We start from the raw sequence: 115343 nt of genomic DNA on the forward strand, positions 1-115343 counted from the left end.
TTGTTGACGGGCAGCGAAGTGGAGGAGCTGTTGCAGGTGTCCGACGAAGCCCTGGACCCGGCGCGTGTCGTGGGCGGCCAGAAAGAAATCCAGTTGCTGCTCAGCGCGCTGTACGAGTTGCCGGCGCGGCGGCGAAAAATCTTCATCGCCGCCCGCCTGGAAGAGGCGCCACACCTGGAAATTTCCCAGCGTTTCGGCATTTCGACACGCATGGTCGAGAAGGAAATCAAAGCCGCGTTGGGCCATTGCGCCGGACGCCTGGAAAGAAAAGTCATTCAGAGGTTCGGTCCCGGCGCGGGAAAACCGTCTTGAGAGTAGAGTCCCGAATAATCCGTGAGTACCCCCGCGCTTTGAACATCTTTCGAATTACGCCGCCCGAGGCCGAGCCTCAGGACCGGCTCACCCGCGAAGCCCAGGGTTGGTTGGTCCTGTTGACCTCCGGCCGGGCGACTGCATCCGATGCGCATGCCCTGCGCGAGTGGTGCGCGCAAAGCCCTGAACATGCCCGGGCGTTTGAGCAGGCCAAGCTGCTGTGGCAGCAATTACGACCAGCGGCCGAACAATTGCAGGCGCCGCGGCACCTGGGACGCCGGGCGTTTCTTGGTGGTGCCATCGCGGCGTCGGCGGCGTTCTTGTTGATTCGCGCGACCGTACCGGGCGGGGTCTCCGGGCTGGGCGCGGACTACATCACTGAAGTCGGCGAGCAGCGCCGGTTTGATCTGGCCGACGGCATGAGCCTGGAACTCAACACCCAGACGCGCATCAATCGCCGGCAAAGCGCCGATGGCAGCCAGGCCCTGGAATTGCTCAGCGGTGAAGTCGAAGTTCTGGCACGCGCCAATACACCCCTCAAAGTTGAGGCCGGAGGCGGTTGGCTGAGCGCCAGGCAAGCCCGGTTCAATTTGCGCAATCTCAATCAGAGTGTGTGCGTCACTTGTCTGGAAGGCGCGCTGCAAGTGGATGCGTTGGGCCACAGCATTCGCCTGGAATCCGGTCAGCAACTGACCTACGACACCCGGAAGGTCGGGACGCTGCAATCGGTCGACACGGCGGCGGTGATTGCCTGGCGTCAGCAAGTGCTGGTGTTCAACGATGCAACGCTGGCGTCGGTGATCGATGAAATCAACCGCTACCGTCCCGGCATGTTGCTGTTGCTCAACAGCGAGCTGGGCAAGCGCAAGGTGCAGGCGCGGTTTAGCCTCGATCAACTGGCGGGTGTGGCGTTGTTGATTCGTGATGCGTATGGGGTCAAGTGCACGGAGTTGCCGGGTGGAGTAGTGGTGCTTAGCTAAAGCCTGGCGTTGGTTGTGGGTTGAATGTTGTGACGAAATTTCGAGCAGGCTCGCTCCTACGCTGGAAATGCGTTCTCCTGTGAACGAGTCTGCTCACGACACCGGCGTGTCAGTCACCTTCAATCCTGAATACCCTGCAACGCAAGATCGAGCAGATCGAAGCGATGCAACAGCACCTCGCCCAGAGCAAAGCGCAGTTGCCGGGGTTGATCGAGAACATCCAGGCCCGGCCCGAAGGCATGGCCTGTGATGCGAACGCCGAACGGGTGCTGGCCTCATTCAAGCACTAGGGACGGTTGGGGCGCAGGGATCGGATTGCGCATCAGCGTGCCCACCACCAGCGCACCAAGCAATGCCGCCAACCCCGCAACCCACAACAACAGGCTGAAACCTGCGACGAAGGCGTGTCGAGCGACGGGTTCGATCAGTGCCCGCGTCGCTTCGGGTACCAGGCTCATCGCCGCGCTCATGTCACCTGCCACCACCCGTGAGGCGACGTCCTTCGATTGCTCGAGTAACGCCGGCGCCTGCGTCGACAAACCCATGTGTAGTTGCTGTTCGGTGTGGCCGGCGAGCAACGCGCCATAGACCCCGATGGCCAGCATCACCGCGCTGAAGCGCATGGTGGTGCTCATGCCCGAAGCCATGCCCGTGCGTTCGCGGGGCACGCAGGCCATGATGTTTTTCTGCGTGTCGCCGTTGAGCAGGCCCGCACCGGCACCGGTGACGGCAATCGCCAGGGCAAACGGCAGATAGCCGCCGCTGTTGACCGCCCAGGCGCTGAGCAAGTTACCGATGCCCACCAGCGTCAAGCCGATCGCCATCATGTTTGCCGGGCTGATGCGCCCGGTCAGACGCGCGCCGATGCGCGGGAAGATCAGCATCGTGACGGCAAACGGCAGCATGCCCAAACCCGCCGAGACGGCGGTGAAGCTCAGTCCGTTCTGCAAGTAAAACGGCAGCATCGTCATCATCACCTGAGCGCACGCGGCATAAGCGAACATGCCGAGCAGGGCGCCGATGAAACGCGGGTGGCGGAACAGTTGCAGGTCAATCATCGGACGCTGTTGCAACCGTTCGATCACCACGAACAACCCCAACAGCAGCGCGCCGCCAATCAGGCGAGCGTAAGTGAGCGGGTTGTTCCAGCCGATGCGGTTGGCTTCGATCAAACCCCAGATCAGGCACAACAGGCTCGCGCTGAAAGCCAGGCTGCCCCACGGATCAAGGCGCGCGGCTTGAGCATCGCGCGATTCGGGCACCGCGCGCCAGACCATGTACATCAGGAACAGGCCGACTGGCAGGTTGAGGTAGAAAATCCAGCGCCAGCCCACGTATTCGGTAATCAAGCCGCCCAGGGTCGGCGCGGCGGTCATGGCGACGCCCATGCAGCCGCCCCAGAACGCCCAGGCCTTGGCCCGTTCAGCTTCATCGTGAAAGGTGTGGCCGATGGACGCCAGTGCCGAGGTCAGCAGCAATGCCGCGCCGACACCTTTGATCGCGCGGGCGATATCGAGAAACAGCGCGTTTGGCGCCGCCCCGCAGCCCAGTGACGCGAGGATGAATATCCCCAGGCCCCACATCAGGGTTTTTTGCCGACCGAACCGGTCGGCCAGGCTACCGGCCGGCAACAGCAGCGCGGCGAACGCCAGCATGTAGGCACTGACCACCCATTCGATGTCGGCAAAATTAGCCCCCAGATCACGGGCAATGCTGGGCAAGGTAACGGCGACAATGTTGGTGTCGAGGACGATCAGCGAGCACACGGCGGAGGCAGTGAGTAAGGTCAGACGCGGACTCACCTTGGGTTTGACGGGCATGGAAAATGTTCTCTACTGTGGCGGTTCGTGCAGCTTATCGCTGGCTGACGGTGTCTTTGTTAGGCGCAATTGATCACTTCATTACCTTTGAGCTAATGCACCCATGGACATCCGCCATTTCCGCTATTTCCTCGCCGTCGCCCGCCATCGCAATTTCACCCGCGCCGCCGAACAACTGGGCATCGCGCCGCCAACGCTGACCCGGCAAATTCAGGACATGGAAACGGAGTTGGGCGCTCGCCTGTTTTTGCGTCAGTCGCGGGACGTCAGCCTGACCGAGGCCGGTGCGGCGCTGGTGATCGAGGCCGAGGCCACGGTGCGCCAGTTCGAATCTGCCCAGCGTAATGCCCAGCGCGCCGGTCGCGGCGATGTCGGGCATATCGAACTGGGTTACGTCGCTTCAGCGGTGTACTCCGGCGTGCTGCAAAAACAGGTTCAGAATTTTGCCGCGCAGTTTCCGGATGTCAGCCTCAATGTGCGGGAAAGCCCCATGGCCAGCCTGCCGAACATGATCCTCGAGGGGCGCTTTGATTTGGGCTACATCCGCTGCCCCTTGGCGTTGCCCGACGGAATCGAAAGCCTGCGGCTCAACGATGAGGGCTTCGTCCTGGCACTGCCAGTTGATTCATGGCTCAACCGTTTGCCGGTGATCAACTCAATGCACCTGCAAAACGAGAACTTCATCTTGCCCGAGCAAGTGGTGGGCACCTTGCAAGTCGCCGCTCAGGGCGAGTTTGTGCCGAAGCTGGGAGCGCAGCCGGGGGGATTGGTGGCGGTGATTGCCCTGGTTTCGTTGGGGCAGGGTGTGGCGATGGTGCCGGAATCGGTGGTGGGGCATGTCAGTTTGCCGAACGTGATATATCGGCAGATCGCCGATTGCCAGGCGATCTCGTGGCTGGCATTGATTCATCGGCGGTTCGAGAAGTCGCCGGCCGTGGTGCGTTACATCGAGCAGATCAAGCATTCGGGTTAATCCCCAAGGATCGCAGCCTTCGGCAGCTCCTACCTTGGAATGCGTTTTTTTGATCTGCTACAGATTTTGAAATGATTTCAAGCTGTAGGAATCCGCGCTATCGCCTGTACGATTCAAGTCCTTTTTTGCTTTCAGGACTTGCATGAACACCCTCACGGAGCCCCCCAGTTATCCTTTCCCCTCGCGCCAGCGCGCGGTCTTGACGCACGCGAAACACCCGGTCTTCAGGTTTCAGATTACCCCTCACATTGCCGCTCCACGGCCCCTGCGCCGCGCTTTGTCGTGCCCGGCATTCTGAATTCACTGAAGAGATCGAGACGTTTTTATGGAATGGTTAGCTGACCCCACCGCATGGCTGGGCTTGTTGACACTGATTGTGCTGGAACTGGTGCTGGGCATCGACAACCTGGTGTTTATCGCGATCCTCGCGGACAAGTTGCCGCCGCACCAGCGCGATCGAGCGCGCATCATCGGTTTGTCCCTGGCATTGCTGATGCGCCTGGGCTTGCTGGCGAGTATTTCCTGGCTGGTGACCCTGACCCAGCCGCTGTTCGAGGTGTTCGACAAGAGCTTCTCTGGTCGTGACCTGATCATGTTGTTCGGTGGTGTGTTCCTGTTGTTCAAAGCCACCATGGAGTTGCACGAGCGCCTCGAAGGTCACGTCGGCCAGCGTTCCTCCAACACGGCTTATGCGCTGTTCTGGCCCATCGTCGCGCAAATCGTCGTGCTTGATGCGGTGTTCTCCCTCGATGCGGTGATTACCGCCGTGGGTATGGTCGATGAACTGGCGGTGATGATGATCGCGGTGATCATTTCCATTGGCCTGATGATCGTCGCCAGCAAGCCGCTGACCCGCTTCGTTAACGCGCACCCGACGGTGATCATGCTGTGTCTGGGCTTCTTGATGATGATCGGTTTCGCGCTGACCGCCGAAGGCCTGGGTTTCCACATTCCCAAGGGCTATCTGTATGCGGCTATCGGTTTCTCGATCCTGATCGAGGTGTTCAATCAGATCGCCCGGGCCCGCCGCAAACGCTCGATGCAGGGTTTGCGGCCGATGCGCGAACGGACTGCCCACGCGGTGATGCGCCTGCTGGGCGGGCGAAAGCTGGCGGTGGAAGAAGTCGGCGAAGAAATCGCCGACATGCTCGACAACGGCGAGGCGCCCAGCGAGGAACTGTTCGATCGCCGCGAACGCGTGATGATCAGTGGTGTGCTGCAACTGGCCGAGCGACCGATCCGCACATTGATGACGGTGCGTGCCGATGTCGATCATATCGACCTGGCGGACAATCCCGAGGCGATTCGCACGCGTCTGATGCATTCGTCCTATTCGCGCCTGCCGCTGATCCGCGACGGTGCCGTGGATGAACCATTGGGCTTCGTGCACAAAAAGGAATTGTTGAAGGAGTTTTTGGCCGGCAACGAACCGGACCTTGCACACCTGGCGCGCCAGACGATCAATCTGCTGGAGAGCTATTCGATCCTCAATGCGCTGGAGCAGATGCGCAAGGCGTCGACGCACATTGCGTTTGTGGTCAATGAATTTGGCGACTTCGTCGGCGTATTGACCATGACCGACATCCTCGAATCGATTGCCGGCGAATTGCCCGACGCCAGCGAAATCGAAGGCCCGGACGTGGTCGAGGAGAAGGGCGGGTTCGTGGTCAGCGGCGCATTGAACCTGGCGCGGGTACGTCAGCACACCGGGTTTGCTGCCGAGCCTACCGAGGATTATCAAACCCTGGCCGGGTTGGTGGTCAGCCTGTTGGACCGCTTGCCCATGAAAGGTGACAGTCATGAGTGGGAAGGCTGGCGTCTGACGGTTATGTCGGTGGAAGAGCGGCGGGTGAAGCGGGTGCTGTTGGCGCGTATCGGAGGGTGATTGGGCGGTGGGTTTGAGGGCCCCATCGCTGGCAGGCCAGCTCCTGCAGGTTCAGCGTAAATCCTGTGGGAGCTGGCTTGCCAGCGATGGCGATCTCAACGGTGAAACGTATACCGATCCTTCCCCGTATGTTTTGACGCATACAACGCCGCATCCGCCTTGATCAGTGCCTGGTTCAACGTGTCGTCCTCCAGTACTTGAGCCAGGCCAATGCTGATGGTCACCGGATGCTGGGTTGGTTGTTCGCGTACCACCCGGCACAGCTCACCGGCCAAGGCCTCGACATCTTCCCGGCGCACGCCCGCCAGATAAATCGCAAATTCCTCGCCGCCCAATCGGGCGTATTCGAAGTGGCCCATTACCGCTTTGATGTTCTGCGCAATGCGTTTGAGCACCTCATCGCCGATGTCGTGACCGTAGACGTCGTTGACCTTCTTGAAGTTGTCGATATCGATCATCGCCAGGTAGTGGTCAGGCTCTCGCGGAACCGCGTGCAGTTGCTTGTCGGCCTGTGTCATGAACGAACGGCGGTTGGGGATTTCCGTCAGCGTGTCAATGTACGCCTGGTCCAGCAGCAGTTTGGACATGATGAAATTGTAGAGTTTGGCTTTACGCAAAGTCATGAAACTGTAGATGGTCAGCGCGCAAATGAATGTCGAATAACTGAGGGCCATCACACCCTTGAGTTCCTGCGTTTCGATCCCGGTGTCGTAGAAGGGATTGAGGAATGCCCAAGTGATGATTTGCGCGGCGAAGAACGCCCAGCGACTGAGCGGCAACACCGAGGCGGTAAACAGCGTGGTCGATGCCGCCAGCAGCATCCAGGCCGGCTGGTGGTCTTCGGGCACACCTTCGATCAACAAGCGCGTGCCTAAGGCGATGGTGAAGACGAACAACAGGTTCAGCTTCTGGAACTTGCGGGCGCTGCGGATAAACAGCAAAACGACAATCAGGATTGTGAAGACGCCGATAAACACCAGTGAGCGCCACGTGAAGTTCTGGTTACCGATAAAGCTGAGAATCAGGTCGTAGGCAAACCAGACCGCGATGCTGGCGAGGTAAATCAACACACAGAATGTGTGCAGTCGTTCGAACTCGTGCTGAAGAAATTCGGCTTTCAACGCGGCTGGCGCGGCTTTTTTCAGGACGTCATCTTCAATGGTTTTGTACATCGTTGCCCTTGTGCGTGCGTTGGTTATCGAGAATCACCTTGCCCCAAGGCCGGTAACGCAGGGAAAAAACCGCTGTGGGATGACAGCCTGCCGATGACGTTTGTGGGCTGGCGGGCTCTGCCCGGAAAGGTTGCCCGGTGGCACTGACCTGGCGGAACGCTTCGTGGACGATGCCGATGGAGCAGGGCAATGCGGCGGTGTAACCGTTGCGCACCAGCAAAGGCAAGCGCCCGGTTCCGGCGCCATCCTGCCACCAGACCTGAATCCCCGCGTTCGCCAGTTCACCCAACCAGTGGCCGTTCACTTGCGGCGCAAGTTTGCCAGCGCTGAAACCGCTGACATGCAGCGGCGCATCGAGTTTACCGGCGAAATCCTTGAGCTGACGCTGCAGGGTTTGCCGGCGATCAGCCGCCAGAAAATGCAGGTCATCCAGTTCCATCGGCACATACCAGCCGCTGACGGGCAGCTTCCACGTACTGCGCAACCGCTGCTGTTGCGCCAGCGATTGCCCCAATTGCGCCTGCCAATAACTCGCGAGCCCGGCACTGTCGAGTTCATCGATGCGTTGATAATAGGCAGGGTCCATGTACAGCCCCATGACCAAATTCAGGCCTTGTTCCTGCGCCAGTTTCAGGCTGTTGGCCAGCCAGCCACCGGCGCCACCGAAGTCGGAGTCGCCATAAGCGGTCCATTGCACGATGACCGTGTGGGTGCCCTGTCTGACGGTGTCTTGCCAGACGTTACGCCATTGCGATTCACTCAAGCTGGCGTCGACGTTCAGCGGCTGATAGAAAATCCGCTCGTCAGCGTGGGCCGCCGCGCTGCTGAGCAATAGGCACAGAATCAAAAAGTAACGCCGCATCAGAAATTCAACTCCACGCCCAACAGCACCCCATTGCCGCCTTCATACAAGTTGCCGCCCAACGACTGCTGATATTCGGTGCGCACCGACAGGTGAGCGCGATAGGCATTGTAGACGTCGTCATCGAACCACCATTGCCAACGCAGGCCGATACCGGTGCGCAGGTCCTGGCGCCAGTCATTGCTCGGGTCCTGGCTGGCGAACTCAAGAAAGCCATAAGGCATCAGGGTTTGCGCGCCGTTGAACGGCAGTTTCCAGGTATGCCCTTGCTGGAAGCGGGACATCCATTGGTGGTCGCCGGCCTTGGTCCACCAGGCTGCGTCGAGATAGAGGAAGCGTTCCTCCCAGTCGCTCTCGTCGACCCGCCAATCGTTGCGGAATCGCCCCTGATCGAGAAACGAAGCCGTGGCGCGCAGCAGGTAATCGGTGGTGGTGTGGCCGTCCTTGCGGTGATCATCGACCTGATCGGCGAGCTTTTCCGGGACCAGCATCTGCCCCAGGCTCAAGCCGTGGTTGTCCTGATCGTCGAACTGGCTTTGCTTGTAGATCTCGCCGTAGAAGTTGATGTTCGCCGTGCCCCAAGGCTTGTAGCGCAGGCCGACACCGGTGCCAAGGGATTCAGCGTAGCTTGAACGACCGACGCCGCCGAGCAACACGCGCCCGTAGACCGACAACGTACTGCCGGCGCGACTGGGTTCTTCGCCGAGTGCGTGGTCCCACATTGCAAGCTGCACGTTCTGCGAGCTGGCACGGCGTCGGGAACCGGTGGTGTCGTCAGGCAGCAGGAAATCGTTGGTCGAGACGCCGGCCGGTGACCAGGTGCTGGCGAGGGTGCGCGTGTCACGGCGCGAAAGCGTTTCGTGGGCGCGGCGCTGGCGATAACGGCGCGCTTCCAGGCTGCCCTCTGAGTCGTCAGCCGCTACCGGGTTTTGCTCCAGATCGATGACTCGGCGCAGTTCTTTGCGGGCCGAAGCGCTGTCTTCGATTTCGTCGTAGCGCCAGGCGAGGGTCTCGCCGAGATGATAATCCTCCGGAAAATCCCTGGTTGCGCTTTGCAGATACGGGACGGCGCGGGCGCGTTCTTCCCGGGTTTCGGCACCGGCCAGGCGCATGCCGTAATCGGCGCGGTAGCGCGGGTTGTCCGGTGCGCGGCGCACGGCTTCGGCCAGCCACGCGGTGCTTTGCGGCAGGTCGCCAGCCTTTTGCGCGGTCACCGATGCCGCGTAGAAATGCCCGGCATCCGCCGACTGCTGGAGCGCGGAACGCTGGCGTTGCAAGGCGAGCGCATGATCGCCCCGGGCATCGGCAATGGCTGCGCCCAGCGCCCATTCATTGGCACCCCGCGCGCGGCTTTGCTGCCAGTAGCGCTCAGCGCTGGAGGCATCGCCGGCGTTGAGGGCGCTGCGGCTGGCGGTGAGTCGAGCGTTGTCGCTCAATTCTCCCGGTGGGATGCTGCGCCAAATCGCAACGGCGCCGGCTGAATCCCCGGCGGCTTCCAGCGCGTAAGCCAGCGGCAGGCGGCTGTCGCGGTCGCCGAGCTTTTGCGCCTGTTGGTAATACACCACCGCTTCACCGGGACGCTGCGGCATGGCGCATCGACCCAGTGCGCGGTAGTCGCCAACGCTTTGCGGGTGATCGCCGATGGCTTGTTGCACCGCCGTGCACTGGCCGTTCTCCGCCAGTTGCGCAAGCAGTTGGCCGCGCGTCGCGGGGTCGACGCGATGGAGCAGCGAGACCATGCGCTGCTGCTGCGCAGCCGACGGCGTCGATGAGGCATACAAGCCGGCCAGGCGTTGCAGCACGGCGGGGGGCAGCTTGCCGCCGTGGCGATCGTAGGCGCTTTCGAGCAACCGTTGAGTGTGTTCGCGATGGCCAGCATTGAGTGACAGATAACTCGCCTGATTGAGCGAATTGAGGCTGCCGGTCTGCTGATAATGCCGCTCCCAAAGCGCCGCGGCTTCGGTATTGCGCCCCGAAGCCTGGAGCATTTCGGCGCGGCGTTTGACCACCTCGGCGGTTTGCGGCTGGTCGGCAAGGTACGCCAGGACTTTGTCGCTGCGACCTTCGTCCTGCCAGACATCCAGCAGACGTTCGCGGCGCCGCGTGTCCCAAGGCTCGGGCAAGCGAGTGCTTTGCAACAGGTCAGTGGCTTGCAAACGCTGCGCAAGGATCAGCCAGGCCTGGGGATCGTCCTCGGGTTGGCAGCCTTTCAATTGAATGAGCGCCGCTTGTGGGTCCTGGCGCGAAAGCCATTCGGCCGTTTCCAGGCACGGGCGCTGCAGTTCTGCGCTCAAGCGTTGCACGGTGGCGCTGTCGCCGGTCTGTCGCGCCAGTTCCCACAAACGCTGGCGCTGCGCCGGGTCGGCCAGGTCGGCGGCTGGCAGCGATTGCATCCAGCGCTGCGCCTGCTGGATGTGGCCCATGGCAATCGCCCGGTCGACCATGGCCAGCCGAGCCTTGCGCGCGGCTTCCGGCGTGGGCGCTTGTTGCAACAGTTGCTGCAACGGCTGTTCGTCGAGGCGTTGTACGTAAGCGTTGGCCAGCCGCTGCCAACCTTGTGCATCCAGTTGCTTGTTCGCGGCCAACGGCGCCAGTTCCTTGATGGTGTCGTCCCAGTTGCGCAACTGCTCCGACCAGTTGGCCTTGGCCAGTTGCAGGATTCGTCGATCACCTTTGGGCGCCAGTTGCGCCAACCAGTCGTGCGCCCGTGCCGCACCGCCGAACTTGGCCAGGCTCAGGCTGTAGGCCTGCCACAGGCGAATGCGCTGGTTCAGGTTGCTGCTGGCTATCCACTGTTCGACCTGTTCGCTGCCCGGCGGATCCTGTTCGATCCAGGTCAGGCGCAGATTGAGCAGGGCGTCGCTGTTTTGCGGGTTGTCGGGCAGCGCCTGCACCGCGTCCTTGTAGCGTCGCTGTTTGGCCAGCGCCTGCACCAGCAAGGCTCGCGCTTCATCGTTTTTCGGCACTTTGCCAAGCAGGTGACGCATCAGGCGTTCAACTTCGGCCCAGTTACCTTTTTTCGCCTCGCGATAGCTGCGGTCCATGTAGGGGAAACTGCGGAACTGCTCAAATTCGGTCAACGGCTCGGCCTGCACCCACACAGGGGAACTCAGGCACAGCAACAGGCTGCCGACGAGAAAGCGTTGACGATTGCCGGAACTCATTCGACCTCCCTGGCAATGGCGAAAGCGGCCTGCTGTTCGGCGGCCTGATCTTCCAGCGCCTGTTCGAGCACTTGTTGGGTAATGATGCCGCGCGAAATCAGGTGTTCGCCCAGCGACATGCGCTCGGCATCGAAGTCGATCAATGCCTGATTGAACAGCGACGGCGGGACCATGCCGCGCACTTGCAGCAAATTGCCCAGCAGCACTTGATGATGGCTGACGCGTTCAAGCAAATCCTCATCGTCCTGATGCTGCTCAAGCACTTCGAGCATGTGGTGCACATCGGCACTTTGCCGAGGGCTTGGATACCAATAGCGGATCCCCAATGTCACTCGCCCCTGAGGAGCAAGGCGACACCGCACCGGGCGTTTCAATTGACGGCTGATGGCCCCTAGCGACACTTGGCTGACCGGGCCTTCGGAGGCCAGCACCAGGGTTGAGCCTTCTTCGGCGGCGGGGAGCACGCCATAGTGCGTGGCGACCTTGCGCGGCACTGCGTCGATCAGGCGTTTGTCGAGCTTGAACGGGTTGAGCGGCGCCCATTCCATGTCCAGTTGTTCGGCCAGGGTTTGCACCAGTTGAGTGGTGTCGATGTGACCGCGCAGCAACAGCTCATGGCCGAGACGCCGGCGCACCGGGTTGGTGATGGCGGCGTCCAGTTGTTCTTCGCTGAGCAGGCCTTTTTCCACCAGGCGATGCCCCAGCGGTGTGCGTTTGGCTTGGGTCAGTGCCGGAAATTCGTGGGTGGTCTTGTCCCACGCCACGCGGCGCGAGTCGCCCATTTCCATGACTTGCCGCAAGGCCCGCAGATTGGCGAAGAAATTGACGAAATTGCTCCACATCATCCGTGGCGCCGACAGCATGCCCTCGACGATTCCGTAATAACGGGTGACGAACCAGCCGCGCTGAAACAGCCGGTTGAGCAGCATCAGACCGTTGAGCCAAAGCAGCGTGGTGAGCAGGGTGCTGTCGGTAAGGATCGACGGATAACGCCAGGCGTCGGGGGAAATAACCGTCACCAGCCACATCGCCAGCAATACCAGTAACAGCAGGTTGACCAGGAAACTCAGCAGATAGGCAATCAGCCCGCGACGATCACGCCACAGGAAATAATTAAGCAGGCCCGTGGGGCTCCAGCCGAGGTTCTTGGTGCCCTGGAACACGATGCCGACGATCCAGCGCGATTTCTGCCGGATCGCGTGCTGCAAGTCCCGAGGAAAATGTTCGCGCACGCAGATCACCTGGGAAAATGCGCGGTTCATGCCGAACACCCAAGGCTGCTGGAGTGCCAGTTTCGGGTCGCTTACCGAGTAGCGGGCGAAGATGCATTTCATGCCTTTCTGTTTGAGGCGGAAACCGATGTCGTAGTCTTCGGTGAGGCTCTGCACATCGAAGGCAATGCCGTCGCCGTCTTCAAGCAACGCACTCACGGCTTTGCGACTGAAACAGGTGCCAACCCCGGCGCTGGGTACCTGGCCGGTCAACGCCTCGCGAACGATCACGTCCTTGCCATGGTTTTCAGCGAACTCGTCAACGTAGTGACCGGCGGTGAAACCTTTCCATTCCGGGGCGTAGGGGTAGACCGGAATCTGGATCAGGTCTTTGTTGGGCAGCAGGTAGTTGAAGAGGCGCAGTTCCATCGGCGAAATCACGTCTTCGGCATCGTGCAGGATGAAACCGGCAAACTGGATTTTCGCCTCGCTTTCAAAACGCAGGATGGCATCGATGATGTTGTTCAGGCAGTCGGCCTTGCTGGTGGGGCCGGGGCGGGCGCAGATGACTTTGTGCACATTGGGGTAGTGCAGGCAAACCGCGTCGACATCGGCCTGGGTCTCAGCGTCGTTGGGGTAGGTGCCGACGAAAATCTGGTAGTTCTCGTAATCGATGGTCGAGGCTGCGAGGCGCGCCATTTCACCGACCACGCCGACTTCGTTCCACGCCGGCACCATGATCGCCAACGGTTTTTCGCCGATGGTGTACAGGCGTTGCTCGTCGGCACGCTTGAATTTTTCATAGTAGCGCCAGCGGCGAATCAGCTTGCGGGTCCAGTACACGAGGTCGATGAACAAGTCATCGAGCCCCAGCACGAACATCAACAGGGCGAGGATAATGGCGAAATATTTAAGGCCGAAGAGCACATAGGCGAAGAAGTCGACCAGGCCAAGACTCATGCCCTTTTACCCGCCGCCTCGCGGTGCTTGAGCCAAACGCCGAGGCGATTGGCGATCCGCTCGCTGGCATGGCCGTCGCCGAACGGGCAGTGCACGCGGCTCATGCGCTCGAAGGTGGACGGGTCGTCGAGCAACAGGCTGGCTTCCTTGACGATGCGATCGGTATCGGTGCCCACCAGCAACACGGTCCCGCCTTCGAGCACTGAAGGCCGCTCGGTGACATCGCGCAACACCAGCACCGGTTTGCCGATCGCCGGTGCCTCCTCCTGGATACCGCCGGAATCCGTCAGGATAAAATGCGCGCGGCCCATCAGCCAGACGAAATGCTGATAGTCCTGCGGTGCGATCAGGTAGATGTTGGGTTTGTTTGACAGCACGCTGTAGACCGCTATTTGCACTTGCGGATTGAGGTGCACCGGATAGACGAATTGCACATCCGGGTAACGCTCGGCGAGGGTGGCCAAGGCCAGGCAGATGTTGCGAAAGCCACCGCCGAAGTTCTCCCGGCGATGACCCGTGATCAGCACCATGCGCCGGTCTTCGTCCAGTACCGCCAGCGGTGAATCCGCAGCGGGATGCCACTGGGTCGCCTGTTGGTGATTGCGCATCCACACCAGGGCATCAATCACTGTGTTGCCGGTGACTTCGATATTGGCCTTGGGCACACCTTCGTGCAGCAGATTGTCTTCGTTCTTCTGGGTGGGCGCGAAATGCAGGTCGGCGATCACCCCGGTCAGGTGCCGGTTGGCTTCTTCGGGCCACGGTGCACGCAAGTTGCCGGTACGCAATCCGGCCTCGACATGGCCGATGGGCAACTGCCGGTTGAACGCGGCGAGGGCGGCGATGAAGCTGGTGGTGGTATCGCCATGGACCAATACGATATCCGGCTTCACTCGCTCATAGGCTGAGTCCAGGTGTTCCAGCAGTTGTTCCGACAGGCCATTGAGGGTCTGCCCCTGCGTCATCACTTGAAGGTCTTCATCGACCGCCAACTCGAACGAATCAAGAACCTGCTTAAGCATCTCCCGGTGCTGGCCAGTAGAGCAGATGTTCAGTTCGATACCCGGCCATTGACGCAAGACGCGTGCAAGAGGGGCCATCTTGATGGCTTCCGGTCGTGTGCCGAACACCATCATGACTTTGAAGGACATCGCTTCCTCCCGGGACAACTCACGCTGACCACGTGGCAGTTGTAAAGATTGTTTATCACTTGGGTATTGAATAAAGCAGCCGGATGGGGGGTTGTCCAATGCCGTTGCTCAAGGGGCAACGCGATCCTTGTAGCAGCTGCCGAAGGCTGCGTACGGCTGCGCAGCAGCCGCGAAATCATGCTCCGCGATTCATCAGGACGGTCAGGTTCAATGTTTACGACTGCTGCGCAGCCGTACGCAGCCTTCGGCAGCTGCTACAGAGGTGCACCGTTTTCGGTCAAGAAGCCCCAGTTGTGAACTTGATACCCGCTGCCTGTAGCCAACGGTAGCGGGTTATTGCCTGTGCGTCTGGTAACGAATTTTACAGCGCTGTTGCGCATCCTCCTGATTCAAAACACTTTTCAATCCCCCCTACATTCCTTCCGCATCCTGTGGCACACTTTCTGCTGTCTATTCCGTTGTTACATACCATGTTCCGGTATAGCGGAATAAACATCACCCTGGAGTGCTTGCCATGCATCGCCGACCTTCCTTGTTCAAAGCGTGTGTTTTTCTTTTCGCGGCTTCTGCTGCTGCCATGGGCGTGGCCCAGGCCGCGGATAGCAAGCTCGACAGTGTTCTGGCCCGTGGCAAGTTGATTGTCGGCACCGGCAGCACCAATGCGCCTTGGCACTTCCAGGGTGCGGATGGCAAGTTGCAGGGCTTTGATATCGACATTGCGCGCATCGTGGCCAAAGGTTTGTTCAATGACCCGAGCAAGGTGGAGTTCGTGGTGCAGTCCTCCGATGCGCGGATTCCCAACCTGCTGACCGACAAGGTCGACATGAGCTGCCAGTTCATTACCGTGACCGCCAGCCGTGCCCAGCAGGTCGCCTTCACGCTGCCGTACTACCGCGAAGGCGTTGGTCTCTTGCTGCCGGCTAACAGCAAGTACAAGGAAATCGAGGACATGCAAGCGGCCGGCGATGGCCTGACCGTGGCCGTGCTGCAAAACGTCTACGCCGAAGAACTGGTGCACCAGGCGTTGCCTAAAGCCAAGGTCGATCAGTACGACAGCGTTGACCTGATGTACCAGGCCGTGAACTCCGGTCGCGCCGATGCGGCAGCCACCGACCAGTCTTCGGTGAAATACCTGATGGTGCAGAACGCCGGCCGCTATCGCAGCCCGGCCTACGCCTGGAGCCCGCAAACCTACGCGTGCGCAGTCAAACGTGGTGATCAGGACTGGCTGAACTTCGTCAACACCGCCCTGCATGAAGCCATGACCGGCGTCGAGTTCCCGACTTACGCGGCGTCGTTCAAGCAGTGGTTCGGTGTGGACCTGCCGTCGCCAGCCATCGGTTTCCCCGTCGAATTCAAATGATCCCGTGAGAGCGGGGCGCACGCGCCCCGCTCAAGGTAATGCCGACCATGAACTATCAGTTGAACTTTGCCGCCGTGTGGCGCGATTTCGACACCTTGCTGGCGGGGCTCGGTCTGGGCCTGGAGCTGGCGCTGGTGTCGATCGCCATCGGCTGCGTGATCGGCCTGCTGATGGCGTTTGCTTTGTTGTCGAAGCACCGCGCGTTGCGGGTGCTGGCATCGGTGTATGTGACGGTGATCCGTAACACGCCGATTCTGGTGTTGATTCTGTTGATCTACTTCGCGTTGCCGAGCCTGGGGATCCGTCTGGACAAGATCCCGTCGTTCATCATCACCCTGTCGTTGTATGCCGGGGCCTACCTGACCGAAGTGTTCCGCGGCGGGCTGCTGAGTATTCCCAAGGGCCAGCGTGAAGCAGGCCTGGCGATCGGCCTGGGTGAATGGCAGGTCAAGGCCTACGTCACCGTGCCAGTGATGCTGCGCAATGTGTTGCCGGCCTTGTCGAACAACTTCATTTCGCTGTTCAAGGACACCTCGCTGGCGGCGGCGATTGCCGTGCCGGAGCTGACCTATTACGCGCGCAAGATCAATGTCGAGAGCTACCGGGTGATCGAAACCTGGCTGGTGACTACGGCGCTGTATGTCGCGGCCTGTTACCTCATTGCCATGCTGCTGCGTTACCTCGAGCAGCGTCTGGCGATCCGCCGATAGGAGGCCCCATGTACGAATCCCCCAGTTGGGTGCATGAGTTGTGGGTCGCGCGCGAGCCGTTGATGCAAGGCTTTTTGACCAGTGTGCAGGCGTCCGCACTGGCGATTTTGTTCGGCACGGTGATCGGCGTGTTCGCCGGTCTGGTACTGACCTACGGCAAGTTCTGGATGCGCGCACCGTTTCGCTTCTACGTGGATGTAATCCGCGGCACGCCGGTGTTTGTGCTGGTGCTGGCCTGTTTCTACATGGCACCGGCCATGGGCTGGCAGATCAGCGCATTCCAGGCCGGCGCCTTGGGCCTGACGCTGTTTTGCGGTTCCCACGTCGCCGAGATCGTACGCGGTGCGCTACAGGCATTGCCGCGTGGGCAGATGGAAGCGAGCAAGGCGATTGGCCTGACGTTCTACCAGTCCCTCGGCTATGTGCTGTTGCCCCAGGCACTGCGGCAGATCTTGCCGACGTGGGTCAATTCGTCGACCGAGATCGTCAAGGCGTCGACGCTGCTGTCGGTGATCGGTGTGGCCGAACTGCTGCTCAGTACCCAGCAGATCATCGCTCGCACCTTCATGACCCTGGAGTTTTACCTGTTCGCCGGTTTTCTGTTCTTCGTCATCAACTACGGCATCGAATTACTCGGCCGGCACATTGAAAAGCGGGTGGCCTTGCCATGACTCAAGTTCAATCAAATTCCCAAAACGGCCAACCGCTGCTGGACATTCGCGGCTTGCACAAACGCTACGACCAACTCGAAGTGCTCAAGGGCGTCGACCTGACCATGCAGCGCGGCAATGTGGTGACGTTGATCGGTTCCAGCGGCTCGGGCAAGACCACCTTGCTGCGCTGCGTGAACATGCTTGAAGAATTCCAGGGCGGGCAGATCTTGCTCGATGGCGAGTCCATCGGCTATGACGAGGTCAATGGCAAGCGCATCCGCCACCCGGAAAAAGTCATCGCCCGCCATCGAGCCATGACCGGCATGGCGTTCCAGCAGTTCAACCTGTTTCCGCACCTGACCGCGTTGCAAAACGTCACCCTTGGTTTGCTCAAGGTCAAAAAGCTGCACAAGGACGAGGCCGTGGCCCTGGCGGAGAAGTGGCTGGAGAGGGTTGGCCTGCTGGAGCGGCGCGACCATTTTCCCGGTCAGTTGTCCGGTGGCCAGCAACAGCGCGTGGCGATTGCCCGGGCCATTGCGATGAACCCGAGCCTGATGCTGTTCGACGAAGTCACGTCGGCCCTGGACCCTGAACTGGTCAGCGAAGTGCTGAATGTGATCAAGGGCCTGGCGGATGACGGCATGACCATGCTGCTGGTGACCCACGAAATGCGCTTTGCCTTCGAGGTCTCGGACAAGATCGTTTTCATGAATCAAGGTCGTATCGAAGAGCAGGGTCCGCCCAAGGACCTGTTCGAGCGTCCGCAATCGCCGCGTCTGGCTGAGTTTCTTAAAAGCACGCGGTTTTAAACACTCGATTTTCAATCAGGAGAAACACTCATGAGCATTACCCGTTACGGCACCGGCAGCGCCGCTGCAGGCGGCACGCCTCGTCCTTTCGCCCGCGCCGCTGAAGCCGATGGCTGGCTACACGTTTCCGGGCAGGTGCCGGCGGTGGACGGCGAGATCATTGTCGGCGGCATCGTCGAGCAGACCCACCAGACCATGAAGAACCTGATCGCGATTCTCCAAGAGGCAGGTTATGGCCTGGAAGACGTGGTGCGTGCTGGCGTGTGGCTGGAAGATCCGCGGGATTTCACCAGTTTCAACAAGGTTTTCGGCGAGTACTTCAAACCCGAACACGCCCCGGCGCGGGCCTGCGTGCAGGCGAACATGATGGTCGACTGCAAGGTTGAGATCGACTGCATCGCCTACAAGAAAAAGGCCTGAACCGAGGTGGCTCTTGTAGGAGCTGCCGAAGGCTGCGATCTTCTGGCGTTTTTTGAGGGTGCTGCCAGGGCAAGATCAAAAGATCGCAGCCTGCGGCAGCTCCTACAGGGTGAAATTCAATGAGCATACTGAAATGACCGAAGACACCATCAAGCGCCGGGCACGCGGTCTGGACCGGGCGTTCGATATCCTCGATTTCCTCAAGGAAGTCGGCCAGCCCCTGCGCCCGAACGACATCGCCAACGGCATCGGCAGTCCCAAATCCACGGTCTATGAACTGGTGGCGTCATTGCTTGAGCGCAGGATTCTGGAACCGGTGGGCAAGGACGGGCATGTCTACCTCGGTCGTCAACTGTACTTCCTCGGGCAGGCGCATTTGCGTCATTTCGACCTGACCCGTGAAGCGGATCACGCCTTGCAGGAGATCGTCAGCCAGACCCATGAAACCGCTCAGATGTGCCTGCTCAACGGGCGCAAATACACCGTCGCGTTGATGAAAGAGGGTGAGCGGCATTTTCGCATTTCATCGGACATCGGCGAGAACGCACCGATTCCCTGGACGGCGTCCGGGCGCCTGTTGCTGGCGCACCTGAGCGACCAGGAAATCGTCGACCTGATCGACCACGATGACTTCATCCTGCCCGACGGCGAACGCCTGCCGCTGGAGCAATTCCTGGCGGAAATCCGTCAGGCCGGTCTCGATGGCTTTTTCTCCTTCGATAGCGTCGCCGACACCTTTACCCATTGCTTCGCCGCTCCGGTCAAAGACCCTAACGGCGTGGCCATTGCGACCCTGTGCATCGTCGCCCCCCGGGCCGATGCCAAGAACAATTACAACGACTACCGCCGGGTGCTGATCGATAGTGCGAACAGCCTGGCCCGTCGCATCAACGAATAACAGCGGCTGCTTGCGGCCGCGAAAGTGAGGAGTTCGACCATGTCTACTGCCCAAAACACTGCTGCCGTGGAAAAGGGTTTCGCCCAGACCGGCGCCAATCTGGCCCGTGACGTCAGCCTGCCGGCGCTGGTGCTGCACCGTGAAGCGCTGGAACACAACATTCTCTGGATGCAGAAGTTCGTCAGCGACAGCGGCGCGGAACTCGCACCGCACGGCAAAACCAGCATGACCCCGGCGCTGTTTCGTCGGCAACTGGACGCCGGCGCATGGGGCATTACCCTGGCCAGCGCCACGCAAACTCGTGCGGCCTACGCCCACGGCGTGCGGCGAGTGCTGATGGCCAACCAGTTGGTCGGTACACCGAACATGGCCTTGATTGCCGATCTGTTGGCCGACCCGACGTTCGACTTCTATTGCATGGTCGATCATCCAGACAATGTCGCCGATCTCGGCGCCTTCTTTGCCTCGCGCGGCGTGCGGCTGAACGTGATGATCGAATACGGCGTGGTCGGCGGGCGTTGCGGCTGCCGCAGCGAGCAGGAAGTGCTCGACCTGGCGAAGGCCATTGCGGCGCAACCGGCGCTGGCCCTGACCGGGATCGAAGGTTACGAGGGCGTCATCCACGGTGACCACGCTGTCAGCGGCATCCGTGCGTTCGCCGGGTCTTTGGTGCGCCTGGCCGTGCAGTTGCAGGACAGCGGCGCGTTCGCCATCGCCAAACCGGTCATTACCGCCTCCGGTTCGGCCTGGTATGACTTGATTGCCGAGGAGTTCGAAGCGCAAAACGCCGCTGGGCGTTTCCTCAGCGTGTTGCGTCCGGGCAGTTACGTCGCCCACGACCATGGCATCTACAAAGAGGCGCAATGCTGCGTCCTCGACCGTCGCAGTGATTTGCACGAAGGCCTGCGCCCGGCGCTGGAAGTCTGGGCGCACGTGCAGTCGTTGCCGGAACCGGGCTTCGCAGTCATCGCCCTGGGTAAACGCGATGTGGCTTACGACGCCGGTCTGCCGGTGCCGTTGCTGCGTTACAAGGCTGGCGTGGTGCCGGCCAAGGGTGACGATGTCGGCGCCTGTAAGGTGACGGCGGTGATGGACCAACATGCGTTCATGACCGTGGCCCCGGGCGTTGATTTGCGCGTGGGCGACATCATTTCGTTCGGCACTTCGCACCCGTGCCTGACGTTCGACAAGTGGCGCACGGGATGCCTGGTGGATGAGCAGTTGAACGTGATCGAGACCATGGAAACCTGTTTCTAAGGCTTGAGACCGAGGTGCGGCCATCGCGGGCAAGCCCGCTCCCACAAGGTTTTTCAGTGTTCCAAAAACCTGTGGGAGCGGGCTTGCCCGCGATGAGGCCCGACCAGACAACATCGAAACACCAGAGACCCCACCACAATGAACACCATCAACACCCTCGGCCCCAACACCCCGCGCATCGCTCTGATCGGCGAATGCATGATCGAGTTGCAACACCGCGCCGACGGCAGCCTGCAACAAAGCTTCGGTGGCGATACCCTGAACACGGCGGTTTACCTGTCCCGCGAACTGGGCGCGGCTGGCAGCGTGGACTATGTCACAGCGCTGGGCGACGACAGTTTCAGCGATGCCATGTGCCAGAGCTGGGCTGAAGAAAATATCGGTCTGAGCATGGTCCAGCGTTTACCCGGGCGCCTGCCGGGTTTGTACTGCATCCAGACTGACGCCGCTGGCGAGCGCCGTTTCCTGTACTGGCGCAACGAAGCGGCGGTGCGGGATTGCTTCACCACCTCCGCCGCGGCGCCGATCCTGGCGGCACTGCCGGATTACGATGTGCTGTATTTCAGCGGCATCACCCTGGCGGTGCTGGGCATGAAGGGGCGGGAAAAACTGCTGGAAACCCTGATTGAGGCCCGTCAGCGCGATGCGCGGATCGTCTTCGACAACAATTACCGGCCACGGCTGTGGGCTTCGGTAGAGGACGCGCGGGCGGCTTATCGCAGTGTGCTGCCGTACGTTGACCTGGCGCTGCTGACCGTCGATGACGAGCAGGCGCTGTTCCATTTTGCCAATGATGAGGCGGTGTTTGCCGCCTACGAGCAGATCGGCACGCCGGAAGTGGTGCTCAAGCGCGGCGCCGAGGCGTGCTTGATTCGCTGTGCTGGTGAGTCATTTGAAGTGCCGGCGCAGAAGGTCGAACGCGTGGTGGACACCACGGCGGCAGGGGATTCGTTCAGTGCAGCGTATCTGGCATCGCGGCTCAAGGGCGGGAGCCCGGTGGAGGCTGCCGAGGCAGGACACCGATTGGCGAGCCGTGTGATTCAGGTGCCGGGGGCTTTGATTCCCAAAACCTGAAACCCGATCCCTGTAGGAGCTGTCGAGTGAAACGAGGCTGCGATCTTTTGATCCTGTTTTTTAACAGTCAAAAGATCGCAGCCTCGTTTCACTCGACAGCTCCTACAAGAGTTTTTGTGTATCTCAATCCCGGTAAAACACCTGCACCAGGTGATAACCAAACTTGCTCTTGATCGGCCCATGCACAACCCGCAGTGGTTTCTTGAAGATCACTGCATCAATCGCCCCGACCATCTGCCCCGGTCGCACTTCACCCAAATCGCCGCCGCGCTTGCCGGACGGGCAGGTCGAGTATTTCTTGGCCAGCACATCAAAGGCTTCGCCCTTGGCGATGCGTTGTTTGAGTTGCTCGGCTTCTTCCGAGGTTTTCACCAGAATGTGGCGGGCTTGAGCTTTCATGGGGCGAATACCTTGTGACGGTTGTGGCAGCAGGGCGCGCGATTATGCCTTAACTCACGCGGAACGGCCGATCATCGTGCGAATCTTGTTGGCCAGCAGATCAATCGAAAACGGTTTGGCCACCATGTCCATGCCTTGCTCCAGGAAGCCCTGACGCTCGGCCGCCATCTGCGCATACCCGGTCATGAACAGCACTTTCAGTGTCGGACGATGCTGACGGGCGATTTCCGCCAATTGCCGTCCGTTCATTCCCGGCAGGCCGACATCGGTCACCAGCAGGTCGACGCGCATGTCCGATTCCAGCAAGGGCAGGGCGGATTTCGCGTCTTCGGCTTCGTGGGCGTGATAACCCAGTTCCTTGAGCAGGTTGAGTACCAGCATGCGCACCGCCGGGTCGTCTTCCACCAACACCACGGTTTCCCCGGCAATCGCCGGCGGCGCTTCGCTGATGACCGGCGACAACACATCTTCCTCCGCCACCGCATGCAGGCGCGGCAGATACAAACGCACGCTGGTGCCCTGGCCCGGCAAGCTGAACAGGCTGACGTGGCCGCCTGACTGTTGGGCAAAGCCGTAGATCATCGACAACCCAAGCCCCGTGCCCTGGCCGATGGGTTTGGTGGTGAAGAACGGGTCGAACGCTTTGGCCAGGACCTTGGGCGTCATGCCCGTGCCGTTGTCGCTGACGGCGATCATCAGGTAGTCGCCGGCCTTGACCGGTTCCAGGGTGCTGATATCGCTGCTGTCGAGGTAGACATTGGCGGTTTCGATGCACAGTTCACCGCCATCGGGCATGGCATCCCGGGCGTTGATCACCAGGTTGAGCAGGGCGTTTTCCAGTTGGCTGACGTCGGTGCTGACTGGCCAGACGTCTTCGGCCAGTTGCAGCTTGAGTTCGATGTGCTCGCCTTTGGTCCGACGCAGCAAGTCTTCCAAAGAATGGATCAGATCATTGGCGTTCAGCGGCTTGCGGTCCAGCGACTGACGCCGGGAAAACGCCAGCAGACGATGGGTCAGCGCGGCAGCGCGGTTGGCCGACGACACCGCCGCCTCGGTGAACCGGCCGATTTCTTCCGTGCGCCCGTCGGCAATGTAGCGCTGCATCAGGTCGAGGCTGCCGATAATCCCGGTGAGCATGTTGTTGAAGTCATGGGCAATGCCCCCTGTGAGCTGACCGACGGCTTCCATTTTTTGCGCATGGCGCAAGGCATCTTCGGCGCGTTCGCGTTCGAACATCTCGTTTTGCAGGCGCTGGTTGGTTTCGGCTAATTGTTTTGTGCGGGCGGCGACCCGTTCTTCGAGGGTTTCGTTGAGGTTGCGCAGGGCTTCTTCGGTCTGTTTGCGCTCGGTTTCGTCGATCACGAAGATGTAAAAACCGTTTACTGCGCCGTCCGAGCCGTGGCGGGGCAGGTAGTTCATCAGGGCGTGCCGGATGCTGCCGTCGCGGTGCGGCGTGTTGATGCTGAAACAGCACGGTTTGCCGGTCAGCGCCTGGGCGATGTGCTCGGCACGCAGGGCGTAGGCTTCATCGCCCAACACCTCGCGAACCGTCCGGCCATAGAGTTCCTGGGGCGTCAGGCCGTACCAGTCCAGATAGGCCGCGTTGTTCAGGCGGAAGCGTTCCTCACGGTCGACGTAGCTGATCAGGATCGGCATGGCGTTGATGATCAGCTGCAACTCGGTCTGGCTCTGGCGCAGGGCCTGCTCGGTGTTCTTGCGTTCGGTCAGGTCCAGGGCGGCACCGAGGAAACGGATCGGCCGGCCATGGTGATCCTTGTAGCAACGCCCACGGGCAAACACCCAGCGCAATTGGCCATCCGGTTGCAAAAGGCGATATTCCTCGGCGTACTCGGTGCCGTGGGTGATGCAGTGCTTGATGCTGCGGGCGATCAAGGCGCGGTCTTCGGGATGCACGCCGTGCAGGTAATCGCTGATGGGCAACTGGCCCGCCATCGCCGGGTCGATGCCATGCAACTGGGCGAAATGCGCATCGGCGATGAAACGGTCCTCGCCGATATCCCAATCCCAGGTGCCCACCGCGTCGGTGGCTGCGAGGGCCAGTTGCAGGCGCTCTTCGGTTTCTTGCTGTGCCTTGAGGCTCGCGGCCGAGCGTTGTTCGAGCTCAAGGGCGATGCGCCGGCGTTCATTGGTTTCGATGGCGGTGACGAGAATCCCGGCGACCTGGGCATTTTCGTCACGGATAGGGCTATAGGTAAGGTCAAGCCAGAAGTCGGAATCGATACCGTTGCGCTGCAGGGTGAAGCGTTGTTCGCTGTAGGTGCGTACCTGGCCTTGTAGGACGGCGCTGTAAATAGGGTCGGTAAAGTCTTGGAGTTCTGGCCAGATCTGGTGTGTCGGCTGTCCGAAAGCGTGCGGATGCTTGCTGCCCGCGAGCAGGGCGAAACCGTCGTTGTAGATTTGCGTCAGCTGCGGCCCCCAGAGCAACAGCATCGGCATCGGTGAGTGAATCACGATGTCCACGGCGGTTCGCAGGCTTTGCGGCCAGGTGCGGGCCTCGCCCAACGGACTGTTTGCCCAGTCCAGTCGGGCTATCAAGGCCTGGGCATCGCTGCCGGTCGGTGATGCGTTCATCAAGGTGTCCTGCACAAAAGTCGGTGTGGCGACGTCTACTATTGTTGCTAGACGCTGAATGACCGGATTCGGGTCATTTTTTTATTGAATGCTTCGCGGGTGCTTTTTGCCATGGAAATCGATGCGTTGTTAAAACGTCTGGCCAGCCAGAATGGCTCTGACCTTTATTTGTCCACGGGCGCGCCGCCTAACGCGCGGTTCGACGGTGTGCTCACACCCCTGGCTGACCAGCCCTTCAAACCGGGAGACATTGCGGCAATTGCCGCGTCCATCATGGACGCCGAACAGCGTCTGGAGTTCGATCGTCAACTGGAGATGAACCTGGCGATCTCCCTGGCGGGGATTGGCCGCTTTCGGGTGAATATTTTCAAGCAGCGCAATGACATTTCCATGGTGGTGCGCAACGTCAAACTCGACATTCCACGCTATGAAGACCTCAAGTTACCGTCGGTCCTGCTCGAAACGGTGATGCTCAAGCAGGGCTTGATGCTGTTCGTCGGCGCTACGGATTCCGGTAAGTCTACCTCGCTGGCGGCCCTGATCGACTATCGCAACCGCCATAGCCGTGGGCACATCGTGACCATCGAAGACCCGATCGAGTACATCCACCGGCACAAGCAATCAATCATCAACCAGCGCGAGGTCGGCGTCGATACCCGCAGTTTTCACGCTGCGTTGAAAAACACCCTGCGCCAGGCGCCCGACGTGGTGCTGATCGGCGAGATCCGTGATCGCGAAACCATGGAGCATGCGCTGGCCTTCGCCGACACCGGGCATCTGGTGATCTCCACGCTGCACGCTCACAACGCCAATCAGGCGCTGGACCGTATCATCAATTTTTTCCCTGAGGAGCGCCGAGGGCAATTGCTCAATGACCTGGGCAACAATCTTAAGGCCTGCGTTTCCCAGCGTCTGGTTCGCAGCCGCGACGGGCAGCGCCGGGTGGCGGTGGAGGTCATGCTGGGGACGCCGACCATAGGCGACTTGATTCGGCGCAACGAATTCTCCGAGCTCAAGGGCGTGATAGAGAAATCAGCGGCGCAGGGGATGCAGACGTTTGACGGGGCGTTGTTCGCGCTGGTGGTCGAAGGCGTGATCGATGAGGAAGAAGCGTTGAAACATGCCGACTCTGTGAACAATTTGCGCTTGCGGATGAAATTGCACACGGAGTCCACGCCCGGCGACTGGGGACTCATGGACTGATGCTTACCCCTCGTAGGAGCTGCCGCAGGCTGCGATCTTTTGATTCTAAAAAAACAAGATCAAAAGATCGCAGCCTGCGGCAGCTCCTACAGGGGATTTCAATCCTTGAGTTCCGGACGGTTTCGGAACTGCTCCAATGCCTCTGGGTTAGCCAGTGCATCGGTATTCTTCACCATCTGACCATGCACCACATTGCGCACCGCCAGTTCAACGACTTTGCCGCTGATGGTCCGAGGGATGTCGGTCACTGCGACAATTTTCGCCGGTACGTGACGTGGTGTGGTGTTGGCGCGAATGACCTGGCGGATCTGCTGTTGCAGTGCTTCATCCAGTTCGACGCCTTCACGCAAGCGTACAAACAGCACCACCCGCACATCGTCCTGCCATTGCTGGCCGATGGCGACGCTGTCGAGCACCTGCGGGACTTTCTCCACCTGACGGTAGATTTCCGCCGTGCCAATGCGCACGCCGCCAGGGTTGAGCACGGCGTCGGAGCGGCCGTGGATCATCATTGCGCCATGGGGCAGTTGTTCGGCGTAGTCGCCCTGCGCCCATACGCCGGGAAACTGGCTGAAATACGATGCCCGCAGCTTTTCACCGTCCGGGTCATGCCACAGACCGATGGGCATCGCCGGGAAGTGCCGGGTGCAGACCAGCTCACCTTTTTCGCCGATGACCGGTTGGCCGTTGTCGTTCCATACCTCGACGGCCATGCCCAGGCTCTTACCCATCATTTCGCCGCGCCTGACCGGTGACATCGGGTTGCCGTTGACGAAACAGGAAACGATGTCCGTGCCGCCGGACATGGAGGCCAGGCACACGTCCGGCTTGAAGTCGCGATAGACATAATCGTAACTCTGGGGCGACAGCGCAGAACCGGTGCAGAGCAAGGTTTTCAGACTGCCAAGGTCATGACTTTGGCGAGGTTTGACGCCGCTGCTTTCCAGGGTCGCAAGGTACTTGGGGCTGGTGCCGAAAACGCTGATGCGCTCGTCGTCGATCAGGTCGACCAAACGCTCTGGGTCTGGCTGGAACGGTGAACCGTCGTACAGCACCACCGCGCTGCCGACCGCGAGGGCCGAGACCAGCCAGTTCCACATCATCCAGCCGCACGTGGTGTAGTAGAACAGCCGTTCACCGGGACCGAGATCACCGTGCAGGCCGTGTTCCTTGACGTGTTGCAGCAACACGCCACCGGTGCTGTGGATGATGCATTTCGGTACGCCGGTGGTGCCGCTGGAATAGAGGATGTACAGGGGATGATTGAAGGGCACCGGGACGAAATCCGGCTCGCCGCCGGGGAAGTAGAAGTCGTCCCACAGTGTGACGTTGGCCGTTGTGTGAAAATCCTCGATCCGCGTTTCGGGGCGCGCGTAAGGCACGATGATCAATTGCTGCAACGACGGCAGGCGCTCCAGGATTTCGTTGACCTTGGCGGTTTGTTCGATGTCCTTGCCGGCGTAGCGATAGCCTGCGCAGGTCACCAGCACTTTCGGTTCGATCTGGCCGAAGCGGTCGATCACGCCTTGGGTGCCGAAGTCTGGCGAAGAGCACGACCAAATGGCCCCAAGGCTGGTGGTGGCGAGCAATGCCACCAGGGTCTGCCAAGTGTTGGGCATGCACGCGGCGACGCGATCACCGACGCCCACGCCGGCCGCTTGCAAACCGTTTTGAAAACCGGCGACGTGCTCGGCCAGTTCGGCCCAGGTCAACTGTTCGCGCTGGCCGTTCTCGGCCACGGCGACTACCGCCACGGCGTCGTCGCGACGGCGCAGCAAGTGTTCAGCGAAGTTCAGGGTGGCGCCGGGAAACCACTGGGCGCTGGGCATTTGCGCGCCTTCGAGCAAAACCGCGTCGGGTTGCTCATGGAAACGAATATCGAAGAAATCGACGATGGCCTGCCAGAAGTCGCCGCGCTGGTCGATGGACCATTGATGCAGGGCAGGGTAGTCGTCGATGTGCACATGATGCCGCTGATTGATGAAACGCCGAAAGGCTTCCATGCGGGTCTTGCCGATGCGTTCGGCGCTGGGTTGCCAGAGGATGTCGGACATGGTTTGCCTCTTGTTGTTGGCGAGTGCTGCACACTCGATCGCTATCAGGCCAGCTCCCACAAGAAACCGTATTTCAAATGTGGGAGCCAGGCTGCTGGCGATGAACGATAACGCGGTCTAGCAGCCAATCACTGCGCCAACCACCCCCCATCAATGTTCCACGCCGCACCCCGCACCTGAGCGCCGGCTTCACTGCACAAGAACAACACCAACTCGCCCAATTGCGGCGGGGTCACAAATTCCAGCGACGGTTGCTTCTCGGCCAGCAGATCATGCTGCGCCTGCTGCGGGTCGATCCCGGTGGCGGCGCGATCATCGATCTGTTTTTGCACCAGCGGCGTCAACACCCAACCCGGGCAAATCGCGTTGCAAGTGACGTTACTGGTGGCGGTTTCCAGGGCCACGACTTTGGTCAAGCCGATCACGCCATGCTTGGCGGCAACGTAAGCAGCTTTGCCTGTCGACCCCACCAGGCCATGCACCGACGCAATGTTGATCACCCGGCCCCAGCCCTTGGCGCGCATGCCCGGCAGGCTCAGGCGGGTGCTGTGAAACACCGACGACAGGTTGATCGCGATGATCGAATCCCAGCGCTCGACCGGGAACTCGTCCACCGGCGCCACGTGCTGGATGCCGGCGTTGTTGACCAGAATGTCGACACCGCCGAATTCACGGTCGGCGTAGGCAATCATGTCGGCTATCTGCGACGGGTCGCTGACGTCGGCCGGGTGATGGCCGACCTTGCCGCCAAACTGCTTTACTTCGGCGATGACCTTGGATGCGTCGCCGAAACCATTGAGGATCAGATTGGCCCCGGCCTTGGCCAGGCTTAGGGCAATCCCCAAGCCGATGCCGCTGGTGGAGCCGGTTACCAGTGCGGTCTTGCCCGAAAGAGTCGTCATCAATGCCTCACACAATGCCAGTGGCGTAGAAAGTGCCGATCACCACGAAAACCGCCAGGGTCTTGATCAGCGTAATACAGAAAATGTCTTTATAGGCCTCACGGTGGGTCAGGCCGGTCACCGCGAGCAACGTGATCACCGCGCCGTTGTGCGGCAGGGTGTCCATGCCACCGCTGGCCATGGAGGCCACGCGGTGCAGCACTTCCAACGGGATGTTGGCGGCATGGGCCGCCGCGATGAACTGCTCGGACATGGCCGCCAGCGCGATGCTCATGCCACCCGAGGCGGAACCGGTGATACCGGCCAGCAAGGTGACGGTAATCGCTTCGTTAACCAGCGGATTGGGAATGCTCTTGAGCCAGTCGGCCAGCACCAGGAAGCCTGGCAGCGAGGCAATTACCGCACCGAAGCCGTATTCCGAAGCGGTGTTCATCGCCGCCAGCAAGGCACCGCTGACCGCACTTTTGCTGCCTTCGGCGAGTTTGCTGCTGATGGCCTTGTAGCCGAACGCCAGGACCATGAGGATGCCGACCAGCAACGCGGCCTGAACCGCCCAGATGGCAGTCAGTTTGGCGATTTCCGTGGTCACCGGCGTGGCCATGCCCGGCAGCGCCAGGCTGTGGGTCTTGCCGTACCACTGTGGAATCCACTGGGTGAACAGCAGGTTCATGATGCCCACGGCCAACAGCGGCGACAGAGCGATCCAGGGGTTGGGCAGCTTGATGTCGGCGGCGGTTTCCGGCTCGTTGCGCAGTTCGGTGCCATAACCCTCACCGGAGCGTTGTGCTTTGTTGCGCTGGCGCTGGAGAAACAGCATGCCGGCACAGAACACGAAAATCGTGCCGATTACACCCAGCCATGGTGCCGCCCAGGCGGTGGTGTTGAAGAACGTGGTCGGGATGATGTTCTGGATCTGCGGGGTGCCGGGCAGGGCGTCCATGGTGAACGAGAACGCGCCCAAGGCGATGGTCGCTGGGATCAGGCGCTTGGGGATATTGCTCTGGCGGAACATTTCAGCGGCAAACGGATAAACCGCGAACACCACCACAAACAGCGACACGCCGCCGTAAGTGAGCAGGGCGCAGACCAGCACGATCACCAACATGGCCTGGCGCGTGCCGAGCAAACGAATCGCGGCTGCGACGATGGAGCGCGAGAAACCGGACAGCTCGATGAGCTTGCCGAATACGGCGCCAAGCAGGAATACCGGGAAGTACAGCTTGATAAAGCCAACCATTTTTTCCATGAACACACCGGTGAAGGCAGGTGCGACGGCGGAAGGGTCGGTCAACAGAACGGCGCCGAGGGCGGCAATCGGGGCAAAAAGGATAACGCTGTAGCCACGGTAAGCAGCCAGCATCAGCAGCGCGAGGGCTGCCAAGGCAATGATCACACTCATGGTGTGTCTCCTGGATTGTTATTTTTTTAAGGTAGTACGATGTGGGGAGGGGCTATAGCGAGTTTCGTGCCAAAAGCATAAGGCATTGAAATATAAGGATTTATTGTTCTTGGAAAGATTGGCTGTCTCTGTTTGGAGATTTTTTTGTGCCTGAAAAGATCGCAGCCTGCGGCAGCTCCTACAGGGAAACGCTAAAACCCTTGTAGGAGCTGCCGCAGGCTGCGATCTTTTGACCTGTGAAATATCTATAAATAGAGATGCGTATCTCGTTATGGAGACTCAGCAATCCCCAACGCCACCATTTTCTTGTACAGCGTCGACCGCCCAAGCCCCAGCCGCGCCGCCGCTTCAATCACCTTGCCCCCGCATTGCGCCAGGGTGGTTTCGATCAAGTGCCGGTCGAAGCGCTCCCGCGCCGCGCTGAACGTCTCGTGTTCCAGCGGCTCGAGGGGCAATGGCGCCACGCGCTCAACCGGGGTAAACGTCCCGATGGCGGCGCGGATGTCCGTTGCCGAAAGCCGCAGGTCATCACTGAGCAACGCGGCCCGCTCCAACACGTTGCGCAGTTCGCGAATGTTTCCCGGCCAGGCGTGTTGCCCGAGCAGATCCAGCGCTTCACTGTGCAACTCGTGCTGACTGCGCAGTTCTTCAAGGATCGCCTCGCTGAGCGCTGGCAAGTCGTCGAGACGGTCGCGAAGCGGTGGCACCTGGATTGGCAAGACATTGAGGCGGTAATACAAATCCGCACGAAACTCGCCGCGCTTGATCGCCGCTTCTAGGTCGGTCGAGGTTGCAGCGATCACCCGCACATCGCTCTGGATCACCTCGTTAGAGCCCACCGGTTCGAATTCCTTTTCCTGCAACACGCGCAATAATTTACTTTGCAGCGGTAACGGCATGTCGCCGATTTCATCGAGAAACAACGTGCCGCCCTGGGCGATTTGCAACTTGCCGGCGCGGCCCTTGCGATCAGCGCCGGTAAAGGCCCCCGGTGCTGTGCCGAAGAACTCGGCCTCGAGCAACGATTCCGGAATCGCCGCGCTGTTGATGCTGACAAACGCCTTGTGCGCTCGCGGCGAAGCATTGTGGATCGCCTGCGCCAGCAACTCCTTTCCGGTGCCGGTTTCGCCGAGCAACAACACCGGGGATTCGGTGCTGGCGCTGCGCCGGGCACGCCGTTTGACTTCAAGGCTGGCGGCGCTGGTGCCAATGAAGTGGGCGAAGTTGTATTTGGTCTGCCGCGCCCGCAACAGTGAGCGGGTCGATGCCAATTCTTCCTGCATGCTCATGTAACGTTTGAGCATCGGCGAGAGACTTCGCAATTCATCGAACAGGGCAAAGCCGATCGCGCCGATGACTTCGCCGGCATCGTCATGAATCGGCAGGCGCATGACCACCAAGGGTTCTTTGGGCGTGTCCTGCATGTCGAGCAGGATCGGCCGGCCGGTGCGCACCACTTCACGCAGCAGGCTGCCGGGGATCACGCTTTCGCAGGCCTTGCCGATGGCGCCCTCGGCCGATTGCAGGCCGAAGCGCCGGGCATAGCGCTCGTTCATCCAGACGATGTTGGCGTCGCGGTCGACGATCACCGTGCCTTCACTCGACTGCTCGATGATCTCGAACAACGAGCGGATCGCCAGCAGGCGGACGCGCTGGTAGTCCTTGAGGCTTTCGGTGGTGTTCATGGAATATCGGTCCTGATTTTAGGTTGTCACTACCGGCCTCATCGCGGGCAAGCCCGCTCCCACAGGTTTTGTGCGTTCCCTGTGGGAGCGGGCTTGCCCGCGATGGCCGCGACCCGGTTCAATGTCATGCGCCGGATTATGCCTGCCCCACATGCGCCGCCGCCAACAGCTCCTTGGTGTACGGATGCTGCGGCGCATCGAATACGTCGTGGCTGGCACCGCTTTCCACCACCTTGCCATCCTTGACCACGATCATGTCGTGCGCCAGGGCGCGGACCACCGCCAGGTCATGGCTGATGAACAGGTAGGTCAGGCCATGTTTTTCCTGAAGCTGACGGAGCAGGGCGACCACCTGTTTTTGCACCGTGCGGTCCAGCGCCGAGGTCGGTTCGTCGAGCAGAATCAAAGCCGGTTTCAGCACCAGCGCCCGGGCAATCGCAATGCGTTGGCGCTGGCCACCTGAAAACTCGTGGGGATAGCGATGACGGCTTTGCGGGTCCAGGCCAACTTCCTGCAAAGCCCGAATCACCTCGGCATTGCACTCTTCGGCGCTTAACTGGCTATGCACCTCCAGGCCTTCGCAAATAATCTGCTCTACCGACATTCGGGGGCTGAGGCTGCCGAAGGGGTCCTGGAACACCACCTGCATTTTCTTGCGCCATGGCCGTAGTTCTTTCTGCGACAAGCCATCGAGCGCTTCACCCTGAAAACGGATGCTGCCTTCGGAATCCAGCAGGCGCAGGATCGCCTGGCCCAGCGTCGATTTGCCCGACCCGGATTCGCCAACGATGCCCAGGGTCTTGCCACGCTGGATGCTCAAGCTGATGCCGTCTACTGCATTCAAAAACGTCTTCTTGCGAAACAGTCCGCCACCCACGGTGAATTGCACGCGCAGGTCGTCCACTTCCAGCACTTTCTCGCGCTCGTCCCGCGGCAACGCTTCACCCTCGGGCTCGGCGTTCAGCAGCACGCAACTGTAGGGGTGTTTCGGTTCGGTAAAAATGGTCTCGCACGTGGCTTGCTCGACAATTTCCCCGGCCTTCATCACGCAGACCCGCTGGGCAATGCTGCGCACCAGATTGAGGTCGTGGCTGATCAGCAGCAATGACATGCCGAGCCGCCGCTGCAATGATTTGAGCAGCAACAGAATCTTGCGCTGTACGGTAACGTCGAGCGCGGTGGTGGGTTCGTCCGCAATCAACAGCTCCGGCTCGCAGGCCAGGGCCATGGCGATCATCACTCGCTGACGCTGGCCGCCGGACAGTTGATGGGGATAAGCCTTTAGCCGTTCTTGCGGTTTCTGGATGCCCACCAGATGCAGCAGCTCAAGAATCCGCGCCTGTGCCGCTTTGCCGGCCATGCCTTTGTGCACGAGCAGGGTTTCGCCAATTTGTTTTTCGATGCTGTGCAGAGGATTCAAGGAGGTCATCGGCTCCTGGAAGATCATCGCAATCCGGTTACCGCGCAGTTCACGCAATTTCTTGGCGTCGGCACCCACCAGTTCCTGGCCTCGATAGCGGATGCTCCCGGTCGTCTCGGTCCCGCATTCAGGCAGCAATTGCAGGATCGAGTGCGCAGTTACCGATTTGCCTGAGCCGGACTCACCCACCAGCGCCAGGCACTCGCCGGGGTGAATGTCCAGGCACAGATTACGCACGACGGTCTGGCCGCTGAAGGCTACGCTGAGGTCACGGATTTCGATCAGATTGGTCATGTCTACAGTCCGTATCAAGACCGTGGATCAAAGGCGTCGCGCAGCGCTTCGCCAATGAACACGAGTAAAGAAAGAATCAGCGCCAGGGTGAAAAACGCAGTCAACCCCAGCCACGGTGCTTGCAGGTTTTGCTTGCCTTGGCCGATCAATTCGCCCAGGGATGCGCTGCCGGCCGGCATGCCGAAACCGAGGAAGTCCAGTGCTGTGAGGGTCGATATGGCGCCGGTGAGAATGAACGGCAGATAGCTCAAGGTCGCGTTCATGGCGTTGGGCAGGATGTGCCGCACGATCACCTTGCGATCGCTCAGGCCCAGCGCTCGCGCCGCCTTGACGTATTCCAGATTGCGGCCGCGCAGGAACTCGGCGCGCACCACATCCACCAGCGCCAGCCATGAAAACAGCGCCATGATCCCCAGTAGCCACCAGAAGTTCGGCTCAACGAACCCCGACAAAATAATCAGCAAATAGAGCACCGGCAGGCCGGACCAGACTTCCAGCAACCGCTGGCCCAGCAAATCCACCCAGCCGCCGTAATAGCCTTGCAGGGCACCAGCGGCGATGCCGATCAACGCACTGACCAATGTCAACATCAAGGCAAACAGAATCGACACCCGCGCACCGAAAATCACCCGGGCCAAAACGTCCCTTGCCTGGTCGTCGGTGCCCAGCCAGTTCACTTCCGAAGGCGGGCTCGGTGCAGGTTTGTTCAGGTCATAGTTAGGCGTGTCATCGCTGAACGGGATCGGCGGGAACAGCAGCCAGCCGCCGTCTTTCTTGATCAGTTTCTGCACGTAGTCGCTGCGGTAATCGGCCTGGAACGGCAGTTGCCCGCCGAACTCCTGTTCGGTGTAGCGCTTGATGGCAGGGAAGTACAGAGAGCCTTGATAACTGACCACCAAGGGCTTGTCGTTGGCGATGAGTTCGCCGCCCAGGGTCAACAGGAACAAGCCGACAAACAACCACAGGGACCACCAGCCACGGCGGTTTTTCTTGAAACGTTCGAATCGACGTCGGCCTAACGGCGAAAGCTTGAACATCAGGCGTTCCTCGCGGCGAAGTCGATGCGCGGATCGACCAGCGTGTAGCACAGGTCGCCCACCAGTTTTATCAGCAGGCCGAACAGGGTGAAGATGAACAGCGAACCGAACACCACCGGATAGTCCCGTGAAACGGCGGCTTCGTAGCTCATGCGGCCCAGACCGTCGAGGGAAAAGATCACTTCGATCAGCAGTGAGCCGGCAAAAAACACGCTGATGAAGGCCTGGGGAATCCCGGACACCACCAGCAACATGGCATTACGAAACACATGGCCGTACAGCACGCGGCGTTCGCTCAGGCCCTTGGCGCGGGCTGTGACCACGTACTGGCGAGTGATTTCATTGAGGAACGAATTTTTGGTGAGGATGGTCAGGGTCGCGAAGCCACCGATCACCAATGCCGTCACCGGCAATACCAGGTGCCAGAAGTAATCGGCGATTTTGCCCACGGTCGACAGTGACTCGAAGTTGTCCGACACCAGCCCGCGTACCGGGAACCAGTTCAGCGAAGTCCCCCCGGCGAAGACCACGATCAGGAACATGGCGAAGAGGAACGCCGGCATCGCGTAGCCGATGATGATCGCGGTGCTGCTCCAGATATCGAAATGACTGCCATGGTGCACGGCCTTGCGGATACCCAGCGGAATTGACACCAGGTATGTGATCAGCGTCGCCCAAAGACCCAGGGAAATGGTCACCGGCATTTTCTGCAGGATCAGGTCAGTGACCGTGGCTCCCCGGAAAAAGCTCTTGCCGAAATCCAGTCGAGCGTAACTGGTCAGCATCAGCCACAGGCGCTCGTGCGCAGGCTTGTCAAAACCGTACTGTTTTTCGATGTCCTTGATCAGTTGCGGGTCGAGGCCTCGGCTGGCCCGGGAACTGGTCATGGTCTCGCTTGAACTGCCACCGACACTGGCGCCGCCAATGCCTTGCAAGTGGGCGATGGCCTGTTCCACCGGCCCGCCCGGCGCGGCCTGGACGATGACGAAATTGACCAGAAGAATGATCACCAGCGTCGGAATGATCAGCAGCAAACGCCGCAGAATGTAGCCCCACATCAATGCGGTCCTCCGGGTTTGCCACGGCGGATGCGCTCGGCGGTCATTTCCTGGTTGGTCAGCGGCGTGGTGCTCATTTCCCACCAACTCTCGATGGCTTCGTCATTGCTGGCCTGCACGTTCGGTATGCCGAAGCGGTTCCACCAAACGGTGGACGTTCCTGGCGGGTAATAGTTGGGAATCCAGTAGTAGTTCCATTGCAGCACCCGGTCCAGCGCATGCGCGTAGCGCAGCATGTCGGCCTGGGTATTGGCGCGTACCAGTCCGGTGATCAACGTATCGACCGCCGGGTTTTTCAATACCATGTAATTGTTGGAGCCCGAATCGGTGGCCGCGGCCGAACCGAAATAGTTGAACAGCTCGCCGCCCGGAGAGGTCGTGACCGGGTAGCCGGTGACGATCATGTCGTAGTCGCGACTCATCAGGCGATTGACGTACTGCGACGAGTCGATGCGACGGATGTTCAGGTCGATGCCGATCTGCTTGAGGGTGCGTTTGTAGGGCAGCAGCAGGCGATCCATGCCGTTCTGGCTGACCAGGAAGGTAAAGCTGAGCGGCTCGCCATCGGCATTGACCAGTTGATCACCTTGCGGCTTCCATCCGGCCTGCTCCAGCAGCTCCAGGGCTTGCAGTTGCTTGTCACGGATAATGCCGCTGCCATCGGTTTTCGGCGCCTGGAAGACCTGGGTGAAGACTTCGTCGGGAATCTGTCCGCGTAACGGTTCGAGAATCGCCAGTTCGCCAGCGTCCGGCAGTTGCCGGGCGGCGAGCTCAGTGTTGGAGAAAAAACTCTGCTGGCGGATGTACATGTTGCGCATCATCTGCCGATTGCTCCATTCGAAGTCCCAGAGCATGACCAGCGCCTGACGCACCCGGCGGTCCTGGAACATGGGTTTTTGCAGGTTGAACACAAAGCCTTGGGACGGCTGCGGCGCTTCGACGGCCAGATGCGCCTTTTGCAGGCGCCCATCGCTCAACGCCGGGCTTTCGTAGCCGATGGAGTAGCCGGTGGCGGAAAACTCGCGGTTGTAGTCATAGGCGCCGCCTCGCAAGACTTGGCGGGCAACGTCGGTATCACCGAAGTACTCGATGCTGAAGTGATCGAAGTTGTACAAACCACGGCTGACCGGCAGATCCTTTCCCCACCAGTCGGCGTTGCGCTCGAAGGTGATACTGCGCCCTGAATCGACCTTGCCCACTTTATAGGGGCCGCTCCCCAGCGGAGGCTCATAACCGCCACCACCAGCGAAATCGCGGGTTTTCCACCAATGCTCGGGAAATACTGGCAGGGTGGCGATATCCAATGGCAGGGTACGGTTTTCGTTGTTCTTGAAGTCGAAGCGCACGGTCAGCGGCGACTCCACTTCAACACCTTTGACGTCGGCGAACTGCGTGCGATACCGCAGGCTGCCCTGGGTCATCAGCAGGTCAAAGGTGTAGCGCACATCATTGGCGGTGATCGGTTTACCATCGGCAAAACGCGCCTTTGGGTTGAGATAAAAACGCAGGGACAGTCCGTCATCGGAGCGCTCCATTTTCTGCGCTACCAGGCCGTACACCGTGTAAGGCTCGTCCAGCGAACGCTGGGCCAACGGCGAATAAAGCAGGCCGTCGATCTGCGAGACGCCGATGCCTTTGTCGATGTACGGCAAGACATGGTCGAAATGCCCGATCTCGATAGCCGAACGACGCATCGTCCCGCCCTTGGGCGCCTGCGGATTGGTGTAGGCAAAATGACTGAAGCCCGCCGGATACCTGGCCGGCTCGCCGTATACGGTCAATGCATGTTGCGGTGCAGCGTTCACACCGGCGGCGCCGAACAGCAAGGCCACGGCAGTGAATAACAAAGTAGGGAAAGCCAGTCGCATTGTCAGCCTTAGAGCCGGGTGGTCGTTAACGACAATTTGTACGCTAGCGGCGCGTCCCTCGCCAGCCGAATTACGTATGTGAAACACAACGGCCCACCAAAAAGGCGGGCCGTAGCGTAGAGACAGCAGGCGTCGATCAGTCCTGACGGCTGGTCACTTCCAGCAGGTGATAACCGAACTGGGTCTTGACCGGGCCTTGCACGACATTGATCGGTGCGCTGAAGACCACGGTGTCGAATTCCTTGACCATCTGGCCAGGACCGAACGAACCCAGATCACCGCCCTGGCGGCTGGAAGGGCAAGTGGAGTTCGCCTTGGCGATTTCGGCGAAATCTGCGCCAGCCTCGATTTGGGCTTTGAGTTCGTTGCACTTGTCTTCGCTGGCAACAAGAATGTGACGGGCAGTGGCTTTAGCCATGGAAAAATACTCCTTTCAATGTTCGGTAAAGTGCTGAGCCTACCGGATTCAGTGAGCGATTTCTTCTCAAAGTTCCATTACCGGCAGCCTGGGCGGCAGGCACCCTTTATAGCCCGGCTTTTTTCAGGCGTTCGGCGTGATGAACGTACAGATCAATCGGGTCGATGGTTGTTGGGCGCAGGCTGGTTGACTGGCTGATGACCTCCAGGTGGTCCAGCGGGTAGTCGGACCGGATGATCGTGCCCAAATGTGAGCTGTATCGGCCGACCAAGCCATCGTTTTGCCCGGCCTCAGTGATGAAGTATCGGGAAAGCGCCCGCATGAGTCCGTGTAGCGGGTTCAGGGCATTCGAACCTTCATCCAGGGGATTGTCCGGCAGAACGCCGCTCCAGGAGTAATAGCGCACACCATTGACCTCTTCACGACCCTTGCCGCCCCAGGTTTTAGGCAACCCTTGCGGGTATTTGTCGTTGAATTTTCCGACGCCTTCTGTGGTCAGGGCATTCAGCGCGGCGACGGCGTTTTGCGGAAGGGAAGGGTTGCCGCTGAGCAACGACAGGAAGTCTGCGAACAACGTCACGACCGTTTCAGCGACTTGCTCTGGCAAACGTCCCGGTTCGAGGGCCTTGCGAAGAAAGTCGGCCAGCTCCGATCCGTGGTTTGGCCCACTGACCGACGTCACAGAAGCGACCGACTGTGGCGCAACCGCAGCAACATACCTTGCAGCGAGTGCGCCCTGACTGTGACCGATCAGGTTGACTTTGTTGGCGCCTGTGCCGTCCAGCACCCGTTTGATCTGTGCCAGCAACTGTTCGCCCCGTGCTTCGTTGCTGTGGGTGGCCGATAAATGCGGTACGAAAACCCGGGCTCCCGCACTTCTCAGGGCTTGTTTTACGTCATGGAAGAGCCCGAACGGACCAATTCGGTCAAAGCCGAACAGTCCATGGACCAGCAGAATTGGGTAGTGAGTGTTTGCATTCCGTTGCATGGAATTTACCTTTTTTCGGAGGGTTAAGGAGGTGCCATGGGCCTCACTCTAAAGCACCCGGACGGGCGTGTGATGTATGAAAAAACCGCTGTAAGTTGATGAAAACGGTATAGAAATCGTACGAAAACTCGGATGTGTATGAAGTCTTGATCGGAATATCCAGGCATCTTTTCAGCGAGTAATGTGCTTCTTTGAACAATGGCCTACTGCACGCGTGCCCTTTTTCCTCTCCCGTAAGGACGATCTCCGGCATCGCGAACGGTTCGCATCGGGTTCAATAGGCCACCTTCGTTGCCTGATCCTCAAGGCGACACTCATTCCAAGGACCGGAACCGATACATGACTATTCACGAAACAAGCATTGCACTGCCATTGATGCCGTCCCCTCTGCTGGAACAAGCGCAGAACGGTGTGCTGGATCCTTCCGACCCCAGAGCGGTCATCAGGGTCCGTCCTTATCCGGGCATGACCTGCGGCGACAGATTGCTGTTGAGCTGGTCGGGCCTCGACATCGAAGGCCTGGTCTACACGCATCACACGACACGTTTTGTCAGTGAAGAGCAGGTTGGTCACGACATCGTATTTGTCGTGTCGAGTACCCACATCGCGGTACTTGACGGTGGTTCACTGGAAGTTTCCTACATGCTTCACACCGCCTCGCGGGCGTTTCCTGCGTATTCATCACGCTTGCAATTGAATGTCGGTGACGTCAGTCAGGACTTGCTGCCGGCGGTTGCAGTCGACGCAGTGGGCGGGACGATCGACCCGGAGCGGGTGCCTGAAGGCGCGCTTGTCACGATCAGGCCCTATGCCCGGATGGCTGAAGGTGACCGGATTTTGCTGGCGTGGGCGGGTGTTTCTGCGCAGGCAAGTTGCGACGATACGCTGGTGGTCGAGTCATTTGCAGTGGGCAATGAACTGTCCTTCTGGATCAATCCGGATTGCATTGCTCCCAATCTCGGTTCGCGTATTTCCCTCAGCTACTGCGTTCAGCAAAAGGGCCAGGTCCCTCGATATTCTGAGGAAGCGCGAATACTGATCGGTCCGCTGTCGCGCCAGCCATTGCTGCCTCCGTCGGTGCTGGAAGCAGAGGAAGGCTCGCTCGACCTGCAGGATGCGATGGATGGCATCACCGTCGTGATCAATGGCGCACAAACCGAAGAGGGTGAGTTGGTGTACCTGAAATGCGATGGCGACTATTTCAATCACCGCGATGACCGCGAGATAACGAGGGAGATGGCCGGTGAGCCATTGGTGTTCATCGTTCCCTACAGGTTCTGGCGTGAGCACCGGGGCACGACGATTCGAGTCGCTTACTCCGTAGAGCGGCTTGATGACGAGAGTCAGGAGTCAGAGGCGACGTTGGTTCAGGTGCAGGCCTAGAAACTGCAGGCGCCACCAACCAGTCGCGATTTGACGACTGGTTGGTGGTCGCATGGTTACTGCGAGGTGCGCTGTGCACGCAATTGATCTGCTGCCCGACGCAGCAGTGCTTCCGTGCTGCTCCACCCCAGGCAGCCATCGGTGACCGATACACCATATTTCAGCGGCGAACCCAGCGGCTGGCAACCCTCGAACAAATGGCTCTCGATCATCATGCCGATCAGCGAGCGATCACCGTGCAGGCGTTGTTCAAGCACGTCATTGAATACCGCGGGCTGGCGCAACGGGTCTTTACCGCTGTTGGCGTGGCTGCAATCGACCATGATTCGGGCGGGAATCTTCAGCTTGGTCAAGTCGGCGTGCACCTTGGCAATGCTGGCGCGGTCGTAGTTCGGTCCGTGATGGCCGCCGCGCAGTACCAGGTGGGTATCCGCGTTGCCCGGAGTCTGGATAATCGCCGGATGGCCCTGGCTGTCGACGCCGAAATGCCGATGTGGATGGGCAGCCGAGCGCATGGCGTCACTGGCCACGGTTACACCACCATCGGTGCCGTTTTTGAAACCGACCGGCATGCTCAGGCCGCTGGCCATCTCCCGGTGGATTTGTGACTCGGTGGTGCGGGCACCGATGGCGACCCAACTGAGCAAGTCATCGAAGTAACCGGCCGCCATCGGTTGCAGCAATTCGGTCGCTACCGGCAATCCAAGCTGAAGCATTTCGCGCATCAGGTCACGGGACAAGGTCAGGCCAGCGGCCATGTCGTCGCTGCCATCGAGGTGCGGATCGTACGCCAGACCTTTCCAGCCGACGGTGGTGCGGGGTTTTTCGACATAGGCGCGCATCACCAGCAGCATGTCTTCACTGACATCGGCGGCCAGGCGGGCCAGGTTGCCGGCGTATTCGAGCGCTGATTCGGGATCGTGAATAGAGCAGGGGCCAACAATGACCAACAGGCGAGAATCATGGCCATCAAGGATCGCGCGGACCGCTTGGCGGTGGGCAGCGACTTGCTGGGTCAGGGCATGGGTCAGCGGCAGTTGCTGCTTGAGTTGCAATGAGCTGGGCAGACGCAGGGTCAGCGATTCATTGGCAGGGCTCAGGGTGGACAGTGGCAGAGCAGAGACGGACGAATTCATGTTCAGGCTTCCTGGGCTGGCAGCGGGTTCACCCGCGTGCTCGGCCCTAGTGGGGTGTTCGACAATTAGCCGGATTGGCTGCGTGTGTGTGCTTGCCACCTGTGGGTGACCGATCGGAGGCGGCAGGCTGTCCCGAACGGAGGGTGGTAAATCGCCAGGCGGTAAAACTGTCGTAACGGTAATAAGTGGCGTAGTTCATGTTCTGGATCCTCTGAATGTCTGGCGTGTCGCAAAAAGTGCTGGGGCTGAAAAAACAAAACCCCCGGTCGGGAGGCCGACCGGGGGTTGAGAATTCTCTGGTGGCGACCCGTTTAAAGTGGGCGCCGTGTGGGTATCAGGCGCGCCAGTGGCTAAACCAATACCCAAAATAAAAGCTGACCGGAGCGCAAACGTCGTTCACCCGGGCAGCCGCAACCGAGCGCAGGGCGCTGGCGGATGAAAGCTGTGAGAGGGCGTTTAACATTGTCTGTCTCCGATGGATGCGCCGAGCTTACTAGAGGCCGGTGCGAGGATTCAATCAGAAAATGCTATTGCTCACTGATGGCGTTTTCTATCGATTGAGCGCTGCAAAGGCTGTGACACACTTCGCGCTACAGCAATAAAACAACATTACAAGGACGAACAAGGAGGCTCAATGGAGTTCAAATGGCATGCCGCGACCGAGGGTGATCTTGAATTCGCGCGAAACCTGACCTGCCGCAATATGTTGCCCTATTACATTCAGCACGATCTGTTGTGGCAAGACAAAGCGTTCGATGTGGCGTGGGCGGGGCGAGACAATCGCTTGATCGTGAGTGACAACGTGCAGCTCGGATACGTCAGCCTGAGTCGAGACGCCAGGGCGTTGTACATCCGCGAACTGCAGATTGACGAAGCATCCCGGGGGCAGGGCGCGGGTTCCTGGGTAATCGATCAGGTTTTTGCCCTGGCGCGCACAGAACGGCTAGCGGCATTGCGGTTGACAGTGTTTGAAAATAACCCGGCGCGGGCGCTGTATGAAAGAAAGGGACTACAGGTGGTCGGTGCGGACGAGTGTTTCCTGAGGATGCAGCTTGACGTCCATGAGCCGTATCGCTGAAACACGCATGCCACAAGCCTTTCAAGATGAATTGAAACTTTTTATCTGCTGCTTTCTGCTAGGTCTGCCAGTCGCTTTTTGCTAAGGTGTCGGCAACCCAATAAGACCATATTGCGAGGTGTCTGCTTGATTAGGGTGCTAGTAGTCGATGACCATGATCTCGTTCGTACAGGCATTACACGAATGCTGGCTGACATCGACGGCCTGCAAGTGGTCGGCCAGGCTGAATCAGGTGAGGAATCCCTGCTCAAGGCGCGTGAGCTCAAGCCCGATGTGGTGTTGATGGATGTCAAAATGCCTGGCATTGGTGGTCTTGAAGCCACCCGCAAACTGTTGCGCAGCCATCCGGATATCAAAGTCGTCGCGGTGACAGTGTGCGAGGAAGACCCGTTTCCTACACGGCTGCTGCAAGCCGGCGCGGCGGGCTATCTGACCAAGGGCGCCGGTTTGCCGGAAATGGTCCAGGCCATCCGCCTGGTCTTCGCCGGTCAACGCTACATCAGCCCGCAAATTGCCCAGCAGCTTGCGATCAAGTCTTTCCAGCCGACCAACGATTCGCCGTTCGATGCCTTGTCGGAACGGGAAATCCAGATTGCATTGATGATCGTCGGTTGTCAGAAAGTACAAATTATTTCCGACAAACTGTGCCTGTCGCCGAAAACCGTTAATACCTACCGTTACCGCATTTTCGAAAAGCTTTCGATCAGCAGTGATGTCGAGTTGACGCTGTTGGCGGTACGTCACGGCATGGTCGATGCCAGCCTCTGAAAATGACCCAATCCTTTGATCCAGGCGCCTTCCTGTCAACCGTCAGCGGGCGCCCCGGCGTGTATCGCATGTTCGACAGCGATGCGCGTCTGCTTTACGTCGGCAAGGCCAAGAACCTCAAGAGTCGCCTTTCGAGCTACTTCCGCAAAACCGGTCTGGCGCCAAAGACGGCTGCCTTGGTAGCGCGAATCGCTCAGGTCGAAACGACCATCACCGCCAATGAAACCGAAGCCCTGTTGCTTGAGCAGACGCTGATCAAGGAATGGCGTCCGCCGTACAACATCCTGCTGCGCGACGACAAATCCTACCCGTACGTTTTTCTCTCCGATGGCCAGTTCCCGCGATTGAGCATCCATCGTGGGGCAAAAAAGGCCAAGGGCAAATATTTCGGTCCGTACCCCAGCGCCGGTGCCATTCGCGAAAGTCTGAGTCTGCTGCAAAAGGCGTTTTTTGTTCGCCAATGCGAAGACAGCTATTACAAGAACCGCACCCGTCCATGTCTGCAATACCAGATCAAGCGCTGTAAAGCTCCCTGCGTCGGCCTGGTGGAGCCCGAGGTGTATGCCGAAGATGTTCGGCACTCGGTCATGTTCCTCGAAGGCCGCAGCAATGCGCTGGCCGACGAGTTGTCTGCCGGCATGGAAGAGGCAGCGATCAATCTCGAGTTCGAGCGCGCCGCCGAATTGCGCGACCAGATCTCTTTACTGCGCCGGGTCCAGGACCAGCAGAGCATGGAAGGCGGAACCGGCGACGTCGATGTGATTGCAGCATTCGTCAACCCGGGCGGTGCTTGCGTTCATTTGATCAGCGTGCGTGGCGGGCGTGTATTGGGCAGCAAGAACTTCTTCCCGCAAGTGGGTATAGAAGAGGACGTTTCCGAGGTCATGGCGGCGTTTCTTGGCCAGTACTTCATCAGCAGCCCTGAGCGCGACTTGCCGAGTGAGTTGATCGTCAACGTGGTCCATGACGACTTCCCGACATTGATTGCAGCCATTGATGAGCTGCGTGGTCGTGAGCTGAGCATCAGTCACCGGGTGCGTGGCACGCGGGCACGCTGGCAGCAACTGGCGGTCACCAACGCCGAGCAGGCCCTGAGTGCGCGCCTGGCGAATCGTCAGCACATTACGGCGCGTTTCGATGCGCTGGCAGAGGTGCTGAAGCTCGACGAGCCACCGCAGCGTCTGGAGTGCTATGACATCAGTCACTCCAGCGGTGAAGCGACGGTGGCGTCTTGCGTGGTATTCGGCCCCGAAGGTCCGATCAAGGCAGACTACCGTCGCTACAACATCGAAGGCGTTACCGCCGGCGATGATTACGCGGCGATGCACCAGGCGCTGACCCGGCGCTTCAGCAAGCTGAAGGACGGGGAGGGCAAGCTACCGGATATTTTGCTGGTGGACGGCGGCAAAGGGCAGTTGTCCATGGCGCGTGACGTGCTCAACGAACTGGCGGTGCCTGATCTGATTCTGCTCGGTGTCGCCAAGGGGGCAACGCGCAAGGCGGGTTTCGAAACGTTGTACCTCAACGATGCCGCTCACGAGTTCACCCTGCGCGGTGATTCGCCCGCCTTGCATTTGATCCAGCAGATCCGCGACGAAGCCCACCGTTTTGCGATTACCGGGCACCGCGCCCGACGCGGCAAAACTCGCCGAACGTCTACGCTTGAGGGCGTTGCCGGAGTCGGGCCAACACGTCGTCGCGATTTATTGAAACATTTTGGTGGATTGCAGGAGCTGTCTCGTGCCAGCATCGAAGAGATCGCCAAAGCTCCCGGGATCAGTAAAAAGCTCGCAGAGTTGATTTATGCAAATCTGCACAGCGAGTAGAATGCCCCCTCACCTCGTAGCCAGTTGTGCCGATGAATATCCCTAATCTGATTACCGTTCTACGCGTCCTGCTCATACCGATCTTCATTTTGCTGTTTTACCTGCCATACCAATGGAGCTACCTGGCGTCCGCGTCGGTGTTCGCATTTGCCGCGGCCACAGACTGGCTGGACGGGTATCTGGCCCGCCGTCTGGAGCAGAGCACGCCATTCGGGGCCTTTCTGGACCCCGTTGCCGACAAGCTGATGGTTGCCGTTGCCCTGGTTCTGCTGGTACAGGAACACGGCAATCTGTGGCTCACGCTGCCGGCTGCGGTCATCATCGGTCGAGAGATCGTTGTTTCGGCCCTGCGCGAATGGATGGCCGAACTCGGTGCCCGTGCCCACGTGGCCGTGTCGAACCTTGGCAAATGGAAAACCGCCGCGCAAATGCTGGCGTTGGTGATTCTGCTGGCCAATCCGTCGGACTTCAGCTTCTGGGTGCTGCTGGGTTACACCTTGCTCATGGTCTCCGCCGGCCTGACATTGTGGTCCATGGTCCAGTACTTGCGGGCTGCCTGGCCGCATCTGAAGACCGACGTTGAAAAGAAATAAAACTTTTTTGAATCAAGGGGTTGACGGGGCTTCTGGATTCTATAGAATGCGCCACACCAAGACGCGGGAATAGCTCAGTTGGTAGAGCACGACCTTGCCAAGGTCGGGGTCGCGAGTTCGAGTCTCGTTTCCCGCTCCAAGTTTGTACGCATTTGATGTCGCGCTACTGACAGCAAATGTTTTGAGGCCGAGTAGCAAAATGGTTATGCAGCGGATTGCAAATCCGCCTACGCCGGTTCGATTCCGACCTCGGCCTCCACTAATAAACAACCCCGTAGATCGATGATCTACGGGGTTTTTTATTGGGCGGTGTTAAGGCTAGTACGTTGCGTCGATTGCGACTTCGGTGACCACTGTAGAGAAGCTCTGTAGATCCATGATTTACGAAGCTTTTTTATTTTTCGCGCCAGCAAGAATTAGTCTCGAAAAATACCAATGCGTCCTTGCTTCACGGGGAAGGGATGTATATATTTCCACCCTCTGATTCACCGCGCTACCGCCCGAATGGCGAAACTGGTAGACGCATGGGACTTAAAATCCCCCGCTCGTAAGGGCGTGCCGGTTCGATTCCGGCTTCGGGCACCATCTACATCAAGGGTTTGCGAGCGAAAGCTAATGCAAACCCTTGTTTTTTTCCGGTTAGCTATTCTGAATATGTTGCGCAATTCACTGAGTTCAATGCATCAGGGAAGGAACAAGCGCGGCCAGTCGGTCGAACAGGACTGCATCTGTTAAATACATCATTTCACCGCTTCTGTGGTCTTCAGCTTCCCAGTCACCATTTGACAGCGGGCGGAAAAACACACGCTGATCGAACAGATTGGTAACACTCAGGCCTAGATGCCCCTGATTTTCAGAGGGTTCGAATTTCACCGTTTTCTCAATCACTTTTATAGAAAATGATTGAACGCAATCGGTGAATTCGGGAAGGATTGGCGAGTTCCTGGATGTTGAAATTTCCTGGATATCATCCAGAAGAGTTTCGATCTTGGAAAAAAGCTGTGGAGCTAACGCTTGGAGTCGAGCCCTTTGCTCTTCTTTATTACGACACTCTTTTTCCTTTGCCTCCGTGAGCTTTTTGATTTTTTCGATGAGAATGTCTCGGTTGCTCATGACTCAGTCCTTGATATTGAATGACGATCACTCCTGACCGAAATCTTTGGCATCAGCTTGATTTCGGCTCGCATGGAGCTGTTTGGCTTGGCTAGCTGATTCTTAGTCGCTCACAGATGTTTGCCACTGCCTATCGAACCTGCCTTGCGTCGATCTTCACCGGCAGGGTTGCCGCTGTTGATCAGCCGTCTTTCCAGCAAAATGTTTTGCAGCGCCTGACGGTCTGACGGGGCCAGTTGATGCTCGCGCTCCTTGAGCTCAAGCAGGATCGGGCTTGACCACTGTCGATAGGTTTGTTCCGCACTACGAATGGATGACATCGCTTCCTCCTTGAACCGGCTCCCGCCATTGAAGGCGCCGCTGTTCGATACGACACCCTAGACGAGGAAGCCTGATGCTGCCAATGCAGCACGTCGGACTAATTGTTGAAATGAGTGAAATGACGAGCGCTCCGAGATTTCGATTGGCTCGCCATTTCCTGCCCGCCACAGGAGGGGCGTGACCTGGTCGAAGCGTTCAAGCGCATGTCGTTGCGTGAAATCCTGCAAGCTGCTGGCAAGGTGCAGTGAGCGAACAACGCGTTTCCAACTATTTGGCTTTCCAGCTGCCACCACCGGTTTCGCAATCGATTTTGGCTTGCGCGAGGTTTTCGGCGTTGTAGTAATACGTCGATACTTGCGCGTTCTCAGGAATGTTTGGGGCCTTGCTGTTTTTGTCTTTGCTGGTGGATTGAGGGTTGGCCAGCGACTCGGGCGTCAGCCTGCCCACGCAAGTGGCCTGGTAGCGATCTGCACACTGCGCGACTTTCTTCTTGGTGCTACTGAGCATTTCCTTGCTTTCATTGCTGCACGACCAATCGATGGCGTCGACGGGCATGTTTTCGTATTCATAGCAGGTGTGGGATTCGATAACCGGAACGGAAGGGCTTTGCGAGCGGGTGATGACATCGCAGCCTTGGGCCATTGTCAGGGCAGGGCAAAGGCTGGCGATCAGAAGCAACAGTCGACTGTTCATGCAGATTTCCTCACCAATAGCCCCTTGGATCAGAAGGCTTACAGGATTTGAAAGACAATCGGCCGTCGCGTTCAATTCGTTTAAGGGCTTGCAGGTTTGGCGGCCAACCGCGGCCGCCAAACCGATGAGCTAAACGAAAGGTTGGCCCGTGAAACCACGAGGCAGTCGTTGCTGGCCGGCCATGGCAGTAAGCCGTTCGGTCCAGGCCTGGCGCCAGTCGTTGACGGTATGAATGGCTTTGGCTTTGCGCGCGGCCCGACGTGCTGCGTTACGCTCGGTTTTGCGTGCTTCCTTGAACGCGTCGGTATTGCGGCAGCTTCGGCATTTAACCCGGTTGAGTTCTCGGGTGGAGGTGAGATTGCTGCCCTTATGACCGCAGGCCAGGTGCCCGCTGATTTTGAAGTGAGTAACCATCAAACGTCTCCTTCGTGACGTGTGATCGTTGGACCTCACGTGAACGTGGACGTTCGTGGCTTTGCCGGGGCAAAAAAATCCCGGCGTCTGGCCGGGTGGGGAGCAGCACGAATAGCGCAGGCAGGCACATGCCCGGTGACAAGAAGGTCGCCGATCACGTGTCCCGCGTCGGTACGTGTTTCGTATCGATTGTCTGGATCAAATCATCTGAACCGTGGCAGCGGTGGCTCAACAGGCTTGAGCGACGACAGGGTGTTGCGGATCAGTGGCGTATCCTTTTCGATGTCGTTCAGACGATCGCGGATTCTGAGGGCCGTTGGATGACCGCCTTGATGGTCGACCCAATCGGCGATTTCCTTGCACGCGGCCGCCAAACGAACCTGGCGCGAATCAAGCAGGGTGAGCAGGGTGGTGATGGACTCTTTTTCGGACATGGGAAACACCTCCGTTGAAGACACCTGGCAGGGCAGTAAAAAGCCCGCAGGGAGCGAGCTGTCTACCGATGGGACGCTGGTCTTCCAGCTCTCTTCAGTATAGACCCGTAAACGCCCGTGCAGGCTCGTCAGCCTTGCCGGGCTGTCACTTGTGATCGGGCATTCAACTGTCGGCAAACATGCCGCGCATCCTCTTCAAGATCGTAGCCGTCACCGATGAAACCGTTGGTACGGGTATCGGCGATGCGGTACCAGACCGCAGCGTCAGGTGGCAGGTGATCGGTTTCGCCGGCCCGACGGCCATGAATGATGATCTTGTTGCAGCGCTTCACGACGAATATGTCTTCCATGGCTTCACCGCAGCTGATTCATGTACAGATCAACTATAGAAGTCATTTGTCATCGTGCAAAAAATAGGCAGGTCAATTCGTCGGTTCAGACGCCAGCTTTTCCAACAGCATCGCCAGCGCGACTTCTTCGGCGCGCAGCCCTTTGCGCGTTCTCGGTCTGGGCAATTGCGCCAGTGCGCCGAGCAAAAAACCGTCGAGCACCCCTGGATGGATGTAGCACTTGCGACAGACTGCCGGCGTATTGCCCAACTGTTTGGCGACGTTTTTCACCATCTCCACCACGTGCCGTTTCGCTTCCGACTCGGGCTGCCACTGCAATTTGCGCAATACCGCCAGCGCCAGTGCGCTGCCGGCCCAGGTTCGGTAATCCTTGGCGGTGAAGTCGGCGCCGGTCAAGGTTTGCAGGTAGGCGTTGACGTCGGCTGAGGTGATGGTGTGCCGCTCTCCGTTTTCATCGAGGTATTGAAAGAGGTTTTGCCCGGGAATTTCCTGGCAACGCTTGATGATCCGCGCCAGTCGCCGGTCCTTCACGGTAATTTGATGTTCGATGCCGCTTTTGCCGCGAAACTGAAACAGGATCGCACTGCCATTGATCTCCACGTGGCGACTGCGCAGGGTGGTCAGACCGTAGGAGCGGTTGTCCCGGGCATATTGCGTGTTGCCGACGCGAATCAACGTGGCATCGAGCAAGGTGATGACGGTGGCCATGACTTTGTCGCGGCTGAAACCCGGCGCCGCCAATAACGCCTCCAGCTGTTTGCGCAGTTTCGGCAGGGCCTGGCCGAAGTCCCTCAGGCGCGAATATTTGTCGCTGTCGCGCACTTCGCGCCAGCGCGCGTGATAGCGGTACTGCTTGCGGCCACGGGCGTCGCGACCGGTGGCCTGCAAGTGGCCGCGCGGGTCGGTACAGATCCACACATCGGTGTAGGCCGGCGGCACGGCGAGGGCATTGATGCGCCGTATTTCCTCGGGGTCGGTGATGCGTTGGCCCGCCGGATCGAAGTAGCTGAATTTACCCCGCAGTTTTTTACGGGTGATGCCGGGCTGGGTGTCATCGACGTAATGCAGGTCGGAAGGCAGCGCATCGGGCATGGCGATTATCCTTGGTATGGGATCAGGGGCCGTTACAGCCATTGACCCCACGCCGATGCAGTCGTGCCGACGAAGTTACGCCAGCACGGCCACAGCCTTGATCTGCGCCCAAAGTTGCTGGCCCGGATGGACGTTCATCTGATCACGGGAATAGCGGGTGATGCGCGCCAGCAACGGCGTGCCTGCAGCGTCCAGGCGTATCAAAACGTGGGCGGCGTTGTCGGCATTCATTTCACTGACGACGGTGACCGGCAGGCGATTGAGGATGCTGCTTTGCTCGACAGCGTGCAGGCTCAGGCTTATGTCGCGGGCCTGTACTTTGCAGCGCAATGCCTGGCCCGGAACCATGGGTGTATGCGCCACGCGGATGGTCAGCGCTGTGTCGGGAAGTTGCAGGGTCAGCAACTGGTATTCGCCGTCATAGCTGCTCACACGCCCTTCAATCACGACGCCCGCGTCACTGCCCATCGCGAGTGGCAGGTCCAGGCGCGCCAGGGTTTGACCGATAGGACCGCTGGCCAGCGCCCGTCCTTCGCTGAGCAAAACAATGTGGTCAGCCAGTTGCGCCACTTCATCCTGGGAGTGGCTGACGTACAGCACCGGAATGTCCAGTTCATCGTGCAGCCGTTGCAGGTAAGGCAGGATTTCGCTTTTGCGCTTGGCGTCCAGCGCCGCCAATGGTTCGTCCATCAGCAACAGTTTGGGGCTGGTGAGCAGCGCGCGAGCGATCCCCACCCGCTGCCGCTCGCCGCCGGAAAGATGTTGCGGATGGCGATCCAGCAGATGACCGATGCCGAGCAATTCTGTCGCGTGGGCCATGTCGACCCGGCGCTGTTGTTTCGGGATGCGTTTGAGGCCGAACTCCAGGTTGGCCAGCACCGACAGATGAGGAAACAGGCTGGCTTCCTGAAACACGTAACCGAGGGCGCGTTTATGCGGCGCGACGAAAATCTGCTGTTCGCTGTCCTGCCAGACTTCGTCGTTGACCTGGACAAACCCCTGATCGGCTCGCTCCAGCCCGGCAATGCAGCGCAGGCATGTGGTTTTGCCCGAGCCGGAATGCCCATACAGCGCTGTGACGCCACGACCGGGCAACTGCAAATCGACATCCAGGGCGAACCCCGAATAATTCAGTTTCAAGCGCGTGTGAATCATTGATCAGCTCCAGCCCGTTTTGGTTTTTCGGCTGGAGTACAGCGCCAGCAAGACCGCAAAAGAGAACACCAGCATCGCCCCGGCGAGCCAATGGGCCTGGGCGTATTCCATGGCTTCGACGTGATCGTAGATTTGCACCGAGACCACGCGGGTCTTGTCGGGAATATTGCCGCCGATCATCAGCACCACGCCGAATTCGCCCACGGTATGGGCAAAGCCAAGGATGGCGGCGGTGATGAAACCGGGGCGGGCCAGTGGCAGCGTGACGCTGAAGAAGGTGTCCCAGGGATTGGCGCGCAAGGTCGCGGCCACTTCCAGCGGTCGAGTGCCGATGGCGGAAAATGCGTTTTGCAGCGGCTGGACCACGAACGGCATCGAATACAGCACCGAGCCGATCACCAGCCCTGCAAAACTGAACGTCAGGGTGCCGAGCCCCAGCGATTGGGTGAGCTGACCGACGAAGCCATGAGGGCCGAGCGCGAGCAGCAGGTAAAAACCAATCACCGTGGGCGGCAGCACCAGGGGCAGGGCAACGATCGCCCCGACCGGGCCGCGCAACCAGGATTGGGTGCGCGACAGCCATAACGCCAACGGAGTGCCAATGATCAACAGGATGACGGTCGTCAGGGACGCCAGTTTCAGGGTCAGCCAAATGGCGGAAAAATCGGCACTCGTCAGGGTCATTTAGAGTTGGTAACCGTAGGACTTGATGACAGCAGCAGCTTTCGGCCCCTTGAGGTAGTCAACCAGAGCCTTGGCGGCCGGGTTGTCCTTGCCCTTGTTGAGGATCACCGCGTCTTGTTTGATCGGGTCGTGCAGCTCGGCCGGAACGATCCACGCGGAGCCGCTGGTGACTTTGCCGTCTTTATAGATTTGCGACAAGGCAACAAAACCCAATTCAGCGTTGCCGGTGGACACAAACTGGAAGGCCTGGGTGATGTTCTGGCCCTCGACGATCTTGTCCTTGACCTGGTCGGTCAAGCCTTGCTTGGCCAAAACCTGGGTTGCCGCCAGGCCATACGGTGCGGCTTTAGGGTTGGCGATGGACAGATGCCTGTATTGGTTGTCAGCCAACACTTTGCCCTTGGCATCGACGTAGCCTTCTTTGGCCGACCACAGCGCCAGGGTGCCGATGGCGTAAGTGAAGCGCGAACCCTTGACGGTGTCGCCTTCGGCCTCAAGTTTTTGCGGTGTGGTGTCGTCCGCCGAGAGGAACACTTCAAACGGCGCGCCGTTCTTGATCTGGGTATAGAACTGGCCGGTTGCGCCGAACGAGGTCACCAGTTTGTGGCCGGTGTCTTTTTCGAAATCGGCAGCGATTGCCTGGATCGGTGCGGTGAAATTGGCAGCGACTGCCACTTGCACTTCGTCCGCCTGGGCGGAGCCGAGCGTGAAAGTTGCGAACAGGGTCGCCAGGCAGGCTGGGGCAAAACGTGAGGCGCGAATGGACATGAAACGGCTCCGTTATAGGCGGTGTTACGAGGGGGGATAAATCGCTATGTAGGAGAATATATAGCGAAATGCCTGTAAACGGAACGCACCGTATAGCGCACATTTTCATGTAGCAGCTGCCGAAGGCTGCGTTCGGGTCGGGCCGCGTTCGGACGAAGCGATCGTAAACAAGTGCACCCGGTGCATCAGTCAAACACTGCGCACCGGATTGACGACCGCTGCGCAGCCGGATGCAGCCTTTGGCAGCTGCTACGCGGGGTTAGCGGCGGAGCAGTTTCGCTAGGCCTTCTTCGGCCAGGCGGCGGGTCAGTTCTGCGGTGGTCAATTCCACGCCTAGCGTGAACGCCTGCCCGGCCCAGAGGTTGCTGAAATCGGCTTCGCCTTTGGCGCGCAACGGCATGAGAGCGCCACCGGCCAGCGGGAAGGCCGGCGCCTTGGCGCTCATCGGCCCAATCTCACGCATGACCCGGTTGAGGATGCCCCGTGCTGGGCGTCCAGTGAAAATGTTGGTTACCGCCGTTTCGCTGTCCTTGGCGGTACGCAACGCCTTGTGATGTGAGGCACTGACCTTGGCTTCCGGCGTAAACAAATAAGCAGTGCCCACTTGCACCGCCGAAGCCCCCAGCATGAAAGCCGCCGCGACACCGCGCGCATCGGCGATGCCACCCGCTGCAATCACCGGGACTTTAACTGCGTCGACAACCTGCGGCACCAAAGCGAAAGTCCCGACCTGGCTGCTCAGGTCATCACTGAGAAACATCCCGCGATGACCGCCCGCTTCGTAACCCATAGCGATGATCGCGTCGCAGCCATGCTGTTCCAGCCAAATGGCTTCTTCGACTGTGGTGGCCGACGACAGGACTTTGGCTCCGGTGGCTTTTACCCGATCAAGCAGGGTTTTTTCTGGCAGGCCAAAGTGAAAGCTCACGACTTCAGGGCGCAACTCTTCGATCACTTCACAGCTTGTCAGATCGAATGGAGCGCGATTGGATACTGGTGTCGGCGCATCGAAATCGACGCCCAGTTCGCGGTAATAGGGTTCCAGCAGATTTTTCCAGTCTTGCGCCCGTTGCTCGTCGGCGGTCGGCGATTGATGGCAGAAAAAGTTGACGTTGATAGGCCGCTGGCTGTGTTGGCGAATGGTCTTCAGCTCTTGGCGCAGTTGCTCGATGCTCAGCATGGCAGCGGGCATCGAACCCAGGCCCCCGGCGTTGCTGGCCGCGATGACCATTGATGAGTTGGTAGCGCCGGCCATCGGGGCCTGGATGATGGGCAATTCGATCCCGAGCAGATCAATAATGCGGGTGTCTGGCCATGGGCTCATTTTGAGTGTTCTCCGACATTGAAACCGGGCAGGGCGGTCGTAGCGGATTTTTGCAGCAATGACTGATCCAAAGCCAGTCATGTTTTCGCCCACCCATTTCGATGCAATGCGCCGCCACCGCCTCCCGCGACGTCACTGCGCCCCGCAGCATAGGGCCGCGAAAAAAGCATAGCCGCGGCCCATGGAAAAGCGCGAAGGTTTGGCGAATTGGCTTAAAGTCGAGTACGGGATTTTTTTGCGATATGGTATTTAAATCGCACCACAACGGGTGATCTCACCAGGAGGCAGTCATGTTCCAAGGTATTTTGATCGACAAAGACGAAAGCGGTTACCGGGCGACACTGCGACAAATCAACGAAGATCAACTGCCTGAAGGCGACGTCACAGTGTGTGTCGCGTACAGCACGCTGAACTTCAAGGATGGCCTGGCGATTACCGGCAGCAGCCCGGTGGTGCGAAAATTCCCAATGGTGCCGGGCATCGATCTGGCAGGTACTGTCGAAACCAGTGAGCACCCGGACTACAAGGCGGGCGATAAAGTCCTGCTCAATGGCTGGGGCGTCGGCGAAGGGCATTGGGGCGGCCTGGCGCAAAAGGCACGCCTCAAAGGCGACTGGCTGATTGCACTGCCCAAGGCATTCACTGAAGCACAGGCCATGGCCATTGGCACGGCTGGCTACACGGCGATGTTGTGCATCATGGCCCTGGAACGCAACGGGGTGACGCCTGAGCAAGGCGAAGTGCTGGTGACCGGTGCGAACGGAGGTGTCGGTAGTTTCGCCATCGCTTTGCTGAGCAAACTCGGCTATCGGGTCGTCGCTTCCACGGGGCGCCTGTCGGAGCACGAATACCTCAAACAACTGGGCGCTGGCGAAATCATCGACCGTGCCACGTTGTCAGAGCCCGGTAAGCCCCTGGCCAAGGAACGTTGGGCGGCAGTCATCGACTCTGTGGGCAGCCACACATTGGCCAACGCCTGCGCCAGTACCAAGTCCGAAGGCACCGTCGCCGCTTGCGGTCTGGCCCAAGGCATGGATTTCCCGGCCTCCGTCGCACCTTTCATTCTGCGTGGCGTAACCTTGGCCGGGATCAACAGCGTGACCCAGCCTAAAGCTCGACGCGAAGAAGCCTGGGGCCGTTTGGCCAAGGATCTCGACTTCGCGTTGCTGCCGCTGATCAGTCACGAGATCGGCCTGAGTGAAGCCATCGACGCCGCTCCGCGCCTGCTGGCCGGGCAATTGCGCGGGCGGGTTGTGGTGGACGTGAATCGCTGATTACTGCGCTTCGCGATCCAGTAATTGCCGTTTGCGCTCAACACCCCAGCGATACCCCGAAAGATTGCCATCGCTGCGCACCACGCGATGGCAAGGGATCGCCACCGCCAGGCTGTTCGCGCCGCAGGCTTGGGCCACGGCGCGTACCGCTTTCGGCGAGCCGATGCGCAGGGCAATGTCGGCGTAGCTGGCAGTGCTGCCAACCGGAATTTCCCGCAAGGCCTGCCAGACGCGTTCCTGAAACGCCGTACCGCGCACATCCAGCGGCAAGTCGAGGCCGATGGCCGGGGTTTCGATGAAGCCGACAACCTGCGCAATCAATCGCTCAAAGTCTTGATCGGCACCCATCAGATTGGCCCGGCGAAACTTGTCCTGCAGATCGCAGACCAGTTGATGGGGATCATCGCCGAGCAAAATCGCGCACACCCCACGCTCGCTCTGCGCCACCAGAATCGCCCCAAGCGAGCACTGGCCGACGGCAAAACGAATGTCGTTGTTGTGGCCGGCTGCGCGGTACTCGGCGGGTTTCATGCCCAGGAGCTGATCGGCGGCTTCATAAAAGCGACTGTTGGAGTTGAAGCCCGCGTCGTATAACGCCTCAGTTACTGATTGGCCATCCGCCAGGCGCTCGCGCACCCGACGGGAGCGGTGGGCAGCGGCGTAGCCTTTGGGCGTCAGGCCAGTGACGGCTTTGAACACACGGTGAAAATGAAAGCTGCTAAGCCCGGCGATCTCGGCCAACTCGTTCAGGGCCGGAAACGTCTCGGCGTTTTCAATCTGCCGGCACGCGGCAGCAACAGTGGCGGCGTGTTGCGCGGCGATGTCGCTCTGATCCTTGGCGGCGCGCTTGCTGGGCCGATATCCCGCCGCCTGCGCTAGCTCAGCGTTATCGAAAAATTCGACATTTTGTGGTTTCGGCAGTCGTGCCAGGCTGCTGGGGTTGCAGTAGATCCCGGTCGTTTTGACGGCGTACACAAACTGCCCGTCGGCCTGAGGGTCGCGTGCGACGACGGCGGCCCAGCGAGGATCGTTTTCGGTAGCGACTTTTGTCGTCTGGTTTGTCATGGCGATATGTCCGTTGACCCGTTTCCTGCAGATTAACCACGCGACTGTGTCGTCACACTCCGCTGCTTGCGGTCAAATTCCAATGCTTCAACCCGCGGTTCGAAAGGTGAAGTTGATCCGTTGTTCGCCCAAGCGCGGATGATGGCCTTCCTTGATCGGCAGAACACCGTGATAACGCAAGCGATCAACGCCACCCCAGACCACGATGTCGCCGTGCAGCAGCGGCACTTTTTGACTTTTGTCGCTCCGTTCAAAACCACCGAACAGGAACATCGCCGGTAAACCCAGGGATACCGAGACGATGGGCGCAGCGTAGGAGATTTCGTTTTTGTCCTGATGCAAAGACATCTTCGCGCCGGGGACATAGCGGTTGATCAGGCAGGAATCCGGGACGAACTGCGCAAACCCGGCGGCCTGCGCCGCGGCTTGTGCCAGCTGAAAAAACACGTCGGGCATGGGCGGCCAAGGTTGCCCGGTCTGCGGATCGTTGCGGCTGTAGCGATAACCGCTTCGGTCAGTGGTCCAGCCCAGCGTGCCGCAACTGCTCAGGGCAACTGACATGGTAAAGCCACCGGGGGTAATCATTTGCCGAAACGGTGCTGCCGCCAGCACCGCTTCCAGCGCAGGCAGCAATCGGTCCAGCCAAGGCAAGGCAAAACCTCGCAGCACGCAGGATTGTTCACCGATCTGTTCGTTGCGCGGTTCCTGTTGCGGCTCCGCGTCAGCGAACAAGTCAAGAAGAGGCGGTTTCATGGCATTCATAACGCATCGTGAAAGATGATTCCTAAAGTATGTCGCTTTCCACTGTGCAAGCGGCTGACGCCGTGACGCATGGTGACACGGTAGTAACCGCGAACGCCTTTGACCGGACGCTGATTGACCGCAAACACCAACGCGTCGCCTTTCCTCAAGCCCATCACCAGTGGGCGTGACTGCATGCGCGGACGCTGCTCGGTCATCACGAATTCGCCACCGGTGAAATCTTCCCCGGGCTCCGACAGCAGAATCGCCACTTGCAGTGGGAAAACATGCTCGCCGTACAGGTCCTGATGCAAGCAGTTGTAGTCCTGCGGCCCGTATTGCAAAAGTAAAGGCGTTGGCCGTTGCTGTCCGGCGGCATGGCAGCGTTCGAGAAAAACATCATGCGTCGGTGGGAATCGGCTGGGCAACCCCATCTGCTCATGCCAGCGATTGGCGATAGGTGCCAGTCGTGGGTACAGCGCGCTGCGTAAGCGCAACAAGAGATCGGGCAGTGGGTAGCGGAAGTATTTGTACTCGCCACGGCCAAATCCGTGGCGGGCCATGATCACTTGTGAGCGGAAGGGCTCGGATTGGGCATACAAGGCGCTGATTTCATCACAGGCCTTGTGGCTCAACATCGACGTGATGAGCGCGCAGCCATCAGCATCGAGTTGCTGTTCCAGCTGCGGCCAGTCCAGCTTGTCCAGAAATTGCTCGCTCATTGCCAGGCCTCACGTTTTTTGAGGTGGCGAGTCTAATGTGCGCTGAAGGAGCAAACACTCCGACACTTGCGGTCGAATTTTCTTGGGGAGCCGACGTCCTTGTTGTCGCCCCACACAGTATTACAGCGCTTTGCTGACACTGATTTCGCTGATCACGTCGTCCTGCCCATGGATGGCATCCAGGGCGGCTTTGGCTTCTTCGGCCGTACCGTTTTCGAGCTGGGCAAATTCGAAGCGGCGTTCGCCGTTGAGTTTGTACTTGATGACGTATTTGGTCGTTTGAGCCACGGTCATACCTGTCTTTGTGCGTAGTGAAGCGTCACTCAGCTCAGTTTTGTGCTGGAGCGGCGGATAATCTTGATCGAATGGGTCAAGGTCGGCTTGCGGGTCACGCTGATCGCCCGACGGTTGACGGTGTCGATGGTGATGTTCCAGAAACCGGTGCTCGGCGCGGTGATGCGGGCGGGGAACGTGTCGAACGCGCCGCCGTGGTAAGTGTGACGGCCGCCATTTTTGAAGCTGCGGAAGTTGGCGTCGTTCATCAAACGGATGTTGCACATCTGCGAGCATTGAATGACGACGATGTCGTCTTCGTTGAGGTGCTCGCGCTGGTGGATAAATTTCATGGGCGCCTCCAGAAGGGCTTTTGCTACAAAATCAAAACGATGGGCGCAGTTTATCAGCCCTGACGTCGTAAAATCCGGCCACCGGGCTGCGCTTTGACAATTAAAAACAGTTATTTCGCATTCGGTGAGAGATAAATGCGCCGCTCCTCGGAGAAAAACCGCATTGGTGCTGTCGGAGGGTCTTTATCGGAGGTTTTGTATGAAGTGGGGTGCGTCGGTCTTGCCATTGGTATTGGCATTGAGTGGTTGTGCAAGCGTCTCGGACATCAACGAGTCGTTGCCCACCATGAGTGTGATTTCAGGCAAGAAACCCCATGAGTACGCGCAATGCCTGAGCGAAAAGCTCGCCAGCAGTCGTGGCGCCTTGCAAGTCGAACCGCAGAAGGACGGTGTACGGGTAATCGTTCCGCAGAAGCTTTCATCCGGTCCGGCTGCCGTGTTTGATATCGAAGAGCGCTCCGGTGGCAGTAGCATCAAGTTGCATGAGCGTATCTCCAATGTGCCGCTGCGCCCTTGGGATGTTCGCAATGCCGCCACGGCCTGCATTTCTGGCTGATAAACTGTCGACCGTGAGCACTGATGCCGTCAAAGCAACGCTTTGGCGGCATTGTCATTTCTGGAGTCGGGCATGAAGCGAGAGCGAGTACGGGAGCGGCACGCAGAGGGACTTATCTCTGCGACCCATGTGATTCAGAATCCGGCCAATCCGGGTGAATGGATCGTTTTTTTCAAGAAAAGCGCCGGGCGCAGTTTTTTCCTGGTTGATGAAAATGATGAAGTCGAATCCTTCAGCAGCCTCGACGAACTGATCGAGACCGTGCGCGGCCTCGGGATCAAGTTCGCCGAAATCCACATGTAAGGCGAGCAGGGCGCCTTACTTGCAGACCACCACCACGCTGCGGTTTTTGAAGTTGCCGACATCGACGCCCAGGGTCTTGTCACTTTCCTTGAGGGACGGCGTGCCATCGGTACCGACGATGCGGTAGCCGGTGCCGGCGCAAGAGGCGTCGGCCTTCTCATAGCATGCGGCCCAGGAGTTGGCTTCTCCAGAGCAATCGATCGACAGGCCTTGCTCGCCGTTGTTCAGGTAGGTGGTTTCGGATGTTGCGCAGCCACCGAGGGCCAGTACTGCAATCAGCGGCAAAAATTTTGTCATGTCGTAGTCGTCATCAGGAGGGTGGGCAAATGCTGTGACAGCGCGGCTGGCAAAAGGTTATAGCCAAAGGCCACTTCTTGCACGGCAGCACAAAAAAAGCCCTGCGCATTGGCAGGGCTGCGGGCGTGTCAGGCCTCGATCAGTTCTTGTCCTTGCCGCGACGCTTGGGTTCTGGGTGTTCAAGCTGCAACACCGATGCCACTTCGACCGCCATGGCTTCGGTAGGGAAAGGCCCGGCAATGTTCTCGCCGCTCGCGCTGTCTACCCACCATTGGCCGTCTTTCGCCTTGTTGATCAAGTACCCGTTGACGCTTTTTGCTGCCGACATCTATCTGCCTCGTTGGCTGGTTCAAGTGCGCCATGATAGCGCCAAACGCACCTGACGGGTGCCAATGGGTGTAGGGTGGGTTCGTTTGCCGACAAATGATAACCGTGCAAGTTGGCCGGTCTCTGCTATCAATAAGGGGCGGCGCAGCGATCTGCGCGGATCTGTGCGGAACTATCCGTGCGAATATTTCTCTATGTTGACATCGGTTAGCCAGCGCGGGGCATTGTAAGGTGCCCGCCGCCTGATTAGACTGCGCCGAAACTCGTACACACAGCCCTTTCAAGGACTTATATGATCAAGAAATGCTTGTTCCCAGCAGCCGGTTACGGTACTCGCTTCCTGCCAGCGACTAAAGCCATGCCCAAAGAAATGCTGCCGGTGGTAAACAAGCCACTGATCCAGTACGGCGTCGAAGAAGCACTGGATGCCGGGTTGACCGAAATCTCCATCGTCACCGGTCGTGGCAAGCGCGCCCTGGAAGACCACTTCGACATCAGCTACGAGCTGGAAAACCAGATCAAAGGCACCGACAAGGAAAAATACCTGGTCGGTATCCGCAAGTTGCTCGACAACTGCTCGTTCTCCTATACCCGCCAGACCGAAATGAAAGGTCTGGGCCACGCCATCCTGACCGGTCGCCCACTGATCGGTGACGAACCTTTCGCCGTGGTACTGGCGGACGACTTGTGCGTCAACCTCGAAGGCGACGGCGTACTGACCCAGATGGTCAAACTGTACAAGCAGTTCCGCTGCTCGATCGTGGCCATCCAGGAAGTCGATCCGCAAGAAACCAACAAGTACGGCGTAATCGCCGGCGAGATGATCCGCGACGACATCTACCGCGTCCACAGCATGGTTGAAAAACCAAAGCCGGAAGATGCCCCATCGAACCTGGCCATCATCGGTCGCTACATCCTGACCCCGGACATCTTCGACCTGATCGAACAAACCGAGCCAGGCAAGGGCGGCGAAATCCAGATCACCGACGCCCTGATGAAACAAGCCCAGAACGGCTGCGTAATGGCCTACAAGTTCAAAGGCAAGCGTTTCGACTGCGGCGGCGCCGAAGGCTACATCGACGCGACCAACTTCTGCTTCGAGAACTTCTACAAGACGGGTAAGGCTTACTGATAGCGCCTTAGTTGCTTGTACTGAAAGATAATCTCACGCTGTGTAAAGCATCGGTGAGAGCTAAGAAAACGCCCCGACTTGTTCGGGGCGTTTTATTTTACGCATCGAAAGAAAAAACTTAAAAATATTTATATCGTCTATTGCCCATCGCGCGAAGCGGATACCTCACTCGTTTAAAATAATTCAGGCCAAAAATTGACGTTATCCGATATTTATTGCTGGATTTCTTTAGCAAAGAGGGCGCCCAGTAAGTTGTTTGTTTTGCTGAGTGCGTGTGTACGCAAAAATTAAGGAATGGCGCTAGTAGTATCTGAATTTCATTCGTCGTGTTTATATTGCTTGCCTCCTGTTGTCTGAAAGCTTATTCCTACGCCATGCATGTATATGTGTCCATTTGTAACGTGGACACAACATGAAATAATCTGCATATTGAATTGAGATGTAATGAAGTCATAGAAATGAATTGTTTTCTGATTAATAATTTATTTCTCCGTTGCTGGTGACGGTTCGAGGTATACATGGAATTCGACGTTATTGTCGTAGGTGCAGGAGCAGTTGGTGGTTCAATTGCATATGAGCTATCAACACGAGGTTTAAACGTATGTCGCATAGGTGAGACGGATCGTACAAATGCAGCCTCAAAAGCTGCAGGGGCAATGAATGGATGTTTCGGGGAGGTAACAAGCGGTCTACTTTCGAGTGATCATGGTCGATTAAAACTAGATATGGACCGACAAGCCCAACACCTGTGGTCAAGTTGGGCGGAGCGCTTGGCAATTTCTTCTCGTGATTCTAGTTCGTTATTTAGCGCTATTGGGACCCATGTGCTGCTCAATACCGCTGGCATGGATGAAGTGGACAGCGTTAACTACGACACCATCGAGAGTACCCTTCGTGAGTATGGTGAGCCGTTCGAAGTTGTTGAACCACGTAATATGGAGTGGCTTAAGCCCAATCACTTGGTTCGCCCTCTGCGGGGGTTGTACATACCAAACGAACACTCAGTGAATTCGCATCTTTTACTGGAGAAACTGGATGCGGCATTTGTCACCGAAGGCGGCACGCTGAAAAATGAGAATGCTAAGCGAGTGTTGGCTGAGAGTGGGGTAGCAACGGGTGTCGAGTTGTGCAGTGGGGAGGTTCTCTGGGCAAGGAAGGTTGTGGTTGCCGCAGGCGTTCAATCTCTGGATTTGCTCAGTGATTTCGATGAGCTCGTAAAGAGAATTCCACCGCTGTTCAGTGGTTATGGCGTCTCCATTCTCGTAAAGATGCCAGAAGGGGTTGATTTGCCGAGCTCGGTCATACGGACGCCAAATCGTGCCTTTGCATGCGGCTTACACTGTGTCCCTCGTGGGGATGGGGTGTTGTATCTGGGGGCAACTAACATTATTTCGGAGCAGCCAAAGCAACAGGCTCTCATATCAGATGTTCAGTTTTTGCTTGATTGTGCTGTTGATCAATTGAACCTGGACCTTCATGGCGCAGAAATAATTTCTATACAAGTTGGTAATAGACCAATTCCAGCAGATGGTTTTCCATTGATTGGCGAGTGCTGCATCGAAGGTCTTTGGCTCGCAACAGGTACCTACCGAGATGGACTGCACCAATCACCATTGTTGGCGCGGTATATAGCTGATTGCCTGTCCGATGTAGAGACTCCTGATCTAGATCTTAGCCCTTTCAAGCCAGTTCGTGCTCCTCTATCTGGGTTTACCCGCGAGCATACAGTCAGGGAAACGGTACAGCAGATGTTTGCCACTGGATATGAGTATCGTTGGAATATAAAGCCTTATTGGTTTCCTTTGTTGGATGAAGGGCTGTCGCGTAATTATGAACAGCTAATAAATGACTTGCATCCGTCATTTACCCCTCCGCCGGAGCTGGTGGCATTCTCCTATCTTTATGAGTCAATCTTGAAAAGACTTTCGCAGTATTACAAGGAGTGGTCATGAGTCTTACTGATCGTGAGTATCTTGCTATTAATCAAGCGCGGGCCATGTTGCAGGAATCTGGTGTCTGGGACTTGGAGGAAGATTTGAGTTGTCTTATAGATCGCTATATCGAACGGGTGGATAAGGGTCGTGCGATCGAAGAATTTATGTTGGCGGTTCAAGAGCGATGTAACCGAATTCCTCTCGGGCATATTGTTGGCATGGTGGAGTTTGACGAAATGCCATTGGTGGTAGGTAGCGGCGTGTTTATCCCCCGTCCTCACAGCAAAATCATTCACAAATGGCTGGAGGCCAGCACTGCGCTGCGACCGGGAGCGAGTGTTCTCGATTTGTGTGCCGGAAGTGGCGCGATTGGTTTGGCGATCGCACGGCGCAGACCAGATTTGAAAGTGACATGCGTGGAGTTTGATGAGATAGCGGTGCAGTACCTCAAGCGCAACATCGACCGGATTGCTTGCAAGGGGGTACGGGTCAATCACTTGCAGGCAGACATTCGCGACGAACATGCATTTACACGATTCACACATCAAGTGGGTTTGATTGTCGCTAATCCTCCGTACGTCCCACAGTCCCAAGAGTTACTGCCTGAATGGAGTGATCACCATCCACAGGCATCAGTCTATTCCGGGGCCGATGGTCTTGAACTGATACGGCAAATCATCTCGCTCGCGCACCAACTACTAAGTCGCGAAGGTTGGCTAGTCATTGAGCATGGCGAGGAGCAGGCCCAAGCAGTACGCGAACTGCTTAAGCAGAGTCAGTTGATAAATATACAGACGGTAATCGATAAGGAGATGTCCGACGCGTCTGGCAGTTCAGTAATGACCGTCGGAAGCAAATCTCGTTGATTTTCATAAAGGAGTTTTAGCAATGGATGCGCAAACTAAACAAGACTGGATGAGCGTTCGTCGCGGTAATACTACTGATGCACTGGCGAAGGCTTACGAGGAAGGGCTGACAGGTTTTACCGTTGCGAGTCGGGTGGGTAAATATATTACCTTGCAAGACGAAGGTACGTTCACAGAGTTCGTTTCCTGTTCGTACTTGGGCTTAGAGACCCATTCTGCATTGATCGACGCCGCACACCAAGCTATGGAAACTTCCGGACTGCACCTGTCGTCTTCTCGAAGTGCAATGCGCCCGAGTTACCTGCCTCAACTGGAGGAGTTGCTTGGTCAGGTTTACAGAGGCAACGGCGTCGCGGTGTTCACCTCTACCAGCAGCGTCCATTTAGGTGTTTTACCGTTGCTGGGGAGTGGTTCGTTGAGTAGGTATCCGGTCAACAAACGCATCCACTGGCTGATGGACAAAACTGCCCATGCTTCGATGCAGGTGCTTAGGGGTATTTTGGGGCAGTTCGGACCTGTTTCTAGAGTTGAATCTACCAATCCAGAATCTCTGACCACCGCGCTGAAAGAATGCACCGACAAAGGTGAGACTCCTGTGCTCTTGATCGACGGAATTGGTTCGATGAGTGGTCTTGTACCCATCCCCGAGCTCTCACGGCAGTTAGAGTCGGCGCGGGGATATATATACGTAGACGACGCCCATGGTATTTCTATCGTCGGACGTCATGGTGCGGGATATGCCTTTTCAGCGTTTGATCACTCGTTACCAGCGAATATTATTCTGGCTGGGTCTCTCTCCAAGGCCTTTGGCGGTTCCGGTGGTTTTGTCGTGGTTTCGGATCCACGGGATATTGAAGTTATCCGAACCCTAGCGAATCCACTGATATTTGGTCATTCCATTATGGTGCCCATGCTGGCGGCGAACGTTGCCTCGGCGAAAATCCATCTCAGTGAAGAACTCAATGTGCTGCAACGGCGACTTTGGGAAAACGTTGGTCTTTTGGATTCCCTCACCGATAACCGATTGCTCAACGCAGGTATTCAGTCACCTGTCAGAGGAGCCTTCTTTGAAACAGAGGAGGCCGGTTTGCAGGCGGCGAGAACCCTGCGTGAGCAAGGCATGCTGCTCTTCCCGGTGTTTTATCCAATTATTGCCAAAGGCAAAGCGATGTTGCGTTTTGCGATATCAGCAAGCCACAGCGACAAAGACATCAGGTTATTAGGGGGGGCTCTGGAGGCTATGACGAGCAAAGGGTTATGGACGCCTGCTATCAATCAGCAGGATCACGCCTGACTGACGACTCTCTTCCAGAAATTGGCTAACGGAGGTGCAAAAGATGAAGCAGCAGGGACAGTTATCACAGACAGGCACGTCTAACATTTTGCAGCCGCAGCGGGAGCGGCTTGACTTGATAAATTTGCAAGTTGTCGACCTGCTTTCTGAGCGAATGAAGGTGTGTATGGACATTGCCGAACTCAAAGCCGCTCATGGCATTGCGATGATGCAACCCGGACGAATTTCCTACGTGCTCGATATGATTAAGACTAAATCGGAGGCGGTGGGATTGAGGCCGGAATATACCGAGTCGATATTCAAACTGATTATAGAAGAGACGTGTATTCAGGAAGACGTCCTGATCAATCAGTGTCTGGCCCCGGAGTAACCCTCATGAAAATATTGCTGATTGATAACTTCGATTCCTTCACCCAGAACATCGCTCAGTATTTGTATGAGGTGACAGGCATTTGCGCAGATGTAGTCAAAAATACCATCCGGTACGATGAATTGGACGTTGGAAAATATGACGCTGTAGTGCTATCGCCTGGTCCAGGGCACCCTGGAGATGAGGGGGATTTTGGTGTTTGCGGTGACGTCATTCTCCATTCTCCTGTCCCGTTGCTTGGTATTTGTCTGGGACACCAAGGCATCGCTCAATTTCTTGGGGGGACGGTGGGGCACGCTCCCAACCCTGTGCACGGCTACCGCAGTCGCATTACTCATTCAGGTAAAAGGCTCTTCCGAGATTTGCCGGATCAGTTCGAAGTGGTCAGATACCATTCGTTGATGTGTACAAGCCTACCAGCAGAACTCCAATGTACGGCCTGGACGTCAGAAGGTGTGATCATGGCAATCGAACACGTCACCAGACCGGTTTGGGGTGTCCAGTTCCACCCCGAATCCATCGATTCAGAATATGGCCATGCGCTGTTGAGCAACTTCATACGCATGGCACTAGAACATAACGACAGTATTAGAGCTCGCTTAGAGTCCGACACGGAATGTACGTCGTCAAAAAATGCATTCGTCGCAATAGGGGGGATGCTGAATATGCAGCTTGCCTATCGCGAGTTCTCTGAATGCACGGATCCACAATCAGTATTTTCAACGCTCTATGCAGATGATCGTCATGCTTTTTGGTTAGACAGCGAGAAGTCGGAAAGACCTAATGCCCGCTACTCGATCATGGGCAGCGGGGATACACAAGGAGCGATAAGACTTGAGTACGATGTCAACGATGAGTGTCTGAAACTTGAGGGCCCCAAAGGTAAAAAAAGCATCAAAGGAGACTTTTTTACACTGACTGCACAGATCTTCGAATCTGTGCAGGTGGCAACCCCACAGTACTTGCCGTTTGTTTTCAAGGGTGGTTTTGTCGGCTACCTCGGTTACGAGTTGAAAGCACTAGCGGGTGGACGCAAAACTTATCGTTCGGTTTATCCGGATGCTTCTTTTATGTTTGCGCCACATTTCTTTGTCTTTGATCATCATGAAGACAAAACCTATGAATGCATGATGACTGCGACTGGAGATGCTGTTGTTTGGCCGTCCTTACCAGATTTTCTCAAACGTAATGATGATTCAACAGGTCATTGCACTACGTTTATTCCAGGTGCTGTAGATCAACTGAAGCTCTCGCTTGAGGACGGGCCAGATGATTACATCAGTAAGATCAATCAATCTCTCAAGTACATCACTGATGGAGAGTCGTATGAGATCTGTCTGACCAACAGGGCAAAAATGGCGTACGGCGGTGCGCCTTTGAGTGCTTATCGGCGAATGCGCCAGGCCAGCCCCGTACCTTACGGCGCCTATCTCTCGTTTGCAGGATTTTCAGTATTGAGCGCTTCGCCCGAAACCTTTCTCAGGATCGATGACAGCGGCTTGATCGAATCCAGACCGATCAAGGGAACCAGGCCGCGCAGTAAACAATTCGCAGAGGACCAAGTACTACGCAATGAGCTATGCAGCTCGGCCAAGGACAGGGCCGAAAACCTAATGATTGTCGATTTAGTGCGCCATGATTTGAATCAAGTGTGCCGTCCAGGCAGCGTTCATGTTCCTGAGATTTTCTCAGTGGAAAGCTTTTCTTCGGTTCACCAACTGGTATCAACGGTTCGTGGGCACCTTCGTTCGGATATTTCAACGATTGAAGCTATTCGGGCCTGTTTCCCAGGCGGTTCAATGACGGGAGCTCCGAAGAAGCGCACGATGGAAATTATTGACGTATTGGAGTCTTCTGCCCGCGGTGTCTACTCAGGCGCATTAGGCTGGTTATCTTTTAGTGGTGGAGCGGAACTGAGTATTGTCATCAGAACAGCAGTGCTGCAGGGTAACGAGGCGAAATTTGGAATTGGTGGTGCGATCGTTGCGCACTCCGATCCACAGCAAGAACTTGAAGAAACTTTGGTCAAAGCTAGCGTGCCTTATTACAGTTTTGTCGCAGGGAGCGAATCATGATGAGCGACACGGTTGTCGTATTGGGTGGGGCGGGTTTGGTTGGTTCGTTGATCAGCCGCATTCTTATGCAATATGGATACGATGTGCGGGTGGTGGATCGCAGGCCTTCGGAACAGGAGAATGGCTTCTATGAAGTTGATGTCCCAAGCCCATTCAGCAACACCGAGCACATCTTCCAAGGGGTAGTTGCAGTGGTCTTTGCGCTGCCTGAAAGCGTGGCTATCCGGGCAATACCTTGGGTTGTTGGCTCTGTTTCGAGCGATGTTGTGTTCATACCGACTTGTTCTGTTCAGGAGCCATTTTACAGAGCATTGAAGGATACCTCGTACCAGCAGCCTTTCGTCGGTGTCAATCCGATGTTTTCACCCAAGCTCTCCGTTCAGGGGCGCACCGTCGCAATTTGCCTAGAAGACGGCGACTCGCCTTCGACTTTCATTGAGCAACACCTGATGGAGGCTGGGATGAAGATAAAGCGAATGACACCGGTGGCACATGATGAACTCATGGCGCTCTGTCAGGCGCTGCCCCATGCCGCAATTCTCGGGTTCGGTTTAGCGTTGGCAAGGTCTTCGCTAGATCTGGAAAGCGCTCTTGAGGTAATGCCGCCTCCAATGCGCACAATGATGGCGTTATTGTCCCGGGTTCTGGTGAGTCCGCCTGAAGTCTACTGGGACATACAACTAGAAAATGACCAGGCCAGCCATCAGCGCGCTGCGCTGGCGGAAGGGATGGAACGATTGATGAAAAATGTCCGTAATCAGGATTACGACGAGTTCAGACGTGACCTAAAAGGCGTTTCAAATACATTGGGCAGTCGTTTGAATTCTGGAGCCGTCGATTGTCAGCACGTTTTTTCATTGCTGAACTGATTAAATCCTCGCCAAGGAAGCGCGTAGGAAAGGTTTCACGGGTGCAATGAAAAATGTCCCGTGAATTTTTTTGTGTGCAGTAAGGAGTTTTACCCATGGCATTAATAAATGAGGCGATACACCGCGGAGCAAGATCAAAGCGTTGGTTTGGCTTAAGCGTACTGATGCTACCAGTACTGCTGGTAACAATTGACAATACGGTACTTGGATTCGCGTTGCCAAAGATCGCTGAGGCCCTACGTCCGAGCGCCAGCCAGCAGTTGTGGATGATCGATGCGTATTCGCTGGTCTTGGCGGGGTTGCTGGTGTCGATGGGTAGCCTGGGAGATCGACTCGGTCATCGTAAGTTGTTACTGGTCGGGTCTTTGGGTTTCGCCATTATTTCGGTGCTGACCGCGTTTTCCGATACCGCCACACAACTGATTGCCGGGCGAGCTTGTATGGGTGTTTTCGGTGCAATGCTGATGCCCTCAACGTTGGCGCTGATACGTTCGGTGTTCGAGGACCGAGAAGAACGCAGGTTGGCAGTCGCGATCTGGGCAACGACATTGACAGTAGGTTCGGCACTCGGTCCTTTGGTGGGCGGTGTATTGCTGGAGTTCTTCAGTTGGGGGGCGATTTTCCTGCTGGCGGTGCCCGTGTTGGTGCCACTGCTGATATTGGGCCCAATGTTGTTGCCCGAATCCGAGCGAGATGCTTCAGGGCCGCTGGATCCGCTTAGCATTCTGCAATCGATGGTTGCCCTTGGTGCCATCGTCTATGGCATTAAACACAGCGCAAGTAATGGTCTCGACTGGATGACGCTGACAGCGTCTGTAGTAGGCGCAGTTGCGGGCTGGATGTTTGTGTGTCGACAGTTACGTCTGCCGGTGCCGCTGATGGACCTGACTCTGTTCCGCAGTGGCACCTTTAGCGGCTCTGTCGCAATCAATTTGATGAGTCTCGCATTTCTCGTCGGCTTCGTATTCTTTACCGCTCAGTTCCTGCAGATCGTTCTTCAGATGTCGCCCTTGAGTGCTAGTCTCGCGTTGATTCCTGGTCAGGTCATGGCGATTGTAGTGGGGATGGCGGTCGTGCCTGTCGCACAGCGATTACAGGTGCATGTGCTGATACCGATTTTGATGGCGTTTGCTGGTGCTGCTTTTTTGCTGGTCGCCAGCATGGGCAGTAGCCTGACCGTTCTAGTGGTGGCTTTTGCCTTGCTGAACATTGGCGTGGGCGCGATCGCGACGGCGTCCAACGATGTGATTTTGTCAGCCGCACCGCCGGCAAAGGCGGGTGCCGCGTCTGCGATTAGCGAAACAGCCTATGAAGTCGGTGTAGTTTTGGGGACGACAGTGCTCGGTGGTGTCGTCACTGCCTACTATCGCGGTGCATTGCAGCTTCCGGGGTTCCTGAACGAAGTGCAGATGATGCTGGCGAGTGAGACGCTGTCCGGCGCCTATCATGTGGCGGCAGACTTATCTGTTGATCAAGCAAGGGAATTGATGGCGCAGGCGGGAAGGGCGTTCGAAGGTGGAATCGGTTTGGTTTCGTGGGTGACGTTCGGTTTGGCACTCATGGCGATTTTGATTGCTTGGCGCACTCTGCGGACATCGAAAACGCAATTTGCAGAGGGGCATTGATCGAAAACGAAGATTGGGCAAAGCATTTCAGCACAATGCTTGCTCAGGGGCCGTCCGCAGGTATGCTGTTGGCCTGCCGAGGAGATTGAAAATGGCCTACGATTTTGACCTTTATGTGATTGGTGCAGGTTCTGGTGGTGTGAGGGCTGCGCGGTTTTCGGCCGGGTTTGGCGCGAAGGTGGCGGTGGCCGAGAGTCGCTATCTGGGCGGTACGTGTGTGAACGTTGGCTGCGTGCCGAAAAAACTGCTGGTCTACGGCGCGCATTTTGCCGAGGATTTCGAGCAGGCTTCAGGTTTCGGCTGGACTCTGGACGAAGCGCAGTTTGATTGGCCAACGCTGATCGCCAACAAGGATCGCGAGATCAATCGCCTGAATGGCATCTACCGCAACCTGCTGGTCAACAGTGGCGTGACCCTGCATGAAGGCCACGCCAAAATCGTTGATCCGCATACGGTCGAGATCAATGGCGAGCGCCATACCGCCAAAAATATCCTGATCGCCACCGGCGGTTGGCCGCAGATCCCTGACGTTCCTGGGCATGAGCACGCGATCAGTTCCAATCAGGCGTTCTTCCTCAAAGAGCTGCCCAAGCGTGTGCTGGTAGTGGGTGGTGGTTACATCGCAGTCGAGTTCGCCGGGATCTTCCATGGCCTGGGTGCGCAGACCACGCTGCTGTATCGCGGTGAGTTATTCCTGCGCGGCTTCGACGGTTCGGTGCGCAAGCATTTGCAGGAAGAACTGACCAAGCGGGGCATGGACCTGCAATTCAACGCCGACATCGAGCGCATCGACAAACAAGCCGATGGCAGCCTGAAAGTGACGCTCAAGGACGGTCGCCAACTGGAAGCCGATTGCGTGTTCTACGCGACGGGCCGCCGCCCGATGCTGGACAACCTTGGCTTGGAAAACACCGCGGTCAAACTCGACAAGAAAGGCTTTGTCGACGTGGACGAGTTGTACCAGACCGCTGAGCCATCAATCCTCGCCCTTGGCGATGTGATTGGCCGTGTGCAACTCACACCGGTTGCCCTGGCAGAGGGCATGGCCATAGCGCGACGCCTGTTCAAGCCAGAGCAATATCGTCCGGTGGATTACAAGATGATTCCGACGGCGGTGTTCAGCCTGCCGAACATCGGCACCGTTGGCCAAACCGAAGAAGAAGCGCGCGAGGCCGGTCACGAGGTGCAGGTTTACGAAAGCCGTTTTCGGCCAATGAAGCTGACCCTGACTGAATGCCAGGAGCGCACGCTGATGAAACTGGTGGTGGATGCCAAGACCGACAAGGTGTTGGGCTGCCACATGGTTGGGCCGGATGCCGGTGAAATCGTCCAGGGCCTGGCGATCGCCTTGAAGGCGGGCGCCACCAAGCGCCACTTCGACGAAACCATCGGGGTGCACCCGACGGCCGCCGAAGAGTTCGTCACCATGCGTACGCCAGTCGCGGGTTAATCGTCCTTGGTCGCGTCTGCCGCTGCTGCAACAGCAGCGGCCAGGCGCAGGCTTTCTTCAAGCTCTGCCTGGGTTTTGGTCAGTTCAATTTCCAGCGACTTGTTGATCTGAGATTGTTCATCGATGTTCTGTTTTTGCGCCTGACTTTCCAACAGGGCTACGCGCAAGCGTTCCTGGAGGAGGGTGCGCTCGGCATCGACGCGGTTTGCCTGTTCCAGTAGCTGGTCCTGACGACTGTTGCTGTGCTTGAGTTGATCCTGCAACAGGCTCAGCTCGCGCAATGTCCCGCGGTTTTCGGTCAGTAAACGTTCGTTGTCGCGGTGCAACTGCGTAATTTCGTCCTGACGCACCAGCGCGCTTTGCTGCGCCTGACGCAACTCCATCTGCAATTGCTGCACCTGCCCTTCATGGCGGCTGTGTTCCTGCTCGCGCTGCTCCTTCACGGCATTGCGGTAATGCTCCAGCGCATCGCGGGCATGCAGGTGTTTTTCTTCCAGAGAGCGGATCTGCTCATCCTTGTCTTGCAAGCGCAATTCGAAGTCGGCCAGTGCCTGATTCAGCCCGGCGTTGCGGGTTTGTTCGGTTTGCAGGGTGGCGAGGGTTTCCTGCAGGGCTTCGTGCTCCTGGGTCAGCGCCAGGCTCTGGATTTCGTACTGCTCATGAAGCTCGTTGTTGGTCTCCTGCGCCTCTGCCAGCTGGGCTTCCAGCGTCTTGCGATGCTGCTCGAACTGCTCGCGAGCCTGGTCGATGGGCTCTTGCGCCTGTTCTTTCAGGCGCTGCGCCAGTCGTGTAACCAGCGCCAGAAGCTCATCGTCGATCGGTTCGGCGGGCTCTGCTTCAACACGCTGGGCGCCGTCATCCAATTCCTTTAGATAGCGATGAATCGTGGTTTTTGAGCCGGTGTTACCCATCTCGATCCGTACTGCATCGATGCTCGGGTTCTCACCTCGGGCAAGAATCGCCAAACGCGCCGCTTGCACGACTGCTTTGTTTACACCGCCACGGGCCATGACTACTCCTACGATTTCGTAATGTGGTACGTACTACCTGAATACATATTGTACCATTCAAAAATAAAAGTTAAATACAAGATGGTTTTAACACGGGATATACTGGTATTACCCAGTGTGATAGCTAATTTTTCATCTCTATCACTCTAAATCCGTACACCAAACGCCCCTGTAGGAGCGATCTTTTGATCTCCCCCAAGCACAGTCAAAAGATCGCAGCCTGCGGCAACTCCTACAGGGCCATTGCAAGGTTGATAACGATGAGCGAGCTGGACCGCTATCTTCACGCTGCGACACGCGACAACACCCGTCGCAGCTATCGAGCGGCCATCGAGCACTTCGAAGTCAGTTGGGGCGGGTTCCTGCCGGCAACCGGCGACAGCGTGGCGCGCTATCTGGTTGCTCATGCGGGCGTACTGTCGATCAATACGCTCAAGTTGCGTCTGTCAGCGTTGGCGCAGTGGCACAACAGCCAAGGATTTGCCGACCCGACGAAGGCGCCCGTGGTGCGCAAGGTGTTCAAAGGCATTCGTGCATTGCACCCTGCGCAAGAGAAACAGGCGCAGCCACTGCAGTTGCAGCATCTGGAAAAAGTGATTGGCTGGCTCGAACAGGAAGCGGTAACTGCCAGGGCTGAAGGTGATCGGCCCGCTTTGCTGCGGGCAAAGCGCGACAGTGCGTTGATTCTGCTGGGCTTCTGGCGCGGGTTTCGCAGCGATGAGTTGTGCCGTGTGCAGATCGAACATGTGCAGGCCACCGCCGGATCGGGCATCACTCTGTACCTTGCGCGCAGCAAGAGTGATCGGGAAAACCTCGGCAAGACTTACCAGACGCCTGCCTTGCAACGCTTGTGTCCGGTTCAGGCCTACATCGACTGGATCACCGAAGCGGCAATGGTACGCGGGCCGGTGTTCCGCGGTATTGATCGCTGGGGGCACCTGAGTGAAGAGGGGCTGCATGCCAACAGTGTGATCCCGCTGTTGCGCCAAGCCTTGGAACGCGCGGGCATCGATGCCGAGCTCTATACCAGTCACTCGTTACGCCGCGGCTTTGCATCATGGGCGCATCAGGCCGGTTGGGACTTGAAGTCGTTGATGAGCTATGTGGGCTGGAAGGACATGAAGTCGGCCATGCGCTACATCGAAGCCAGTCCATTTCTGGGCATGACCCGCCTCGAAGAAAAACCCCTGAACCCCTAACACCTCCTACCTGTAGCAGCTGGCGAAGCCTGCGTTCGGCTGCTACAAAAAACGTAGATACCGTTTTCTTCTATTAATACTGTTGGCTAATAGCGAAAGCCAATCAGCAGCATCAGGTTTGCCAATGAGCTATCGAGCGGTTGGATAGGTAAAGTTCTTCCCATCAACTTCTTAACCCCTGACGGAGAGTCAACGATGCCTATCATCAACAGCCAAGTAAAACCGTTCAAAGCTGACGCATTCAAAAACGGCGACTTCGTAAAAGTCTCGGACGCTGACCTGAAAGGCAAGTGGTCTGTCGTTTTCTTCTACCCAGCAGACTTCACCTTCGTATGCCCAACCGAGCTGGAAGACCTGGCTGACAACTACGACGCATTCCAGAAACTGGGCGTCGAGATCTACAGTGTTTCCACCGACACTCACTTCGCCCACGCTGCCTGGCACAACACTTCGCCAGCCATCGGCAAAATCCAGTACACCATGATCGGCGACCCAACCCACGCCATCTCCCGCAACTTCGACGTGCTGATCGAAGAAGCTGGTCTGGCCGACCGTGGCACCTTCGTGATCAACCCAGAAGGCCAGATCAAAATCGTTGAACTGAACGATGGCGGTGTAGGCCGTGATGCTTCCGAGCTGCTGCGCAAAATCAAGGCTGCTCAGTACGTTGCTGCTCACCCAGGCCAGGTTTGCCCAGCCAAGTGGAAAGAAGGCGAGGCCACTCTGGCGCCGTCCCTGGACCTGGTCGGCAAGATCTAAGTCTGTGACGCGCTTCATCAGGGCGGACATCCGCACCTTCTAAGCAAGCTGCACCGCCCAATAAAAACGCCCGGGCGAGATTCGCTCGGGCGTTTTTTTGTCTCAAGAATTCAAGGAAATCGCCCGTATGTTGGACACCAATCTTAAAGCCCAGTTGAAATCGTACCTGGAACGGGTCACCCAGCCGATCGAGATCGTTGCATCCCTCGACGACGGTGCGAAATCCCAGGAAATGCTCGAATTGTTGAAAGACGTTGCCAGTCTTTCCACCCAGATTACTTTGCTCGACAACGGTGATGATGCTCGCAAGCCATCGTTCTCGATCAATCGCCCGGGCGCCGACATCAGCCTGCGCTTCGCCGGCATCCCGATGGGGCACGAATTCACGTCCCTGGTGCTGGCCCTGCTGCAAGTCGGCGGCCACCCTTCGAAAGCCAGTGCCGAAGTGATCGAACAAATCCGTTCGCTCAAAGGTGAATTCAGCTTCGAAACCTACTTCTCGCTGTCCTGCCAGAACTGCCCGGACGTGGTCCAGGCGTTGAACCTGATGGCGGTCCTGAACCCGAACATCCGCCACGTCGCTATCGACGGCGCGTTGTTCCAGGCGGAAGTCGATGAGCGCCAGGTCATGGCAGTGCCAAGCATCTACCTCAACGGAGTGAACTTCGGTCAGGGCCGCATGGGCCTTGAAGAAATCCTCGCCAAGATCGACACCAGCGGTATCGAGCGTCAGGCCGAGAAAATCAGCGCCAAAGAATCCTTTGATGTCTTGGTGGTTGGCGGTGGTCCAGCCGGTGCTTCGGCAGCGATCTACGCGGCTCGTAAAGGCATTCGCACCGGTGTGGCGGCTGAGCGTTTTGGTGGGCAGGTGCTGGACACCATGGCCATCGAAAACTTCATCTCCGTGCAGGAAACCGAAGGGCCGAAACTGGCCAGCGCCCTCGAAGAACACGTTAAGCAGTACGACGTCGACATCATGAACCTGCAACGCGCCAGCGCGTTGATCCCGGCGAAAAATCCCGGCGAGTTGCATGAAGTTCGCTTCGAAAGCGGTGCCACCTTGAAAACCAAGGCTCTGATCCTCGCCACCGGCGCACGCTGGCGCGAAATGGGCGTGCCGGGTGAGCAGGAATACAAAGCCAAAGGCGTTTGTTTCTGCCCGCACTGCGATGGCCCGTTGTTCAAAGGCAAGCGCGTAGCGGTGATCGGCGGCGGTAACTCCGGCGTTGAAGCGGCGATCGACCTGGCGGGCATTGTCAGCCACGTCACGCTGCTGGAGTTCGACAGCAAACTGCGCGCTGATGCAGTGTTGCAGCGCAAGTTGTACAGCCTGCCCAACGTCGACGTCATCACCAGTGCACTGACCAGTGAAGTGAAAGGTGACGGCCAGAAGGTCAACGGCCTGGTGTACAAGGATCGCGATTCAGGTGAGTTCAACACGATCAACCTTGAAGGCATCTTCGTGCAGATCGGTTTGCTGCCGAACACTGACTGGCTCAAAGGCACCGTCGAGCTGTCACCGCGTGGCGAGATCATCGTCGATGCGCGTGGCGAGACTTCGCTGCCGGGCGTGTTCGCCGCCGGCGACGTGACCACCGTGCCGTACAAGCAGATCGTGATTGCGGTGGGCGAGGGCGCCAAGGCCTCCCTCAGCGCATTCGATCACCTGATCCGGACTTCAGCTCCGGCGTAAATCAAGACGCTGAAAACACAAAACCCCATGAGTGATCATGGGGTTTTTTTATGGATCAAAAAGATCGCAGCGTCAGCTCCTATATGGATCGGTGTAGGAGCTGCCGCAGGCTGCGATCTTTTGATCTTGTTTTACAGCGGTGCCGGCTGAATGATCTCAACCCAGTAAGCATCCGGGTCTTTGATGAACGCCAGGCTCTTCATGCGGCCGTCAGTCAGGCGTTTCTGGAAGTCGCAACCCAGCGCCTCAAAACGCTCGCACGCGGCGACGATATCCGGCACCGAAATGCAGATGTGGCCGAAGCCGCGCGGGTCGGTGTTGCCATTGTGGTAAGCAAAGTCCGGGTCGTTTTCGGTACCGTGGTTGTGGGTCAGTTCCAGGATGCCCGGGATCGACTTCATCCACTCGGTACGGGCCGCGGCGTCGGCCGGGATCTGGGCCTTGTCGACTAGCGCGAGGAAGTACAGGCTGAATTCGGCTTCCGGGAAATCGCGTTTTTCCACCAGTGTGAAACCCAGGATACGTGTGTAGAAGTCCAGGGACTTGGTGATGTCCTTGACCCGCAGCATGGTGTGGTTGAAGACGAATTTCTGCGTCGCGGTGTCAGGTTGTGCGGTAACGCCGGGGAAGGTGTTCAATTCTTGCAGGCTCATGGGCCCTCCGGAAAATAAGTGGGGCTGACGATTGGCGATAATGATACGCAAGGGATGCGACATCACCAAACCCAAAGCGTCGGCTATTGCCTGACAGTCGGTCGAGGCTCAGACTTCAAGACTCTTCCTGTGAGTGTTCATGGCAATGGTTCGAATCGGTAAAGCGTTACTCATCTCGATTGGCTTGCTGTGCGGGGTTGCCACTGCGCGCGCCGAAGCACCGGTGATGAACTGGCCTGCCGGTTGGCAGGTTGAAGAGATAGCGCAAAGCGATGCGACTTCCGGTGTTTCTCGTCAGCGTGCGGTGAAAAACGATCAAGGCGGGACGCCCGTCATGGTGATGGAGTTGACCATGACGAAAGTGGAAAGCGGGCATCAAGTGAACCTGGAAGGCGTGTTGCTGGAAATGCGCAAGTCGGTACAAAAAGACTTTTTTCAAAGTGGCTATCAAAGTGTCTGCAACCGGATCCATCCGACTACGTTAAGCCGTTTATCTGCGTTGGAATCTACCTGCACCATCACCCAGAACGGGCGGCATGTGCTTTCTCAAACTTTGGTCGCAGCGGTGGATGCCGATAAGGCCTATGTTCTTTCCTATGCAGGGCAGGCTGAGGCTTATAAAGCCAGTCAGGATGAAATAGACGCGGTGCGTAACGGCTTGAAACTTTAGCTAAAGATTTAAGTGATTGCAGGCTTTGCCCGCGTTGCTGAAATTTTTAGATACCCGATGGGATTAAGCATAAAGTTAGTCGCTAAAGTGCTGAGTTGATCGACACACATCGTCGCATTTAGATGGTGTTCATGAAAAAGCCCTGCATTAGCAGGGCTTTTTTTACAGCGCGAATGTTTAACCGCGCAGCCAGGAATCAACGGTGGAAGCACCGTATTGTTCCTTCCAGGCTTTCAGGCCGCGATGGTTGCCGCCCTTGGTTTCAATCAGTTCACCGGTGTGCGGGTTCTGATAAACCTTGACTACGCGAGCACGACGGGTTTTAGGCGCTGCGGCTTGCTGCAAGCCGGACTTTGCCGGGTTCGGGTCGAGGATGGCGATGATGTCGCGCAGGCTCTTGCCGTAGGTTTTCATCAGCCCCTGGAGCTTTTCTTCGAATTCGATTTCTTTCTTGAGCCCGGCATCGTTCTTCAGGGATTCAAGCTGCTTGAGCTGTTCTTGAAGGGCCTTTTCAGCTGCACGGAATTCAGCGAGTCTGGACAATATCTTTACTCCAATAGTGTGTTTGGCTGATACCAACCGCAAACAAAGCTATAAGCCAAGAGCCTTGAAGCGACTCGGTGATAAATGGCTCACCTGCCAATTTACCGCAGGCATGAAAAATTGTAGTAGTTAATTGACCAAGAGTAAATCATGTCTTTTTCTTCATGTAACAAGAGTAGTCTTTTGAATCAAATTGGTGCGCCTGTTGGCTGTCTCGTCGCATAAAACCATCGGTTAATGATCGCTTAATGCACTAATGAACTCCGCGCCAGGCATGGGACGGCCGTACAGATAGCCTTGCTGAAAGTTAACGTTATGCGCGGTCAGGTAATCACTTTGCGCTTGGGTTTCTACACCTTCTGCAACCATTGCCAGGTCGAGCTTGCCTGCAAGTTGGATGATGCTGTCGAGAATGTGGCTGGTCAGTGTGTCGACGCCGATCATCGCAACAAAGCTTTGGTCGATTTTCAGGAAGTCGACATTGAACTGGCGCAAATAGCCGAGGCTGGAATGCCCGGTCCCGAAGTCGTCGATGGCGATCATGACGCCAAGTTCATGCAACTGTTCGAACAGTTGATGGGTGATGGCGGTGGGCTCGATCAGTTCGCGTTCGGTCAATTCCAGCACCAGGTGGATTGAACCGGGCGCGAAGGCGTGGAGGAATTCGCGGCAATCCTTCACCAGTTCAAGGTTCTGGCAGTGGCTTGCGGTGATGTTGATGCCGATGTGAAACGGTTCGTCGAATGAACTCGACAGCGGGGCCAGCAGGGCGGCGGTTTGCTGCATCAACGAACGGGTCATCGGCACGATCAACCCGGAGTGCTCGGCAAACGGAATGAACAGATCCGGCCGCACCAGCCCCTCTTTCGGATGATTCCAGCGCATCAATACTTCGACACCCGACACTTTCTTGCTGTCGCCATGCACCACGGCCTGAAAGTAAGGAACGAACTCAGCAGCTTCCAGCGCACGTTGCATTTCGTAGGTGGGGGACGTTGAGCGCTTCTGCAGCACATGGCCGATCGCGCCGGAAATGACCCCGAAAAAGATCAGCAAACTGAACAGCGGCGGGTATTCGCTGCTCATGTAGCGCCAGGTTTCGCCTTCAGGAAAACCTGCGGCCACGCTGAAATCGTAGCGAGACGACTTGAGCATGCTTTGGGCAACGGGAAAGTCGGGCAGGGCGCCCTCGTGAAAATGACCGTCGGCGGTCAGGGAGTTGTTTCCCACTTGAAGCACCAGCAATGTTTGCCGGCCGATCAGGCGCAGTACGTTGCTCAAGTGGTAACCGTCGAGCGTACTCAGTGCTCCGCGTTTACCGTCCTCAAGCCGGTAGATCAGCAGGGCGGTATCGGGTGTGACCGGGTTACCCCGCATCAGCAGCAACCGCCCGCCGGCGTAGTCACCGGAAGAGACTTTTTCGTGATAGTCGCCGAACAGGGAGCTGCAATAAATGGTGTCGTCCCACATCAGGTTGGTCGAGCGCACAAAGGGGCGACGGGTTACTTGTTCGCGCAGGGCGAGCTTGACGTCCAGGCAACTTTGCCCGGCCAGGGGCAGCAACTCGCGCGCCGCTTGTGCGGTGTTGTCGAGCATCAGTTCAAACTGGCGAATGGCTTCTTCGGCGGTTTCCTGTGCATTTTGGACGAGCGCGCGCTCGGCCTGCATATAGAGGATGACAACGCCCAAAGCTATCGGGAGCAAACCGCTGAGCAAGGTCACCGCAAGCTTGAGGCCGCGTTTGCGGGGTTTGTTTTTTAGTGGCATTCGCGAAACCTGTAGCGATGAAATGGAGCTCTCGAATGCTGGCAGGGCGAAACGCCTCCCAAAAAGAGTTCAGGTACGAGCCATGATAGTTCGCGAGTGGCAGTTATGCCGTTCAACGGTAATCCAAACGTTCAGCCATTTTGATAAAGGCCAGCGTCGCCGGTGTTGAATGATACGTCGTCCTGCCCATTACCCGCCGTGGAAACTTATGACGACCTGTGAGCGGCGCGCCGAGGTCATCCTGGGTGCGCCGCTGCTGGGCGAGCAACTGACGATGGCCATGTATCTGGGCGGCGGGTTGATTCTGTTGGGTATATTCCTGTGTAACAAACCCTTTGCGCGGGCCTGAAAAAGGGGGATTTTATACAGAGGGCGGACAAACTGATTTACGCTGTGTAGAATCAGGTTACGCATACAAGAATAATCGTCTTCTGGCAGCAGAAGCCTCGCCCGTCATAGCCTTGGGTCGAAAATGAAGATATTTGGGTTTCAATTGATCTACGGTGATTTCCTCGCTCGCAGCGTGCGGGGCATCTCCTGCGCGCCACCCACCGGTCTCAGCATTGCTCGCAACTAACCTTTGTTAATTGACCAGAATGATGAGGCGCCAACCATGGCAGATTTATACGAAAACCCGATGGGCCTGATGGGCTTTGAATTCATCGAGCTCGCATCGCCGACCCCGAACACCCTGGAGCCGATCTTCGAGATCATGGGCTTCACCAAGGTCGCGACCCACCGTTCCAAGGATGTGCACCTGTATCGTCAGGGCGCCATCAACCTGATCCTCAACAACGAGCCTAATAGCGTTGCGTCGTACTTTGCGGCCGAGCACGGCCCGTCGGTGTGCGGCATGGCGTTCCGCGTCAAGGATTCGCAAAAAGCCTACAACCGTGCCCTGGAACTCGGCGCACAGCCGATCCACATCGAAACCGGCCCGATGGAGCTGAACCTGCCGGCGATCAAAGGCATTGGTGGCGCGCCGCTGTACCTGATCGACCGGTTTGGTGAAGGCAGCTCGATCTACGACATCGATTTCGTGTTCCTTGAAGGCGTCGACCGTCACCCGGTCGGTGCCGGCCTGAAGATCATCGATCACCTGACGCACAACGTGTATCGCGGTCGCATGGCCTACTGGGCCAACTTCTACGAGAAGCTGTTCAACTTCCGTGAAATCCGCTACTTCGACATCAAGGGCGAATACACCGGCCTGACCTCCAAGGCCATGACCGCACCGGATGGCATGATCCGCATCCCGTTGAACGAAGAGTCGTCCAAGGGCGCGGGACAGATCGAAGAGTTCCTGATGCAGTTCAACGGCGAGGGTATCCAGCACGTTGCGTTCCTGGCTGACGACTTGCTCAAGACCTGGGACCACCTGAAAAGCATCGGCATGCGCTTCATGACCGCGCCGCCGGACACCTACTACGAAATGCTCGAAGGCCGCTTGCCAAACCACGGCGAGCCGGTTGGCGAGCTGCAAGCGCGGGGCATTTTGCTGGACGGTTCGTCCGAGTCGGGCGACAAGCGTCTGCTGCTGCAGATCTTCTCGGAAACCCTGATGGGCCCGGTGTTCTTCGAGTTCATCCAGCGCAAGGGCGATGACGGCTTCGGCGAAGGTAACTTCAAGGCGCTGTTCGAATCGATCGAGCGTGATCAGGTGCGTCGTGGTGTGTTGTCCACTGACTGATCTGAGGTAAAAAAACCGGTCTTTTGACCGGTTTTTTTTGTAGATCAAAAGATCGCAGCCTTCGGCAGCTCCTACAGGAATTGTGTAGGAGCTGCCGAAGGCTGCGATCTTTTGCATTAAGGCCTGCGCTGTCGCATCAGATGCTTGAACCCTTCAAACACCAACACCAGCACCGCCATCCAGATCGGGATATACGTCAGCCATTCAGTCGGCTTGATGCTTTCCCCCAGCAACAGCGCCACGCCGAGCAACAGTACCGGTTCCACATAGCTCAACAATCCAAACAGGCTGAACGGCAACAAGCGACTGGCGATGATGTACACCACCAGCGCCGACGCGCTGATCAAGCCCAGCAGCGGAATCAGCCAGGACAGCGCCGGGTGTTGATCGAACACACCGAAGCCTTGCTCACCACCGTGCACGAACCAATAGGCGATGGGCAGCATCAGCGTCATGTCCAGCCACAGCCCGCCGAGGTTGTCGGCCTTCAGCCATTTGCGCAGCACGAAGTACAACGGGTAACCCACGACCACCACCAGCGTGGCCCAGGAAAAACCGCCCACCTGATACAGCTCATTGATCACACCGAGGATCGCGAAAAACACCGCGACTTTTTGCAAGTACGACAGGCGTTCGCCGTAGGCGATGCGCCCGGTCAGTACCATGGCCAGCGGCAGCAGGAAATAGCCCAGCGAGACGTCGAGGCTGTAGCCATTGAGCGGCGCCCACATGAACAGCCAGAGTTGTACGCCCAGCAGTGCCGATGAAAGCAGCAGGCCTGCGATCAATTTGGGTTGCGCGCCGATCCTGCGCAGCAGGTCGACCACACGCCGCCACTCGCCAGATACCAGCATGAACACCGTCATGCACGGCACGGTCAGCAGCATGCGCCAGCCAAAAATTTCCACGCCGCTCAACGGGGTGAGCAGCGAGGTGTAGTAATACATGACGGCAAACAGCACCGAGGCTGAAACCGATAGAGCGATACCTTTAGACAAGCTGTCCTCGCGTGATTTTGAGTGAGTGTGAAACGGGCGCAGAGGATACGTGTTTTTTCAGCCGGACATTGACCGATCAATCAATACCTAGCCTGTGGGAGCTGGCTTGCCAGCGATAGCGGTCTATCAGCCAACCTCGGCTTTGAATGTGCAACCGCCATCGCTGGCAAGCCAGCTCCCACAGGGTACCTATGTCGTCAGGTATTACGTGGTTTACGACCCGACACAAAATGGCTCACATCATTGAAGCCCGGTGTCGAGGCATGCCCCGGTGTCACCAGCGAATCAATGAAGGCTTCGTCTTCAGCCGTGATCTTCACCGCTTGCGCCTTAGTGTAGGCGTCCCATTGTTCTTCGGTGCGCGGGCCGACAATGGCGGATGTGACGGCAGTGTTGTTCAGCACCCAGGCGATGGCGAACTCGACGATGCCCACACCGCGTTGCTCGGTGTATTGCTGGATCTGCTGGGCGATGCGCAAGGACTCGACGCGCCATTCGGTTTCCAGGATGCGTTTGTCCTGGCGCCCGGCGCGGCTGTTGGCGTCAGGCTTTGCGTCCGGCGCGTACTTGCCGCTGAGCACGCCACGAGCCAAGGGGCTGTAGGGCACGACACCGAGGCCATAATTCTGCGCGGCAGTAATTTGTTCGGCTTCGGCCTGACGGTTGACGATGTTGTACAGCGGCTGGCTGATCACCGGCCGGTCGATCCCGAGTTTGTCGGCGATACGAATCACTTCGGCGATGCGCCAGCCACGGTAGTTGGACAGGCCCCAATAACGGATCTTGCCCTGGCGAATCAAATCGCCAATGGCCGACACCGTCACCTCCAACGGGGTGTTGTGGTCTTCGCGATGGAGGTAATAGACGTCGAGATAGTCGGTGCCAAGGCGCGTGAGGCTGGCTTCCAGACCATTGAAAATATGCTTGCGGCTCAAACCGCTGCGGTTCGGCACGCCGTCCACCGGGCCGAAACCGACCTTGGTCGCCAGCACCCATTCATGGCGGCGACGGGCGATGGCTTCACCGACGATTTCTTCGGAATGGCCGTTGGTGTAGACGTCGGCGGTGTCGATGAAATTGATGCCCTGGTCCCAGGCCTTATCGATGATTCGCAGGGAATCTTCGGTGCTGGTCTGTTCGCCGAACATCATGGTGCCCAGGGTCAGGGTGGACACTTGCAGGCCCGAATGACCCAGTGTGCGGTAGCTCATGAGGAAATCCTTTGCCGGAGGGAAAGGCTCAATCAAATACCAGAAAAATCGGGTGTGGCAAATGAAAAGATCGCAGCCTGCCGCAGCTCCTACAGGTGAACTCAATCCCTGTAGGAGCTGCCGCAGGCTGCGATCTTTTGATCTTCGCGACTTAAACTCGCAATGTGCGTGTCATGCGCAGCGCCAGCAGACTGCCGCAGACAATCACGGCCGCCAGCAGATACAACGCGGCATCGGTCGAACCGGTGCTGTCCTTGACCCAGCCCACCAGGTACGGGCTGAGGAAACCCGCCATCTGGCCCATGGAGTTGATCAACGCCAAGCCACCCGCCGCCGCACCCGCGCTGAGCAGGGCGGTCGGCACCGGCCAGAACATCGGCAGGCCGGTGAGGGCGCCCATGGTGGCGATGGTCAGGCCGAGAATGGCGATGGCCGGGTTGGCGGCGAAGTTCACCGCGATCAGCAAGCCAAGCGCGCCCATCAGCATCGGCACTACCAAGTGCCAGCGGCGTTCTTTGCGCAAGTCCGCCGAGCGGCCAACAATCAGCATGAACACGGCGGCCAGCAGGTACGGAATTGCACTCAGCCAGCCGATCACCAGGTTATCGCTGAAGCCCAGGTTCTTGATGATCGACGGCAGCCAGAAGTTGATCGCGTAGACACCGCTCTGGATGCAGAAGTAGATCAGGCCGAACGCCCAGATTGCCGGATTCTTGAACACCGCCAGCAGCGAATCAGTTGTCGTTTTTGGCTTGTTGGCCAGGTCTTCGGCGTGGTCGGCTTCCAGCACCGAACGCTCGAACGGAGTCAGCCATTTGGCATTGGCGTAGCTGTCGCTGAGCAGGAAATACGCCAGCGCGCCCAGTACAACCGTCGGAATGCCTTGCAGCAAAAACATCCACTGCCATCCGGCCAATCCGCCCTGACCTGCGGCGAAGTGATTGAGAATCCAGCCAGAGAACGGGCTGCCGAGCAAGCCAGATACCGGGATTGCCGACATGAACAGCGCCATGATGCGGCCACGGCGGAAGGTCGGGAACCACTGCGAGAGGTACAGCACCACGCCCGGGAAGAACCCGGCTTCGGCCGCGCCGGTGAACAGGCGCAAGGTGTAGAACTCGGTTGGCGTGGTCACGAACAGCAAGCAGGTCGACAGCGTGCCCCAGGTGATCATCATCAACGCGATCCAGCGTCGCGGGCCGAACTTGGTCAGCGCCAGGTTGCTGGGTACGCCGCACAGCACGTAGCCAATGAAGAAAATTCCGGCGCCGAGGCCGTATACGGTTTCGCTGAACTTCAGCGCGTCGAGCATCTGCAGTTTGGCAAATCCAACGTTCACCCGGTCGAGGTAGTTGAACAGGTAGCAGATGAAAATGAAGGGGATCAAACGCAGGGTAATGCGCTTGTAGACGGCGTTTTTCTCGTCAACGATGGCCTGGGTAGCGGCGGCGCTCTGTGACATGGCGGCTCTCTCTTTATTATGATTTTTTGCGATGCAAAGGGTAACGTTGATCGCCCCGAGAGTCTCGACCACCCTCGGGGCTGCTGTCTTTGTGCCTGAGCACAGGGTTTGCTACCAAGCCCTGTGCGGGTGAACAACCACGCTTTCAAGGATCACCGTTATGTTCGAACTCGATCACGACCTGGCCCAGGACATCGTCGACCGCGCGATGGCGATCCTGCCGTACAACGTCAACGTCATGGACAGTCAGGGTTTGATCCTCGGCAGCGGCGAACCGGAACGGGTCAACACCCGGCATGAAGGCGCGCAACTGGTGTTGGCCAACGGTCGCGTGGTGGAAATCGACGCGCAAACCGCGATCCACCTCAAAGGCGTGCAGCCGGGGATCAACCTGCCTTTGATGCTCGATCAGCGTTTGATCGGCGTGCTGGGCATTACCGGCGAACCCGAGCAACTGCGCACCTACGCCGAACTGGTACGGATGACCGCCGAGATGCTGGTGGGCCAGCGCAACCAGCAGGCCGAGCAGCAATGGCGGCGCCAGCGTTGCGATGACTTGCTGGCGTTGCTGCTCAGCGATGCCGGGAGTTCGCCGCGCTTGATCGATGAGGCGCAACAACTGGGGCTCAAGCCGCAGATGACGCGGGTGCCGTACCTGTTTGAATTGGGCATGGAGCACGGGCCTGGGCAAACCGCCGAAGCGCTAAGTGCCTGGCTGACCTCGCGCTACCCTGATAGTTGGTGCGTCAGTTCGGCGAAGTCGTCACTGCTGTGGTGCCGGCCGGCCAGCCAGTCCGTGGAAAATGACCGACTGTTGGAAAAACTCGATGGCCTGGGCTGGAACATTCTGCGCATCGCCGTGGGCGGGCAGGCCGATGGCTTGATCGGCTTGCGTCGCTGTTATCGTCGGGTCGGCGACTTGCTGGCGTACGGGCGCGATGTGTTGCCCGGTTCGCGCTTGTTGACGCTCAACCGCTATCGATTGCCGGTGATGCTCTGGCGCCACCGCAACGACGATGCGCTGGACGAATTGCTTAATCCCTTGCGCAAGGTCATCGCCAAGGACGGCAACGGCCAGTTGCTGGCGACGTTGCGCAGTTGGTGTGAACACGATGGCCAAAGTCAGGCGTGCGCCGAGGCCTTGGGGATTCACCGCAACAGTTTGCGCTACCGGATGGAGCGGATTGCCGAGCTGAGCGGGGTTGATCCGCTCAAGCTGGACGGCATGCTGGCGCTGTACTTGGGCGTGCAACTGCTTCCCCAGACCGACACCATTCCGTAGCAGCTGCCGAGCCTGCGAGGCTGCGTTCGAGGACGAAGTCCTCGCAAACCCGGCATCCACTATTTGTCTGGCATACACGGTTGAATGGATTGACGACGGCTTCGCAGCCGAACGCAGCCTCGCAAGCTCGACAGCTGCTACGGTGGTCGGTGTGGTGCCGGGTTTTTGTGGAAATGAACAATAATCCTCACACCCGCTTGTGCAGCGGACCGGCGTTATTGTGTGTGGCGGCTGGCAGCATGTGGGCATTGGAACTGGAGAATTCCCATGAAAATCGTGATCGCCCCCGATTCGTTCAAAGACAGCCTCAGCGCCCAAGGTGTGGCTGACGCCATCGCTGTCGGCCTTGCCGAGGTTTGGCCTGATGCACAGTTGATCAAATGCCCGATGGCCGATGGTGGGGAAGGGACGGTCGAGTCGGTGCTGGCTGCCTGCAACGGCGAGTTGCGCCGCACTGAGGTTCGCGGGCCTTTGGGTGCGCCGGTGAATGCCGCCTGGGGCTGGCTGCCCGATAGCCACACCGCGATCATCGAAATGGCCGAAGCCAGCGGTTTGCAACTGGTCCCGCTCGGGCAGCGCGATGCGTGCATCAGCAGCACCTTCGGCACTGGCGAGTTGATTCGTGCGGCGCTGGATGCCGGTGCGCAGCGGGTGATCCTCGCCATTGGCGGCAGTGCGACCAATGACGGTGGCGCCGGTGCGATGCAGGCGTTGGGCGTGAAATTGCTGGATGCCGAAAACCAATCCCTGCCGCCGGGCGGTTTGGCGTTGGCGCAATTGGCACGCATCGACCTCAGCAACATCGACCCGCGTTTGGCCGATGTGCGTTTCGACATTGCCGCGGATGTGAATAATCCACTGTGTGGGCCACACGGCGCCTCGGCGATTTTCGGTCCGCAAAAAGGTGCGTCGCCCGAGCAGGTGCAGCAACTGGATCGTGCCCTCGGGCACTTTGCCGAGCACTGCGCCAACGTGTTGGAAAAAGACGTACGCGACGAGCCGGGAAGTGGCGCGGCGGGCGGTTTGGGGTTTGGGGCGAAGGCGTTTTTGGGGGCGCAATTCAAGGCCGGTGTCGAGGTGGTGGCCGAGCTGGTAGGCCTGGCTGATGCGGTAAAAAATGCCGATCTGGTGATCACCGGCGAAGGACGTTTCGACGCACAAACCCTGCGCGGCAAAACGCCGTTTGGTGTAGCGCGTATTGCCCGGCAGCAGGGTGTGCCGGTCATCGTTATTGCCGGTACGCTGGGCGAGGGTTATCAGGCGTTGTACGAACATGGCATCGACGCCGCGTTCGCTTTGGCGAGCGGGCCGATGACGCTGGAGCAGGCCTGTGCCCAGGCGCCGCGTTTGCTGCAAGAGCGCGCGAGCGATGTGGCGCGGGTTTGGCGGGTGGCTGTTTGCCGTTAAAGCAAAAGATCGCAGCCTTCGGCAGCTCCTACATTTGAATTACGATTCCCTGTAGGAGCTGCCGAAGGCTGCGATCTTTTGATCCTATGTACCTACCCCCGTGGATCAATCTGATCCATCACCCGGTTCGCCGTGATCTCGGCCAGCATCACACTGTTTGAAATGCCCAGCAGGGCATTGCGCGATCCACCGTCCAGATGATCGACCAACTGATGGATCATCACCTCCACCGACACCAGCGTTTCCGTATGGGGATGCTGGATCGTTGTCCGGCGGATTGGGCGAAGGCTTCTTCATGTCAGAGCGGCTTTCAGAAAGTAACCTTAAACACCATTAAACAATGGCTTACGGGGTGGCGTGTTTGGCGATTTAAGATAGGGTTGTGGCAAGGAAACCGCGCGACAGGAGAACCGCATGCGCTACTCAGCCTTGACTCAAAGAATCGCCGGTGACGGAGCGGCGGCCTGGCAGATTCACGATCGAGCGCTTGAGCTGCGCGAGCAGGGTGTCGATGTACTGCTGCTGTCGATTGGCGATCCCGATTTCGACACGCCAATCCCCATCGTCCATGCGGCTATCGACAGTTTGCTGGCTGGCGACACGCACTACCCGGCCGTGCGCGGCAGCCAGGGTTTGCGCGACAGCATTGCCCGGCGTCATCGCCAGCGCAGTGGGCAAGCCGTGGATGCCGAGCATGTGATCGTCTTCCCCGGCGCGCAGTGCGCGGTGTATTCGGTGGTGCAATGCCTGCTCGACCCCGGTGACGAAGTGCTGGTCGCCGAACCGATGTACGTCACCTACGAAGGCGTGTTCGGTGCCTGCGGCGCGAAAGTGGTACCGGTGCCGGTGCGTTCGCAGAATGGCTTTCGGGTTGACCCTGCGGATGTCGCGGCGCGTATCACGCCCAAAACCCGCGCCATTTTGCTCAACAGTCCCAACAACCCTTCCGGCGCCAGCCTACCGCTGACCACCTGGAAGGCCTTGGCCGCGTTGTGCATTCGTCATGACTTGTGGCTGATCAGCGACGAGGTCTACAGCGAGCTGCTGTTCGAGGGCGAGCACATCAGCCCGGCGAGTTTGCCAGGCATGGCCGAACGCACCGCGACCATCAACAGCCTGTCCAAATCCCACGCCATGAGCGGCTGGCGGGTGGGCTGGGTGATTGGGCCAAAAGCCCTGTGCGAACACTTGGTGAACCTGTCGTTGTGCATGTTGTTCGGCGTACCGGATTTCATCCAGAACGCCGCGCAATTGGCCCTCGATGCAAACCTGCCCGAAGTGGCGCTGATGCGTGAGGAATATCGCCTGCGTCGCGACCTGGTATGCGCCAGCCTCAACCATTGCCCGGGTATCCATGCGATTTGCCCCGATGGCGGCATGTTCGTGATGGTCGACGTGCGTCAGACCGGTTTGTCGGCGCAGTATTTTGCCGAGCGGCTGCTGGATGGTTATGGGGTTTCAGTACTCGCCGGTGAAGCGTTTGGGCCCAGTGCAGCGGGGCATATTCGCATCGGTCTGGTGGTGGATCGGGCCAAACTGGCTGACGCCTGCCGACGCATCACACTGTGCGCGACAGACCTTCTGGAAGTGCGCCGGGCTTAAAATTGATTATATGGATATCCATAACAAACAATAGCACCCTAATATCGAGGCGTAACCTATCAGTTCTGATAGTAGGCAGCGTTATAAGTAAGGCGTAAAACTAACGAGCGATTTCCGATCATTTATTTTGCTCAGTTTAGGAGTTACGAGATGAGTTTTCTTAGAGTGCTTACTTTGGCGTTGTCATTTGCCGTAGGTCTGCTTGCAGCGCAAGGTGTAGTGGCGGATAGTTTGGCGACTCCGATGATTAAGTTTGCTGAAAATTCCGACGGTGGAGGAGACACCTGTGGACTCCCACTTGAAACTTCAAGAGTGGATTTTAGATCAGATGATCATGGCTGCGTGAATGATCAGATGACTTACTTTCGCCTTGAAAATGCGCCGTCGGCCACTAATTTTAGGCTTGAGTCAGAAAAATGTGATGGGTCTACACAAGAATGGTACTTCCAGCTGAAAACATACATTAACCCCGTTTCGACCGGTTGGGTGTCTATTCCAAGTCTTGTATCAGCAGCTGAAGGAGAGATAGTCGTCAGAGGGGTGATGCTGGTTAACAAAAAAATCAATACAAGTGTACCGACTGAAGGGAAGTTGAGTTGTGTTGATATCAAGCGATCGCCATTGCCTTAAAATGAATCGATCCTGAATTTCGTTTTCGCTTAGCTACGGTTGTCGCGCGGGACGACAATTGTTCTTCGACAGTCCCAACAACCCTTCCGGCGCCAGCCTGCCGCTGACCACCTGGAAGGCCTTGGCCGCGTTGTGCATTCGTCATGACTTGTGGCTGATCAGCGACGAGGTCTACAGCGAGCTGCTGTTCGAGGGCGAGCACATCAGCCCGGCGAGTTTGCCTGGCATGGCCGAACGCACCGCGACCATCAACAGCCTGTCCAAATCCCACGCCATGAGCGGCTGGCGGGTGGGCTGGGTGATTGGGCCAAAAGCCCTGTGCGAACACTTGGTGAATCTGTCGTTGTGCATGTTGTTCGGCGTACCGGACTTCATCCAGAACGCCGCGCAATTGGCCCTCGATGAAAACCTGCCGGAAGTGGCGCTGATGCGTGAAGAATATCGCCTGCGTCGCGACCTGGTATGCGCCAGCCTCAACCATTGCCCGGGTATCCACGCGATTTGCCCCGATGGCGGCATGTTCGTGATGGTCGACGTGCGTCAGACCGGTTTGTCGGCGCAGCATTTTGCCGAGCGGCTGCTGGAAGGTTATGGGGTTTCAGTGCTCGCCGGTGAAGCGTTTGGGCCCAGTGCAGCGGGGCATATTCGCCTGGGGCTGGTGGTGGATCGGGCCAAACTGGCCGACGCCTGCCGACGCATCACACTGTGCGCCTCGGACTTGCTCGAGGGGTTGCGAGCCTGACGTTTCACCTCCCACCCGCGCACAAAATAAGTGGCGCTACCTGTCAACTTTGACAGTTACGCACTTTCATAAAACAAGGTTTACTCCTCCCAAGCGCAGAACGACGGGATGCGTTTGGGTAGTGCCCGGTAGTATTCGGTCTGCTTTTCCGGCCCAAGCCCCATGGCAATCCATGGCGCCAGGTTTTGAATACGGAGAGCGACAACATGGCAGGTTCAGATAAAAAAGAGCAGCAGCTTGCGGCAGGCCAAACCGCTTCCGGCGGGGCAGCGCCGCTGGAGGTCCAAGCCCCGGACGTGAGGGGGATTGTGATTGACGGGGACCCCGACGGGCTTATTCCCAGGACAAGTCTCGATAGTGATCAATCCATCGAAATTGGCGCGTGGTTCGGCAGCTTACCACCTCCCGGTGAAACAGACACATTCAGACTACAAATCGCCCGCAGGGCAGTAACGAGTGGTGGACGTTACCTCCCGAGCGCACGTATACCGGTGGTACTGCCTGGCAGCCACTGCTATTTAGCTTGCCAAGCGCGTTCATGCTGGCGCCGGAGAACGAGGGCGGGTTCGACCTCAGGTACCAACATATAAACTATGACTTTACGCCGGACGAATCCCCTCGGGTGCCCATTCACATCGACAAGGTCCCGCCCAATGGCGCGACTCCCCCGGCCAAAATGGGGTTCTCTTTTACGCCACCGATTACCGACGCCACGTTTGGTACAAATGATTTTCTGGAATTTACGATCCCTGGTTGGACGGGTGATCAGGCCGACGTCACGGTGATGTTTGGCTGGATCAAAGGAGAGCTGCCAGAAGACCCCTCAGACATCACCCTCCGTGGCCCCCAGGCCATCAGTGCAAACGGCACGGTACGAATCCACAAAGACGATTTCATCGCGGCGGGGGACGGTGCATGCTGCGGTGGCTATGTCTTGATCGACAAGGCCGGCAACGTCAGTTCTCTTTCCTTGTATGAGTTGATGTCCGTGGCGCTTGGTCCAACGCCCGCGCCATTACCGGCGCCGCAGGTCACAGATGCAACCGGTGGAGAATTGCTGCGCTCAGACATCGTCAACGGCGGTGTTATTGTCAGGTTCGGCAGAATTACCAATGGCAAAGACACCGATCAGATCGCCCTCAAATGGGGCGATACCGAAGTCGAGGGCCGCTTGCCCGTTGGCAGCAATCCGGTAACCCACAGCTTCTTCGTCCCCTGGGACCACATCAAGACGGCGTATGGCGTAGCCACAGGTGCGGTGGATACCGATGTTCAGTACATCGTGTACCGTGGTTTAGAGCCTTACCCATCCGCGATCATCAGCGTTGTCTGCAACCTTTCCAACACCGGGCCCGATAACCCGAACCCTGAACCTGGCAATCCGAACCTTGAGGAAGTCACCATCGTTGGCGAGTCAGGCGTAGACAACACATTGATCGAAACAGATGAGGACAAGGACGTTTTTGCCAAGATTGAACTCGTAGCACCATTGAATGACGGCGACACGTATCAGGTCATGTGGAATGGCACACCCATCGGCGACCCTTATGTCATTAACGTAACCAAAGACACAGAAGGGGACATTATCGAGATTCCTCTCGTTTGGGACCTCATTCGCGGTGAAGGCGCCAGTGCCACCATGCCTGTCTGGTACGTGCTGACGAACGCGAACCATAAAAACCCGCAAGAGCCGGAAAATCGCACCGAGGTCGATGTCGCTTTCCTGAAAATTTATTTGCCGCCGGCAGTACCCCAGCATCTAAATCCAAACAACAGAATCACGTGTATGTCACTGCGCTGGAATGTCGGGAATACCAGTTACGGCATTGAGTTCAGGATCCCGCCGAGTGCGCAACTGAAGGCAGGGGACACCGTTAAAGCGGAGTACAAGGCGTTTACCGACGCTTCCAGTCCGGTTGAAGTACCAGCCGCCAATAAAACGCACACATTCACCAACGTCACCGATGATCAGGCCGCCAACGGTATTGTCTGGCTCATCGAACCCTATGCCACGCATGTACTGCCCACCTGGTCCAAAGAGAAGCCGCTGGGACTCGTCGAGGTGTCGTACACCATCATCGGCAAATCTGCATTGCCGACACCCGTGAGCACCGAAATCGGGCTGTCACAGGGTGAGGGGAGCTGCAACGTACCGGCGCCAAATCCTTGAGTTAGCAAGCAAACCGTCATGGCAATGGGAGGCGGATGTGCTGGTGCATCCGTCTCCCAGGTTGCAGCGGGTGGGGCAGGTTCTTTCGGATTAGTCCTACATACCGGCTGCGTCCCGTTCTATAGCCTGCGCCGCTTTCGATCTTTGCTAAATCATGGTGCCGATATGCCCAAGGTTCAATCGTTCAAGCTTCATCCGCTCGCCATTACCCTGAAGCTATTATCCATCACGCCCTTTTTACTGGTCGGTGAAATGACCCACGCGCGGGTACTTAACCCGGGCGAGGTTCTGACCATTGATGGCTCCACCGCGCCGGATAACTACGTGTTGAACGGTGCCTCGACGCTCAATGCCAATGGCGCACAGACCCGTGACATCACCGTCAACAACTCCACCCTCAACCTCAATGGCAGCACCGTACAGGCAACCGGGAGCGCCCTCGGTGTGGCGGTCAATGCGAGCGTTGCAAACATTGCCCGTAGCACTATTTCCAGTAATCAGGCAGGTCTCTCGGTTACCCGTAACGCGGCGGCCACCCAAGGGTCCACTGCAACCGTGAGTGACAGCACAATCAGCGGGGGTATAACGGGGGCCTCGATCACGGGCCTGAGCAAGCTGACGCTGAATCGTTCCACTGTCGCCGGGACCGGTGCTACCGCAGCCGGTATGCGGATTTCCGGCGGCTCGGTAGAGGCCATCGGCAGCACCATTAGCGGCAATCAGCATGGCATCGAGATGAGGCCCGACGCAGTGGTCAATAGTCCGGGCAAGCTCGAATTGAACCAGAGCCATGTCACCGGTTTGAACGGTTCGGCGATTGTTGTCGACACCCTGAATGTTGGCCCGACCCAGGTCAATATTGCGGTCCTCAATGGCTCGACGCTTAACGGCAGCAACGGCATCCTGATGGATGTGCGCAGAGGCGCGCAAGGTAACTTGCGGGTTGGCAACAGCACCCTCACCGGCGATATCGTCGCGGACGACGGCAGTACGGCCAATGTAGTGCTGGAAGACTCCGCGACCCTGACCGGACGCTTGCAGAACGTGCAGGACCTGGGCATTAACAGCAACGCGCGCTGGGTGATGGTCGGTGACGGATCGGTGCAAAACCTGGACATGAATGGTGGTGCCATCCAGTTCGGTAACCCCGGCGAATTCTTCAAGTTGAACGTGGGGACATTGTCGGGCACCGGCGGTACGTTCTTCATGCACACCGACTTCAAGACCGGCCAGGTCGACACCTTGACCGTGGCCGGCAACGCCACTGGCAACCACACCATTGCAATTGATGCCAGCGGGACCGAGCCAGCGAGCTCGGCTGCTACGCCGGTGGTGCATATCGGCGGCGGTGATGCCACGTTCAGCCTGGCAGGTGGCGGTGTTGACCTCGGCGCGTTCTCCTATGACCTGATCAAACTGGGCAGCACCGACTGGTACCTCAATACCCTCACGCGCACCATCAGCCCGGGCACTCAATCGGTGATCGCGCTGTTCAACGCAGCGCCAACCGCCTGGTATGGCGAACTCAGCACGCTGCGCAGCCGCATGGGCGAAGTGCGCATGGACCACGGCAAGGCCGGTGGCTGGATACGTGCCTACGGCAACAAGTTCAACGTTGACGCCAGCTCGGGCGTTGCCTACCAGCAAGTTCAGCAAGGCCTGTCGTTCGGTGCCGATGCACCGTTGCCGATGGGTGACGGGCAGTGGTTGGTGGGCGTGCTGGGCGGTTACAGCAAATCCGATCTGGACTTGAGTCGTGGCACCAGCGGCACCATCGACAGCTACTACCTGGGCGCCTACACCACCTGGCTGGATGAATCGAGCGGCTACTACTTCGATGGCGTGCTCAAGTTCAACCGGTTCGAGAACGAATCCGATGTACGCCTCAGCGACGGCAAAAAGACCCAGGGCAATTACGACAGCCATGGCGTCGGTGCGTCGCTTGAGTTCGGTCGACACATCAAACTGGCTGATGACTATTTTGTTGAACCCTTCACCCAACTGTCCGGCGTGGTCATTCAGGGCAAGGACTACGACCTGGATAACGGCCTGTCCGCTGAAGGCGATCGTACTCATTCGTTGCTGGCCAAGGCCGGCGCAACCGCCGGGCGTAACTTCCAGTGGGATGACATGACCGTGCAGCCTTATCTTCGCGCTGCGTATGTGCACGAGTTCGCCAACAACAATGAAGTGAAGGTCAACAACAACACCTTTAATAACGACCTCTCGGGTTCCCGTGGAGAGCTGGGTGCCGGTGTCGCCGTGTCGCTGAGCGCTAAGGTGTCGATTCATGCCGACTTCGATTACAGCAATGGCAACAAGCTTGAACAGCCGTGGGGGGCCAACGTCGGCCTGCGCTATCTCTGGTAAGCGCATCGTCCTATGACGAAAGGCATCGGGCCCAAGCCCGGAGCCTGTACTGCCGCGGCGTTGAAAGTTCTGCTCATCAGGATTGGCGGATGCCCGGACTCCTTGTTTCGGCGCGTCCGATTTTCAGCAAGGAGAACATGAAATGTCAGCATCCAGCTCTATCAATCAGCTCGACCCTACAATGACGGCGCCATGGACACGGCCGGAACCATTGCCCAACAAGCCGGGAGGTGAAAGCAACCTGCTTCATCGCTCGGCATGGGTTGACCCGGCGAACCCGCTGAGGCTTGAATTCAAAGCCTGGTATGAGTTCCCTCCGCCCCCTGGGTGCGAGCAGGTAGACGTTTTCCTGGGTGACAACGAGAGCAATATCATCGCTTCCAGAACATGGACGCTACCCATGTCGCCCGGCGATTACTACGTTGAGATTCCCGCCGACAGGTTGCCCCATGGAGAGCAACAGATCAGCTTTATCATGACCAACTATCTCGGCGTGCCGGCCCGATCGTTTCCCTACACGGTCACCGTCGATAAACAGGAACCGGTGCTTAACGCCTCCAGCCATCTGACGTTTCCCCCAGCAGTATCCCCCCCCGACAAACTCACTGCGCGCTACCTCGAGCAAAACGGCGATGAGGTAAAGGCCGGTCTTCCCGCTTATACGACACCCCGGCCATGGGACCGCATCACCTGGTACTGGGGCTCAACCCCGGGCAGCCTGGAGCAGGGCGGTGTCATCGAGCTCGATGACCAAAACCACTCAGCGCCGGTGACCATTACGGTGCCCGGGGATTTGATCCGCAGCCGGGGCGATGGCCTACGCTACGTGTGGTATCAGGTGCACGACCGTGCCGGAAACCCGAGCTCACGCTCCGATTCTGTCGAGCTGGACGTTGCGGCCACACCGATCCCGCGTGTTCTACCCCATGTGACTATCAAGGAGCTGAGTACTACAGCCCCCAGCGGCATATTGGACCCGCTCAAGGCCATGAACGGGGTCACGGTTACGATCCCATCCGAGGCGGTGATTTACGAGGGTGAGGGGGTGTTCGTGTTGTGGGGAGAAAAAGGCACGCCCGGAAGTTATCGAACCAACACGCCGATATTGCCAGGTTCCAAGGACTATCACATCCCCAGCGAAAAGGTCAGGTACCACATCAACAGAACGCTGGTTGTGGGTTATGAGGTGATCGAACCCGGTGTCGTTGACCCGCACACATCCAATCCCTTCAACCTGAGAGTCGAAAGGTTGACCGGCACGCCCGCCGTTCAATGCGACAAGGTGACTGGCGGCAGGCTGAGCGTGGCAAGTGTGCCTGATGGCGGGGTTGCCAAGTTCACGCTTGGGCGCTGGTCGCACATGGGCACAGAGCAATTTGTGACGATTGTGGTGAGGGGGCTCAGTACGAGCAACCAGCAACTCGACATTCCCGTTGTGACCGATTTCCCGGTGCCGGCAGCAGGCCAGACGATTGATGTGGGGCAGATTACCAAGGCGAATTTGCAGCGCTTCAAACTCAATAATCAGCTTGAAGTGCGAGTGCGGGTGAGTTTTGACGGGAAGTTGACGTGGCAGGTGTTTACGTCGTTGACGCCGACGTTGGTGGCTTGACGCTACTCGAGCAGGTTGTAGTGACATGAAGTATGTTTGGCAACAAGAAAAGCTATGCTCTTGTTGCCAAACACTAATGAGAAGCTAACTTCGGATTGTTGAGATGACAACCTCCGGGACTGTTTTTGCTTTAAAAACCGTACTCGCGAAATTGGATGTTGAGCGGGCATTTACAGTTGTATTTGCCTGCGCTGCAGCCTGCTTCACAACCTTTGGAGCACGAGTAACCTTGATTAGGTTGCTAAAAGCTTTCGAATCAGCCGGTGCAGATTGGGCAACTTTCGTTAGGCCGCCCAATGCTATCGGGTTCAATGCCAGCGATTTGATGGATGTCGATGCGCTCAGAGCAGCATCGTCGGTTAAGCTGCTGACGCTAGCGGCAGTTTGCACCGCGGTGGAGGCACCCAATAAAGCTCCACGCGTAGCGGGATCATAGAAGTTGCCAAAGCCTTCCATAACTCCAATCGAAGGAGGTTTCAAGCGTTGCACCATTTTATCAAAAGCTCTAAACGCAACCGACCCGATTTTGTGTGGAGCAGATGCAGCAGCAGCGGCAGAACCAGCAATTCCCCCTACTACGACAGTCGGTAGCGCAGCCAGCCCCAAATAAAGCGCAACCTCGCCAGCTGTTTTGTCACCGGTGGCAGCGTTAACCGCACTGGCAATCGTTGAGGCCCCCCCAAGTGCTGCGCCGACCCCCAATGCCGCCGCCTTCGTCATGGTGAAAGTAGCAGCAGCACCGGTGAGCGGAGTGGCGGCACCCGCAGTGGCTATTGTTGCGGCTACTGCGGCGGCAGTGGCCACTGCGCCCACTACGACAAAAATCCATGCTATCCAACCGCCGCCCCCGCCCCCATCTGCGCGCCCAGGCACAGCCCCTTCATCCGGCCGCCGTGGCCGGCCACTGTAGCCGATCGACGAATGCCCGGTCGGATCGCGAAGCGCAATCGGGTTACCCAGACAGTAGCTATAAGGATTCACACCACCACTGCCAAACGGGCTGAGCGAGTCCGGGCTGTGAAAACGTTTCGTGCCCGGGTTGTAGGCCCGATAACCACGGCCCAGCAAATACCAACCGGTGTTTTCACGCACTTCACCATTGAACGCCCGCACGCTGAACATCGGCTGGTCGCTGTGGCGGTCGCCGTAGGCGCTGTAGACAGCCGTACGCAGATTGCTCTGCTGGCTTTCGGCAATGATGCTGAAGTTGGCGTCGGTCTGCAGTAACAGGGTCTGCGCGCTGTCACCTGCCACTTGTTGCCCCAGTGGCTGCTCGCCGTTGCTCAGGAGGCGGGTAAGGCGGCCGTCCTGAACCACCGTGCTCAACTGCTCGCCCTGATAAAAACGCAAAGTCTCGCTTGCGCTGCCCTGCTGCGAGGTGACCAGGTGGTCGTGGCTGTCATAGCGGTACTGGCTAACGGATCGGCTGGCGGCGACGACACCGAGCAGGCGGTTTTGACTGTCGTAGGTCAACAGTTGCCCATGTTCATCGTTGAGTTGGCAGCCATTGGGGTCGTAGGTGAACGACGGGTTGCCGTTGGGCCTGGCCGGTGTATAGACAATGCTTGTCAGCTGGCAGGGATCATCGCTGGCGTAGGTGAACATCGCCCGTTCGCGGCTGTCGTCCGGGAACGTTGTCGTAACGGTCTTCAGGTTGTCCAGTGCGCTGAAATAAAAAAGCTGCTGTTTGAACGGGCGGCCTTCGCTGTCCCGGGGCAGATTAGGGCTGTTCCCACATTCATGTTTCGTCAGTCGGCCGCGAGGATCATAGCTGAATGTTTCCTCGAGCAAACTGTCTCCGTCTTGCTTCAGGTGCCGGCTCTGCAGCAGGCCGTCCGGTTGCCAGACCTGCTCCTGGGTGCGTGTTTTTTGCCCCGTCAACGTCTGCTTACGCAGGGTTTCGCGGCCCTGGTCGTCATACGTGAGCTCAGTCTCCAGGGTGGTGTTTGCTGTCAGGTCCCGGGTGGTGGTTTTGCTGGTTTGCCCCAGGCGGTTGTACTCAACCGTAACCAAAAGTTGCCCTTGATCAATGTTTTTGACTCGACCATAGCTGTCGTAGGTATAGACGGTATCCAGCCCGGGGTTGCCGGTTTGTATCACCTCTGTACGCTTGAGCTGACGGCCCTGCATGGAAGCGGAGTAGAGGGTTTCCCAGGTTTTTTCCTCGTTGTCGACCCAGGTTTCGCCGAGCAATTGGTTAGCGATGTTGTAGTGGTACTGACGTGTGCCTTGTTCATTGCTTGCCTGGGTCAGACGTGCGCTGGTTGTGTCAAAACCGAAGGTGGCTTTTTCGTCCCGCGCAGTGCTGCTGATCGGTTGCCCGGTAAGGGTCAGGTTGTAGTCGTATTCGATGGTGTCATTGGCGGGCGTGGTCCGGGTCTTGACCTGCGGCTGTCCAGCTTCATAGGTATAAAACTCGGTGCGTTTGCCGGTGGTGGTCCGGGTCAGGCGGCCCAGGCCATCGAACTCTTGTTCACCCACGGGAATGACTTCGCCATTGTCGGTCACGCTCAAGGCCACCGGCAGCTCCGCCGCACTGTGCGCGGCGTAGGTACGTTTGATGACGCTCTCGTCGGGAAGCGTACTGCTGACCAGGCGTGACTGGGCGTCATAGGTGTAATGGGTGATCAGTTTCAACGGATCGCTGTGCTGGGTGGTTCGGCCCAGTCCGTCGTAGAGGAACGTCTCGGTCGCGATTTCTTTCCCGGCAGCATCCAGCGTCGCGGTGCGGGTCGGTTTGCCAAACAGGTTCGTCCAGGTTTCGTTCAAACCACTGATAGCCGGGTTTGGCCCTGGGCTTTGCATCCAGATACGCTGGATCGGCCCGCGGGATTCCTCCGTACCGATAGGGTCAATGTGCTGATGGCCTTCGACGCCGTCGGGGCCGATCACCACGGATTGCTCAGCCCAGTCGTCATAGAGAAAGCGGCTCGTGAGCTTCAGCACGACGCCATCAAGCCAGTCGAAATCGCTCTGTTCGACCAGATTGCCCCTGCCGTCGTAAAGCGCTTCAAGCGTCTGGTACATGCGAGTCGGGGCACTGGGATTAACGTTATCCCGCTCCTGGAAAATCAAACGACCCAAGCCGTCAAGCACGCTGCGAGTCTTGATTTTTTTTGCGTTGATGCTGATGTGCTCGATCTGTTGTCCGTGCTGGGTGCTGAGTACGTACCCGTATTCGCGAAGAGCGGCGAAGTCTGTTCCGGGGGCCACCACTTCGCTGGTTAGACGCCCCAGGATGTCGTAGCGGTAGTGGGTTTCCACGCCATCGATACGGTTCATCAATTCGTGCGAGGTGAGCAGCGAATGCTGTTGCACAATAGCCTTGCTGACGCCATCGAAATCGGTGCTCACAGTTTGCGTGGTTTCTTGCACCGGCACGTTGAACTGACGGCTGATGAGCTTGCAGTAGTCAAATTTGATATGCGTGGATTTTTGGTTGCATGTGACCGTCTGACATTTGACAAGACCATGCCGAAGCGCATCACTCGGCTCATCAAAGTGCTCATACACCGTACGCTCAAGTTCAGTCTCACCGCTGCCCTCTACCTCAAGCACCACCTCGTTGTCGAGCGTGAGCCATTCTTTCAGGGAGCTGCCCCCCAGCGCCTGCAATTTCTTGTAGCGATAACGCGTGCGCAAGGTCGGTGCGTGGCCGTTGGCCGAGGGGGCCGGGGTGACGGTTTTTTCTTTGAGCTGACGCACGAAGCCTTCGGGGTCGGGCGGGCAAAAACCCTCTTCTCCGGCCGCGGGATACCAGAGACTGGTTTCGACCACGCCGTTGGCCTGGGTCTGGGTGCGCATGTTGCCAAAATTGTCGTACGTGCTGCTGACGGTTTCAGCGCGTCGGCGGTTGGGGTTGTCGAGTTGCGACCAAGTGGTTTTGACCGACTTGGGCATCTGGCAATAGTTGGGTTGTTGATCGTAGCTTGCGCCCGGCGTTAGAAAGTACTCGGTCTCGACCGTTTGCACATTGTTGCCCTGGGTGGTGGCTTCGCGGGTCAGCAGGTGGAACTGATTGAAGGAGCGCTCGATTTTGCGTTGCGCTTTGTCGTCAACCCACAGGGTTTCAACGGTGGCGTACTCATAGGAACCCGTGTGTTTGTAAAGGTTGTCGAGTCCGTCTTCAGTCCAGGCAATGGGAAGACCAAAGCCGAGGAAGTTCTTTTCGACATCACTCGATTGGCGCTTGTAGGTGTAGCGCACCTCAATCGACGGTTGATTGAACCCCGGGTGCGTTACATGACGGGTTACGCGGGGCAGGGGTTTGCGTCCACTTGCAGGCGGGAACTGATGGCCACCGTCTTCATAGGACATTACCTCACGTCCGCCCGAGGGGGTTTCTACCTGGGACATACAAAGCTGGTCGTTGACCAAACTGTATTTGAAACGCCAGGACGCCAGCGGGTCGTCGGGCAGTCCGGTCTGGGGCAGGCTGATACTGGCGACGCGTCTGTCGGTCGTATTCAGGGTCATGACGTAGCGCGCCAACGGGCTGCCATCCGGCCCGTCAAAAGGTAGCTGTAACAATTCGACGGAGGCGCTTTCGCGCTTGATGCTCAGCAGGGTCTGACCCGAATCATCCTTGACCGATGTCAGGATCAGGTGAACCCCATCGAACGTCTCATAATCGAGGGTGATCTTGTGCCCGGTGGGCGAGTGAATTTCGACGGGCATCGCCACACGGTTTTGCGAACTGCCGTAAACCTCCAGGATCTCGACCAGACCGGACTTGTGCATGACGCGGTAACGGTTGGTGCCTTCCGGATAGAAATGGAAGCTGTCGAGCTTCTTTTCCTTCATGGTCAACTGACCACTGGTACTGTCGGTTCCAGTAACCTTGAAAGTTTCGCCGGTGCTCAGCGAAAGAATATTGCTACTCAGCGTGTACTGCGACAACTGCAGGTTCCAACCCATGCCGTATCCGCTGTCCACCGTGTTGAGCGGACTGTACGCCAACGCGAGGCCAAATCCCGGGCCGCGTAAATCATTGGTTTGTAGCTCGGGGAAGCTGATCGAAACCGTATACAAACCGGTGCGTGGATCAACGCCATTCTCCATTGAACTCATGAAGTTAAGCGCATTAGAGGACACGGAACTGGTGGCAGTCATTGTGATTAACCTCTACATGTCGGCGGGTAAAATAGCGGTTCGAACACCTGTAGGGATCAACAATATCTGTGACTACTACCTCAAAACGACGGCAGGCAAAAAGCAGCGATAACGGCCAGCCTATGCCGGTGTTTACTGACGTGCAATAACGGGTGACAGGCGTTCGGCAAAAACAATATCAGCCGATCGACGCCGGGTAACCTATCAGTTCTGATAGTAGGCAGGCCGCAAAACAAGGCGTACAAACTAGCCATCGATGACCAGCAACCTGACTGACGCCCGGTTAACAACCGACATCCATGCAGGGAACGCAAGGGAGTTCGCATGATGGCAACAGCACCGACCTCGCCTGACAACACGACGGTTTTACTGCCGGTTGCTCAGTTCACTGAGTCACATAACCTTGAGCTGGACCCCGATAAACTAGGTATTAACGGAGCGACGGTCGTAGCGCCACCATATCAGGCGATGTCGGTGGGAGATGTGGTGACATTGAGCGTGGATATTTTTTATGGAAGCGACTACTTAGAAACGCTCAAGCGACCCAGAACCCTGACTGCCGAAAACATCGGCGAACCCGTTTACTGGACGGTTCCAAAAGATGCACTGCAACAGCTTCAAACAGGTGACCATATTGAGGCGAGCTACAGCATCGCCTATGTCACGCCGACTGTTGCCACGGTGTCGGAAAAGCAAACCTTACACATTGTCGAGAAATCGAGCCCCGAGTTGCTGCCGCGCCTTTCAATCAAGGACTTTGCTGGTGACACCCTGGATCCCGACGCCTACCCGGACGGCATCACGCTGAGCATTGAGTTGTATGCCGGCATTCAGGTAGGTGACTGCGTGATGCTGCACGCCATGGGCGAATCCCGCTTGGTCATTGCGATATACGTCGATCAGACGACTATCGACAGTCAGACACTGCAAATCCCCTTCGGCCATGCGTGGCTGGCAGCCAACAGCGGCAATGAAGTGAGCCTGATGTATGAGTATGCCCGGCTGGGCAGTGCGGGCGCTTCGCTGACATTGCCGTTGATGCTGCGCAAACCCTTGAACCTGCCGCCGCCCATCATCGTCGGTGTTACACCCGACGGGCCTGACGACTACCAAGGATTCCTGTTGGGCCACAACGCCTTGAACGGCATCACCATACTGCTTCCTGAGGAGGCGGTGATCGGCTCGAACGATAAGGTGCAGATGGTCTTCGATGGTTTCCAACCGGGGGGGCATTACATGGCCGACCCTGATTTCGGCGATCCGAAAACATTCAAGATTCCTAAACGCTATGTGCCTGCGAACCTGGGTAAGCGTTTGTATGTGTTTTATGAAGTCACACCGCCGGGTGAGAAAGCCGTTAAATCCCGGCGCTACGATTTGCAAATCAAGAATCTGACCAGCGGGTGGCCAACCCTCCAGATCACTTCCCCCCCTGGAGCATCCAACGCTGAAGTTTCGTTAAAGACCGTTAGCGATGCCGTGACTGTTCGACTGCGAGCGTGGGTATCGATGGCCGAAGGGCAGCGGTTACGGATATACGCCAAAGGCGTTCTTCAGGCGGGCGACGTGGAGGAAACATTTAACGTTCGCGTCGGTGCTACTGAAGTAGTTACCGAAGACGAATATTTGGAAGGCGAAATCCAGGCGAAACTGCCTCGCACTTTTTTGGCGAAACTGACACTCAATCAGCAGTTCAATGTGACCGTCGAAGCCAGTTTTGATGGAGGCTTCAGTTACAAGCAACTTCCTATGATATCCCCCCGGCTCGTTGAGTAGTCTCCGGCTGGTAGTCGTTCAATCTTAATGAGGTGATTATTATGTCAGGTAATTCGCTTGCCAGCCTTTTGGCCTGGATGAAGAACAGTTCGCGCATGTTGGGCTGGGGGCTTGTTGTGGCTTTGGAACGTCGCAGGACCAATCTGATCGTAGTGCAGGAATATATAAGGCGCTTTCGCGATCATAGTTATCTTCCCGCGGTAAGGGGGGAGGTGATGATTGTTGATAATAAACGAATGGAACTGATACACGATTTTGTGATGGATGTGCCTGTTCTGTCGTTTGAAAACGCTAATCTCAACGACTCCAAGGCCTTGCTGACAATGTCGGTCATGGGGGGGAGTCAACTCACCCTGGAAAAAGAAAGTGTAGGGTGGAAAGCCTATAAGGTGGATGAAATAGATCCGTTGAAAGGGCCGAAACTTTATCTGGATTTGCTATTGAATGAAGTGTCTGGTGATGTTGACCAGGATGGGCGGGTCAAACTGGATTTGAGTAAGAGCGATAACTTTCGGTTAACGTTTGCCGAAACGCAGCATGAGCAACGGTTGGGTGGGGACTTCTTCAAGGATTTGTTCAACCAGTTGCCGGATGATCAGCGGGTTTATGAGTTGGGCAAGATTGAACGGGGGACGAATGAGCTGATGCGTCCATTGTCGTTTGAGTTGCGAACTCAGGCGAGCAGCTCGCCGGCGGCACGGGATCCGAAGTCTCCCGAGTTCGGTGATGGTGCTGTACTTGCTTTAGTCAGGATGGAAAAGCGTTTGGGAGGGAACTTTCCGGGTCAAAATTACAAATATTTGATTCCTGATGATCAGGGGAAGGACTATTCGGCAACAGTGTTGTTGGACTCCAGTCGAACGATAGCTGACCCGGTTCTACGCGAGGTTTCTAATCTTTTGCAGAGCGATGAATTCATACATATTTATGATCAAGACGGGGAGTTGAAAACGGCCGTATTGAACAGTGGAGAACTTTTAGTTCCTGAACTCGAAATTACAAAAAAAATTACCTTGTCTTCCGGAGAGGAAATTGAAATTGTGATGAATTCCTCGCCAGGTGCTTTCTTGAGTAAGGATTTGAACAAACTCACTGTTGAGCTTTTGGATAGTAAAGTTTTAATCGGATGGAAGCCCTCGACCATAATTGACTTTACTTTTTTAACTGCCGGGCAGGCTCCAGGGTATTTCAGGTTCAAACTGGAATTTGAATTGCTGGTGGAGTATTCGGTTGAGCAATCGGATAGTGGTGTGCTGTTGCGTCGAACAGGTATTCAATTCGTACCGCGTACTAGTTTTGAATCCGCCACAGGGGGTGATGAGGGCGAATTCTGGTACGACATTTTGCTAATCGTACTGCTTCCTCTGGTTACCGCAGTTTATTTAACAGAGATGATCTTTGAGAGGTTTAAAGCTGAGTTTGATGAGCGACTAAACACAGAGATATCAATTACAGAAACAATTCAAGAGATCTTAACGCTCAACTTCGGCCAAGCCATTCAAGGCAACGAAATCTACGCCCCTCACGACATCGGATTTTTCGGCCGCATCAATCCCCAACAAACTTCATTCCTGATCGACCCCATGCAACCAATCATCAAGGCAGGCGGTTCCCAGCGGTTTGCAACCGCTCCCGTGGTGGCTGGTGTGCAGTGGAAGGTGGAAAACCTGGTGGAAGGCCCCGGTGTTCCCGGGACTATTAATGCCAGCGGTGTTTATCAGGCCCCGGCAGCGTCGACCATCAAGGGGCGTTTCACCCGCGTTCGGGTCACGGCGACGGCCCCGGGCAGCGGTTATTTCAGTTCGGCATTGGTGACGGTGGTGGTCGATGAACTGTCCATCCATCCCCTGATCCAGGTCTGCGATGTCGGTGCCACCGTTGAGCTGTCGGCGGGTGTGCTGGGTGCGGGGAACTTGCAATGGTCGATCAAGAATCCCGTTCCCGGTGAGAGCGGTGAGTTAAAGCCGAGTGACAAACCGGGTGGCGATCGGACCTATCACCATGGGCCAGTGGTGACGACCAAAACTTATGTAATCGATCAGGTTGAAGTGAAGAACACCAGCACGGGTGGTACTCGCTCGATGCATGTTCTGGCGTTACAGAAACAACCAATGGTCAGCGTGAGGATTCTCTCTACCGATGTTACGCAAGGTCGAGTCCAGTTACAGGCCTCAGTGAATGGCAACACAGTGCCCGATGGCCGAGGCGACTGGAGCTTGGCCTTCACGGGGCAGGGCACCATTGATAAAGCGACAGGTGTGTACCGGGCGGATCCTGCGGCTACCGGGCGATATGCGCTAATCCTTTTCAAGATGGAAATTGATTTTGTTGGGCTTGCCGAAGGCCATCTGATTCTGCCGCTGCCCCTGGTCGAGTTCCCACAGTGGCTTGAGATTATGAGCCAATGAATACCCAAAATCAGACTGATAACTCTTCACTGGGAGCACCTTCCATGGCCAGTAACTCATTGGAAAGTCTGTTGGCGTGGATGAAAGACACGTCGCAAATGTTGGGCTGGGACCAGATCGTTGCGCTGGATGGACACAAGCTGAACCTGGGCTTGCAGCACGACCATATTATTCGCCTGAGCCAGGGCAATGATCTGGGTGTGATCACAGGCTCGATGGATATCCCCGACACCAACATTACCCATTATTTGTCGGGTTTCAGGTTGGCGGCGCCCATGTTGTCCTTCCAGCGTGCCTCCTTGCAAAGTGCGAAAACGGCCTTGAGCCTGGCAGTTGTCGGGGGGACGCAGATGATGGTGGAAACGGTCCAGGGCCACAAAGAAATCCATAGCCTTACCGCCCTGGATCCACTGGATGGCTCCCACGTGACGCTGGACATACCGCTGGGCACAAACGCTGCAAATGTTGTGCTGGACCTGGCCAACAGCGAGGACGTATTGCTGACCTTGTTCCGTACGCCTACTGAGCAACGCGAAGCCGGGAAGTTGTTCAAAGAGTGGTTTGACCGCTTGGCCGATCAGAAAAGGCTTCACGCTCTGGCGGCGTTGCCTGATCAAGGCAACCCTTTCATGTTTACCCGCAGCATCGATGTACGGACACAGCATCGCAACGCACCTGCCCAGATTCCCGATACCGTCGATGAGAGCGGTGCCGTGATTTTGTTTGCACGTTCGGTCAATGGCGCCGCAGGGTCATTTCCGGGGGACAACTCTGGTTTCAAGTACCTGATTCCGGACGATGATGCGCAGCACAGTTATTCCGCGACCGAGTTGTTTTCCCGAGCGTTAATCCATCGCGCGGCATTCGGCCATGCACTGCTGCAAATGCTGGATGATGCTGACTTCGAGCATATTGCCGACGAAGCGGGCTCATTGGCAAAAATGGTCGCCCGCCGCGGGGGGCTGCAAGTGGCTGCCACTGATTATGAAACGAGTGAATACCGGTTCGAATCCGATCCGTTCAGCTTGCCCACTGTAGGGGGCGCCATGCCGCTGACCATCGAATTTGACCAGAACCAGGTCGTGCAACGTTGGCAAGGCAAGGCCAGCCTGCCGTTCAGATACCGCCCGCTGGGAGGTACCACCTGGAAGTCCTACACGGTAGAGATCAGCACCCATCTGTTGCACGAGTTTCGCTTGTGGGCGGAAGAGTCTGGCGCGTCGGGCATGGAAGGCGAATTGTCCACGCCGTATACCCATACACAAGAAGTTACCATTGAATCCGGGCTGCCTTCGTTGCCTGCTGGGGAAGTTGAGCAAATCAAGGACTTCGTCACCAATGCGGTCAAGCGAGCATTGCTAGAGGCGTTCTCCAGCACGTTGACGACCCGTGCTTCTGAAGATTACCTGACGGATGTTGATATCGTCGGCGGCAGTACGTTGCAAGCGTCCCATGTGACGTTGCCCTTTGATCAAGCACTATTTGGCCAGATCCATGCGTCCGGTGCGTCGTTCGAGATCGTCCAGCAGCAACCCTTGGTGGTTGCCGGCAAGCGCTTGCAACTGACTACGGAACCGGTGCGTGAAAACTTGCGCTGGACGCTGGAGCCTCTTTCGGGGGGCGGCGGTGAAACGGGACAAATCAACGAAACAACAGGCGAGTATCGCGCACCGGCGGCTCATGCGATGGGTGGCTCATACCTTCGCGTGTTGGCCATTGCCACGGACACCGGGACCGGAGAACGCAGCGTGACCTTGATCACGGTGCAGGCGAACCCGATTACCATCAACCCGCAAATCCAGTTGTGTTACTACGGGCAGCAGGTAGAACTTTCGGCGGGGCAGCTCGACGGAATGCCACTGAACTGGTCGATTAAAAATCCTGTACCGGGTGAGAGCGGCCAACTAGTTGCTAGCGACCAACCCGGAGGTCGCACCTACATTGCCGGGTCGAAGGTTTCGAACAAAACCTATGTGCTTGATGAAATAGAAGTGAAAGACAGCCAAGGCATTGAGTCGGCATCCGCCTATGTATTGGTCTTACAGATCGAGCCTCTTATTACGGTAAAACCCGTTGAAAACCCGAACCTGCCAGAAGGACAAGTCCAGTTGCAGGCTTATATAAACGGTAACGCCGTAAATCCTGTATGGTCGCTACCCGTCGACGGCCCGGGTTCAATCAGTCAGGCAGGTCTCTATAGCGAAGACATAGGAACAAAGGAGCGGTTTGTATTAATTAATGCAGTGGCGGATACCGGTGAATTCGGTAAGTTCGAGGGGCACTTAATATTGCCACTGCCGTTGGTGGATTTTCCTACGGTAATTAGCGCGCTGACTAAATAATATTGGGTTTGATTGATATATAAACGTCATTACTTGCTTTGTTTTTTCGAACAACGGCAGAGGGCACTATCATGTCTGTTAATTCGCTCCAAAGTTTGCTTGTCCGGATGCGGCAGGGTTCGGTGACCCAGGGCTGGGGTGCTGTTTCGGTGTTTAGTCGTAGCCGGGTCAATGGATTGTTGGAACAACAATACATTGAGCGGTTCGATGGCTACAGCTTTCTGCCGCCATTTTCCGGGCGTATTACGCAGGGAGAGGGAAGCTACGATATTGTTGAACTGAAAAGTATAGGTCTTGGACAACCGTTGCTCTCGTTCAATACCGCTTCACTGACCAACTCGACCGCTGTATTAACGATGAATATTATTGCCGGCCGGTACACTGCGTCACGCCAAACACCGGGTACGCAGGGAGTGTTTTTGTCGGCATTTAATATTGCCGAGCAACAAGAGTTCAAGCTGGTAATGGACATTGACTTATCCTTGGTCGTCGGTGAAATCGACAAGCGTGGCAAGGTCAAGTTGAATTTGTCCCAAGGCGTCAACTTTCGTTGCAATTTGGCCGGCGACGACGAGGCGGCCAATGCACGGTTTGCTGATTTTTTCAAACAACGCTTCGAAGCACTGCCACAACATCGCAGCGTTTTTCAGTTGGGGATGTTGGATTTAAAAGGATACAACTACCTGACTCCGACATCATTTCGCATTCTCACCCAGGCAGCGCCAGGGGCCAAAGTTCAAGGTGCGTTGAACTTTGGCGATGGCGGTGTGGTGGTTCTCATTAAATTACTGGGCAATACAAGCGAAGGGCGGTTTCCACCGGATGCAAGTTTTCCCTATCTGATTCCTGATGACCAGGAGTTGGACGGCAGTTACCGATATTCGGCGTCGATGATTCTGTCCAAAGAAATGATTGAATACATCGAAGACGGTCAGCTGGATGTACTGAATAACCTGTTGTTTCCGGGCGAAAACATGTTCGAAGAACGCGAGCGGCATGTGCCGCATGATCTTGGCGTGTTCGGTAATATCAGCCCTAAAAGAACCCGTATCTCGCTGGAGCCAGCCTTCAAGACACTCAAGGCCGGTGACACGCAGCAGTTCACCTTACGTAACTGGGAAGGGCAAACCATTACGGCCAGTAACTGGAGCGCGGTCAGCCTGCAGAGCCACACCCAAGCCGGGCACGGCACGATTGCCAACGGCCTGTACACCGCCGTCTCCACAGCGTTGATCGGACATGATTCGCTGCACGTTGTGGTCACCGCCGAGTACCTCAGCGGGGGTGTCACTTACAAGGCCTCGGCACTGTTGTTGGTGGCCTTTGATGAAATGACGGTAGCCCCGCGGGTATCGACCTTTGCCGCGGGAACTCAAGTGCAACCCATTGTGTTGACTGCCTCGACAGCCGGCGCTGTGCCCGTAACCTGGTCGTTGCTGCCCCCCGAGTATGGCGCCTTGGTCCAGAGTGGTAACCAAGGTCGTTTTACCCCCGACGCCCGCGCCAGAACTAAAGGCCTGGTAGTGCAACGGGTTGAAGCCTCGGGCGGTGAAAAGCGTCAGTCCTCGCTGGTGCTGGTCAACGTACAGCAACAGCTGAAAGTTGATCCGCCTTATGTGCCGTCGCTCAAGCACTTCGACAATGTCCAGTTAAAGGACGATGCCTCACTGCTGCCTGGTGTTCCCCGGCGCTGGAAGGTCATCAGCGGCGGCGGTTCGGTCGATGTGAAGGGGCGTTTCACCGCGCCGGCGCAAGGCGTTAGCTCCAGCAGCGTGGTGCAGTGCGAAATCGTGCGTAACGGCGTGGTGCTGTCCAGCGGTTATAGCGTCATCGAGTTCAGTGAACTCGATCCGGAACCGACCTGGACGGACCTCACGACATTCACTATCACGGTGCCAGGCGGGCTTGACGGTGAACGCCAGGGGTCGCTGTTTGGCAACGGCTACCAGCAGCTGTACACGAAAGTGAAGGTCGAGACTACGCCGGTGGGCGACGTTGCCTACCCATTGAGTGTGATTGAAAAAGCCAGCATGAAGTTGGTGGAGGACTCCGCGAATGACGAGATGGAGTTCGTCGATGATGCCCTTGAGGGTATGCCCGCGAACGATGACGAGAAATGGCGTGCGCGGTTGATCACCAATCGCTTTGAACTGGCTATTCCCAGAAGTGCGTCGCAAGACGATCCGCCAGACCCGATCATGAATCAACTGGATTTTTATGTTCATACACGTGAGCGCGCCGGGCAGACCAGGACGTTTTATGCATCATTGGTGGGGGATTCGAACGATCGAACGTATCGGTCGAAGGATAAAGCGGTTACAAACGCTGAGATTGAACTGACACCGTTGGCGGTTCCTGATTTCATGCACAGCGATTACACCTTGAAACAGGTCAGGGTTGACGGAGGTTCAGGCAATCCAGACCCGAATGACCCGACAAACCCAGAAGATGATTTCGATTTTCATTTGAGGACTGTCGACTACTGGAGTTTGGAATACACGGGAAGCCCCGGCATTCGGGGGACAACTTTCGAAACGGTGGAGTTTTTGTTCACTCCGCCCGAGGATCGTCTCAAGCTTCCTTCGCGCTCAATGATTCGGTGGGAGAGCGAGCAACTGGCGGAAACCATGTTCAGTTGGACAGGATACATTTTTCAGGATTCGAATGCGCCCGCAGTGGATGGGAAAGTTCAATTCGACCAAGCACTAGTAAGCATTGTCCGTAGGCAAGAGTCGTTAGATATTGATATAGATAAGTTAAATTTTGCGAAGGGAACGCTTGTCATTACGCTACATCGAACTGATCGCGTTAAATATCAGCGTGCCGGAGATCTGGACAGGGATAAGCTTTATCGAAATATGGCTGTCGAGTTAATTGATAAGCATGGTAACAGGCACCGTCGACAAATTGGTTTTCTGGCGCCTAGCGTAGTGGGTAGTCGTAATAGACTGATGCATACACTCTTTACTCCGTCCGGGTAAAAGAAATGCAGTTCTTGAGTTGAATTGCAGAGCGAATATCTAGACAAGATCAATTTCCAAGAGAGTAGGAGTTATGCCATGAAAGCAATTAACTTTTGGTTGGTTATGTTTTTGATGACTGTCGCGCTTGGTGGTTGCGCCGAAACAAAGATAGATGAGTCGACGCAGAGTTCGGGGGTGATTCAGTTGTCGCCAGAAGCGGATGGCTCGGGCAATGGTTGTGGGATTACAGTTATCGCGGGAGAAAAAAATCACAACCTGGATAATACAAGTCCGGATTACTGCAGGCGTGATAGATTAAATTATTTTCGACTCGAAAATGTACGTTCGGCTACCATTTTTTCTCTGGAAGATGATTTTTGTGACGATACTTCCAGTCAGTGGGAGTTTCATTTGAAAACGTATATCGATCCCGTATCGACGGGATGGATCAGAATTGGCGATCTGAAGGGGATGAATGTAGATGATATCGTGGTGAGAGGGGTGATTCTTACAAGCAAAGTCGTTAAGGGAGGAGACCAGAAAGACGAGTTAAGTTGTGTGAGGATTACGGGCTCTGCTCCTGGTTAATAACAGTAAACCCCTCATCTTCGCTTGTTCACATACATCAGGCTTTGCCTTGCAATGTCAGTTAATCCTTGAGGACTTCAAAATGACCACCTCAACTTCCGTACACTCCAACGCCTTCAACTTCATGAGCTTCCTGCAAAGCGGCGTTGACCCGCGCACCGGGCAATACACGGTGTCAATCAGTTTGCCCGATGTCAAAACCAACGACCTGCGCGGGCCGGGCGTTCCCTTGGCCCTGAGCTTCAATCCGCTCAATACCCTGGACAGCGGTTTTGGCCGTGGGTGGAATCTGCAGCTGTCGCAATACACCCCGGGCAACCAGGTGTTGTCGCTCAGCAGTGGTGAAACTTTCAAGGTCACCGGACGCGACAGTGTCAGCGGTCAATTGACCATGAAAGAAAAGAAACTCGACAGCTTTCATTTCTACGAAGAGGGCGTCGACCAATTCCGGGTCGTGCACAAGTCCGGTCTGGTGGAGGTTCTGGGATTGATGGGCAGTGCACAGAACCGGGTGGCGTTGCCGGTGGAGATGTATGCACCCGAAGGGCACAAGGTCACACTCGGCTACGAGATGTACAACAACGCCCCGATGCTGGCGTGGATCAAGGATGGCGCCGACAACATCCTGCTGACGATCAAGCGCGCAAGTGTATTCGTCGAGGTGTTGCTGCAGCCTTTTGGCGGCCCGGATGGGGGCCCGCTGGCGCGTTTCGTAATGACCCTGACAACTGCTGAAAGATATGTGAGCAAGATCAGCCTGCCCACTGACAACCTGGCTTCCTGGCGTTTTGATTACGAAATGGTTCTTGGTCACCTGTGCATCAAAAAGGTCGACACCCCCACCGGTGGCCGCGAAGAGGTCTTCTATGCGGATGGTGGGCATAAGTTCCCCACCGGCAGCGGTCGCACGCCATTGCCCCGGGTTACCCGGCACCTCTCAACACCGGGCTTCAGCCAGCCGACGATTGATGTGCGTTACACCTACCCCCAGGACAAAAATTTCCTGGGGTACGGTCTTACCGTGTCTTGGGCCGATGACGGGCTCGATAACCTCTACAAGTACATCGGCTCCTACGAGTACAGCAGCGTTGAGACGCTGTTCGTCAATGACCGACCGGCGCGCAGCATCGATCGCAAGTTCAACCAGTTCCATTTACTCACCAGCGAAACCACGACGCAGAACAACAACGTGCAGACGGTCGACACTACGTACTACCTGTCGCCAAATGTCGCCTTCGAGCAGCAGCCCAATTACTGCCAGTTACCCAAGGAAAACAAGACCAGTTGGTCGCTGTTGAATAACCCGAACAAGCGCCGTAGCGAAACCGTCAGTTCTACCTATGACAACTTCGGCAACCTGTTGACCCAGACCCAGACCAATGGCGTGGTCGAAACCAGTCTCTGGTATCCCGCGGCCGGAGAAGAGGGTTTTTGCCCGCCCGACCCCGAAGGCTTCGTTCGACAGCTCAAGGAAAAAACCGTCACCCCGGCCGCATCGGCCGATGGCCAGGCTCCCACTTTGCGCACCCGTTTCACCTACAAATCCTTGCCAGCGCTGCCGAGCAGCAAACTGGGTAACTGGCTCACGGTCGAACATCAGATTCTGGCGCAGATGGCAGGCAGCAGCGCAACCGAGCTGGAACACACGGCATTTGAGCACGCCAATGAGCCGGTCAACGCATTCCTGCATGGCCGCGTCACGCGCCAGACGGTAACGATGAACGAAAAATCAACGATCACTGACTACGCCTACAGCAAACTCGACAGTCCCGCGTTCAAGGAAAGTGTGCTACAAACGGTGGAGACAGTCACAGGATTCGAACATCTCGCCGACCGAAAGAATGTGCAGAAAATCATCACCTTGCAGCACTCATTGCTCAACGGCGAGCCACTGCTGAATCGCGATGACAACGATGTCGAAATCCGGTACGCCTACGATGCACTGCGGCGGGTTACTCGCGAGACTGTGGCACCGGGTACTGACTTTGAGGCGTTTCGTGACTATGAATATGTCCTGTGTGCCAGTCACGGAGAGCAAGCCGAGCAACGGTTGTTTGACGTCAAGCAAGTGAAGACCATCACCCGGTTCGACGGGCTGAACCGGGCGATCTACGAAGAACGGGACGACGCGGATAACCCTGCGCCCGGGCGCCCGTTACGCCAGACCTACGCAGGAACGCACGATGCTTTTGGCAATCTGGTCAAGGAAACCGAGTTCGACTGGCTGGAAACAGAGGCCCTGGAACTGACCAGCGAATATGAATTCGACGACTGGGGACAGCAGCGTTGTGTCACCGGGCCTGACGGGGTGAAAACGTTCGAGGAAAACGATCCTATTGGTACTGAGGACTCCAAAGGTCCGATCCAGCGTAGTTGGCGGGAAGGGGCTGGGGTCAGTCCGCAGGTGAGTGGCGTCACCGAAACCTGGCTCAACCTGTTCGAGAAACCGACCCGCACCGAACGCTTTGATCGTGCCGGGCTGCGTGTCAGCTTGCAGCAATATTTTTATGACGGGTTGGGCCGCACTCACAAGGAAATCGTGGGCTTCGGTGAGACGCAGCGCGTGACGCTATATGGCTACGACGTCTTCGACCGGCTTATTGAAAATACACTGCCGGGTGAAGCCGTGGTGCGCCGCAGTTTTGCCCCGCACAGTCGCGAGGATTTACCAACGTTAATCAGCGTCGACGACACCGTGCTCGGTGAGCAGACGTTTGACGGTTTGTCGCGGCGGATCGAGGCGATCACTGGCGGACGCATCCAGACATTCGACTACAAGCCCGGACAAACGCAACCATGGAAGGTCACTACCCCTAACGGCGAAGTGATCGAGTACGACTATGTACCTCAACTAGGCGAAGAACCGGTGTTGCGGCGAATGCCTCAACAGGGCGCCGAGGGCTTGTTCGACGACTCCACGTACGTTTATGACCCGAAAAATGCGCGCCTGATCTCATGTCAGGAACAAGGCATTACCTTGACACGGGACTATTACAGCACCGGGGAGCAAAAAAGCGAAAAACGCACAGTGGAAG

The 115343-nt window shown here is 57.4% G+C and carries 93 protein-coding genes, 3 tRNA genes and 5 pseudogenes (2 of these 101 running past the window's edge); 55 read left to right on the plus strand and 46 right to left on the minus strand.

Annotated features, from left to right (window positions below; all coding sequences use genetic code 11):
• The 3 genes and pseudogenes from KVG88_RS01110 to KVG88_RS01120 form a co-directional block, all read left to right on the plus strand.
• On the plus strand, nucleotides 1-312 hold the 3' portion of the coding sequence (locus tag KVG88_RS01110) for an RNA polymerase sigma factor (protein ID WP_150702149.1). Its footprint begins 234 nt before the window's first position; the window shows 312 of its 546 coding nt (coding positions 235-546); its start codon lies off the left edge, out of view; it ends in the stop codon at nucleotides 310-312.
• A gap of 38 nt (nucleotides 313-350) precedes the next feature.
• Complete coding sequence (locus KVG88_RS01115; protein ID WP_217870022.1) at nucleotides 351-1292, plus strand: FecR family protein; 942 nt, start codon at nucleotides 351-353, stop codon at nucleotides 1290-1292.
• Between the two features lie 134 nt (nucleotides 1293-1426).
• A pseudogene (locus KVG88_RS01120) lies at nucleotides 1427-1582 on the plus strand (MerR family transcriptional regulator); the annotation flags it as partial.
• On the opposite strand, the gene KVG88_RS01125 reads toward KVG88_RS01120, so the two are convergent.
• The gene (locus KVG88_RS01125) at nucleotides 1568-3112 is read right to left on the minus strand and encodes an MFS transporter (RefSeq protein WP_217870023.1); all 1545 of its coding nucleotides are present in this window, start codon (nucleotides 3110-3112) and stop codon (nucleotides 1568-1570) included. The pseudogene KVG88_RS01120 and the gene KVG88_RS01125 sit on opposite strands and share 15 nt — an antisense overlap.
• A gap of 103 nt (nucleotides 3113-3215) precedes the next feature.
• Between KVG88_RS01125 and KVG88_RS01130 the strand changes: the two genes are divergently transcribed.
• Nucleotides 3216-4085, plus strand: a complete 870-nt coding sequence (locus tag KVG88_RS01130; RefSeq protein ID WP_217870024.1) for a LysR family transcriptional regulator — start codon at nucleotides 3216-3218, stop codon at nucleotides 4083-4085.
• Between the two features lie 325 nt (nucleotides 4086-4410).
• Nucleotides 4411-5970 (plus strand): TerC family protein, encoded by a 1560-nt coding sequence (locus KVG88_RS01135; RefSeq protein WP_150702153.1) that lies wholly within the window; start codon nucleotides 4411-4413, stop codon nucleotides 5968-5970.
• Between the two features lie 95 nt (nucleotides 5971-6065).
• On the opposite strand, the gene KVG88_RS01140 is transcribed toward KVG88_RS01135, so the two are convergent.
• From KVG88_RS01140 to wecB, 5 genes are read right to left on the minus strand one after another with little or no spacing between them, the layout of a single operon-like run.
• Nucleotides 6066-7142: a GGDEF domain-containing protein gene (locus KVG88_RS01140; RefSeq protein WP_217870025.1), complete on the minus strand. Its 1077-nt coding sequence runs from the start codon at nucleotides 7140-7142 to the stop codon at nucleotides 6066-6068.
• Complete coding sequence (locus tag KVG88_RS01145) at nucleotides 7126-8004, minus strand: DUF4434 family protein (RefSeq protein WP_217870026.1); 879 nt, start codon at nucleotides 8002-8004, stop codon at nucleotides 7126-7128. Before KVG88_RS01145 ends, KVG88_RS01140 begins: the two co-directional genes overlap by 17 nt.
• Nucleotides 8004-11168 carry an NfrA family protein gene (locus KVG88_RS01150; RefSeq protein WP_217870027.1) on the minus strand — a complete coding sequence of 1055 codons (3165 nt, stop codon included), beginning with the start codon at nucleotides 11166-11168 and terminating at the stop codon, nucleotides 8004-8006. The genes KVG88_RS01145 and KVG88_RS01150 overlap by 1 nt, the downstream gene beginning before the upstream one ends.
• Complete coding sequence (nfrB, locus tag KVG88_RS01155; RefSeq protein ID WP_150702157.1) at nucleotides 11165-13339, minus strand: cyclic di-3',5'-guanylate-activated glycosyltransferase NfrB; 2175 nt, start codon at nucleotides 13337-13339, stop codon at nucleotides 11165-11167. Before nfrB ends, KVG88_RS01150 begins: the two co-directional genes overlap by 4 nt.
• A complete protein-coding gene (wecB, locus tag KVG88_RS01160; RefSeq protein WP_217870028.1) occupies nucleotides 13336-14490 on the minus strand; it encodes a non-hydrolyzing UDP-N-acetylglucosamine 2-epimerase in 1155 nt (384 codons plus the stop codon). The genes nfrB and wecB overlap by 4 nt, the downstream gene beginning before the upstream one ends.
• 514 nt (nucleotides 14491-15004) lie before the next feature.
• Here wecB and KVG88_RS01165 point away from each other — a divergent pair.
• The 8 genes from KVG88_RS01165 to KVG88_RS01200 all read left to right on the plus strand — a co-directional run bounded on the left by KVG88_RS01165 (nucleotide 15005) and on the right by KVG88_RS01200 (nucleotide 21674).
• Entirely contained in the window at nucleotides 15005-15853 is an 849-nt protein-coding gene (locus KVG88_RS01165; protein WP_150702159.1) for a transporter substrate-binding protein, read from the plus strand.
• 47 nt (nucleotides 15854-15900) lie between these two features.
• Nucleotides 15901-16563: an amino acid ABC transporter permease gene (locus tag KVG88_RS01170; RefSeq protein ID WP_059405928.1), complete on the plus strand. Its 663-nt coding sequence runs from the start codon at nucleotides 15901-15903 to the stop codon at nucleotides 16561-16563.
• Nucleotides 16564-16571: 8 nt separating this feature from the next.
• Nucleotides 16572-17234: an amino acid ABC transporter permease gene (locus KVG88_RS01175; RefSeq protein WP_217870029.1), complete on the plus strand. Its 663-nt coding sequence runs from the start codon at nucleotides 16572-16574 to the stop codon at nucleotides 17232-17234.
• Nucleotides 17231-18025, plus strand: a complete 795-nt coding sequence (locus tag KVG88_RS01180) for an amino acid ABC transporter ATP-binding protein (RefSeq protein WP_150702161.1) — start codon at nucleotides 17231-17233, stop codon at nucleotides 18023-18025. The genes KVG88_RS01175 and KVG88_RS01180 overlap by 4 nt, the downstream gene beginning before the upstream one ends.
• Nucleotides 18026-18055: 30 nt before the next feature.
• Nucleotides 18056-18445: a RidA family protein gene (locus tag KVG88_RS01185; RefSeq protein WP_217870030.1), complete on the plus strand. Its 390-nt coding sequence runs from the start codon at nucleotides 18056-18058 to the stop codon at nucleotides 18443-18445.
• Between the two features lie 133 nt (nucleotides 18446-18578).
• Nucleotides 18579-19343 carry an IclR family transcriptional regulator gene (locus tag KVG88_RS01190; RefSeq protein WP_150702163.1) on the plus strand — a complete coding sequence of 255 codons (765 nt, stop codon included), beginning with the start codon at nucleotides 18579-18581 and terminating at the stop codon, nucleotides 19341-19343.
• A gap of 39 nt (nucleotides 19344-19382) precedes the next feature.
• The gene (locus tag KVG88_RS01195) at nucleotides 19383-20600 is read left to right on the plus strand and encodes an amino acid deaminase (protein WP_217870031.1); all 1218 of its coding nucleotides are present in this window, start codon (nucleotides 19383-19385) and stop codon (nucleotides 20598-20600) included.
• A 138-nt stretch (nucleotides 20601-20738) separates the two neighbouring features.
• A complete protein-coding gene (locus tag KVG88_RS01200) occupies nucleotides 20739-21674 on the plus strand; it encodes a sugar kinase (RefSeq protein ID WP_217870032.1) in 936 nt (311 codons plus the stop codon).
• Nucleotides 21675-21797: 123 nt separating this feature from the next.
• Here the strand turns inward: KVG88_RS01200 and KVG88_RS01205 are convergent, their stop codons facing one another.
• Together KVG88_RS01205 and KVG88_RS01210 are read right to left on the minus strand one after the other, a co-directional pair.
• Nucleotides 21798-22073, minus strand: coding sequence for a peptidylprolyl isomerase (locus KVG88_RS01205; RefSeq protein ID WP_007933743.1), 276 nt, complete (start codon nucleotides 22071-22073; stop codon nucleotides 21798-21800).
• A 54-nt stretch (nucleotides 22074-22127) separates the two neighbouring features.
• The gene (locus tag KVG88_RS01210; RefSeq protein WP_217870033.1) at nucleotides 22128-24665 is read right to left on the minus strand and encodes a PAS domain-containing hybrid sensor histidine kinase/response regulator; all 2538 of its coding nucleotides are present in this window, start codon (nucleotides 24663-24665) and stop codon (nucleotides 22128-22130) included.
• A gap of 111 nt (nucleotides 24666-24776) precedes the next feature.
• Here KVG88_RS01210 and KVG88_RS01215 point away from each other — a divergent pair, with 111 nt between their 5' ends.
• On the plus strand, nucleotides 24777-25868 hold the full coding sequence (locus KVG88_RS01215) for a PilT/PilU family type 4a pilus ATPase (protein WP_217870034.1): 1092 nt from the start codon (nucleotides 24777-24779) through the stop codon (nucleotides 25866-25868).
• 98 nt (nucleotides 25869-25966) lie between these two features.
• Here KVG88_RS01215 and KVG88_RS01220 read toward each other — a convergent pair whose 3' ends face one another.
• The 10 genes from KVG88_RS01220 to KVG88_RS01265 form a co-directional block, all read right to left on the minus strand.
• Nucleotides 25967-27922 carry an acetoacetate--CoA ligase gene (locus KVG88_RS01220; protein ID WP_217870035.1) on the minus strand — a complete coding sequence of 652 codons (1956 nt, stop codon included), beginning with the start codon at nucleotides 27920-27922 and terminating at the stop codon, nucleotides 25967-25969.
• A 128-nt stretch (nucleotides 27923-28050) separates the two neighbouring features.
• Nucleotides 28051-28824, minus strand: a complete 774-nt coding sequence (locus KVG88_RS01225; RefSeq protein WP_217870036.1) for a 3-hydroxybutyrate dehydrogenase — start codon at nucleotides 28822-28824, stop codon at nucleotides 28051-28053.
• Nucleotides 28825-28831: 7 nt separating this feature from the next.
• Nucleotides 28832-30223, minus strand: a complete 1392-nt coding sequence (locus KVG88_RS01230) for a GntP family permease (RefSeq protein WP_150702170.1) — start codon at nucleotides 30221-30223, stop codon at nucleotides 28832-28834.
• A 269-nt stretch (nucleotides 30224-30492) separates the two neighbouring features.
• Complete coding sequence (locus tag KVG88_RS01235) at nucleotides 30493-31908, minus strand: sigma-54 interaction domain-containing protein (protein WP_217870037.1); 1416 nt, start codon at nucleotides 31906-31908, stop codon at nucleotides 30493-30495.
• A gap of 136 nt (nucleotides 31909-32044) precedes the next feature.
• Nucleotides 32045-33622 carry an ABC transporter ATP-binding protein gene (locus KVG88_RS01240; RefSeq protein WP_150702172.1) on the minus strand — a complete coding sequence of 526 codons (1578 nt, stop codon included), beginning with the start codon at nucleotides 33620-33622 and terminating at the stop codon, nucleotides 32045-32047.
• A 14-nt stretch (nucleotides 33623-33636) separates the two neighbouring features.
• Nucleotides 33637-34659 carry an ABC transporter permease gene (locus KVG88_RS01245; protein WP_150702173.1) on the minus strand — a complete coding sequence of 341 codons (1023 nt, stop codon included), beginning with the start codon at nucleotides 34657-34659 and terminating at the stop codon, nucleotides 33637-33639.
• Entirely contained in the window at nucleotides 34659-35717 is a 1059-nt protein-coding gene (locus KVG88_RS01250; protein WP_150702174.1) for a microcin C ABC transporter permease YejB, read from the minus strand. The genes KVG88_RS01245 and KVG88_RS01250 overlap by 1 nt, the downstream gene beginning before the upstream one ends.
• Complete coding sequence (locus KVG88_RS01255; protein WP_217870038.1) at nucleotides 35717-37585, minus strand: extracellular solute-binding protein; 1869 nt, start codon at nucleotides 37583-37585, stop codon at nucleotides 35717-35719. The genes KVG88_RS01250 and KVG88_RS01255 overlap by 1 nt, the downstream gene beginning before the upstream one ends.
• A gap of 136 nt (nucleotides 37586-37721) precedes the next feature.
• The gene (locus tag KVG88_RS01260) at nucleotides 37722-38003 is read right to left on the minus strand and encodes a peptidylprolyl isomerase (protein WP_150702176.1); all 282 of its coding nucleotides are present in this window, start codon (nucleotides 38001-38003) and stop codon (nucleotides 37722-37724) included.
• A gap of 106 nt (nucleotides 38004-38109) precedes the next feature.
• A complete protein-coding gene (locus KVG88_RS01265; RefSeq protein WP_217870039.1) occupies nucleotides 38110-38991 on the minus strand; it encodes an esterase/lipase family protein in 882 nt (293 codons plus the stop codon).
• A 339-nt stretch (nucleotides 38992-39330) separates the two neighbouring features.
• On the opposite strand from KVG88_RS01265, the gene KVG88_RS01270 reads away from it, so the two are divergent.
• A complete protein-coding gene (locus tag KVG88_RS01270; protein WP_217870040.1) occupies nucleotides 39331-40374 on the plus strand; it encodes a hypothetical protein in 1044 nt (347 codons plus the stop codon).
• 56 nt (nucleotides 40375-40430) lie between these two features.
• Here KVG88_RS01270 and KVG88_RS01275 read toward each other — a convergent pair whose 3' ends face one another.
• The gene (locus tag KVG88_RS01275; RefSeq protein WP_217870041.1) at nucleotides 40431-41510 is read right to left on the minus strand and encodes a 3-deoxy-7-phosphoheptulonate synthase; all 1080 of its coding nucleotides are present in this window, start codon (nucleotides 41508-41510) and stop codon (nucleotides 40431-40433) included.
• 634 nt (nucleotides 41511-42144) lie between these two features.
• Here KVG88_RS01275 and KVG88_RS01280 point away from each other — a divergent pair.
• From KVG88_RS01280 to KVG88_RS01310, 7 genes are all read left to right on the plus strand, one after another.
• Nucleotides 42145-42588: a GNAT family N-acetyltransferase gene (locus tag KVG88_RS01280; protein ID WP_217870042.1), complete on the plus strand. Its 444-nt coding sequence runs from the start codon at nucleotides 42145-42147 to the stop codon at nucleotides 42586-42588.
• Nucleotides 42589-42714: 126 nt separating this feature from the next.
• On the plus strand, nucleotides 42715-43356 hold the full coding sequence (gacA, locus tag KVG88_RS01285; protein WP_008015884.1) for a response regulator transcription factor GacA: 642 nt from the start codon (nucleotides 42715-42717) through the stop codon (nucleotides 43354-43356).
• 2 nt (nucleotides 43357-43358) lie between these two features.
• Nucleotides 43359-45182, plus strand: a complete 1824-nt coding sequence (gene uvrC / locus KVG88_RS01290) for an excinuclease ABC subunit UvrC (protein ID WP_150702181.1) — start codon at nucleotides 43359-43361, stop codon at nucleotides 45180-45182.
• A gap of 32 nt (nucleotides 45183-45214) precedes the next feature.
• Nucleotides 45215-45775, plus strand: a complete 561-nt coding sequence (gene pgsA / locus KVG88_RS01295) for a CDP-diacylglycerol--glycerol-3-phosphate 3-phosphatidyltransferase (protein ID WP_060540641.1) — start codon at nucleotides 45215-45217, stop codon at nucleotides 45773-45775.
• 63 nt (nucleotides 45776-45838) lie between these two features.
• A tRNA-Gly gene (locus KVG88_RS01300) sits at nucleotides 45839-45914 on the plus strand.
• 46 nt (nucleotides 45915-45960) lie between these two features.
• A tRNA-Cys gene (locus tag KVG88_RS01305) sits at nucleotides 45961-46034 on the plus strand.
• Nucleotides 46035-46273: 239 nt separating this feature from the next.
• Nucleotides 46274-46360 (plus strand) — tRNA-Leu (locus KVG88_RS01310).
• A gap of 90 nt (nucleotides 46361-46450) precedes the next feature.
• Here KVG88_RS01310 and KVG88_RS01315 read toward each other — a convergent pair.
• Both KVG88_RS01315 and KVG88_RS01320 read right to left on the minus strand, forming a co-directional pair.
• A complete protein-coding gene (locus KVG88_RS01315) occupies nucleotides 46451-46888 on the minus strand; it encodes a hypothetical protein (RefSeq protein WP_217870043.1) in 438 nt (145 codons plus the stop codon).
• A 110-nt stretch (nucleotides 46889-46998) separates the two neighbouring features.
• Nucleotides 46999-47208 (minus strand): hypothetical protein, encoded by a 210-nt coding sequence (locus KVG88_RS01320; RefSeq protein WP_217870044.1) that lies wholly within the window; start codon nucleotides 47206-47208, stop codon nucleotides 46999-47001.
• Between the two features lie 147 nt (nucleotides 47209-47355).
• On the opposite strand from KVG88_RS01320, the pseudogene KVG88_RS30995 reads away from it, so the two are divergent.
• Nucleotides 47356-47457: pseudogene (locus KVG88_RS30995) on the plus strand (TetR/AcrR family transcriptional regulator); the annotation flags it as partial.
• A gap of 19 nt (nucleotides 47458-47476) precedes the next feature.
• On the opposite strand, the gene KVG88_RS01325 reads toward KVG88_RS30995, so the two are convergent.
• The 9 genes from KVG88_RS01325 to KVG88_RS01365 form a co-directional block, all read right to left on the minus strand.
• Nucleotides 47477-47902: a hypothetical protein gene (locus tag KVG88_RS01325; protein ID WP_217870045.1), complete on the minus strand. Its 426-nt coding sequence runs from the start codon at nucleotides 47900-47902 to the stop codon at nucleotides 47477-47479.
• Nucleotides 47903-48031: 129 nt separating this feature from the next.
• On the minus strand, nucleotides 48032-48316 hold the full coding sequence (locus KVG88_RS01330) for a hypothetical protein (protein WP_150702202.1): 285 nt from the start codon (nucleotides 48314-48316) through the stop codon (nucleotides 48032-48034).
• Nucleotides 48317-48519: 203 nt separating this feature from the next.
• Entirely contained in the window at nucleotides 48520-48750 is a 231-nt protein-coding gene (locus tag KVG88_RS01335; RefSeq protein WP_008031039.1) for a hypothetical protein, read from the minus strand.
• 128 nt (nucleotides 48751-48878) lie between these two features.
• On the minus strand, nucleotides 48879-49100 hold the full coding sequence (locus KVG88_RS01340) for a hypothetical protein (RefSeq protein ID WP_150702203.1): 222 nt from the start codon (nucleotides 49098-49100) through the stop codon (nucleotides 48879-48881).
• Between the two features lie 72 nt (nucleotides 49101-49172).
• A complete protein-coding gene (locus tag KVG88_RS01345; RefSeq protein ID WP_150702204.1) occupies nucleotides 49173-50192 on the minus strand; it encodes a DNA topoisomerase IB in 1020 nt (339 codons plus the stop codon).
• Nucleotides 50193-50267: 75 nt separating this feature from the next.
• On the minus strand, nucleotides 50268-51347 hold the full coding sequence (gene modC, locus KVG88_RS01350) for a molybdenum ABC transporter ATP-binding protein (RefSeq protein ID WP_217870046.1): 1080 nt from the start codon (nucleotides 51345-51347) through the stop codon (nucleotides 50268-50270).
• Between the two features lie 3 nt (nucleotides 51348-51350).
• A complete protein-coding gene (modB, locus tag KVG88_RS01355) occupies nucleotides 51351-52031 on the minus strand; it encodes a molybdate ABC transporter permease subunit (protein WP_217870047.1) in 681 nt (226 codons plus the stop codon).
• Complete coding sequence (gene modA, locus KVG88_RS01360) at nucleotides 52032-52799, minus strand: molybdate ABC transporter substrate-binding protein (RefSeq protein ID WP_225933833.1); 768 nt, start codon at nucleotides 52797-52799, stop codon at nucleotides 52032-52034.
• Nucleotides 52800-53058: 259 nt separating this feature from the next.
• Nucleotides 53059-54123, minus strand: a complete 1065-nt coding sequence (locus KVG88_RS01365; RefSeq protein WP_217870048.1) for an NAD(P)H-dependent flavin oxidoreductase — start codon at nucleotides 54121-54123, stop codon at nucleotides 53059-53061.
• A gap of 290 nt (nucleotides 54124-54413) precedes the next feature.
• Between KVG88_RS01365 and acuI the strand changes: the two genes are divergently transcribed.
• Entirely contained in the window at nucleotides 54414-55397 is a 984-nt protein-coding gene (gene acuI, locus KVG88_RS01370; RefSeq protein ID WP_217870049.1) for an acrylyl-CoA reductase (NADPH), read from the plus strand.
• Here the strand turns inward: acuI and ada are convergent, their stop codons facing one another.
• The 5 genes from ada to KVG88_RS01395 all read right to left on the minus strand — a co-directional run bounded on the left by ada (nucleotide 55398) and on the right by KVG88_RS01395 (nucleotide 58551).
• Entirely contained in the window at nucleotides 55398-56462 is a 1065-nt protein-coding gene (gene ada / locus KVG88_RS01375) for a bifunctional DNA-binding transcriptional regulator/O6-methylguanine-DNA methyltransferase Ada (protein ID WP_217870050.1), read from the minus strand. It lies immediately after the preceding gene.
• A gap of 87 nt (nucleotides 56463-56549) precedes the next feature.
• A complete protein-coding gene (alkB, locus tag KVG88_RS01380; protein WP_217870051.1) occupies nucleotides 56550-57215 on the minus strand; it encodes a DNA oxidative demethylase AlkB in 666 nt (221 codons plus the stop codon).
• A gap of 5 nt (nucleotides 57216-57220) precedes the next feature.
• Nucleotides 57221-57925 (minus strand): 2OG-Fe(II) oxygenase, encoded by a 705-nt coding sequence (locus tag KVG88_RS01385; RefSeq protein WP_150702212.1) that lies wholly within the window; start codon nucleotides 57923-57925, stop codon nucleotides 57221-57223.
• Nucleotides 57926-58045: 120 nt separating this feature from the next.
• Entirely contained in the window at nucleotides 58046-58219 is a 174-nt protein-coding gene (locus KVG88_RS01390; protein ID WP_191630475.1) for a hypothetical protein, read from the minus strand.
• A gap of 29 nt (nucleotides 58220-58248) precedes the next feature.
• Complete coding sequence (locus KVG88_RS01395) at nucleotides 58249-58551, minus strand: DUF1883 domain-containing protein (protein WP_007912251.1); 303 nt, start codon at nucleotides 58549-58551, stop codon at nucleotides 58249-58251.
• Nucleotides 58552-58750: 199 nt separating this feature from the next.
• Between KVG88_RS01395 and KVG88_RS01400 the strand changes: the two genes are divergently transcribed.
• Nucleotides 58751-59107 carry a hypothetical protein gene (locus tag KVG88_RS01400; RefSeq protein ID WP_150702213.1) on the plus strand — a complete coding sequence of 119 codons (357 nt, stop codon included), beginning with the start codon at nucleotides 58751-58753 and terminating at the stop codon, nucleotides 59105-59107.
• Nucleotides 59108-59179: 72 nt separating this feature from the next.
• Nucleotides 59180-59410: a hypothetical protein gene (locus KVG88_RS01405; RefSeq protein ID WP_150702214.1), complete on the plus strand. Its 231-nt coding sequence runs from the start codon at nucleotides 59180-59182 to the stop codon at nucleotides 59408-59410.
• Between the two features lie 15 nt (nucleotides 59411-59425).
• Here KVG88_RS01405 and KVG88_RS01410 read toward each other — a convergent pair whose 3' ends face one another.
• Nucleotides 59426-59707, minus strand: coding sequence for a hypothetical protein (locus KVG88_RS01410; RefSeq protein ID WP_150702215.1), 282 nt, complete (start codon nucleotides 59705-59707; stop codon nucleotides 59426-59428).
• A gap of 139 nt (nucleotides 59708-59846) precedes the next feature.
• Nucleotides 59847-60035 (minus strand): hypothetical protein, encoded by a 189-nt coding sequence (locus KVG88_RS01415; RefSeq protein ID WP_150702216.1) that lies wholly within the window; start codon nucleotides 60033-60035, stop codon nucleotides 59847-59849.
• 291 nt (nucleotides 60036-60326) lie between these two features.
• On the opposite strand from KVG88_RS01415, the gene galU reads away from it, so the two are divergent.
• From galU to gorA, 9 genes are all read left to right on the plus strand, one after another.
• A complete protein-coding gene (gene galU, locus KVG88_RS01420) occupies nucleotides 60327-61166 on the plus strand; it encodes a UTP--glucose-1-phosphate uridylyltransferase GalU (protein ID WP_008065368.1) in 840 nt (279 codons plus the stop codon).
• A 518-nt stretch (nucleotides 61167-61684) separates the two neighbouring features.
• A complete protein-coding gene (locus tag KVG88_RS01425) occupies nucleotides 61685-63118 on the plus strand; it encodes an NAD(P)/FAD-dependent oxidoreductase (RefSeq protein ID WP_217870052.1) in 1434 nt (477 codons plus the stop codon).
• Complete coding sequence (locus KVG88_RS01430) at nucleotides 63115-63966, plus strand: HemK/PrmC family methyltransferase (RefSeq protein WP_217870053.1); 852 nt, start codon at nucleotides 63115-63117, stop codon at nucleotides 63964-63966. The genes KVG88_RS01425 and KVG88_RS01430 overlap by 4 nt, the downstream gene beginning before the upstream one ends.
• Before the next feature lie 22 nt (nucleotides 63967-63988).
• Nucleotides 63989-65260, plus strand: a complete 1272-nt coding sequence (locus KVG88_RS01435) for an aminotransferase class I/II-fold pyridoxal phosphate-dependent enzyme (RefSeq protein WP_217870054.1) — start codon at nucleotides 63989-63991, stop codon at nucleotides 65258-65260.
• 43 nt (nucleotides 65261-65303) lie between these two features.
• Nucleotides 65304-65630, plus strand: coding sequence for a chorismate mutase (locus KVG88_RS01440; RefSeq protein ID WP_217870055.1), 327 nt, complete (start codon nucleotides 65304-65306; stop codon nucleotides 65628-65630).
• A gap of 5 nt (nucleotides 65631-65635) precedes the next feature.
• The gene (pabB, locus tag KVG88_RS01445; protein ID WP_217870056.1) at nucleotides 65636-67705 is read left to right on the plus strand and encodes an aminodeoxychorismate synthase component I; all 2070 of its coding nucleotides are present in this window, start codon (nucleotides 65636-65638) and stop codon (nucleotides 67703-67705) included.
• Nucleotides 67702-68574: a prephenate dehydrogenase dimerization domain-containing protein gene (locus KVG88_RS01450; protein WP_217870057.1), complete on the plus strand. Its 873-nt coding sequence runs from the start codon at nucleotides 67702-67704 to the stop codon at nucleotides 68572-68574. Before pabB ends, KVG88_RS01450 begins: the two co-directional genes overlap by 4 nt.
• A gap of 95 nt (nucleotides 68575-68669) precedes the next feature.
• A complete protein-coding gene (locus tag KVG88_RS01455; RefSeq protein WP_225933834.1) occupies nucleotides 68670-70199 on the plus strand; it encodes an MFS transporter in 1530 nt (509 codons plus the stop codon).
• Between the two features lie 91 nt (nucleotides 70200-70290).
• The gene (gene gorA, locus KVG88_RS01460; protein ID WP_217870058.1) at nucleotides 70291-71649 is read left to right on the plus strand and encodes a glutathione-disulfide reductase; all 1359 of its coding nucleotides are present in this window, start codon (nucleotides 70291-70293) and stop codon (nucleotides 71647-71649) included.
• Here gorA and KVG88_RS01465 read toward each other — a convergent pair.
• Complete coding sequence (locus KVG88_RS01465) at nucleotides 71646-72659, minus strand: DNA-binding protein (protein WP_217870059.1); 1014 nt, start codon at nucleotides 72657-72659, stop codon at nucleotides 71646-71648. The two genes, gorA and KVG88_RS01465, sit on opposite strands and share 4 nt — an antisense overlap.
• Before the next feature lie 260 nt (nucleotides 72660-72919).
• Between KVG88_RS01465 and KVG88_RS01470 the strand changes: the two genes are divergently transcribed.
• From KVG88_RS01470 to ahpF, 3 genes are all read left to right on the plus strand, one after another.
• Nucleotides 72920-73858, plus strand: coding sequence for a site-specific integrase (locus KVG88_RS01470; RefSeq protein ID WP_217870060.1), 939 nt, complete (start codon nucleotides 72920-72922; stop codon nucleotides 73856-73858).
• A gap of 195 nt (nucleotides 73859-74053) precedes the next feature.
• Nucleotides 74054-74617, plus strand: coding sequence for an alkyl hydroperoxide reductase subunit C (gene ahpC, locus KVG88_RS01475; RefSeq protein WP_007975937.1), 564 nt, complete (start codon nucleotides 74054-74056; stop codon nucleotides 74615-74617).
• 127 nt (nucleotides 74618-74744) lie between these two features.
• A complete protein-coding gene (ahpF, locus tag KVG88_RS01480) occupies nucleotides 74745-76310 on the plus strand; it encodes an alkyl hydroperoxide reductase subunit F (protein WP_217870061.1) in 1566 nt (521 codons plus the stop codon).
• A gap of 131 nt (nucleotides 76311-76441) precedes the next feature.
• On the opposite strand, the gene gloA is transcribed toward ahpF, so the two are convergent.
• Entirely contained in the window at nucleotides 76442-76963 is a 522-nt protein-coding gene (gene gloA / locus KVG88_RS01485) for a lactoylglutathione lyase (protein WP_130903393.1), read from the minus strand.
• 226 nt (nucleotides 76964-77189) lie between these two features.
• On the opposite strand from gloA, the gene KVG88_RS01490 reads away from it, so the two are divergent.
• Nucleotides 77190-77633 carry a DUF4946 domain-containing protein gene (locus KVG88_RS01490; RefSeq protein ID WP_437179935.1) on the plus strand — a complete coding sequence of 148 codons (444 nt, stop codon included), beginning with the start codon at nucleotides 77190-77192 and terminating at the stop codon, nucleotides 77631-77633.
• A gap of 177 nt (nucleotides 77634-77810) precedes the next feature.
• Here KVG88_RS01490 and KVG88_RS01495 read toward each other — a convergent pair whose 3' ends face one another.
• Together KVG88_RS01495 and KVG88_RS01500 are read right to left on the minus strand one after the other, a co-directional pair.
• Complete coding sequence (locus KVG88_RS01495; RefSeq protein ID WP_008031084.1) at nucleotides 77811-78176, minus strand: histone-like nucleoid-structuring protein, MvaT/MvaU family; 366 nt, start codon at nucleotides 78174-78176, stop codon at nucleotides 77811-77813.
• Between the two features lie 234 nt (nucleotides 78177-78410).
• Complete coding sequence (locus KVG88_RS01500) at nucleotides 78411-79943, minus strand: EAL domain-containing protein (RefSeq protein ID WP_217870062.1); 1533 nt, start codon at nucleotides 79941-79943, stop codon at nucleotides 78411-78413.
• A 235-nt stretch (nucleotides 79944-80178) separates the two neighbouring features.
• Between KVG88_RS01500 and KVG88_RS01505 the strand changes: the two are divergent.
• Nucleotides 80179-80292 (plus strand): annotated as a pseudogene (locus KVG88_RS01505) (EamA/RhaT family transporter); the annotation flags it as partial.
• A gap of 264 nt (nucleotides 80293-80556) precedes the next feature.
• Nucleotides 80557-81633, plus strand: a complete 1077-nt coding sequence (hppD, locus tag KVG88_RS01510; RefSeq protein WP_217870063.1) for a 4-hydroxyphenylpyruvate dioxygenase — start codon at nucleotides 80557-80559, stop codon at nucleotides 81631-81633.
• Nucleotides 81634-81749: 116 nt separating this feature from the next.
• On the opposite strand, the gene rarD is transcribed toward hppD, so the two are convergent.
• From rarD to KVG88_RS01525, 3 genes are all read right to left on the minus strand, one after another.
• Entirely contained in the window at nucleotides 81750-82631 is an 882-nt protein-coding gene (gene rarD, locus KVG88_RS01515) for an EamA family transporter RarD (RefSeq protein ID WP_217870064.1), read from the minus strand.
• A gap of 197 nt (nucleotides 82632-82828) precedes the next feature.
• A complete protein-coding gene (locus KVG88_RS01520; RefSeq protein WP_217870065.1) occupies nucleotides 82829-83842 on the minus strand; it encodes an aldo/keto reductase in 1014 nt (337 codons plus the stop codon).
• 151 nt (nucleotides 83843-83993) lie between these two features.
• On the minus strand, nucleotides 83994-85304 hold the full coding sequence (locus KVG88_RS01525) for an MFS transporter (RefSeq protein WP_217870066.1): 1311 nt from the start codon (nucleotides 85302-85304) through the stop codon (nucleotides 83994-83996).
• Between the two features lie 160 nt (nucleotides 85305-85464).
• On the opposite strand from KVG88_RS01525, the gene KVG88_RS01530 reads away from it, so the two are divergent.
• Together KVG88_RS01530 and KVG88_RS01535 are read left to right on the plus strand one after the other, a co-directional pair.
• A complete protein-coding gene (locus KVG88_RS01530; RefSeq protein WP_217870067.1) occupies nucleotides 85465-86586 on the plus strand; it encodes a sugar diacid recognition domain-containing protein in 1122 nt (373 codons plus the stop codon).
• A gap of 267 nt (nucleotides 86587-86853) precedes the next feature.
• On the plus strand, nucleotides 86854-87993 hold the full coding sequence (locus KVG88_RS01535) for a glycerate kinase (protein ID WP_217870068.1): 1140 nt from the start codon (nucleotides 86854-86856) through the stop codon (nucleotides 87991-87993).
• Between the two features lie 92 nt (nucleotides 87994-88085).
• On the opposite strand, the pseudogene KVG88_RS01540 reads toward KVG88_RS01535, so the two are convergent.
• Nucleotides 88086-88238, minus strand: a pseudogene (locus tag KVG88_RS01540) (DUF6124 family protein); the annotation flags it as partial.
• 169 nt (nucleotides 88239-88407) lie between these two features.
• Here KVG88_RS01540 and KVG88_RS01545 point away from each other — a divergent pair.
• The 6 genes and pseudogenes from KVG88_RS01545 to KVG88_RS01570 all read left to right on the plus strand — a co-directional run bounded on the left by KVG88_RS01545 (nucleotide 88408) and on the right by KVG88_RS01570 (nucleotide 97119).
• Entirely contained in the window at nucleotides 88408-89595 is a 1188-nt protein-coding gene (locus KVG88_RS01545) for a pyridoxal phosphate-dependent aminotransferase (protein WP_217870069.1), read from the plus strand.
• A 150-nt stretch (nucleotides 89596-89745) separates the two neighbouring features.
• Nucleotides 89746-90225, plus strand: coding sequence for a hypothetical protein (locus KVG88_RS01550; protein WP_217870070.1), 480 nt, complete (start codon nucleotides 89746-89748; stop codon nucleotides 90223-90225).
• A gap of 67 nt (nucleotides 90226-90292) precedes the next feature.
• Nucleotides 90293-90967: pseudogene (locus KVG88_RS01555) on the plus strand (pyridoxal phosphate-dependent aminotransferase); the annotation flags it as partial.
• A 538-nt stretch (nucleotides 90968-91505) separates the two neighbouring features.
• Nucleotides 91506-93137 carry a hypothetical protein gene (locus KVG88_RS01560; RefSeq protein WP_225933835.1) on the plus strand — a complete coding sequence of 544 codons (1632 nt, stop codon included), beginning with the start codon at nucleotides 91506-91508 and terminating at the stop codon, nucleotides 93135-93137.
• 165 nt (nucleotides 93138-93302) lie between these two features.
• Nucleotides 93303-95507 (plus strand): autotransporter outer membrane beta-barrel domain-containing protein, encoded by a 2205-nt coding sequence (locus tag KVG88_RS01565; RefSeq protein ID WP_217870071.1) that lies wholly within the window; start codon nucleotides 93303-93305, stop codon nucleotides 95505-95507.
• Nucleotides 95508-95649: 142 nt separating this feature from the next.
• The gene (locus KVG88_RS01570; protein ID WP_217870072.1) at nucleotides 95650-97119 is read left to right on the plus strand and encodes a hypothetical protein; all 1470 of its coding nucleotides are present in this window, start codon (nucleotides 95650-95652) and stop codon (nucleotides 97117-97119) included.
• Between the two features lie 84 nt (nucleotides 97120-97203).
• On the opposite strand, the gene KVG88_RS01575 is transcribed toward KVG88_RS01570, so the two are convergent.
• Nucleotides 97204-102231, minus strand: a complete 5028-nt coding sequence (locus tag KVG88_RS01575) for an RHS repeat-associated core domain-containing protein (RefSeq protein ID WP_217870073.1) — start codon at nucleotides 102229-102231, stop codon at nucleotides 97204-97206.
• Between the two features lie 324 nt (nucleotides 102232-102555).
• On the opposite strand from KVG88_RS01575, the gene KVG88_RS01580 reads away from it, so the two are divergent.
• From KVG88_RS01580 to KVG88_RS01605, 6 genes are all read left to right on the plus strand, one after another.
• On the plus strand, nucleotides 102556-104007 hold the full coding sequence (locus tag KVG88_RS01580; protein ID WP_217870074.1) for a hypothetical protein: 1452 nt from the start codon (nucleotides 102556-102558) through the stop codon (nucleotides 104005-104007).
• A 41-nt stretch (nucleotides 104008-104048) separates the two neighbouring features.
• Nucleotides 104049-106415, plus strand: a complete 2367-nt coding sequence (locus KVG88_RS01585) for a hypothetical protein (RefSeq protein WP_217870075.1) — start codon at nucleotides 104049-104051, stop codon at nucleotides 106413-106415.
• 44 nt (nucleotides 106416-106459) lie between these two features.
• Nucleotides 106460-108757 carry a hypothetical protein gene (locus KVG88_RS01590; protein WP_217870076.1) on the plus strand — a complete coding sequence of 766 codons (2298 nt, stop codon included), beginning with the start codon at nucleotides 106460-106462 and terminating at the stop codon, nucleotides 108755-108757.
• A 71-nt stretch (nucleotides 108758-108828) separates the two neighbouring features.
• On the plus strand, nucleotides 108829-111738 hold the full coding sequence (locus tag KVG88_RS01595; protein ID WP_217870077.1) for a hypothetical protein: 2910 nt from the start codon (nucleotides 108829-108831) through the stop codon (nucleotides 111736-111738).
• A gap of 78 nt (nucleotides 111739-111816) precedes the next feature.
• Nucleotides 111817-112308 (plus strand): hypothetical protein, encoded by a 492-nt coding sequence (locus tag KVG88_RS01600; protein WP_217870078.1) that lies wholly within the window; start codon nucleotides 111817-111819, stop codon nucleotides 112306-112308.
• Nucleotides 112309-112390: 82 nt separating this feature from the next.
• Nucleotides 112391-115343 carry the 5' portion of an RHS repeat-associated core domain-containing protein gene (locus tag KVG88_RS01605; protein WP_217870079.1) on the plus strand. It continues 1781 nt past the right edge of the window, so only the first 2953 of its 4734 coding nucleotides appear in the window; the start codon lies at nucleotides 112391-112393; the stop codon falls past the right edge of the window.

The sequence above is a fragment of the Pseudomonas azerbaijanoccidentalis genome (assembly GCF_019145495.1).
Classification (GTDB): Bacteria; Pseudomonadota; Gammaproteobacteria; order Pseudomonadales; family Pseudomonadaceae; genus Aquipseudomonas; species Aquipseudomonas azerbaijanoccidentalis.

Excerpts from the sequence above, each read along its gene's own strand:
- KVG88_RS01125 (WP_217870023.1), bottom strand. The coding sequence starts at position 3,112 with ATGCCCGTCAAACCCAAGGTGAGTCCGCGTCTGACCTTACTCACTGCC.
- KVG88_RS01130 (WP_217870024.1), top strand. The coding sequence starts at position 3,216 with ATGGACATCCGCCATTTCCGCTATTTCCTCGCCGTCGCCCGCCATCGC.
- KVG88_RS01135 (WP_150702153.1), top strand. The coding sequence starts at position 4,411 with ATGGAATGGTTAGCTGACCCCACCGCATGGCTGGGCTTGTTGACACTG.
- KVG88_RS01140 (WP_217870025.1), bottom strand. The coding sequence starts at position 7,142 with ATGTACAAAACCATTGAAGATGACGTCCTGAAAAAAGCCGCGCCAGCC.
- KVG88_RS01145 (WP_217870026.1), bottom strand. The coding sequence starts at position 8,004 with ATGCGGCGTTACTTTTTGATTCTGTGCCTATTGCTCAGCAGCGCGGCG.
- KVG88_RS01150 (WP_217870027.1), bottom strand. The coding sequence starts at position 11,168 with ATGAGTTCCGGCAATCGTCAACGCTTTCTCGTCGGCAGCCTGTTGCTG.
- nfrB (WP_150702157.1), bottom strand. The coding sequence starts at position 13,339 with ATGAGTCTTGGCCTGGTCGACTTCTTCGCCTATGTGCTCTTCGGCCTT.
- wecB (WP_217870028.1), bottom strand. The coding sequence starts at position 14,490 with ATGTCCTTCAAAGTCATGATGGTGTTCGGCACACGACCGGAAGCCATC.
- KVG88_RS01165 (WP_150702159.1), top strand. The coding sequence starts at position 15,005 with ATGCATCGCCGACCTTCCTTGTTCAAAGCGTGTGTTTTTCTTTTCGCG.
- KVG88_RS01170 (WP_059405928.1), top strand. The coding sequence starts at position 15,901 with ATGAACTATCAGTTGAACTTTGCCGCCGTGTGGCGCGATTTCGACACC.
- KVG88_RS01175 (WP_217870029.1), top strand. The coding sequence starts at position 16,572 with ATGTACGAATCCCCCAGTTGGGTGCATGAGTTGTGGGTCGCGCGCGAG.
- KVG88_RS01180 (WP_150702161.1), top strand. The coding sequence starts at position 17,231 with ATGACTCAAGTTCAATCAAATTCCCAAAACGGCCAACCGCTGCTGGAC.
- KVG88_RS01185 (WP_217870030.1), top strand. The coding sequence starts at position 18,056 with ATGAGCATTACCCGTTACGGCACCGGCAGCGCCGCTGCAGGCGGCACG.
- KVG88_RS01190 (WP_150702163.1), top strand. The coding sequence starts at position 18,579 with ATGACCGAAGACACCATCAAGCGCCGGGCACGCGGTCTGGACCGGGCG.
- KVG88_RS01195 (WP_217870031.1), top strand. The coding sequence starts at position 19,383 with ATGTCTACTGCCCAAAACACTGCTGCCGTGGAAAAGGGTTTCGCCCAG.
- KVG88_RS01200 (WP_217870032.1), top strand. The coding sequence starts at position 20,739 with ATGAACACCATCAACACCCTCGGCCCCAACACCCCGCGCATCGCTCTG.
- KVG88_RS01205 (WP_007933743.1), bottom strand. The coding sequence starts at position 22,073 with ATGAAAGCTCAAGCCCGCCACATTCTGGTGAAAACCTCGGAAGAAGCC.
- KVG88_RS01210 (WP_217870033.1), bottom strand. The coding sequence starts at position 24,665 with ATGAACGCATCACCGACCGGCAGCGATGCCCAGGCCTTGATAGCCCGA.
- KVG88_RS01215 (WP_217870034.1), top strand. The coding sequence starts at position 24,777 with ATGGAAATCGATGCGTTGTTAAAACGTCTGGCCAGCCAGAATGGCTCT.
- KVG88_RS01220 (WP_217870035.1), bottom strand. The coding sequence starts at position 27,922 with ATGTCCGACATCCTCTGGCAACCCAGCGCCGAACGCATCGGCAAGACC.
- KVG88_RS01225 (WP_217870036.1), bottom strand. The coding sequence starts at position 28,824 with ATGACGACTCTTTCGGGCAAGACCGCACTGGTAACCGGCTCCACCAGC.
- KVG88_RS01230 (WP_150702170.1), bottom strand. The coding sequence starts at position 30,223 with ATGAGTGTGATCATTGCCTTGGCAGCCCTCGCGCTGCTGATGCTGGCT.
- KVG88_RS01235 (WP_217870037.1), bottom strand. The coding sequence starts at position 31,908 with ATGAACACCACCGAAAGCCTCAAGGACTACCAGCGCGTCCGCCTGCTG.
- KVG88_RS01240 (WP_150702172.1), bottom strand. The coding sequence starts at position 33,622 with ATGACCAATCTGATCGAAATCCGTGACCTCAGCGTAGCCTTCAGCGGC.
- KVG88_RS01245 (WP_150702173.1), bottom strand. The coding sequence starts at position 34,659 with ATGTTCAAGCTTTCGCCGTTAGGCCGACGTCGATTCGAACGTTTCAAG.
- KVG88_RS01250 (WP_150702174.1), bottom strand. The coding sequence starts at position 35,717 with ATGTGGGGCTACATTCTGCGGCGTTTGCTGCTGATCATTCCGACGCTG.
- KVG88_RS01255 (WP_217870038.1), bottom strand. The coding sequence starts at position 37,585 with ATGCGACTGGCTTTCCCTACTTTGTTATTCACTGCCGTGGCCTTGCTG.
- KVG88_RS01260 (WP_150702176.1), bottom strand. The coding sequence starts at position 38,003 with ATGGCTAAAGCCACTGCCCGTCACATTCTTGTTGCCAGCGAAGACAAG.
- KVG88_RS01265 (WP_217870039.1), bottom strand. The coding sequence starts at position 38,991 with ATGCAACGGAATGCAAACACTCACTACCCAATTCTGCTGGTCCATGGA.
- KVG88_RS01270 (WP_217870040.1), top strand. The coding sequence starts at position 39,331 with ATGACTATTCACGAAACAAGCATTGCACTGCCATTGATGCCGTCCCCT.
- KVG88_RS01275 (WP_217870041.1), bottom strand. The coding sequence starts at position 41,510 with ATGAATTCGTCCGTCTCTGCTCTGCCACTGTCCACCCTGAGCCCTGCC.
- KVG88_RS01280 (WP_217870042.1), top strand. The coding sequence starts at position 42,145 with ATGGAGTTCAAATGGCATGCCGCGACCGAGGGTGATCTTGAATTCGCG.
- uvrC (WP_150702181.1), top strand. The coding sequence starts at position 43,359 with ATGACCCAATCCTTTGATCCAGGCGCCTTCCTGTCAACCGTCAGCGGG.
- pgsA (WP_060540641.1), top strand. The coding sequence starts at position 45,215 with ATGAATATCCCTAATCTGATTACCGTTCTACGCGTCCTGCTCATACCG.
- KVG88_RS01315 (WP_217870043.1), bottom strand. The coding sequence starts at position 46,888 with ATGAGCAACCGAGACATTCTCATCGAAAAAATCAAAAAGCTCACGGAG.
- KVG88_RS01320 (WP_217870044.1), bottom strand. The coding sequence starts at position 47,208 with ATGTCATCCATTCGTAGTGCGGAACAAACCTATCGACAGTGGTCAAGC.
- KVG88_RS01325 (WP_217870045.1), bottom strand. The coding sequence starts at position 47,902 with ATGAACAGTCGACTGTTGCTTCTGATCGCCAGCCTTTGCCCTGCCCTG.
- KVG88_RS01330 (WP_150702202.1), bottom strand. The coding sequence starts at position 48,316 with ATGGTTACTCACTTCAAAATCAGCGGGCACCTGGCCTGCGGTCATAAG.
- KVG88_RS01335 (WP_008031039.1), bottom strand. The coding sequence starts at position 48,750 with ATGTCCGAAAAAGAGTCCATCACCACCCTGCTCACCCTGCTTGATTCG.
- KVG88_RS01340 (WP_150702203.1), bottom strand. The coding sequence starts at position 49,100 with ATGGAAGACATATTCGTCGTGAAGCGCTGCAACAAGATCATCATTCAT.
- KVG88_RS01345 (WP_150702204.1), bottom strand. The coding sequence starts at position 50,192 with ATGCCCGATGCGCTGCCTTCCGACCTGCATTACGTCGATGACACCCAG.
- modC (WP_217870046.1), bottom strand. The coding sequence starts at position 51,347 with ATGATTCACACGCGCTTGAAACTGAATTATTCGGGGTTCGCCCTGGAT.
- modB (WP_217870047.1), bottom strand. The coding sequence starts at position 52,031 with ATGACCCTGACGAGTGCCGATTTTTCCGCCATTTGGCTGACCCTGAAA.
- modA (WP_225933833.1), bottom strand. The coding sequence starts at position 52,799 with ATGTCCATTCGCGCCTCACGTTTTGCCCCAGCCTGCCTGGCGACCCTG.
- KVG88_RS01365 (WP_217870048.1), bottom strand. The coding sequence starts at position 54,123 with ATGAGCCCATGGCCAGACACCCGCATTATTGATCTGCTCGGGATCGAA.
- acuI (WP_217870049.1), top strand. The coding sequence starts at position 54,414 with ATGTTCCAAGGTATTTTGATCGACAAAGACGAAAGCGGTTACCGGGCG.
- ada (WP_217870050.1), bottom strand. The coding sequence starts at position 56,462 with ATGACAAACCAGACGACAAAAGTCGCTACCGAAAACGATCCTCGCTGG.
- alkB (WP_217870051.1), bottom strand. The coding sequence starts at position 57,215 with ATGAAACCGCCTCTTCTTGACTTGTTCGCTGACGCGGAGCCGCAACAG.
- KVG88_RS01385 (WP_150702212.1), bottom strand. The coding sequence starts at position 57,925 with ATGAGCGAGCAATTTCTGGACAAGCTGGACTGGCCGCAGCTGGAACAG.
- KVG88_RS01390 (WP_191630475.1), bottom strand. The coding sequence starts at position 58,219 with ATGACCGTGGCTCAAACGACCAAATACGTCATCAAGTACAAACTCAAC.
- KVG88_RS01395 (WP_007912251.1), bottom strand. The coding sequence starts at position 58,551 with ATGAAATTTATCCACCAGCGCGAGCACCTCAACGAAGACGACATCGTC.
- KVG88_RS01400 (WP_150702213.1), top strand. The coding sequence starts at position 58,751 with ATGAAGTGGGGTGCGTCGGTCTTGCCATTGGTATTGGCATTGAGTGGT.
- KVG88_RS01405 (WP_150702214.1), top strand. The coding sequence starts at position 59,180 with ATGAAGCGAGAGCGAGTACGGGAGCGGCACGCAGAGGGACTTATCTCT.
- KVG88_RS01410 (WP_150702215.1), bottom strand. The coding sequence starts at position 59,707 with ATGACAAAATTTTTGCCGCTGATTGCAGTACTGGCCCTCGGTGGCTGC.
- KVG88_RS01415 (WP_150702216.1), bottom strand. The coding sequence starts at position 60,035 with ATGTCGGCAGCAAAAAGCGTCAACGGGTACTTGATCAACAAGGCGAAA.
- galU (WP_008065368.1), top strand. The coding sequence starts at position 60,327 with ATGATCAAGAAATGCTTGTTCCCAGCAGCCGGTTACGGTACTCGCTTC.
- KVG88_RS01425 (WP_217870052.1), top strand. The coding sequence starts at position 61,685 with ATGGAATTCGACGTTATTGTCGTAGGTGCAGGAGCAGTTGGTGGTTCA.
- KVG88_RS01430 (WP_217870053.1), top strand. The coding sequence starts at position 63,115 with ATGAGTCTTACTGATCGTGAGTATCTTGCTATTAATCAAGCGCGGGCC.
- KVG88_RS01435 (WP_217870054.1), top strand. The coding sequence starts at position 63,989 with ATGGATGCGCAAACTAAACAAGACTGGATGAGCGTTCGTCGCGGTAAT.
- KVG88_RS01440 (WP_217870055.1), top strand. The coding sequence starts at position 65,304 with ATGAAGCAGCAGGGACAGTTATCACAGACAGGCACGTCTAACATTTTG.
- pabB (WP_217870056.1), top strand. The coding sequence starts at position 65,636 with ATGAAAATATTGCTGATTGATAACTTCGATTCCTTCACCCAGAACATC.
- KVG88_RS01450 (WP_217870057.1), top strand. The coding sequence starts at position 67,702 with ATGATGAGCGACACGGTTGTCGTATTGGGTGGGGCGGGTTTGGTTGGT.
- KVG88_RS01455 (WP_225933834.1), top strand. The coding sequence starts at position 68,670 with ATGGCATTAATAAATGAGGCGATACACCGCGGAGCAAGATCAAAGCGT.
- gorA (WP_217870058.1), top strand. The coding sequence starts at position 70,291 with ATGGCCTACGATTTTGACCTTTATGTGATTGGTGCAGGTTCTGGTGGT.
- KVG88_RS01465 (WP_217870059.1), bottom strand. The coding sequence starts at position 72,659 with ATGGCCCGTGGCGGTGTAAACAAAGCAGTCGTGCAAGCGGCGCGTTTG.
- KVG88_RS01470 (WP_217870060.1), top strand. The coding sequence starts at position 72,920 with ATGAGCGAGCTGGACCGCTATCTTCACGCTGCGACACGCGACAACACC.
- ahpC (WP_007975937.1), top strand. The coding sequence starts at position 74,054 with ATGCCTATCATCAACAGCCAAGTAAAACCGTTCAAAGCTGACGCATTC.
- ahpF (WP_217870061.1), top strand. The coding sequence starts at position 74,745 with ATGTTGGACACCAATCTTAAAGCCCAGTTGAAATCGTACCTGGAACGG.
- gloA (WP_130903393.1), bottom strand. The coding sequence starts at position 76,963 with ATGAGCCTGCAAGAATTGAACACCTTCCCCGGCGTTACCGCACAACCT.
- KVG88_RS01490 (WP_437179935.1), top strand. The coding sequence starts at position 77,190 with ATGAACTGGCCTGCCGGTTGGCAGGTTGAAGAGATAGCGCAAAGCGAT.
- KVG88_RS01500 (WP_217870062.1), bottom strand. The coding sequence starts at position 79,943 with ATGCCACTAAAAAACAAACCCCGCAAACGCGGCCTCAAGCTTGCGGTG.
- hppD (WP_217870063.1), top strand. The coding sequence starts at position 80,557 with ATGGCAGATTTATACGAAAACCCGATGGGCCTGATGGGCTTTGAATTC.
- KVG88_RS01520 (WP_217870065.1), bottom strand. The coding sequence starts at position 83,842 with ATGAGCTACCGCACACTGGGTCATTCGGGCCTGCAAGTGTCCACCCTG.
- KVG88_RS01525 (WP_217870066.1), bottom strand. The coding sequence starts at position 85,304 with ATGTCACAGAGCGCCGCCGCTACCCAGGCCATCGTTGACGAGAAAAAC.
- KVG88_RS01530 (WP_217870067.1), top strand. The coding sequence starts at position 85,465 with ATGTTCGAACTCGATCACGACCTGGCCCAGGACATCGTCGACCGCGCG.
- KVG88_RS01535 (WP_217870068.1), top strand. The coding sequence starts at position 86,854 with ATGAAAATCGTGATCGCCCCCGATTCGTTCAAAGACAGCCTCAGCGCC.
- KVG88_RS01545 (WP_217870069.1), top strand. The coding sequence starts at position 88,408 with ATGCGCTACTCAGCCTTGACTCAAAGAATCGCCGGTGACGGAGCGGCG.
- KVG88_RS01550 (WP_217870070.1), top strand. The coding sequence starts at position 89,746 with ATGAGTTTTCTTAGAGTGCTTACTTTGGCGTTGTCATTTGCCGTAGGT.
- KVG88_RS01560 (WP_225933835.1), top strand. The coding sequence starts at position 91,506 with ATGCTGGCGCCGGAGAACGAGGGCGGGTTCGACCTCAGGTACCAACAT.
- KVG88_RS01565 (WP_217870071.1), top strand. The coding sequence starts at position 93,303 with ATGCCCAAGGTTCAATCGTTCAAGCTTCATCCGCTCGCCATTACCCTG.
- KVG88_RS01570 (WP_217870072.1), top strand. The coding sequence starts at position 95,650 with ATGTCAGCATCCAGCTCTATCAATCAGCTCGACCCTACAATGACGGCG.
- KVG88_RS01575 (WP_217870073.1), bottom strand. The coding sequence starts at position 102,231 with ATGACTGCCACCAGTTCCGTGTCCTCTAATGCGCTTAACTTCATGAGT.
- KVG88_RS01580 (WP_217870074.1), top strand. The coding sequence starts at position 102,556 with ATGATGGCAACAGCACCGACCTCGCCTGACAACACGACGGTTTTACTG.
- KVG88_RS01585 (WP_217870075.1), top strand. The coding sequence starts at position 104,049 with ATGTCAGGTAATTCGCTTGCCAGCCTTTTGGCCTGGATGAAGAACAGT.
- KVG88_RS01590 (WP_217870076.1), top strand. The coding sequence starts at position 106,460 with ATGGCCAGTAACTCATTGGAAAGTCTGTTGGCGTGGATGAAAGACACG.
- KVG88_RS01595 (WP_217870077.1), top strand. The coding sequence starts at position 108,829 with ATGTCTGTTAATTCGCTCCAAAGTTTGCTTGTCCGGATGCGGCAGGGT.
- KVG88_RS01600 (WP_217870078.1), top strand. The coding sequence starts at position 111,817 with ATGAAAGCAATTAACTTTTGGTTGGTTATGTTTTTGATGACTGTCGCG.